This window comes from Arthrobacter sp. D5-1, from assembly GCF_017357425.1.
Classification (GTDB): domain Bacteria; phylum Actinomycetota; class Actinomycetes; order Actinomycetales; family Micrococcaceae; genus Arthrobacter.
Map to the genome: position 1 here is coordinate 3426375 of NZ_CP014571.1, position 115343 is coordinate 3541717.

General features: G+C 63.2%; 103 protein-coding genes, 4 tRNA genes and 3 pseudogenes (2 of these 110 cut by a window edge). 48 read left to right on the top strand and 62 right to left on the bottom strand.

Features of this window, described 5'->3' with window-relative positions; translation table 11 throughout:
• The 5 genes from fusA to rpoB form a co-directional block, all read right to left on the bottom strand.
• Positions 1 to 2028, bottom strand: the 5' portion of a protein-coding gene (fusA, locus tag AYX22_RS15790) for an elongation factor G (protein WP_026539805.1). 87 nt of this gene lie to the left of the window's left edge; 2028 of the gene's 2115 nt are visible here — the first part of the coding sequence; it begins with the start codon at positions 2026 to 2028; its stop codon lies beyond the left edge, outside the window.
• Between the two features lie 69 nt (positions 2029 to 2097).
• On the bottom strand, positions 2098 to 2568 hold the full coding sequence (gene rpsG / locus AYX22_RS15795) for a 30S ribosomal protein S7 (protein WP_003803829.1): 471 nt from the start codon (positions 2566 to 2568) through the stop codon (positions 2098 to 2100).
• Between the two features lies 1 nt (position 2569).
• Entirely contained in the window at positions 2570 to 2944 is a 375-nt protein-coding gene (gene rpsL, locus AYX22_RS15800) for a 30S ribosomal protein S12 (protein WP_009358312.1), read from the bottom strand.
• A 438-nt stretch (positions 2945 to 3382) separates the two neighbouring features.
• Complete coding sequence (locus AYX22_RS15805) at positions 3383 to 7282, bottom strand: DNA-directed RNA polymerase subunit beta' (RefSeq protein WP_207594242.1); 3900 nt, start codon at positions 7280 to 7282, stop codon at positions 3383 to 3385.
• 103 nt (positions 7283 to 7385) lie between these two features.
• On the bottom strand, positions 7386 to 10892 hold the full coding sequence (gene rpoB, locus AYX22_RS15810; RefSeq protein WP_043471397.1) for a DNA-directed RNA polymerase subunit beta: 3507 nt from the start codon (positions 10890 to 10892) through the stop codon (positions 7386 to 7388).
• 472 nt (positions 10893 to 11364) lie between these two features.
• Between rpoB and AYX22_RS15815 the strand changes: the two genes are divergently transcribed.
• Complete coding sequence (locus AYX22_RS15815) at positions 11365 to 12564, top strand: acetyl-CoA C-acetyltransferase (RefSeq protein ID WP_207594243.1); 1200 nt, start codon at positions 11365 to 11367, stop codon at positions 12562 to 12564.
• Between the two features lie 30 nt (positions 12565 to 12594).
• Positions 12595 to 13077, top strand: coding sequence for a YbaK/EbsC family protein (locus AYX22_RS15820; protein ID WP_242703355.1), 483 nt, complete (start codon positions 12595 to 12597; stop codon positions 13075 to 13077).
• Positions 13078 to 13205: 128 nt separating this feature from the next.
• Here AYX22_RS15820 and rplL read toward each other — a convergent pair whose 3' ends face one another.
• From rplL to AYX22_RS15865, 9 genes and pseudogenes are all read right to left on the bottom strand, one after another.
• The gene (gene rplL / locus AYX22_RS15825) at positions 13206 to 13583 is read right to left on the bottom strand and encodes a 50S ribosomal protein L7/L12 (protein ID WP_011775604.1); all 378 of its coding nucleotides are present in this window, start codon (positions 13581 to 13583) and stop codon (positions 13206 to 13208) included.
• A gap of 76 nt (positions 13584 to 13659) precedes the next feature.
• Positions 13660 to 14262, bottom strand: coding sequence for a 50S ribosomal protein L10 (gene rplJ / locus AYX22_RS15830; protein ID WP_089595808.1), 603 nt, complete (start codon positions 14260 to 14262; stop codon positions 13660 to 13662).
• Between the two features lie 302 nt (positions 14263 to 14564).
• Positions 14565 to 15648, bottom strand: a pseudogene (locus AYX22_RS15835) (GNAT family N-acetyltransferase).
• The gene (locus AYX22_RS15840) at positions 15627 to 16733 is read right to left on the bottom strand and encodes a GNAT family N-acetyltransferase (RefSeq protein ID WP_207594245.1); all 1107 of its coding nucleotides are present in this window, start codon (positions 16731 to 16733) and stop codon (positions 15627 to 15629) included. Before AYX22_RS15840 ends, AYX22_RS15835 begins: the two are co-directional and overlap by 22 nt.
• A 105-nt stretch (positions 16734 to 16838) precedes the next feature.
• A complete protein-coding gene (rplA, locus tag AYX22_RS15845) occupies positions 16839 to 17546 on the bottom strand; it encodes a 50S ribosomal protein L1 (RefSeq protein ID WP_090817733.1) in 708 nt (235 codons plus the stop codon).
• Positions 17547 to 17693: 147 nt separating this feature from the next.
• Positions 17694 to 18125, bottom strand: a complete 432-nt coding sequence (rplK, locus tag AYX22_RS15850) for a 50S ribosomal protein L11 (protein WP_011775609.1) — start codon at positions 18123 to 18125, stop codon at positions 17694 to 17696.
• Between the two features lie 130 nt (positions 18126 to 18255).
• The gene (gene nusG, locus AYX22_RS15855; protein ID WP_089595812.1) at positions 18256 to 19110 is read right to left on the bottom strand and encodes a transcription termination/antitermination protein NusG; all 855 of its coding nucleotides are present in this window, start codon (positions 19108 to 19110) and stop codon (positions 18256 to 18258) included.
• A gap of 114 nt (positions 19111 to 19224) precedes the next feature.
• Positions 19225 to 19506 carry a preprotein translocase subunit SecE gene (gene secE / locus AYX22_RS15860; RefSeq protein ID WP_024817604.1) on the bottom strand — a complete coding sequence of 94 codons (282 nt, stop codon included), beginning with the start codon at positions 19504 to 19506 and terminating at the stop codon, positions 19225 to 19227.
• 80 nt (positions 19507 to 19586) lie between these two features.
• Positions 19587 to 19659 (bottom strand) — tRNA-Trp (locus tag AYX22_RS15865).
• A 252-nt stretch (positions 19660 to 19911) separates the two neighbouring features.
• Between AYX22_RS15865 and AYX22_RS15870 the strand changes: the two genes are divergently transcribed.
• Complete coding sequence (locus tag AYX22_RS15870) at positions 19912 to 21141, top strand: pyridoxal phosphate-dependent aminotransferase (RefSeq protein ID WP_207594246.1); 1230 nt, start codon at positions 19912 to 19914, stop codon at positions 21139 to 21141.
• A 113-nt stretch (positions 21142 to 21254) separates the two neighbouring features.
• On the opposite strand, the gene AYX22_RS15875 is transcribed toward AYX22_RS15870, so the two are convergent.
• Positions 21255 to 21929, bottom strand: coding sequence for a response regulator transcription factor (locus AYX22_RS15875; RefSeq protein ID WP_207594247.1), 675 nt, complete (start codon positions 21927 to 21929; stop codon positions 21255 to 21257).
• Positions 21926 to 23512, bottom strand: coding sequence for an ATP-binding protein (locus tag AYX22_RS15880; protein ID WP_207594248.1), 1587 nt, complete (start codon positions 23510 to 23512; stop codon positions 21926 to 21928). Before AYX22_RS15880 ends, AYX22_RS15875 begins: the two co-directional genes overlap by 4 nt.
• A gap of 125 nt (positions 23513 to 23637) precedes the next feature.
• Between AYX22_RS15880 and AYX22_RS15885 the strand changes: the two genes are divergently transcribed.
• The 5 genes and pseudogenes from AYX22_RS15885 (at position 23638) to AYX22_RS15905 (ending at position 27904) form a co-directional block, all read left to right on the top strand.
• Positions 23638 to 25179 carry a PspC domain-containing protein gene (locus AYX22_RS15885; RefSeq protein WP_207594249.1) on the top strand — a complete coding sequence of 514 codons (1542 nt, stop codon included), beginning with the start codon at positions 23638 to 23640 and terminating at the stop codon, positions 25177 to 25179.
• Between the two features lies 1 nt (position 25180).
• A complete protein-coding gene (locus AYX22_RS15890; RefSeq protein ID WP_207594250.1) occupies positions 25181 to 25552 on the top strand; it encodes a hypothetical protein in 372 nt (123 codons plus the stop codon).
• Positions 25553 to 25583: 31 nt separating this feature from the next.
• Positions 25584 to 25832, top strand: a complete 249-nt coding sequence (locus AYX22_RS15895; protein ID WP_207594251.1) for a PspC domain-containing protein — start codon at positions 25584 to 25586, stop codon at positions 25830 to 25832.
• A gap of 193 nt (positions 25833 to 26025) precedes the next feature.
• A pseudogene (locus tag AYX22_RS15900) lies at positions 26026 to 27137 on the top strand (ATP-dependent 6-phosphofructokinase).
• Positions 27138 to 27154: 17 nt separating this feature from the next.
• Positions 27155 to 27904 (top strand): GNAT family N-acetyltransferase, encoded by a 750-nt coding sequence (locus AYX22_RS15905; RefSeq protein WP_207594252.1) that lies wholly within the window; start codon positions 27155 to 27157, stop codon positions 27902 to 27904.
• Positions 27905 to 27971: 67 nt separating this feature from the next.
• Here AYX22_RS15905 and AYX22_RS15910 read toward each other — a convergent pair whose 3' ends face one another.
• The 7 genes from AYX22_RS15910 to AYX22_RS15940 form a co-directional block, all read right to left on the bottom strand.
• Positions 27972 to 29492, bottom strand: a complete 1521-nt coding sequence (locus tag AYX22_RS15910; protein WP_207594253.1) for a DHA2 family efflux MFS transporter permease subunit — start codon at positions 29490 to 29492, stop codon at positions 27972 to 27974.
• Positions 29476 to 30105, bottom strand: coding sequence for a PadR family transcriptional regulator (locus AYX22_RS15915; RefSeq protein ID WP_207594254.1), 630 nt, complete (start codon positions 30103 to 30105; stop codon positions 29476 to 29478). Before AYX22_RS15915 ends, AYX22_RS15910 begins: the two co-directional genes overlap by 17 nt.
• Before the next feature lie 109 nt (positions 30106 to 30214).
• Positions 30215 to 30628, bottom strand: a complete 414-nt coding sequence (locus AYX22_RS15920; RefSeq protein ID WP_207594255.1) for an ankyrin repeat domain-containing protein — start codon at positions 30626 to 30628, stop codon at positions 30215 to 30217.
• Entirely contained in the window at positions 30625 to 31710 is a 1086-nt protein-coding gene (locus tag AYX22_RS15925; RefSeq protein WP_207594256.1) for a folate-binding protein YgfZ, read from the bottom strand. Before AYX22_RS15925 ends, AYX22_RS15920 begins: the two co-directional genes overlap by 4 nt.
• Before the next feature lie 55 nt (positions 31711 to 31765).
• On the bottom strand, positions 31766 to 32488 hold the full coding sequence (locus AYX22_RS15930; RefSeq protein WP_207594257.1) for a flavodoxin family protein: 723 nt from the start codon (positions 32486 to 32488) through the stop codon (positions 31766 to 31768).
• Positions 32489 to 32539: 51 nt separating this feature from the next.
• Positions 32540 to 33139, bottom strand: coding sequence for an FABP family protein (locus tag AYX22_RS15935; RefSeq protein WP_207594258.1), 600 nt, complete (start codon positions 33137 to 33139; stop codon positions 32540 to 32542).
• Positions 33140 to 33305: 166 nt separating this feature from the next.
• A complete protein-coding gene (locus tag AYX22_RS15940; protein ID WP_207594259.1) occupies positions 33306 to 34040 on the bottom strand; it encodes a permease in 735 nt (244 codons plus the stop codon).
• A gap of 260 nt (positions 34041 to 34300) precedes the next feature.
• On the opposite strand from AYX22_RS15940, the gene AYX22_RS15945 reads away from it, so the two are divergent.
• From AYX22_RS15945 to asd, 10 genes and pseudogenes are all read left to right on the top strand, one after another.
• Entirely contained in the window at positions 34301 to 34999 is a 699-nt protein-coding gene (locus tag AYX22_RS15945; RefSeq protein ID WP_018776718.1) for a response regulator transcription factor, read from the top strand.
• A gap of 155 nt (positions 35000 to 35154) precedes the next feature.
• Positions 35155 to 36141 carry a mycothiol synthase gene (gene mshD / locus AYX22_RS15950; protein ID WP_207597614.1) on the top strand — a complete coding sequence of 329 codons (987 nt, stop codon included), beginning with the start codon at positions 35155 to 35157 and terminating at the stop codon, positions 36139 to 36141.
• Between the two features lie 103 nt (positions 36142 to 36244).
• The gene (locus AYX22_RS15955) at positions 36245 to 38494 is read left to right on the top strand and encodes an RNA degradosome polyphosphate kinase (RefSeq protein WP_207594260.1); all 2250 of its coding nucleotides are present in this window, start codon (positions 36245 to 36247) and stop codon (positions 38492 to 38494) included.
• A gap of 9 nt (positions 38495 to 38503) precedes the next feature.
• Positions 38504 to 39558 (top strand): annotated as a pseudogene (locus tag AYX22_RS15960) (NUDIX hydrolase).
• Between the two features lie 69 nt (positions 39559 to 39627).
• Positions 39628 to 41304: a hypothetical protein gene (locus AYX22_RS15965; protein ID WP_207594261.1), complete on the top strand. Its 1677-nt coding sequence runs from the start codon at positions 39628 to 39630 to the stop codon at positions 41302 to 41304.
• Positions 41301 to 41693, top strand: a complete 393-nt coding sequence (locus AYX22_RS15970) for a GntR family transcriptional regulator (protein ID WP_207594262.1) — start codon at positions 41301 to 41303, stop codon at positions 41691 to 41693. Before AYX22_RS15965 ends, AYX22_RS15970 begins: the two co-directional genes overlap by 4 nt.
• On the top strand, positions 41690 to 42493 hold the full coding sequence (locus tag AYX22_RS15975) for a thymidylate synthase (RefSeq protein WP_207594263.1): 804 nt from the start codon (positions 41690 to 41692) through the stop codon (positions 42491 to 42493). Before AYX22_RS15970 ends, AYX22_RS15975 begins: the two co-directional genes overlap by 4 nt.
• Positions 42490 to 43089: a dihydrofolate reductase gene (locus AYX22_RS15980; RefSeq protein WP_207594264.1), complete on the top strand. Its 600-nt coding sequence runs from the start codon at positions 42490 to 42492 to the stop codon at positions 43087 to 43089. The genes AYX22_RS15975 and AYX22_RS15980 overlap by 4 nt, the downstream gene beginning before the upstream one ends.
• 20 nt (positions 43090 to 43109) lie before the next feature.
• Positions 43110 to 43331: an NF038396 family protein gene (locus tag AYX22_RS15985; RefSeq protein ID WP_207597615.1), complete on the top strand. Its 222-nt coding sequence runs from the start codon at positions 43110 to 43112 to the stop codon at positions 43329 to 43331.
• A gap of 107 nt (positions 43332 to 43438) precedes the next feature.
• Complete coding sequence (gene asd, locus AYX22_RS15990; RefSeq protein ID WP_207594265.1) at positions 43439 to 44581, top strand: aspartate-semialdehyde dehydrogenase; 1143 nt, start codon at positions 43439 to 43441, stop codon at positions 44579 to 44581.
• A gap of 112 nt (positions 44582 to 44693) precedes the next feature.
• Here the strand turns inward: asd and AYX22_RS15995 are convergent, their stop codons facing one another.
• On the bottom strand, positions 44694 to 45827 hold the full coding sequence (locus AYX22_RS15995) for a winged helix DNA-binding domain-containing protein (protein ID WP_207594266.1): 1134 nt from the start codon (positions 45825 to 45827) through the stop codon (positions 44694 to 44696).
• A gap of 85 nt (positions 45828 to 45912) precedes the next feature.
• Between AYX22_RS15995 and AYX22_RS16000 the strand changes: the two genes are divergently transcribed.
• Positions 45913 to 46392: a hypothetical protein gene (locus AYX22_RS16000; protein WP_207594267.1), complete on the top strand. Its 480-nt coding sequence runs from the start codon at positions 45913 to 45915 to the stop codon at positions 46390 to 46392.
• Positions 46393 to 46486: 94 nt separating this feature from the next.
• On the opposite strand, the gene AYX22_RS16005 is transcribed toward AYX22_RS16000, so the two are convergent.
• The 7 genes from AYX22_RS16005 to AYX22_RS16035 are packed head-to-tail and all read right to left on the bottom strand — an operon-like array spanning position 46487 to position 51866.
• Positions 46487 to 47554 carry a UDP-N-acetylmuramate dehydrogenase gene (locus AYX22_RS16005; protein WP_207594268.1) on the bottom strand — a complete coding sequence of 356 codons (1068 nt, stop codon included), beginning with the start codon at positions 47552 to 47554 and terminating at the stop codon, positions 46487 to 46489.
• A gap of 9 nt (positions 47555 to 47563) precedes the next feature.
• Complete coding sequence (locus AYX22_RS16010; RefSeq protein WP_207594269.1) at positions 47564 to 48856, bottom strand: MFS transporter; 1293 nt, start codon at positions 48854 to 48856, stop codon at positions 47564 to 47566.
• Between the two features lie 41 nt (positions 48857 to 48897).
• Positions 48898 to 49335 (bottom strand): MaoC family dehydratase, encoded by a 438-nt coding sequence (locus AYX22_RS16015; RefSeq protein ID WP_207594270.1) that lies wholly within the window; start codon positions 49333 to 49335, stop codon positions 48898 to 48900.
• 2 nt (positions 49336 to 49337) lie between these two features.
• On the bottom strand, positions 49338 to 49787 hold the full coding sequence (locus tag AYX22_RS16020; protein WP_089595838.1) for a MaoC family dehydratase N-terminal domain-containing protein: 450 nt from the start codon (positions 49785 to 49787) through the stop codon (positions 49338 to 49340).
• 41 nt (positions 49788 to 49828) lie between these two features.
• Positions 49829 to 50053 (bottom strand): DUF3188 domain-containing protein, encoded by a 225-nt coding sequence (locus AYX22_RS16025; protein ID WP_207594271.1) that lies wholly within the window; start codon positions 50051 to 50053, stop codon positions 49829 to 49831.
• 29 nt (positions 50054 to 50082) lie between these two features.
• Positions 50083 to 51000, bottom strand: a complete 918-nt coding sequence (locus AYX22_RS16030; RefSeq protein ID WP_207594272.1) for a DUF2797 domain-containing protein — start codon at positions 50998 to 51000, stop codon at positions 50083 to 50085.
• Positions 51001 to 51002: 2 nt separating this feature from the next.
• A complete protein-coding gene (locus tag AYX22_RS16035) occupies positions 51003 to 51866 on the bottom strand; it encodes a CoA ester lyase (protein WP_207594273.1) in 864 nt (287 codons plus the stop codon).
• Between the two features lie 377 nt (positions 51867 to 52243).
• On the opposite strand from AYX22_RS16035, the gene AYX22_RS16040 reads away from it, so the two are divergent.
• The 4 genes from AYX22_RS16040 to AYX22_RS16055 all read left to right on the top strand — a co-directional run bounded on the left by AYX22_RS16040 (position 52244) and on the right by AYX22_RS16055 (position 56077).
• On the top strand, positions 52244 to 53269 hold the full coding sequence (locus tag AYX22_RS16040) for an ABC transporter substrate-binding protein (RefSeq protein ID WP_207594274.1): 1026 nt from the start codon (positions 52244 to 52246) through the stop codon (positions 53267 to 53269).
• A 2-nt stretch (positions 53270 to 53271) separates the two neighbouring features.
• Positions 53272 to 54162, top strand: coding sequence for an ABC transporter ATP-binding protein (locus AYX22_RS16045; RefSeq protein ID WP_207594275.1), 891 nt, complete (start codon positions 53272 to 53274; stop codon positions 54160 to 54162).
• Positions 54162 to 55076 (top strand): ABC transporter permease, encoded by a 915-nt coding sequence (locus tag AYX22_RS16050; RefSeq protein ID WP_207594276.1) that lies wholly within the window; start codon positions 54162 to 54164, stop codon positions 55074 to 55076. The genes AYX22_RS16045 and AYX22_RS16050 overlap by 1 nt, the downstream gene beginning before the upstream one ends.
• Before the next feature lie 68 nt (positions 55077 to 55144).
• Positions 55145 to 56077, top strand: coding sequence for a TauD/TfdA family dioxygenase (locus AYX22_RS16055; RefSeq protein ID WP_207594277.1), 933 nt, complete (start codon positions 55145 to 55147; stop codon positions 56075 to 56077).
• A 103-nt stretch (positions 56078 to 56180) separates the two neighbouring features.
• Here the strand turns inward: AYX22_RS16055 and AYX22_RS16060 are convergent, their stop codons facing one another.
• From AYX22_RS16060 to AYX22_RS16080, 5 genes are all read right to left on the bottom strand, one after another.
• Positions 56181 to 57140 (bottom strand): aldo/keto reductase, encoded by a 960-nt coding sequence (locus AYX22_RS16060; protein ID WP_242703356.1) that lies wholly within the window; start codon positions 57138 to 57140, stop codon positions 56181 to 56183.
• Positions 57141 to 57163: 23 nt separating this feature from the next.
• Positions 57164 to 58918: a glycoside hydrolase family 13 protein gene (locus AYX22_RS16065; protein WP_207594278.1), complete on the bottom strand. Its 1755-nt coding sequence runs from the start codon at positions 58916 to 58918 to the stop codon at positions 57164 to 57166.
• A 76-nt stretch (positions 58919 to 58994) separates the two neighbouring features.
• A complete protein-coding gene (locus AYX22_RS16070) occupies positions 58995 to 59897 on the bottom strand; it encodes a carbohydrate ABC transporter permease (protein WP_207594279.1) in 903 nt (300 codons plus the stop codon).
• Positions 59897 to 60841, bottom strand: a complete 945-nt coding sequence (locus AYX22_RS16075) for a sugar ABC transporter permease (RefSeq protein ID WP_207594280.1) — start codon at positions 60839 to 60841, stop codon at positions 59897 to 59899. Before AYX22_RS16075 ends, AYX22_RS16070 begins: the two co-directional genes overlap by 1 nt.
• Before the next feature lie 23 nt (positions 60842 to 60864).
• A complete protein-coding gene (locus tag AYX22_RS16080) occupies positions 60865 to 62097 on the bottom strand; it encodes an extracellular solute-binding protein (protein ID WP_207597617.1) in 1233 nt (410 codons plus the stop codon).
• A 268-nt stretch (positions 62098 to 62365) separates the two neighbouring features.
• Here AYX22_RS16080 and AYX22_RS16085 point away from each other — a divergent pair, with 268 nt between their 5' ends.
• A complete protein-coding gene (locus AYX22_RS16085; RefSeq protein ID WP_207594281.1) occupies positions 62366 to 63589 on the top strand; it encodes an ROK family protein in 1224 nt (407 codons plus the stop codon).
• Positions 63590 to 63635: 46 nt separating this feature from the next.
• On the opposite strand, the gene AYX22_RS16090 is transcribed toward AYX22_RS16085, so the two are convergent.
• The 9 genes from AYX22_RS16090 to AYX22_RS16130 all read right to left on the bottom strand — a co-directional run bounded on the left by AYX22_RS16090 (position 63636) and on the right by AYX22_RS16130 (position 72644).
• A complete protein-coding gene (locus tag AYX22_RS16090; RefSeq protein WP_207594282.1) occupies positions 63636 to 65207 on the bottom strand; it encodes a Na+/H+ antiporter in 1572 nt (523 codons plus the stop codon).
• Positions 65208 to 65329: 122 nt separating this feature from the next.
• On the bottom strand, positions 65330 to 65986 hold the full coding sequence (locus AYX22_RS16095; RefSeq protein WP_207594283.1) for an NAD(P)-binding oxidoreductase: 657 nt from the start codon (positions 65984 to 65986) through the stop codon (positions 65330 to 65332).
• Between the two features lie 65 nt (positions 65987 to 66051).
• A tRNA-Met gene (locus tag AYX22_RS16100) sits at positions 66052 to 66125 on the bottom strand.
• Between the two features lie 61 nt (positions 66126 to 66186).
• Positions 66187 to 66258: transfer RNA gene (locus AYX22_RS16105), tRNA-Thr, on the bottom strand.
• A gap of 130 nt (positions 66259 to 66388) precedes the next feature.
• Positions 66389 to 66934: a LysM domain-containing protein gene (locus AYX22_RS16110; protein ID WP_207594284.1), complete on the bottom strand. Its 546-nt coding sequence runs from the start codon at positions 66932 to 66934 to the stop codon at positions 66389 to 66391.
• A 242-nt stretch (positions 66935 to 67176) separates the two neighbouring features.
• Entirely contained in the window at positions 67177 to 69381 is a 2205-nt protein-coding gene (locus tag AYX22_RS16115) for a DEAD/DEAH box helicase (protein ID WP_207594285.1), read from the bottom strand.
• Positions 69382 to 69770: 389 nt separating this feature from the next.
• Positions 69771 to 70427, bottom strand: coding sequence for an MOSC domain-containing protein (locus AYX22_RS16120; RefSeq protein WP_207594286.1), 657 nt, complete (start codon positions 70425 to 70427; stop codon positions 69771 to 69773).
• A gap of 31 nt (positions 70428 to 70458) precedes the next feature.
• Positions 70459 to 71133, bottom strand: coding sequence for a response regulator (locus AYX22_RS16125; protein WP_207594287.1), 675 nt, complete (start codon positions 71131 to 71133; stop codon positions 70459 to 70461).
• Positions 71130 to 72644 carry an ATP-binding protein gene (locus tag AYX22_RS16130; protein ID WP_207594288.1) on the bottom strand — a complete coding sequence of 505 codons (1515 nt, stop codon included), beginning with the start codon at positions 72642 to 72644 and terminating at the stop codon, positions 71130 to 71132. The genes AYX22_RS16125 and AYX22_RS16130 overlap by 4 nt, the downstream gene beginning before the upstream one ends.
• Positions 72645 to 72796: 152 nt before the next feature.
• Between AYX22_RS16130 and AYX22_RS16135 the strand changes: the two genes are divergently transcribed.
• From AYX22_RS16135 to AYX22_RS16145, 3 genes are read left to right on the top strand one after another with little or no spacing between them, the layout of a single operon-like run.
• Complete coding sequence (locus AYX22_RS16135; protein WP_207594289.1) at positions 72797 to 73498, top strand: Tat pathway signal protein; 702 nt, start codon at positions 72797 to 72799, stop codon at positions 73496 to 73498.
• Positions 73499 to 73500: 2 nt separating this feature from the next.
• Entirely contained in the window at positions 73501 to 74706 is a 1206-nt protein-coding gene (locus AYX22_RS16140) for a glutathionylspermidine synthase family protein (protein WP_207594290.1), read from the top strand.
• Positions 74703 to 76229 carry an APC family permease gene (locus AYX22_RS16145; protein WP_207594291.1) on the top strand — a complete coding sequence of 509 codons (1527 nt, stop codon included), beginning with the start codon at positions 74703 to 74705 and terminating at the stop codon, positions 76227 to 76229. Before AYX22_RS16140 ends, AYX22_RS16145 begins: the two co-directional genes overlap by 4 nt.
• 123 nt (positions 76230 to 76352) lie before the next feature.
• Here the strand turns inward: AYX22_RS16145 and AYX22_RS16150 are convergent, their stop codons facing one another.
• Positions 76353 to 77708, bottom strand: coding sequence for a glycosyltransferase 87 family protein (locus AYX22_RS16150; RefSeq protein ID WP_242703357.1), 1356 nt, complete (start codon positions 77706 to 77708; stop codon positions 76353 to 76355).
• Positions 77709 to 77840: 132 nt separating this feature from the next.
• On the opposite strand from AYX22_RS16150, the gene AYX22_RS16155 reads away from it, so the two are divergent.
• Positions 77841 to 79016, top strand: a complete 1176-nt coding sequence (locus tag AYX22_RS16155) for an acyl-CoA dehydrogenase family protein (protein ID WP_207594292.1) — start codon at positions 77841 to 77843, stop codon at positions 79014 to 79016.
• A gap of 25 nt (positions 79017 to 79041) precedes the next feature.
• Here the strand turns inward: AYX22_RS16155 and AYX22_RS16160 are convergent, their stop codons facing one another.
• Positions 79042 to 79653, bottom strand: a complete 612-nt coding sequence (locus AYX22_RS16160) for a TetR/AcrR family transcriptional regulator (RefSeq protein WP_207594293.1) — start codon at positions 79651 to 79653, stop codon at positions 79042 to 79044.
• Positions 79654 to 79802: 149 nt separating this feature from the next.
• On the opposite strand from AYX22_RS16160, the gene AYX22_RS16165 reads away from it, so the two are divergent.
• From AYX22_RS16165 to AYX22_RS16180, 4 genes are read left to right on the top strand one after another with little or no spacing between them, the layout of a single operon-like run.
• Complete coding sequence (locus AYX22_RS16165; protein ID WP_207594294.1) at positions 79803 to 81137, top strand: extracellular solute-binding protein; 1335 nt, start codon at positions 79803 to 79805, stop codon at positions 81135 to 81137.
• Entirely contained in the window at positions 81134 to 82093 is a 960-nt protein-coding gene (locus tag AYX22_RS16170; protein WP_207594295.1) for a sugar ABC transporter permease, read from the top strand. The genes AYX22_RS16165 and AYX22_RS16170 overlap by 4 nt, the downstream gene beginning before the upstream one ends.
• Entirely contained in the window at positions 82090 to 83004 is a 915-nt protein-coding gene (locus tag AYX22_RS16175; protein WP_207594296.1) for a carbohydrate ABC transporter permease, read from the top strand. Before AYX22_RS16170 ends, AYX22_RS16175 begins: the two co-directional genes overlap by 4 nt.
• Entirely contained in the window at positions 83004 to 86105 is a 3102-nt protein-coding gene (locus AYX22_RS16180) for a glycoside hydrolase family 2 TIM barrel-domain containing protein (protein ID WP_207594297.1), read from the top strand. Before AYX22_RS16175 ends, AYX22_RS16180 begins: the two co-directional genes overlap by 1 nt.
• 85 nt (positions 86106 to 86190) lie before the next feature.
• On the opposite strand, the gene AYX22_RS16185 is transcribed toward AYX22_RS16180, so the two are convergent.
• On the bottom strand, positions 86191 to 87564 hold the full coding sequence (locus AYX22_RS16185) for an MFS transporter (protein WP_207594298.1): 1374 nt from the start codon (positions 87562 to 87564) through the stop codon (positions 86191 to 86193).
• Positions 87561 to 88091, bottom strand: a complete 531-nt coding sequence (locus AYX22_RS16190) for a helix-turn-helix domain-containing protein (RefSeq protein ID WP_207594299.1) — start codon at positions 88089 to 88091, stop codon at positions 87561 to 87563. Before AYX22_RS16190 ends, AYX22_RS16185 begins: the two co-directional genes overlap by 4 nt.
• 201 nt (positions 88092 to 88292) lie before the next feature.
• Between AYX22_RS16190 and AYX22_RS16195 the strand changes: the two genes are divergently transcribed.
• Complete coding sequence (locus AYX22_RS16195) at positions 88293 to 89060, top strand: peptidoglycan-binding protein (protein ID WP_207594300.1); 768 nt, start codon at positions 88293 to 88295, stop codon at positions 89058 to 89060.
• A 123-nt stretch (positions 89061 to 89183) separates the two neighbouring features.
• Positions 89184 to 91322 carry a phospholipase C, phosphocholine-specific gene (locus AYX22_RS16200; RefSeq protein ID WP_207594301.1) on the top strand — a complete coding sequence of 713 codons (2139 nt, stop codon included), beginning with the start codon at positions 89184 to 89186 and terminating at the stop codon, positions 91320 to 91322.
• A 31-nt stretch (positions 91323 to 91353) separates the two neighbouring features.
• Here AYX22_RS16200 and AYX22_RS16205 read toward each other — a convergent pair whose 3' ends face one another.
• The 4 genes from AYX22_RS16205 to AYX22_RS16220 all read right to left on the bottom strand — a co-directional run bounded on the left by AYX22_RS16205 (position 91354) and on the right by AYX22_RS16220 (position 95729).
• Positions 91354 to 92664, bottom strand: coding sequence for a glycosyltransferase 87 family protein (locus tag AYX22_RS16205; RefSeq protein WP_242703358.1), 1311 nt, complete (start codon positions 92662 to 92664; stop codon positions 91354 to 91356).
• 4 nt (positions 92665 to 92668) lie between these two features.
• Complete coding sequence (locus tag AYX22_RS16210) at positions 92669 to 93838, bottom strand: cystathionine gamma-synthase (protein WP_207594302.1); 1170 nt, start codon at positions 93836 to 93838, stop codon at positions 92669 to 92671.
• A gap of 62 nt (positions 93839 to 93900) precedes the next feature.
• The gene (locus AYX22_RS16215) at positions 93901 to 95286 is read right to left on the bottom strand and encodes a cystathionine beta-synthase (protein WP_207594303.1); all 1386 of its coding nucleotides are present in this window, start codon (positions 95284 to 95286) and stop codon (positions 93901 to 93903) included.
• A gap of 50 nt (positions 95287 to 95336) precedes the next feature.
• Entirely contained in the window at positions 95337 to 95729 is a 393-nt protein-coding gene (locus AYX22_RS16220; RefSeq protein ID WP_207594304.1) for a VOC family protein, read from the bottom strand.
• 130 nt (positions 95730 to 95859) lie between these two features.
• On the opposite strand from AYX22_RS16220, the gene AYX22_RS16225 reads away from it, so the two are divergent.
• The 3 genes from AYX22_RS16225 to AYX22_RS16235 all read left to right on the top strand — a co-directional run bounded on the left by AYX22_RS16225 (position 95860) and on the right by AYX22_RS16235 (position 98715).
• Positions 95860 to 96831 carry a 3-methyladenine DNA glycosylase gene (locus AYX22_RS16225; RefSeq protein ID WP_207594305.1) on the top strand — a complete coding sequence of 324 codons (972 nt, stop codon included), beginning with the start codon at positions 95860 to 95862 and terminating at the stop codon, positions 96829 to 96831.
• A gap of 103 nt (positions 96832 to 96934) precedes the next feature.
• The gene (locus tag AYX22_RS16230; protein ID WP_207594306.1) at positions 96935 to 97903 is read left to right on the top strand and encodes an ATP-binding cassette domain-containing protein; all 969 of its coding nucleotides are present in this window, start codon (positions 96935 to 96937) and stop codon (positions 97901 to 97903) included.
• Entirely contained in the window at positions 97903 to 98715 is an 813-nt protein-coding gene (locus AYX22_RS16235) for an ABC transporter permease (protein ID WP_207594307.1), read from the top strand. The genes AYX22_RS16230 and AYX22_RS16235 overlap by 1 nt, the downstream gene beginning before the upstream one ends.
• 37 nt (positions 98716 to 98752) lie before the next feature.
• Here AYX22_RS16235 and AYX22_RS16240 read toward each other — a convergent pair whose 3' ends face one another.
• Complete coding sequence (locus tag AYX22_RS16240) at positions 98753 to 100429, bottom strand: AMP-binding protein (RefSeq protein WP_207594308.1); 1677 nt, start codon at positions 100427 to 100429, stop codon at positions 98753 to 98755.
• An 83-nt stretch (positions 100430 to 100512) separates the two neighbouring features.
• Between AYX22_RS16240 and AYX22_RS16245 the strand changes: the two genes are divergently transcribed.
• A complete protein-coding gene (locus AYX22_RS16245) occupies positions 100513 to 100791 on the top strand; it encodes an antibiotic biosynthesis monooxygenase (RefSeq protein ID WP_062073318.1) in 279 nt (92 codons plus the stop codon).
• A gap of 106 nt (positions 100792 to 100897) precedes the next feature.
• Here the strand turns inward: AYX22_RS16245 and AYX22_RS16250 are convergent, their stop codons facing one another.
• Complete coding sequence (locus AYX22_RS16250) at positions 100898 to 101275, bottom strand: thioredoxin domain-containing protein (RefSeq protein ID WP_089595875.1); 378 nt, start codon at positions 101273 to 101275, stop codon at positions 100898 to 100900.
• A 90-nt stretch (positions 101276 to 101365) separates the two neighbouring features.
• Positions 101366 to 103276, bottom strand: coding sequence for a GDSL-type esterase/lipase family protein (locus AYX22_RS16255; RefSeq protein ID WP_207594309.1), 1911 nt, complete (start codon positions 103274 to 103276; stop codon positions 101366 to 101368).
• A gap of 124 nt (positions 103277 to 103400) precedes the next feature.
• On the opposite strand from AYX22_RS16255, the gene AYX22_RS16260 reads away from it, so the two are divergent.
• Genes AYX22_RS16260 through AYX22_RS16270 form a run of 3 tightly spaced genes read left to right on the top strand, consistent with a single transcriptional unit; the run spans position 103401 to position 105875 of the window.
• Positions 103401 to 104060 (top strand): TetR family transcriptional regulator, encoded by a 660-nt coding sequence (locus AYX22_RS16260; protein ID WP_207594310.1) that lies wholly within the window; start codon positions 103401 to 103403, stop codon positions 104058 to 104060.
• A gap of 14 nt (positions 104061 to 104074) precedes the next feature.
• Complete coding sequence (locus tag AYX22_RS16265; RefSeq protein ID WP_207594311.1) at positions 104075 to 105082, top strand: ABC transporter ATP-binding protein; 1008 nt, start codon at positions 104075 to 104077, stop codon at positions 105080 to 105082.
• The gene (locus AYX22_RS16270) at positions 105075 to 105875 is read left to right on the top strand and encodes an ABC transporter permease subunit (protein WP_207594312.1); all 801 of its coding nucleotides are present in this window, start codon (positions 105075 to 105077) and stop codon (positions 105873 to 105875) included. Before AYX22_RS16265 ends, AYX22_RS16270 begins: the two co-directional genes overlap by 8 nt.
• Here the strand turns inward: AYX22_RS16270 and AYX22_RS16275 are convergent.
• Entirely contained in the window at positions 105872 to 106417 is a 546-nt protein-coding gene (locus AYX22_RS16275) for an acyl-CoA thioesterase (protein WP_207594313.1), read from the bottom strand. The genes AYX22_RS16270 and AYX22_RS16275 overlap by 4 nt on opposite strands.
• 178 nt (positions 106418 to 106595) lie before the next feature.
• Between AYX22_RS16275 and AYX22_RS16280 the strand changes: the two genes are divergently transcribed.
• Positions 106596 to 106817, top strand: a complete 222-nt coding sequence (locus AYX22_RS16280) for a hypothetical protein (RefSeq protein WP_089595880.1) — start codon at positions 106596 to 106598, stop codon at positions 106815 to 106817.
• An 84-nt stretch (positions 106818 to 106901) separates the two neighbouring features.
• Positions 106902 to 107693 (top strand): potassium channel family protein, encoded by a 792-nt coding sequence (locus AYX22_RS16285; RefSeq protein WP_207594314.1) that lies wholly within the window; start codon positions 106902 to 106904, stop codon positions 107691 to 107693.
• A gap of 270 nt (positions 107694 to 107963) precedes the next feature.
• Here the strand turns inward: AYX22_RS16285 and AYX22_RS16290 are convergent.
• Together AYX22_RS16290 and AYX22_RS16295 are read right to left on the bottom strand one after the other, a co-directional pair.
• Positions 107964 to 108045: transfer RNA gene (locus tag AYX22_RS16290), tRNA-Tyr, on the bottom strand.
• 127 nt (positions 108046 to 108172) lie between these two features.
• A complete protein-coding gene (locus tag AYX22_RS16295) occupies positions 108173 to 108439 on the bottom strand; it encodes a hypothetical protein (protein WP_207594315.1) in 267 nt (88 codons plus the stop codon).
• A gap of 181 nt (positions 108440 to 108620) precedes the next feature.
• Between AYX22_RS16295 and AYX22_RS16300 the strand changes: the two genes are divergently transcribed.
• Entirely contained in the window at positions 108621 to 109112 is a 492-nt protein-coding gene (locus AYX22_RS16300) for a YajQ family cyclic di-GMP-binding protein (RefSeq protein ID WP_017200185.1), read from the top strand.
• Between the two features lie 192 nt (positions 109113 to 109304).
• On the opposite strand, the gene htpX is transcribed toward AYX22_RS16300, so the two are convergent.
• Together htpX and AYX22_RS16310 are read right to left on the bottom strand one after the other, a co-directional pair.
• Positions 109305 to 110174 carry a zinc metalloprotease HtpX gene (gene htpX, locus AYX22_RS16305; RefSeq protein ID WP_207594316.1) on the bottom strand — a complete coding sequence of 290 codons (870 nt, stop codon included), beginning with the start codon at positions 110172 to 110174 and terminating at the stop codon, positions 109305 to 109307.
• Positions 110175 to 110284: 110 nt separating this feature from the next.
• The gene (locus AYX22_RS16310) at positions 110285 to 111556 is read right to left on the bottom strand and encodes an MFS transporter (RefSeq protein ID WP_207594317.1); all 1272 of its coding nucleotides are present in this window, start codon (positions 111554 to 111556) and stop codon (positions 110285 to 110287) included.
• A 91-nt stretch (positions 111557 to 111647) separates the two neighbouring features.
• On the opposite strand from AYX22_RS16310, the gene AYX22_RS16315 reads away from it, so the two are divergent.
• From AYX22_RS16315 to AYX22_RS16330, 4 genes are all read left to right on the top strand, one after another.
• Positions 111648 to 112424, top strand: a complete 777-nt coding sequence (locus AYX22_RS16315; protein WP_207594318.1) for a hypothetical protein — start codon at positions 111648 to 111650, stop codon at positions 112422 to 112424.
• Positions 112425 to 112454: 30 nt separating this feature from the next.
• Complete coding sequence (locus AYX22_RS16320; RefSeq protein WP_017199873.1) at positions 112455 to 112931, top strand: Fur family transcriptional regulator; 477 nt, start codon at positions 112455 to 112457, stop codon at positions 112929 to 112931.
• A 14-nt stretch (positions 112932 to 112945) separates the two neighbouring features.
• Positions 112946 to 114427 carry a catalase gene (locus tag AYX22_RS16325; RefSeq protein WP_207594319.1) on the top strand — a complete coding sequence of 494 codons (1482 nt, stop codon included), beginning with the start codon at positions 112946 to 112948 and terminating at the stop codon, positions 114425 to 114427.
• Positions 114428 to 114560: 133 nt separating this feature from the next.
• Positions 114561 to 115196 carry a DUF2461 domain-containing protein gene (locus AYX22_RS16330; RefSeq protein WP_207594320.1) on the top strand — a complete coding sequence of 212 codons (636 nt, stop codon included), beginning with the start codon at positions 114561 to 114563 and terminating at the stop codon, positions 115194 to 115196.
• A 119-nt stretch (positions 115197 to 115315) separates the two neighbouring features.
• Here AYX22_RS16330 and AYX22_RS16335 read toward each other — a convergent pair whose 3' ends face one another.
• Positions 115316 to 115343, bottom strand: partial view of an amino acid permease gene (locus AYX22_RS16335; protein WP_207594321.1) — the final stretch only. It continues 1526 nt past the right edge of the window; the window shows 28 of its 1554 coding nt (coding positions 1527-1554); the start codon falls outside the window, past its right edge; its stop codon occupies positions 115316 to 115318.

Below are 115343 nucleotides of genomic sequence, written 5' to 3' on the forward strand. Positions count from 1 at the left end.
GCGACCCTGGGTCTTGGACCGGAGGTCACCGATGTAGCCGAACATGCCGGACAGCGGAACGTGTGCACGGATAACCTTCACACCTGCTGCGTCTTCCATGGACTGCATCTGGCCGCGGCGGGCGTTCAGGTCACCGATAACATCACCCATGTATTCCTCAGGTGTGCGGACCTCAACATCCATCAACGGTTCAAGCAGAACAGGGTTCGCCTTGCGTGCAGCTTCCTTGAAAGCCATACGTCCGGCGATCTTGAACGCCATTTCCGAGGAGTCAACATCGTGGGACGCGCCATCAATCAGCGTGGCCTTGATGCCGACAACCGGGTAACCAGCCAGGACGCCGTCGTTCAGTGCATCCTGGATACCAGCGTCAACGGACGGGATGTATTCACGCGGAACGCGGCCACCAGTGACCTTGTTCTCGAATGCGTACAGCTCGCCGGAAGCTGTGTCCATGGGCTCGATCGCGATCTGGATCTTTGCGAACTGACCCGAACCACCGGTCTGCTTCTTGTGCGTGTAGTCATGACGCTCGACTGCGCGCTTGATGGTTTCGCGGTAAGCAACCTGCGGCTTGCCAACGTTTGCCTCGACCTTGAATTCGCGGCGCATGCGGTCCACCAGGATGTCCAGGTGGAGCTCGCCCATGCCGGCGATGATGGTCTGGCCCGTGTCTTCGTTGAGGGAAACCTGGAAGGTCGGGTCCTCAGCGGAGAGCTTCTGGATGGCCGTGGAGAGCTTCTCCTGGTCACCCTTGGTGTTGGGCTCGATGGCAACCGAGATCACGGGCTCCGGGAAGCTCATGGACTCGAGGACGATCTGGTTGTTGGCATCGCACAGGGTGTCACCCGTGGTGGTGTCCTTCAGACCGATGGCTGCGTAGATGTGGCCGGCGGTAGCGCCCTCAACGGGCATTTCCTTGTTGGCGTGCATCTGGAACAGCTTGCCGATACGTTCCTTCTTGCCCTTGGTGGAGTTGACCACCTGGGCGCCTGCCTCAACGTGACCGGAGTACACGCGGACGAAGGTCAGCTGACCGAAGAACGGGTGCGCAGCAATCTTGAAGGCGAGGGCCGAGAACGGCTCGTCAGCAGAGGGCTTGCGGGTGAGTTCCTTCTCTTCGTCGCGGGGATCGTGACCGATCATCGGCGGGACGTCGAGCGGGTTCGGCAGGAAGTCAACAACAGCGTCAAGCATCGGCTGGACACCGCGGTTCTTGAAGGCAGAACCACAGAACACCGGGTAAAGCTCGGAGTTGATGGTCATCTTGCGGATGCCGGCCTTCAGTTCCTCAAGGGTGAGTTCTTCACCTTCGAGGTACTTCTCCATGAGTTCTTCGGAAGCCTCGGCAACAGTCTCTACGAGCTGTGCACGGTACTCTTCAGCCTTGGCCTGGAGGTCCGCCGGGATTTCCTGCACTTCGTAGGAAGCGCCCATGGTGACGTCACCCTTTGCGTCGCCAGGCCAAACCAGGGCGCGCATTTCGAGGAGGTCAACAACACCGATGAAGTCGTTCTCAGCACCGATGGGCAGCTGCATAACCAGCGGCTTGGCACCAAGGCGGGAGATGATGGTGTCTACGGTGAAGTAGAAGTCAGCGCCCAGCTTGTCCATCTTGTTGACGAAGCAGATACGCGGAACGTTGTACTTGTCAGCCTGGCGCCAAACAGTCTCGGACTGCGGCTCCACGCCTTCCTTGCCGTCGAACACTGCAACTGCACCGTCGAGGACGCGCAAGGAGCGCTCAACCTCAACCGTGAAGTCCACGTGGCCCGGGGTGTCGATGATGTTGATCTGGTTCTTGTCCCAGAAGCAAGTCACGGCGGCAGACGTGATGGTGATGCCGCGTTCCTTTTCCTGTTCCATCCAGTCAGTCGTCGAAGCGCCGTCGTGCGTCTCGCCGATTTTGTGGTTCACACCCGTGTAGAACAGGATGCGCTCGGTAGTGGTGGTCTTGCCGGCATCGATGTGGGCCATGATGCCGATATTGCGGACCTTATTAAGGTCGGTAAGCACGTCCTGTGCCACGGGGTCTCCCTTTCGGATGGACTACACGTTCGCCGCCGGCTCAGTGAGCCGGCGGCGTCCGGAAAGTTTTTACCAGCGGTAGTGTGCGAAGGCCTTGTTGGACTCGGCCATCTTGTGGGTGTCTTCGCGACGCTTCACAGCGGCACCAAGACCATTGGAGGCATCCAGGATTTCGTTCTGGAGGCGCTCGGTCATGGTCTTCTCGCGGCGGGCCTTGGAGTAGCCCACGAGCCAACGCAGAGCGAGGGCAGTGGAGCGACCCGGCTTGACCTCAACCGGAACCTGGTAGGTAGCGCCACCAACACGGCGTGAACGTACCTCGAGCGAAGGCTTGACGTTGTCCATGGCCTTCTTGAGAGCGGCAACGGGGTCGCCGCCGGACTTGGCACGTGCACCTTCAAGTGCACCGTAAACGATGCGCTCTGCGGTGGACTTCTTGCCGTCGACCAGAACCTTGTTGATCAGCTGAGTGACCAACGGGGAGCCGTAAACGGGATCGGAAACTAGCGGCCGCTTCGGGGCCGGACCCTTGCGAGGCATATTACTTCTTCTCCATCTTTGCGCCGTAACGGCTGCGAGCCTGCTTGCGGTTCTTGACACCCTGGGTATCGAGTGCGCCGCGGACGATCTTGTAGCGGACACCCGGAAGGTCCTTCACACGACCACCACGGACGAGCACGATGGAGTGCTCCTGGAGGTTGTGGCCAACACCGGGGATGTAGGCGGTTACTTCTACGCCACCGTTGAGACGCACACGTGCCACCTTACGGAGAGCCGAGTTCGGCTTCTTGGGGGTGGTGGTGTAAACGCGGGTGCAAACACCGCGGCGCATCGGGCTGCCCTTCAGCGCGGGAGCCTTGGTCTTGGAGACCTTCGGCGTGCGGCCCTTGCGGACCAGCTGGTTAATCGTAGGCACTTTCGTGTTCTCCGTTGTTTGATCTCTGCCCCCACACACAGGCGCCAGCCTGGGTAAACGTGGGAACTTTGGCGTTGCTCGTGCAGCCGGCCGAAACTCCGGTAGGCGTGCAAAAGTGCGGCATTCGTTGCGCATGTTGCCCGCAACCCGGAAACAGGCTCCACCCAGCACCATGAGAACAAAACCAAAATGATGCTGCGGCGGCCTTCATCCACTGCCACACAGAACAATTACCAAAAGTCTAGCACGGCTTGATCTAGGGCCTTAATCGGGTGTATGGAGGACGACGGCGCAACCCGTCTGCCGCCGTCGTCCTCCACTCCCCCGGCTGACCGCGCGAAAAGCTGCCGCCGTTAACAGGTCCGGCCCCGCACTCATGGAGTACGGGGCCGGACTTTTACCGCGTCAACTCAACGTTGACGGCTGGCGAACAACGGATCAGCGGAAGTCGTTACCGAGGTCGTAGTCATCCAGCGGGATGGCGTGGAACTCGGGAGCTCCGTCGCCGCCCAGTGCGTCATAGGAGAAGTCGGTAAAAGCGCTGGGGCCCGTGAACAGGCTTGCCTTTGCTTCTTCCGTCGGCTCCACAGTGACCTCTGTGTAGCGGGGCAGGCCCGTACCAGCCGGGATGAGCTTACCGATGATGACGTTTTCCTTGAGGCCGAGCAGAGGATCGCTCTTGCCTTCCATGGCCGCCTGCGTCAGGACGCGGGTGGTTTCCTGGAAGGAAGCTGCCGACAGCCAGGACTCGGTAGCCAAGGAAGCCTTGGTGATACCCATGAGTTCCGGACGACCCGAAGCCGGGGACTTGCCCTCGGACACGACGCGGCGGTTCTCGTCCTCGAAGCGGGCGCGCTCTGCAAGCTCACCGGGGAGCAGGTCGGAGTCGCCGGATTCGATGACGGTCACGCGACGCAGCATCTGGCGGACGATAACCTCGACGTGCTTGTCGTGGATACCGATACCCTGGCTGCGGTAAACGCCCTGTACTTCGTCCACGAGGAACTTCTGTGCAGCACGCGGACCCATGATGCGCAGAACCTGCTTCGGGTCCACCGGACCGTTGATCAGCTTCTGGCCGACGCTGACGTGCTCGCCATCTTCGATGAGGAGACGTGAACGGCGCAGTACCGGGTAGGCAATCTCTTCGGAACCATCGTCCGGAGTGATGACCAAGCGCATCTGGCGCTCGGACTCTTCAATGGTGATGCGGCCGGCTGCTTCAGCAATCGGTGCGACACCCTTCGGAGTACGGGCTTCGAAGAGCTCCTGGATACGGGGCAGACCCTGGGTGATGTCGTCGCCACCGCCGGCGGAAACAGCACCACCGGTGTGGAACGTACGCATGGTCAGCTGGGTACCGGGCTCACCGATGGACTGTGCGGCAATAATGCCCACGGCCTCGCCGATGTCAACGGTCTTGCCAGTGGCCAATGAACGACCGTAGCAAAGAGCACAGGTGCCGACCTTGGACTCACAGGTGAGTACGGAGCGGACCTTGACCTCGGTGATGCCTGCAGCCAGCAGCTGGTCGATAACGACGTCGCCGCAGTCGGTGCCGCCGGCAGCCAGGACGTTGCCCTGGGCATCGACGACGTCGACAGCCAGCGTACGTGCGTAGGCGCTGTTCTCGACGTTCTCGTCCAGGACGAGCTCACCGTTGGAATCCGGCACGGCGATCGGGGTAACCAGACCGCGTTCGGTACCACAGTCCTCTTCGCGGACGATGACGTCCTGCGAAACGTCCACCAGACGACGGGTCAGGTAACCCGAGTTGGCGGTACGGAGAGCGGTATCGGCCAGACCCTTACGGGCACCGTGCGTGGCGATGAAGTATTCCAGAACCGACAGGCCCTCGCGGTAGGAGGACTTGATCGGGCGAGGAATGATCTCACCCTTCGGGTTGGCCACAAGACCACGGATACCCGCGATCTGGCGGACCTGCATCCAGTTACCACGTGCACCGGAGGACACCATGCGGTTGATGGTGTTCATCGGAGACAGGCTGTCGCGCATCGCCTGGGCGATTTCGTTGGTTGCCTTGTTCCAGATTTCGATCAGTTCCTGGCGACGCTCGTCGTCGTCGATCAGGCCCTTGTCGTACTGGCCCTGAATCTTGGCAGCCATGGCCTCGTAACCGGCCAGGATGGCAGGCTTGGAGGTAGGCACCTCGATGTCGGAGATGGCAACCGTGACACCCGAACGGGTAGCCCAGTAGAAGCCGGCGTCCTTCAGGTTGTCCAGCGTTGCCGCCGTGACAACCTTCGGGTAGCGCTCTGCGAGGTCGTTGACGATCCGGGACAGTTCGCCCTTGTCGGCAACAGCCTCTACCCAGGGGTAATCCTCAGGCAGCGTCTGGTTGAAGATGACCTGGCCCAGGGAGGTTTCAACGAGAGCCGGCTGACCGGGCTCCCAACCTTCCGGAGCTTCCCACCCTGCGTAAGGCACAAAGTCATCCAGGCGGATCTTGACCTGGGAATTCAGGTGCAGATCACGGGCGTCGTACGCCATGATGGCTTCCGAAACCGAGGAGAAGATGCGGCCTTCGCCGGCAGAACCGACGCGCTTGGTGGTCAGGTGGTACAGACCGATGATCATATCCTGCGAAGGCAGGGTCACCGGACGGCCATCGGACGGCTTCAGGATGTTGTTCGAGGACAGCATCAGGATGCGGGCTTCGGCCTGGGCTTCCGGGCTCAGCGGCAGGTGGACTGCCATCTGGTCGCCGTCGAAGTCAGCGTTGAAGGCGCCACAAACCAGCGGGTGAAGCTGGATTGCCTTGCCTTCCACAAGCTGCGGTTCGAAGGCCTGGATGCCGAGGCGGTGCAGGGTAGGTGCACGGTTGAGCAGCACCGGGTGTTCGGTGATGATCTCTTCCAGCACGTCCCAGACCTGCGGACGGTAACGCTCAACCATGCGCTTTGCCGACTTGATGTTCTGGGCGTGGTTGAGGTCAACCAGGCGCTTCATCACGAACGGCTTGAAGAGCTCCAGGGCCATCTGCTTGGGCAGACCACACTGGTGCAGCTTCAGCTGCGGGCCAACAACGATAACCGAACGGCCGGAGTAGTCAACGCGCTTGCCGAGGAGGTTCTGGCGGAAACGACCCTGCTTGCCCTTGAGCATGTCGCTCAGGGACTTCAGCGGACGGTTGCCCGGACCCGTGACGGGACGGCCACGACGACCGTTGTCGAAGAGGCTGTCAACGGCTTCCTGAAGCATGCGCTTCTCGTTGTTGACGATGATCTCCGGAGCACCGAGGTCAAGCAGTCGCTTGAGTCGGTTGTTGCGGTTGATCACACGACGGTAGAGGTCGTTGAGGTCGGAGGTCGCGAAGCGGCCACCGTCCAACTGGACCATCGGGCGCAGTTCCGGCGGGATCACCGGGACGGCGTCAAGAACCATGCCGAGCGGGCTGTTGTTGGTGGTCAGGAATGCGTTGACAACCTTCAGGCGCTTCAGGGCACGCGTCTTGCGCTGGCCCTTGCCGTTCTGGATGGTGTCGCGCAGCGACTCAGCCTCAGCCTGCATGTCGAAGGTCTCAAGACGCTTCTTGATGGCTTCGGCACCCATGGAGCCTTCGAAGTACAGACCGTAACGGTCGCGCAGTTCGCGGTACAGGCCCTCGTCACCTTCAAGGTCAGCGACCTTGAGGTTCTTGAAGCGGTCCCAGACCTGCTCGAGGCGCTCGATGTCGGCGTCGGCACGCTTCCGGACGTTCGCCATCTGGCGGTCTGCGGAGTCGCGGGCCTTCTTTTTATCGGCAGCCTTGGCGCCTTCACCTTCAAGACGGGCAAGCTCGTCTTCAAGGTCGCGGGCGATCGTGGCGATGTCGCTGTCGCGGTTGTCCACCATCTGCTTCTTCTCGAGGTCGTGCTCAACCTGGAGGTTCGGCAGTTCGGCGTGACGGCTTTCGGTGTCAACGCTGGTGATCATGTAGGCAGCGAAGTAAATGACCTTCTCGAGGTCCTTCGGTGCCAGATCCAGAAGGTAGCCCAAGCGCGAGGGAACGCCCTTGAAGTACCAGATGTGCGTTACAGGCGCGGCCAGCTCGATGTGGCCCATGCGCTCACGACGCACCTTGGCGCGGGTGACTTCAACGCCACAACGCTCGCAAATGATGCCCTTGAAGCGGACGCGCTTGTACTTGCCGCAGTAGCATTCCCAGTCGCGGGACGGGCCGAAGATCTTCTCGCAGAAGAGGCCGTCCTTCTCGGGCTTGAGCGTGCGGTAGTTGATGGTTTCCGGCTTCTTGACCTCACCGTAAGACCATCCGCGGATGTCTTCCGCGGTGGCGAGGCCGATCTGCATGAGGCCGAAGGAGGATTCGCTGGACATAGGGTCCCTGTTCTCTCTTGTTCTCTAAATTCTGAAGTCTTGGTTACGGGAAGAGGGAGCTGTTCCGACGGACAGTTGTTGAGGCTGCCCGCCGGAACAGCTGCTAGACCTCTTCTACGGAACTGGGCTCTGCACGAGACAGATCGATGCCCAGTTCTTCCGCAGCCGTGAAGACTGCGTCATCAGAGTCACGCATTTCGATCGTGGTTCCGTCCGTGGAAAGAACTTCCACGTTCAGGCACAACGACTGCATTTCCTTGATCAAGACCTTGAAGGACTCGGGAACGCCAGGCTCAGGGATGTTCTCGCCCTTGACGATGGCTTCGTAGACCTTCACACGACCATGGATGTCATCCGACTTGATCGTGAGGAGTTCCTGAAGCGTGTAGGCAGCACCGTAAGCTTCGAGCGCCCAGACTTCCATTTCACCGAAGCGCTGGCCACCGAACTGAGCCTTACCACCCAGCGGCTGCTGCGTGATCATGGAGTACGGGCCGGTGGAACGCGCGTGGATCTTGTCGTCCACCAGGTGGTGGAGCTTCAGGATGTACATGTAACCGACGGAGATCGGGTCCGGGAACGGCTCGCCGGAGCGGCCGTCGAACAGACGGGTCTTGCCGGAGGAATCGATCAGGCGGTCGCCGTCGCGGGTCACGTTGGTGGAGTCAAGCAGACCAGTGATTTCTTCTTCACGGGCGCCATCGAACACCGGGGTGGCAACGGTGGTCTGGCCGGTTTCACGGGGCAGGTTGGGCAGGTTCTTGACCCACTCCGGCTCGCCTTCGATCTTCCAACCGGTCTTGGCGACCCAACCGAGGTGGGTTTCCAGGACCTGTCCAACGTTCATTCGACCCGGAACACCAAGCGGGTTCAGGACGATGTCCACCGGGGTACCGTCTGCAAGGAAGGGCATGTCCTCGATCGGGAGGATCTTGGAGATAACACCCTTGTTGCCGTGACGGCCGGCGAGCTTGTCGCCGTCGGTGATCTTACGCTTGGCTGCTACGTAGACGCGGACCAGCTGGTTCACGCCCGGGGGCAGTTCGTCGTCGTTGTCGCGGTCGAAGACGCGCACGCCGATGACCGTACCGGACTCGCCGTGGGGCACCTTCAGGGAGGTGTCGCGGACTTCGCGGGACTTCTCACCGAAGATGGCGCGGAGAAGGCGCTCTTCCGGGGTCAGTTCGGTTTCACCCTTAGGGGTGACCTTTCCAACCAGGATGTCGCCGGCTTCAACCTCGGCACCAATGTGGATGATGCCACGCTCGTCCAGGCCTGCAAGGACTTCCTCGGACACGTTGGGGATGTCACGCGTGATTTCCTCGGCACCAAGCTTGGTGTCGCGGGCATCAATTTCGTGCTCCTCGATGTGGATGGAGGAAAGGACATCCTCAGCAACAATGCGCTGCGACAGGATGATGGCGTCCTCGAAGTTGTGGCCTTCCCATGACATGAATGCCACGAGCAGGTTCTTACCGAGGGCCAATTCACCCTGGTCCGTTGCGGGACCGTCAGCGATGATGCCGCCAACTTCCAGGCGCTGGCCTTCGTTGACCAGGACACGGTGGTTGTAGCAGTTGCCCTGGTTGGAACGGGCGAACTTGTTGATGCGGTAGTTGGTCTCAGTACCGTCGTCGTTGATCATGACAACCAGTTCGGCGGAGACTTCGGTGACCACACCTGCCTTCTTCGCGATGACAACATCACCGGCGTCGACGGCTGCTGCGCGCTCCATGCCGGTGCCCACGAAAGGAGCCTCGGAACGGACCAGCGGCACGGCCTGGCGCTGCATGTTGGCACCCATGAGTGCACGGTTTGCATCGTCATGCTCGAGGAACGGAATCAGGGCAGTTGCCACGGACACCATCTGGCGCGGGGAAACGTCCATGAACTGAACGTCAGCGGCGGGAACCAGAACAGGCTCGCCTCCACCACCACGGGCACGAACAAGGACGGTCTCTTCAGAGAACTTCTTGTCAGCATCCAGCGGAGCGTTGGCCTGTGCAATCAGGACCTCGGCTTCGTCATCGGCAGTCAGGTACTGGACCTCGTCGGATACGACGCCTTCGGAGACCAGGCGGTACGGCGTCTCAATGAAGCCGAACGGGTTGATGCGGCCGTAGGATGCCAGCGAACCGATCAGACCAATGTTCGGGCCTTCAGGGGTTTCGATGGGGCACATACGTCCGTAGTGGGACGGGTGAACGTCTCGGACTTCCATGCCTGCACGGTCACGGGACAGACCACCCGGGCCAAGTGCCGACAGGCGGCGCTTGTGGGTCAGACCCGACAGCGGGTTGTTCTGGTCCATGAACTGCGACAGCTGGGAAGTTCCGAAGAACTCCTTGATGGCTGCAACAACGGGACGGATGTTGATCAGCGTCTGCGGCGTGATGGCCTCGACGTCCTGTGTGGTCATGCGTTCGCGGACGACGCGTTCCATACGGGACAGACCAGTGCGGACCTGGTTCTCGATCAATTCGCCCACGGCGCGGATGCGACGGTTGCCGAAGTGGTCGATGTCGTCGACGTCGACGCGAAGCTCGTGGTCTTCGCCGTCGCGCTTGCCCATGAGGGTCTTCTCGCCGGCGTGGAGCGCGACGAGGAACTTGATCATGGCAACGATGTCTTCAACGTGCAGGACCGAGGCTTCCTTGTCACCAAGGGAGCGGTCGATGCCGAGCTTGCGGTTGATCTTGTAACGGCCAACCTTCGCAAGATCGTAGCGCTTGGCGTTGAAGTACAGGTTGTCCAGCAGGGACTGGGCAGCCTCGACTGTGGGCGGCTCGCCCGGACGCAGCTTGCGGTAGATGTCCAGAAGCGCGTCTTCGCGGGTCTCGGTGGCGTCCTTCTCTAGCGTTGCACGCATGGAGTCGTACTGGCCGAACTCTTCCAGGATCTGGCCTTCGGTCCAGCCGAGGGCCTTCAGGAGAACCGTGACCGACTGCTTGCGCTTGCGGTCGAGGCGAACGCCGACCTGGTCGCGCTTGTCGATTTCGAGTTCGAACCATGCACCACGGGACGGGATGATCTTCGCAGTGAAGATGTCCTTGTCACTGGTCTTGTCGGCGGTGCGCTCGAAGTAGGCGCCCGGCGAACGGACCAACTGGGAGACAACAACACGCTCGGTGCCGTTGACGACGAACGTTCCCTTTTCAGTCATGAGGGGGAAGTCGCCCATGAACACGGTCTGCTGCTTGATTTCGCCCGTGTTGTTGTTCATGAACTCGGCCTTGACGTACAACGGTGCCGAGTAAGTGGCGTCACGGTCTTTGCATTCGGCCATGGTGTACTTCGGGTCAGCGAACTCCGGCTCGGAGAAGCTCAGGGACATGGTGCCCTGGAAGTCCTCGATGGGGGAGATCTCTTCGAAGATGTCGGCAAGTCCGGAGGTGGTGGCGACGCTGAGGTCGCCCTCCTCGACAGCCTTCGCTACCCGCGCCTGCCAGCGTTCGTTTCCGACGAGCCAGTCAAAGCTGTCCGTCTGCAGGGCGAGAAGATTCGGAACATCAAGCGGTTCATGAATCTTTGCGAATGAGAGGCGGCGGGTGGCACCATCGGTGCTTGCCGTGTTAGCGGTTTCGTTATTAGAGGTGCTCGAGGCGACCAAGAGGGATCCTTCCACAGACCTTCAGGCGTTTTCAGATCTCCCCCGTTTGCATCCCGCAGAGTGCTCCGCAGGATACTTATTCCGGTTCCGCTATATGACCCGGACCCAGTCCACTCATTGGCTGTGCACGTTAAGGAACGGCACGTCAATGGCGCAGCTGAGAGGTAAAGCCCACCGCTATATGAAGGCTGAAGGTTAACAGGGAAGACGCAAATATCTACAATACGGCAAAGCAGCCTTCCTGTCTACCCCAGATCGTCCGTGATTGCAAGCACCGTTGCTGCAGGCACCTAAGCGGCGGGCGCCACAGGCATCCACCAGCCGCGCAACCCGAAGCTTCAGCAGGCATCCCCCGCCAAAGAGCTCCTGCAAAAGAGATGGAATGCAGCGGAAGGCACAACCGTTGAAAGGGTAGGCTGGCGCACGCCCCGCGATAGCCTTGCACCACCACTCCCGGATCGGAAGAGAGACCATGACCAACTCCGCTGACGACAATGACGTTGTCATCCTTGCCGCTTCCCGTACCCCACAGGGTCGACTCAACGGCCAGCTGGCGGGCTTCACCGCCGTCGACCTTGGTGCACATGCCATCACCGCTGCCCTGGCCGCCAGCGGCGTGAAAGCCGAACAAGTGGACGCCGTGATCATGGGGCAGGTGCTCCAGGCCGGAGCGGGCCAGAACCCGGCCCGTCAGAGCGCTATTGCAGCGGGCGTTGGCTGGAATATTCCAGCCCTGACCATCAACAAGGTATGCCTCTCCGGGCTCACTGCCGTCATTGATGCCGCGCGGATGATCCGCAGCGGTGACGCCACCGTAGTGGTGGCCGGCGGCCAGGAATCCATGACCCGGGCACCGCACCTCCTTCCCGGCTCCCGGCAGGGCTGGACCTACGGTGCAATCCAGGCCTTGGACGCAGCGGCCCACGACGGACTCACGGACGCCTTCGACGGACAGTCCATGGGTTTGTCCACAGAAACCAAGAACCTCACCCTTGGCATTGACCGCAAGGCACAGGACGAGGTTGCTGCTGCCTCCCACCAGCGTGCCGCTGCCGCCATCGCGGACGGAACGTTCGACGTCGAAATTGCTCCGGTGAAAGTCAAGCAGCGCAAGGGCGATCCTCTGGTCCTCAGCACGGATGAAGGCGTCCGCCCCAACACGACAGTGGAAACCCTGGCGCCGCTCAAGGCCGCGTTTGCTACCGACGGCACCATTACGGCAGGAAACTCCTCTCCGCTGTCCGACGGCGCCTCCGCGCTGGTACTGACCAGCCGCCGTTTCGCCGAAGACAACGGCCTGGAATACCTGGCCGTTGTGGGGAAGCCCGGCCAGGTTGCCGGCCCGGACAACTCACTGCATTCCCAGCCTTCCAACGCCATTGCCCAAGCCCTGAAACGGGCCGGCTGGACGGCAGAGGACCTGGACTTCATTGAAATCAATGAAGCGTTCGGCTCCGTGGCGGTCCAATCCCTCAAGGACCTGCGTTATCCGCTGGAGAAGTGCAATATCCATGGCGGCGCCATTGCCCTGGGCCACCCCATCGGGGCGTCCGGCGCACGCCTCGCGCTGCATGCAGCCCACGAACTCAAACGCCGGGGTACGGGCAAAGCCGCAGTGTCGCTGTGCGGCGGTGGCGGCCAGGGTGAAGCCCTTCTCCTGTACCGCGACTAATACTTCGAACGAGGACTGATGGGAAACGTTGTGAATGAACCTGTGACGGACGGCGCTGAGAGGTTCCTGTCCGATGCCGCCGCGCGCGGACTGGACGTTGACGTCGTCGAGCGTCCCGCAGCGCGCAGCCTCGAAGAAGCTGCCGGAATCCTGGGCATCAGCCCTGCGGATATTGTGAAGTCGTTGGTGGTCAAGCACCGGGATGGCAGCTTCCTGTTCGCACTGATTCCCGGGGACCGCCAGATCTCGTGGCCGAAACTGCGGGCACTGGTGGGTGTCAACAAGCTCTCGCTCCCCCACGCCGACGTCGCCCTGGCCGCCACAGGATACGAGCGGGGAACCATCACGCCCTTGGGCAGCACCACGGCCTGGCCCGTGTACGCCGACGCCACCATCAGCGGGCGTCGCATCTCCATGGGCGCAGGTGCGCACGGCCGGAGCGCTTTCGTGGACGCGGACGCCCTCACCGCCGCACTGGGCGCAGTAGTAGCGGACATCAGCGAACCCAACTAGCTCGCAATTGAGCGCGTTTTGAGCCGTCAAAACGCGCTCAACTGCCACCTGCTTGGGTGCGGTTAAACGCAGGAAGCCCCGCCCGGTTCCTTTGTCGGAACGGGCGGGGCTTCCACAAGCAAGACGAGTTACTTGAGGGTAACCGTTGCGCCAGCTTCTTCGAGCTGAGCCTTTGCCTTCTCGGCAGCTTCCTTGGTGGCGCCTTCGAGAACAGCCTTCGGTGCGCTGTCAACCAGGTCCTTGGCTTCCTTGAGGCCGAGGGAGGTGATGGCGCGAACTTCCTTGATCACTGCGATCTTCTTGTCGCCAGCAGCTTCGAGAACGACGTCGAATTCAGTCTTCTCTTCAGCAGCTTCAGCAGCACCGCCGGCAGCGGGGCCGGCAACTGCAACAGCAGCAGCCGTAACTTCGAAGGTCTCTTCGAAGAGCTTGACGAACTCGGAGAGCTCGATGATGGTCAGTTCCTTGAAAGCTTCAATGAGCTCTTCGTTGCTGAGCTTCGCCATGGTGGCGTCCTTCCATTAGTTGGTGCAGATGCGGACCAGGCCGCGACATGCACCGGAGTTTGATTGGGGGGAGAACTTAGTTCTCTTCGGTTGCAGCTTCAGCGGCTTCGGCCGGAGCCGCAACCTCTTCAGCAGCAGCCTCAACAGCAGCCTCTTCAGCCGGAGCTTCTTCAGCGGCCGGTGCAGATGCGCCGCCCTCTTCTTCAAGCTTGAGGCGCAGGGCGTCGATGATACGAGCAGCAGCGGATGCGGGAGCCTTGAGGACACCAGCAACGCGTGCAAGCTGCAGTTCGCGGGACTCGAGGGCTGCCAGTGCGGCAACTCCTGCTGCGTCCAATGCCTTGCCTTCGAAGACGCCGGTCTTGATAACCAGCTGCTTGTTGGCCTTGGCAAAGTCCGTCAGGCTCTTGGCAGCAGCAACAGCGTCACCCTTGATGAAGGCGATTGCAGTAGGGCCGGCGAGCTGATCGTTGAATGCTTCAACTCCAGCTTCCTTGGCTGCAATGGCACTCAGGGTGTTCTTGACGACCGAGAACTTGGTGTCCTGGCCGAGCGCAACACGCAGTTCCTTGAGCTGTGCAACAGTGAGCCCGCGGTATTCGGTCAGGACAGCCGCGTTCGATTCCTTGAAATCGTTGGTGATCTCTGCAACTGCGGAGATCTTGCTAGGCGTTGTCATAACCCTCCTTCCGGGGAATAAAGCCGGTCTTCCGGGTCCCCGCTCACGAGAGCTAAAACTAAAAACGCCCCGCGCAGATGCACGGGGCTTGGCTCAACACAGACTGAATCCGTGGAGACTTGCTTCGTTCACCTGCGCCGGCCGCCCTATGTTCAGGGTCCTTCGTCAAGGAATTCACTTTAGCCTCAAGGGCGTAGCTGCAGAATTGAGCTTCGCTCGAAAGAGTGGATTCCCATCAACCGACGGTCTTTGGTATTTCAAGGTTACGGGAGAGTGTTCCCCAAACCAAATCGACGGCGGTACTAGTCCGACGACGTCGTGTCCTTGCCCCGTCCGGGAAGTTCCTTCTGCCAGAGTCCGGTGACGCCCGCCGTCGTAAATCCCAACTGCTTGTTCACTGTGAGGAGGTAGCGGTTCTCGGGCGCGTTCCCGGTGTTCCTGGAGAACCAAGGTGTCGTCTTGGAAAACCACGTCCTGGCGGTGCGCCAGGACGCTGATGGTGGTCAGGCCCACCAAACGTCCGCTCTCACTATGCTCGACGGCGGTGACCACCGTGCGTCGTCCCTGCGCCAGGGCTGCGTCTTCTGTTTCACGCAGGACAACGGGATCGAACACCATGCCGCTTGCCTCGACCTCGGGGGCATCTTCTTCCCCCTCATCGCGGACCACCTCGCCGGCAGCATTTTCCAACTCCGCCACGGCTTCAAGCCACGGTTCCGGGCAGCGGTCCGTCCAGTGGTGCAGGACATAGCGGCCGCCATTGGCTTCCTCGGCCTCCACCTGCAGGTCGCCCACCAGTTTGGAGTCGAGGGGCAGGACGCAGGAGCTGAACTGCTCAATGTGCTGCAGGGTGTAGCCGGCACGTTTGGCAAAATCCACTTCCCTGCTGCTCACGGGAATAAAGCCCGCACCGCTTCCAGGGATCAGCTGGTCCTCGGGGACCTCAGTCAGTGATGTTGCAGGATGGTTGGTGTCCACCAGGATCATGGTCCTGCCCTCTGCCCGCGCCAGTTGTTCGGCGGCTTCAAGCAATTGCCGTCCGACGCCCTGGCTTTGATACTCAGGCAGGATATCCAAGGTGAATTCGGCCAGGTCCATGTTGTCGGCCAGGGGCAAGGCAATATCCACGGTGCCCACAATGGCGCCATCGACCTTGGCCACCAGGATGATCTGGCGCTCATAGGGATCGGAGAACTCCAGCAGCTTCTCCAGGGGTGTGTAGGCGAGGTCGTCGCTCCCCCAGGTCTCCATGCGTACCCGTCGGCCTACTTCCACAGCGTCCAGGAAATCAGCGGCGTCGGGGCTGTCCAGGGTGTCAGGCACCCACAGCTGCTCGACGTGAACGGTCTTTGCCTCGTCTACAGTCATCCCAGCCGTTTCTGCCATTCGCCTTCAAAGCCGGAGGGCTTGAATCCCAGGGCGTTATTTATGGCCAGCATATGCCGGTTTTCATTGGCGTTCCATGTCATCACCGACGTGGCGTCTGGCCAGAGGTCCCTTGCGCGACGAAGATTGGCGATCTTGACCAACATCCCCAAGCGGTGGCCACGGTGTCCAGGGGCCACCAACGTGTCCTCCTGGTAGATCACTGCAGGCAGGGCTGCGCGATGTGTCAGGACTGTGTAGGCAGCCAGCTCACCAGTGGCGTCGTGCCGGGCGACCGCCACCACCGGGTCAACACCGCCCGCCCTCCAGGCGGATTCTTCCTGGCGTACCCGGGCGGCATCCCAGTCTTCACCCTCCCAGCCCAACCCGGCGATGGGCACTTCCGTGCTCATGAGGCTCTTGAGTCGTGCGAAGACGTCCACCAGATGGTCCGGGCACCGGTCCTGCCAGGCGATGACGCTGTACCCGGCAGCCCGCTGCACAGCTTCAGACTCGAGCTCCCGCAGGATGTCCTCCCCGACGGGGAAGGGCAGCGTGCTGTTTGTTTCAACCTGTTCCAGCGAGTACCCATGATGGAGGGCGAAAAGGGTGGATGCGGAATCCAGCGGCACACCGCCGGTGCCGGACTTGGCCTCCAGCAACCGGGCCCGTTCCGTGGCCGGCCCGAGTGGCTCCTCGCAGTACCCGTCAAGGGAGATGCGGCCTCTTCCACGCGCCAGTTCCTCCACAACGCCAAGGATGGCGGATCCAAACCCGCGCCGCCGGAAAGGTGCGGCGACGAGGACGTCCACGCCCGCCGTCGTCGTGTTTTCCCTCAGTGGCAGTGTCAGCGTTCCCCGTCCCACCACGGCACCATCGAGATAGGCCAGGAACGCCTGCCGCTCCTCGTACTCACTCCCCCGCCAAAAGACAGCTGCTTCAGCCAACGTGGGACAACGGTCCCGGTTGCCCCAGAGCTCCAGCTGGTGGGCAATGTCCAGCCCATGGAACGCATTGAATTCCGACTCATCGTCACCAGGCTGCGCAGGCACGGGGATCCGTTCTACGGACAGCCCGCCAGGGATGGAAGGGTTCGACGACGACACGCACCACAGCCTACGGCGCACCACTGCCGGTGAACAGGGAACAAGGCAAAAAGGACCGCCCGGCATAGCCGGACGGTCCTTTATCAGAGCCAGTGCTCGCGAAGCTTACGCGTCGGTGAGAACCTTGGTGACGTTCGGGTCAACGGTGATGCCCGGACCGAACGTGGTGGCAACGGTAGCCTTCTGGATGTAGCGGCCCTTGGAAGCGGACGGCTTCAAGCGAAGCACCTCTTCCAGTGCAGCTGCGTAGTTCTCGGCCAGCTTGTTGGCGTCGAAGGAAACCTTGCCGATGATGAAGTGCAGGTTCGAGTGCTTGTCGACGCGGAAGTCGATCTTGCCACCCTTGATGTCGTTGACAGCCTTGGTGACATCCGGGGTAACCGTACCGGTCTTCGGGTTCGGCATGAGGTTACGCGGGCCGAGGACCTTACCGAGGCGGCCAACCTTGCCCATGAGGTCAGGGGTTGCCACTGCGGCGTCGAAATCGGTCCAGCCAGCTGCGATCTTTTCGATCAGGTCATCGGAACCAACGAAGTCGGCGCCGGCAGCGATTGCTGCTTCAGCCTTGTCGCCGGTTGCGAAAACGAGGACGCGGGCGGTCTTACCGGTGCCGTGCGGCAGGTTGACGGTGCCACGAACCATCTGGTCGGCCTTACGCGGGTCAACGCCCAAACGGAAAGCTACCTCAACGGTTGCGTCGAACTTGGAAGGGTTGGTGTCCTTCGCGAGGGTGATGGCTTCGATCGGGGCGTAGACCTTGTCTGCCTCGATCTTGGCTACGGCTGCCTCATATGCTTTGCTGCGCTTTGCCATGCTGCTGTTTCTCCTTGTGCAGTTGTGGTCTGCGGACCGCGCTGGGCCCTGCCACAGTCGTGGATCCGGCAAGGATCCTGCGACATTTCAAATGTTTCAGATGCCGGTTGCCCGGCGGGTGAAGGCCACAATGGCCTTCGAAGACTACTAGCCTTCTACGGTGATACCCATGGAGCGGGCGGTGCCGGCGATGATCAGGGCAGCAGCCTTGATGTCGTTGGCGTTGAGGTCTTCCATCTTGGTGGAAGCAATTTCCTCGACCTGTGCCTGGGTCAGCTTGGCAACCTTGACGGTGTGCGGGGTAGCTGAACCCTTGGCGACGCCTGCAGCCTTCTTGATGAGCTCTGCAGCCGGCGGGGTCTTGGTGATGAAGGTGAAGGAACGGTCTTCGTAGACCGTGATTTCCACCGGGATAACGTTTCCGCGCTGGGATTCCGTTGCAGCGTTGTACGCCTTGCAGAATTCCATGATGTTGACACCGTGCTGGCCAAGCGCAGGACCGATCGGCGGGGCCGGGTTAGCGGCACCTGCCTGGATCTGCAGCTTGATGAGGCCGGTGACCTTCTTCTTGGGAGCCAATGTAGGGTCCTTCTCTCAATAGCTTCCTGGGGCACAGGAGCGCGTCCCAGGTTTTTGGCCGCCATGGCGAGGCGGCCGGCCGCTCCCGAACTGCTAAGCAGGCAGGACTGGAGCGAAATTTTGGAATCAGCTAGATCTTGGTGACCTGGTTGAATGCGAGCGTCACCGGGGTTTCGCGCTCGAAGATCGAGACCAGGACCACCAGGGTCTGGGACTCGGGCTTGATCTCGGAGATCGTTGCCGGAAGGGTCTCGAACGGGCCCTCCTTGACGATGACCGACTCGCCGACCTCGAAGTCGACGGCCACGGGAGCCTGGTTCTGCTTGTTGACCGGCTTGCCCTGCTCTGCCTGCTCTTCCTCGAAGACCGGGGCGAGCATGGAGAAGACCTCGTCAAGGCGCAGCGGCACGGGGTTGTGGGCGTTGCCCACGAAGCCGGTGACGCCAGGGGTGTGGCGAACGGCGCCCCAGGAGGCGTCGGTCAGGTCCATGCGGACCAGGACGTAGCCGGGAATGCGAACGCGGTTGATGACCTTGCGCTGCGCGTTCTTGATCTCGACGACCTCTTCCATGGGGACCTGGATTTCGAAGATGTAATCTTCCATGTCCAGGGTCTGGATACGGGTCTCAAGGTTTGCCTTCACGCGGTTTTCGTAACCTGCGTAGGAGTGGATGACGTACCAGTCACCTTCCTGGCGGCGCAGCTTGCCCTTGAATTCTTCGGCCGGATCGGCCGGAGCTGCAGCAGCGGCGGCTGCCAGGTCGTCGCCGTCGGACTCTTCCGAAGCGTCGTCCTCGTCTGCAACATCGCCGGACGCGTCATCAGATTCGGCGTCGACGTCAGCTTCGAAGTCCTCTTCGGAATCATCGGCGTCGGCAGATTCGGGCGCAGCAGAATCAACCTCGGACTCTTCCGCAGCCTCAACTGCAGCGCCCTCAGTTTCTTCCAGCTCAGTCTCGTTTACCTCGAGCTCCTGCTCAGACACTTGGTCTCCTGCTTCCTCATTGCCTAACATGCCTATTTAAATGGCTCAATTCCGCAAACCCCGCAAAACTCCTGAATTACCGAGGAATTTCACACAGTTTGCGGACAGATCCGCTTAGCGGTCCGTAGCCCCTGACCCACCGAAGACCCAGCTGACTCCCGTGCCGAAGGCCAGGTCCAGAAGGGTGACGATGAGCATCATGATGGCCACGAACACCAGCACCACGAGCGTGTAATTGATCAGTTCCTTGCGGGTGGGAGCAACGACCTTCTTCAGTTCACCAATGACCTGGCGGACGAAGAGAGCAATACGGGCGAAGAAGCCACGATCGGCTTTCTTGGCGGGACGGCCCTTCGAGCTGCTGGCAGCTGTTTCGGTCACCTGGTCCTCACTCACCTTGCAAAGTCGTTGACCCGACTCTGATCAGAGCCATGGTTGCTGCGCTTGCCCCGGCGTTTCCGCCGGGACAGCTTGCGCAGGGCAGACAGGACTCGAACCTGCAACCTGCGGTTTTGGAGACCGCTGCGCTACCAATTGCGCCACTACCCTATGGATCGAATCCATGTTTCAGGCCGCACTTCAGCCTGTGGTGCTTTTCAACACCGGTGAACCAGTCTACGCAAGAATTTCGCGATAGTCGAACCGGCCCGTTTCCGGTCCCCCCAGCCCTAAAAACCTGTGATCAGCATTATCAGTCACAAAGTCCGGCAGGCACGCGGGAGGTCCGCAGAACAGCATAAGGTAGTTTACGTCGAATCCCATCATCCAGCCCACGAGCTGCCTGCGAAGAACGGTACATAGATGTCTGCCGGAACAACTACCGCCCGCATTTCACAGCGAATCTCCGCCATTGCCGAGTCCGCCACCCTTGCCGTTGATGCCAAGGCCAAGGCACTGAAGGCCGCAGGCCGTCCCGTGATCGGTTTCGGTGCCGGGGAACCCGATTTCCCCACCCCGGATTACATTGTCCAGGCCGCCATTGAAGCTGCGGGCCAGCCGAAGTACCACCGCTACTCCCCCGCCGGCGGCCTCCCTGAGCTGAAGAAGGCCATCGCAGAGAAGACCCTGCGGGACTCCGGCTACCAGGTTGACCCCTCCCAGGTGCTGGTGACCAACGGCGGCAAGCAGGCCGTGTACAACACCTTCGCTACACTGGTGGATCCGGGCGACGAGGTCATCATTCCCACCCCGTTCTGGACCACCTACCCGGAAGCCATCCGCCTCGCCGGCGGCGTTCCCGTTGAGGTCTTCGCCGGGCCGGAACAGGGATACCTGGTGACCGTCGAGCAGCTGGAAACAGCCGTGACGGACCGGACCAAGATCCTGCTGTTCGTTTCCCCGTCCAACCCCACCGGTGCCGTTTACAGCCCGGAGCAAGTTGCGGAGATCGGCAAATGGGCCGCGTCCAAGGGCCTGTGGGTTGTCACGGACGAAATCTACGAGCACCTGACCTATGACGGTGTGGAGTTCACCTCCATCGCCACTGCCGCTCCGGAACTGGGCGACAAAGTTGTCATCCTCAACGGTGTGGCCAAGACCTATGCCATGACCGGATGGCGCGTTGGCTGGATGATTGGCCCGGCCGACGTCATCAAGGCAGCCACCAACCTGCAGTCGCACGCGACGTCCAACGTCTCCAACATCATGCAGGTGGCCGCCGCCGCTGCCCTCACGGGTCCGCTGACCGCCGTCGACGAAATGAAGGTAGCCTTCGACCGCCGCCGCAAAGCGATCGTCGCCGGACTCAACGCGATTGACGGCGTTGAATGCCCGACGCCGACCGGCGCCTTCTACGTGTACGCGGACGTCCGTGGGCTGCTGGGTAAGGAATTTGAGACTTCGAACGGTCCCGTCCGTCCTTCCACCTCTGCTGAACTCGCCACCCTCATCCTCGACGAGGTTGAGGTAGCCGTGGTTCCGGGTGAAGCGTTCGGGCCCTCCGGCTACGTCCGCCTGTCCTACGCTTTGGGCGACGAAGACCTCGCCGAGGGTGTCCGCCGCATTCAGGAATTCCTGGGCAAGGCCAAGTAAGCAACCAGCCAACGCAAACGCTCTTCCACCATCGGTAGGTGGGAGAGCGTTTGCGTTTAAGGCGCGGGATCTGAGAGAGCGATCGGGAAAACCCGACGGGAAGTGAACGGGCGTTAGAGGAGGCGGCGCTCGGCCGCCCACTTGGTGAGCTCGTGGCGGCTGGAGAGCTGCAGCTTCCTCAGGACGGCCGAAACATGGGTTTCCACGGTCTTGATGGAAATGAAGAGTTCCTTGGCGACTTCCTTGTAGCTGTATCCCCGCGCGATGAGCCTCATGACTTCGAGTTCGCGCGCAGAAAGCTTGTCCAGTTCGTCGTCCGCGATATCCGCCGGAGCAGTACCGAACGCATCCAGCACAAAGCCCGCAAGCCGCGGTGAGAAGACTGCGTCGCCATCGGCCACCCTGATCACGGCATCGGAAATCTCTTTGCCGGAGATGGTCTTGGTGACATACCCACGGGCACCGGCGCGGATGACGGAGACCACGTCCTCGGCTGCGTCCGAAACACTGAGCGCCAGGAAACTGGTGGTTCCCAGCAACGCGGTCGATCCGGCAATGACCTCACGGCCGCCACCGCCCAGTCCGCCGGGAAGGTGAACGTCCAGGAGCACCACCTCCGGGCGGGTTTCGGCAATGACGGCGATGGCCTGCTCCACCGTTCCGGCTTCTCCCACGACGTCCATGCGGGCATCGAGATCGGCCTTCAGCCCGGACCGGAAGATGGTGTGGTCATCCACGATCACCACCCGCACCGTGCGTCCTGGACCATTCTGGGGGTTGGTGCTCATTGCTTCGCTTCTCCATTCCGGGCTTCACTGTTCCGGGTTTCACTGTTCCGTTGTTCGCCCGCGTCGCCGTTGGCGGACGGCAGGGTCAGCCGGACTTCCGTTCCGTCGCTGCTGCTGTTGATGGTCGCTGTGCCACCGTGCCGCTTCATCCGGCCAATGATCGATTCCTTGACGCCCAGCCTGTCGTCCGGAACAGCTTCCGGATCGAAGCCGGGACCGCGGTCCTTGACGAAGATTTCCGTAGTGCCCGCAGTACTCTCCACGTACACGGACACCGCTCCGCCGCCATGCCGCGCGGCGTTGAGCATCGCTTCACGGGCTGCCTGCACCATGGCCTCGTGCCGCTCCGTCATGTCGGTATCGCCCACCGCCACCACTTCTACCGCATGGCCTTGGGAGTCTTCAACCTCCGCTGCGACAGCCTTGATGCGCTCGGCCAGGAGCCCTGATTCCTTGGCTGCATCACTGAAAAGCCAGGCCCGGAGTTCGCGTTCCTGTGCCCTGGCAAGCCGTACGACGTCCTGCTCCGACCCCGCCCTGCGCTGGATCAGCGCCAAGGTCTGCAGCACGGAATCGTGCAGATGGGCGGCAATCTCGGCGCGTTCTGTCTCCCGGATGCGTCCTGCCCGTTCGGTTTCCAGGTCCTTCCAAAACTTCAGTCCCCAGGGCAGCAGAACCAGGGCAACCCCACCCAGGACGGCCACGGACGCCAGCAGCGCCAGCCAGGTCTGTTCCCACGATCCCGAGCCGGACACCATGACCAGGACGCCCGCCACCACCAGCGCCAGCCCGGCTGCCAGCCGGACCCAGCCCCCGGCTTGATCGGCTTTCGTCTTGTCCACCAGGCCGGCCCTGCGCGTTTCGTCGAGCTGCATCCAGGCGATAGCCGCACCGCCCAGGATGGCCGCAGCCGGTATGAGGGTCCCCAGGGGAACGTCGACGCCGAACTGGCGGGCAATCAGGATGGCGGCCACCAGGAGCAGGGCCGCGCCGAGAAGGATTTCCTTGCCATATTGGATACGCCGTGAGGAGAACCAGGATGCCAAGCCGCCCCCACCGCCGCTGCCCGCCCAGTCCCACGCGGCGGTGGGACTGCCAAACCCTGCAGGTTCAGCAGCGGGAACCTGACCACGGCCCGCGGCGTCGCTGCCGCCCGGGACCGGATGGCCAGCAGCTGCCCCGGGAAACGGCCCGCCCACCGGGACGGAACCAAGGACAGGAGGTGCGCCGGCCGCCGATGGTGGGCATCCGGCGTCGTACGTTTTCGATGCCTGGTGACTTCCAGCGCCTGGTGTGAATCCGGCAGGCGTGGTTCCACCATTGGGCGGCAGGCTTACGGCAGGAGCAATGGGCGACGCCGGACGGCGGGCATTGCGCTTGGCGCTCTCATCCGCCGTGGGAACCATGGTCCACAGCCACGCGTAGAAAGCCACGCCAGCGCCGCCGGCGAAACACGCCAGGATCATGCCAAGCCGGACGAACTTGACCGGCCAGCCCAAGTGATCTGCCAGCCCACTGCAGACGCCGGCAATCATGCGGTCGCTGCTGCGAACCAGCACGGGGCGTTGTACAGCGGTAGTCATGTACCAATCCAAACACGGATAAGGGTGACCCGGACTGGAAACCAGCGTAGTTCGGGGGTCCCTCAGGGGTCATTCAGGGTATCCCCCAGTAGAGGGAAGGACGGGCGGGGCGGCAGGATCGAAGTATGAACGCGAACAGCATCAATCCAGAGGAACCCGGAACGCCAGGCACTGCCGGCACCTCCGGCGCACAGCAAGGACCCACCGCCGGCACTTCCGCGGGAACTGGTCCGGACAATGGCAACTACCCGCCGGCCGGCGCCGCTCCGGCCGTTTCCCAGGAGAACTTCTTCGACTGGATCCGCAACCAAGGCATCCGCCGCGGACCGGACCGCTGGATTGGCGGCGTCGCAAGCGGCGTGGCCCACCGCTTCGGCATCGATCCGCTGATTGTGCGGGGCATCTTCATTGTCCTGGCGCTCTTCGCCGGCGTTGGGGTGCTGCTTTACGGCATTGCCTGGGCCCTCCTGCCGGAGCCCGATGGCCGCATCCACGTCCAGGAAGCAGCTGCCGGCCGCTGGTCCGGAGGCATGACCGGCGCGTTGATCACCACGATCATCGGACTCCCGAGCCTGGGCCGGGGATTCTGGGGTTGGGGCTGGGACGGATTGCCTGGCCTGTTCTGGACGCTGTTCTGGATGGGTGGCATCTTCTACCTCATCTACTTCCTGGTCCAACGCAACAAAGCTTCGAAGGGAACTCCGCCCATGGGCCAGCAGAACTATTCCGCAGCACCCGGGAAGACCTCCGCGTACGGAACCCCCGCACCGGGGACGCCAGTGGCCCACGGGCCGTCAACCGCTTACGGACCGTCTGCCGCGTATGGGACTTCGACCGCGGGCAACACGGGCGTCCCTGTCTACGGCGTCGGCCAGCACGGGACCAACCTCCATGGTCACAGCGCCGGCGCCGTACCGCCATCGGGCCCGTACACGCCGTCGGGTCCTTACAGCCCGTCCAATCCGTCCGGCCCCCGTCCACCGCAGGGCCCCATTCCCCCGCAGGACTGGCAGCCCCAGCCCGCCGCCCCCAAGCGCAAGGGACCCGGGGCTGCGATCGTGGCAGTCTCCGCCGGAGCTGCGTTGCTGGCCGGCGGTACGTTGAAAGCGCTCGACGCCGGGAACGTCATTGAGTTGGGCAACTCCGCCAACGCCGTGGTGTGGGCCACCGGTGCCGCAGTCCTGGGCCTGGGCATCCTGGTCGCGGGGCTCCGCGGCCGGACCTCAGGGTTCCTTGGTTTCCTTGCAGTGGCTGCCCTCATCATCGGCGGGATCTTCAACGTGGTCCCCAGGGACGGAGACCGTTTCACTTTCCACGACGTGAACTGGGCACCCACATCCCTGGAGCAAGCGCGGCAAGGGATCGACGTCACCGGCGCCCAAGGGGTGGTGGACCTGACCGACATCACCATGAATCCCCCGCTGATCTCCGAAGTCCTGATCCCCGTTGATGCGACCGCCAGCAACGTGACGGTCATCATTCCCGACGACGTGCCTGTGGAAGTCAGGGCGGACATGACCTTCGGCAACCTCAACGAACGCGGCTCGGACCGCGGCGGCCGGCTCCAGGACGAGCGGACCCTGTACAACACCGGGAAGCCCGGAGCCAACCTCGTGGTGGAAATCGACGGCACGTTCAGCAACGTGACCATCCAGGAAGGAAACTGACATGAGCACCAACGAGCCCGGCAAGGCCAACGAAGCCCAGCCCACAGTGCCCCTGCCCAAAGAAACCAACCCCACCGAGGCCCTGCCCAAGCCACGGCTCCAGGAAATCCCGCTGACGCCACCGCTGGAGCGCAGCTTCCAGGTGGAGCACGCGGACGACGACGAGCCCCGGCAAGCCCGGATCGGCACCGTGGTGTGGGGGTTGATCGTGATAGCCCTGGCGGCCTTGATCGTCATCTCAACGCTCGGTTGGGTCACACTGAACGGCACGTACGTCCTGATAGGCCTGATGATCGGTGCAGGAGCAGCCTTGGTAGTGGGAGGACTCCTCTCCGCCCGCAAAGGTTCCAAAAAAGTGACCACTACGAAGTGACAAAGCAACCACAACAGGGAAGTCTGTAGCCATGGACAAGTTCTTCAGCATCGTCAGGGGCTTCGGCCTGAAGCGTGGACCGCAACGCTGGCTGGGCGGGATCTGCGGAGGAATCGCGGCCAAGCTCAGGGTGGACGTGGCATACGTCCGGGTGGCATTCCTGCTCTTCTGCCTGCTGCCGGGACCCGCGTTCGTGATCTATATCCTTGGCTGGCTGATCCTGCCGGACCAGAACAATAAGATCGCCCTCGAATCGTTCATCAGCCAGCGTTCCCGGTAAGTCCCGGTCACAAAGCACACGAAGCGTCCCGCCACCAGGCGGGGCGCTTCCTTTGTTTTCAGACACGTTTCCACTACCGCACGGCCGGGTTCAAAAGTAACCGTTTGTGTCCCACCCCACATGCGCGTCTACAATCATGGGGAGCTCAGCGTGGCGCTCTGCACGTATTCCTCCAAGCCATGAGTGAGCAAACATGAAAATTGGCATTCTGACCAGCGGTGGCGACTGCCCCGGCCTCAACGCAGTGATCCGGGGAGCCGTCCTCAAGGGCATCGCCATCCACGGCCAGGAATTTGTGGGCTTCCGTGACGGCTGGCGTGGTGTTGTGGAAGGTGATGTCATTGACATCCCCCGCACCATGGTCCGCGGTATCGCCAAGCAGGGTGGCACCATCCTGGGCACATCCCGCACCAACCCGTTTGAAAACGGCGGTGGCCCGGACGTCATCAAAGCCCACATGGAACGCCTGGGCATTGACGCGATCATCGCCATCGGCGGCGAGGGAACCCTGGCAGCGGCCAAGCGCCTCACCGATGCAGGCCTGAAAATCGTCGGCGTCCCCAAGACCGTGGACAACGACCTCGATGCCACCGACTACACCTTCGGCTTCGATTCACCGATGCAGGCCTGAAAATCGTCGGCGTCCCCAAGACCGTGGACAACGACCTCGATGCCACCGACTACACCTTCGGCTTCGATACCGCAGTCCAGATCGCCACGGAGGCCATTGATCGCCTCCGGACCACCGGGGAGTCCCACCACCGGTGCATGATCGCCGAAGTCATGGGCCGCCATGTCGGCTGGATCGCCCTGCACGCCGGCATGGCCGCCGGCGCCCATGCCATCCTGATCCCCGAGCAGAAGGTCAGCATCGAGGAGATCACTGAGTGGGTCCAGGAAGCCCACGATCGTGGCCGCGCGCCCCTGGTAGTGGTTGCTGAAGGCTTCGTTCCGGAACATATGGAGTCCCCGCACTCCGAGCGCGGGCTGGATACCTTTGGCCGTCCCCGCCTCGGCGGCATCGCGGACCAGCTGGCCCCCGAGATCGAGGCCCGCACGGGCATTGAAACCCGCGCCACGATCCTCGGCCACATTCAGCGCGGTGGCGTCCCCACCGCCTACGACCGCGTTCTGGCAACCCGCCTGGGCATGGCCGCCATCGACTCCGTAGTGGACGGACGATGGGGCACCATGGTGGCCCTCAAGGGAACGGACATCTCCCACGTAGGCTTCGAGGAAGCCCTGGGCAAGCTCAAGACCGTACCGCAGCACCGCTACGACGAAGCGTCTGTGCTTTTCGGCTAGTCGGTTAGGCTGAATCCATGACTCTTGAGCCCACGTCCGCTGCCATTATCCAGCTGGCGTGGGCTCGCCATTTGGGGCTCGACGACGACGCTTTCGCCACCGCCGCAGCCCGGCTCACCAACTCGACAACGGACCCCGGCGACCCCGCACACCGCATCACCCGCGTGGACGAATCAGCCCGGGCAGTGGTCTTCCTCAGGCTCTTCGGAGTTTCCGCGATGGTGGGGCCGCAGTGGGCCTTGGACGCCGCCGTCGGACTTCCTGATACAGAGCTCGCCCAACACGTGACCCTGCTGACCCTGACCCGGTCCCATGGAGGGCACGGGCTGGGATCAACGGCCCTGTTCTTCGCTGACGATTTGCCGCTGCAGCAACCTTCCGACGACCTCACAGTCTCCCGGGGCAACCCGGAGGCCATCAGCCTTGAAGGGCAGTGCCCTCCGGACGATGTCAATGAGGTGGGGCTGCAGGGCCTGGAACACCGGTTCACCATCATGCACCCTGACGAGGCACCGCCCACCCCCGTGGCCTGCGGTGCCTACTCCGAATGGGAAGGCATCCTGGCCAACATGGGCGTTCTGGTGGCGCCTCCGTGGCGTCGCCGCGGCTTGGGAACCCTGGCGGCGTCCATTGCAGCCCACGAAGCATTGGCGTCCGGGCTGACCCTCCAGTGGAAAGCCGATGTCAGCAACACCGGAGCGCTCGCGATGGCCCGCAGCCTTGGCTTTGCCACGGGTGGGCTCCACGCTGGCGTGCTGCTCGGCTGATTCCCCCAGATTTTGTCCACCTGATGCCCTTGAGGAGTCTTCTTCAGGGCATCAGGTGGACAAGACCCTAGGTGTTGAGGTCAGCCTTGGCAGTTTCCGGCGCGGATGCGGACCTGCCGCCCCAACCCTTTACTGACTTCGGCTTCCCAAAGAACAGCGCCACCACCGCGCCCAGCAGGATCGCGCAGGCGGGCAGCAGGATGGACTGGCTCATCGCCGTCGAGAATCCTGCATGAAGGGCTTCCGGCAGTACGCCGCCCATGGACGCTTCGCCCACGGGAGCACCGGCCGGGGCTGCGGGCAATTCCGCGGAGAGCCGCGACTGGATCAGGGCAGCGATGGCCGCTGAACCCAGGACAGCACCGATTTGGCGGGTGGTGTTGAAGACACCGGAGCCTGCACCGGCCTGCCGCGGTTCCAGGTTGCGGGTGGTGGCGTTGGACACCGGTCCCCAGATGAAGGCGTTGGCAACACCTTGCAGCGCGCTGGGCAACAGGAACATCCAGATGGGAGTGTCCGGTCCCAGCAGGGCAGCGGTCCAGAAGAGGGCTCCTGCCATGCAGAGCAGGCCAAACGAGGCAAAGTATCGAGGATTCGCCCGGTCAATGAGCTTGCCTACGAACGGTGCCAGGGCACCGGAAATAACGGCCATGGGGATCATGAGCAGCGCCGACTGGGTGGGCGTCAATCCGCGGACCGTCTGGTAGTAGAAGATGGTTGGCAGCGGGAACGCCGTCACCGTGAAACCGACGGCCATGATGGTGGTGTTGCCCAGGGAGAAGTTGCGGTCCTTGAACAGGCCAAGTGGCAGCAGCGGTTCCCCGCCCCGGCGTTCAAGGAGCCATTGCCAGAGCACAAAGAGAACCAGGACCACCAGTCCGGTGATGATCAGCCCCCAAACGGTGACGAATCCGGTGACCGTTCCCCACTTGTAGGTCTGGCCTTCCTGGATGCCAAAGACCAGCAGGAACATGCCGACGGCGGACAGCACCACGCCGAGAACGTCGAACGAGTGCGTGTGGGTGGTCAGTTTCGGTACGAAACGCATCACCAGGATGAAGGCCACGATCCCAATGGGGACGTTGACGAAGAAGATCCATTCCCAACCCAGGCTGTCCACCAGCACGCCGCCAAGAATAGGGCCAACCAGCACGGCCATGCCGGCGGTAGCTCCCCACAGCCCCATGGCCGCACCGCGGCGGTCCGGCGGGAAGATTCGGGTGATGACGGCCATGGTCTGGGGCGTCATCATGGCTGCACCCAGGCCTTGGAGGACACGGGCGGCGATCAACATGGTGACGTCACCGGAGAGACCGCACCACAACGACGCAAGGGTGAAGACCACCAGGCCTATCAGGTAAAGGTTCTTCGGTCCGAACCGGTCCCCCAGCCTCCCGGTGATGAGCAGGGGCACTGCGTACGCCAGCAGATAGGCGCTGGTGACCCAGATGACGGCATTTATGTCCGTGTTGAGGCCCTCCATGATCCGCGGATTCGCGACCGACACGATGGTGGTGTCGATGAGGATCATGAAGAAGCCCACCACGAGTGACCACAGCGCGGGCCACGGCTTAGCTACGTTTTCCAAGGGATTCCTTTGGCTTGTGTGAAGTGTCTGATGGAGCCGGCAGGGGTTCGTCCCAGGGCAGGTGCCCGTTGCCCAACTCCTCGAGGAGGCCGCGGATCCACGCGATCTCCGTTCGGCGCATTGCTTGTTGATACGTGATGTCAATCCAGTACTTACGGGCAAGTCCCTTGGCCGTCACCGTGGCCTCCGCCCGGACCAGGAAGTCGAGATCGGCAGTGAGTGCTACCACCCGTTCTTCCAGCAGCTCCGCCACCGTGCTGGAAGGGAGGTGATGCGCTTCGGCGATGGCATGCGGAAAGAGTGGGTACTCGTTGACCGGGGTTGACAGCATGGCTTGGAGCCGGGCTTCCAGGGCGTCGTGTCCGGCGTCAGTGATCCGGTACGTGGTCCGCTCAGGACGGTTGCCCTCCCGTTCCGTGCCTGTTGCCTCGACCAGCCCGCTTTCCTCCAGACGGCCAACGGCGTGATAAAGCGTCCCTGGCCTGACCTTGACCAGGCGGTCCTCGTGCCGCGCCATCAGCACTTGATACATCTCGTAGGGATGCAGAGGTTGTTCCGCCAGGAGCGCCAGAGACGCGACACCCAAGGGGGTCAGCTCAGCAGCTTTGGGCATGCCAAACCTCTTTCCGCAAGTAATATTCCACCACAACTATTCCACGTGGAATATAGGGGCGCAAATAAGCCCGACCGCTGTGGGCGGTCGGGCTTGAGTGCTTGAGGACTCAGCCCAGGAGGGCCTGGATCTCCGTCCGCGCAAACATGGTTGCAGCATCACGCGCGGAGGGGGTTCCGGCGTCGGGGTCCGCTCCTGCATCCAACAGCGCCCGGGCGACGGCCGTGTAGCCCTTGAACACCGCCCCGGCAAGGGGCGTCTGGCCGCGGTCGTTGGCGGCGTTGACGTCCGCGCCGTGATGGAGGATCACCTGCACGGCTTCCTCGTGCCCGTGGTAGGCCGCAAGCATCAGCAGCGAGTCGCCGGCAGCGTTGGTCAGGGTTGCGGGAGCGCCCGCATTCAAGTAGCTCCGAAGCACGTCGGTGTCGCCTTCACGGGCAGCATCAAACAATGCATGGGCAAGGGCCAACGTTTCGTCGTCGACACCTGCGTCGTGGCCGGCAGGGCCTGTGGGCTGGCTCATCGGTGGGGTCCCTTCAGGAATCCGGTCTGGCGCCCGACAACCTGGCCGGCGTCGGGGGCGACGATCACTTCCTGGGCGGCAATGTACGGCTCCTCGCCATCCATCACCGTCAGGGACTCCTCCGCCGAAACGGAACGCTTGATCACGGCCAAAGCCACGGGTCCCATTTCGAAGTGCTGCGCCACCGATGTCAGAGTACCCACCTTGCGCTCCCCGGCAAATACAACACTTCCCACAGCCGGCAACGTGTGCTGCGAACCGTCCAACTGCAGGAACACGAGGCGGCGCGGCGGATGGCCCAGGTTGTGGACGCGGGCGATGGTCTCCTGCCCCTTGTAGCAGCCCTTGTTCAGATGGACCGAGGTCCTCAGGAGATCCAGTTCGTGGGGAATCGTCTTTTCGTCGGTCTCGGCACCCAGGCGCGGCCTCCATGCCGCGACCCGCAGGGCGTCCGCAGCCATCGCTCCAGCCAGGGGAAGGCCCTCAACCGTCTGCTCAAGCTCCGCCGCAGGGACGAGGTATTCGAACCACGGCCGCTCGAGCCCAGGGTGCGACTCCTCCGGGACAATGCTGTACGCATAGCCGCCCGGGCTGACATGCGGCCAGGGATCTTCCCACACCAGGCGGGACGAGAACTGCTCCACGGGCTTGGTGGCGCCAAGAACTGCCCACTGCTCCGAAGCGTCCTCAATCTCCACCCGAAGCATGAACTTCATCTTGTTCAGCCACTCGGCCAGAGGTGCAGCCTCTGCGGCCTCCACGATCAGCCAAGTGGTCTCGCCGTCGTCGATAACCCTGGCATCAAACTCGATGCGGCCCTGGACGCTGAGCAGCAGCAGTTCGCTGGCGACGCCAGGCTGGAGGTTGGTGAGCTGCTGCGAGGACAGCGTATTGAGCCAGCTGAGCCGGTCCGGTCCGGACACGGTCACCACACCCCGGTGGGAAAGATCGACGACGGCGGTGCCGGCTGCCAAGGCACGCTGCTCACGCAGCGGCTCGCCATAGTGGGCAGCGACGCCGGCGTCCAGGCCGGTGTCCTCGACGGCGCCAGGGCGCGACAACAGAGGGCTCGTGTAAGTCATATGTAGTAGAAGTCCTTGCAGCTCAGCAGTATTCCGGGGGTGGCGATATTTCAGGTCAGCGGTATTCAGGATTTTCGAAGTCGAACCGGGTACCCGCTTTCCATTCCTCCGGCAGGTTGCCGTAAGCCGGGATACCCCCGGCATCCCTGAGGATTTTGGCCATGTGCAGCAGGTTCCAGGTCATGAACGTGGTGTTCCTGTTAGTAAAATCACTCTCAGGACCACCCGATCCTTCGTCCAGATAGCTGGGACCGGGACCCACGGGACCGATCCATCCGGCGTCCGCCTGGGGTGGGATGGTGAAGCCGATGTGCTGGAGGCTGTACAGCACATTCATGGAACAGTGCTTGATGCCGTCCTCGTTGCCCGTGATGAGGCAACCGCCCACCTTGGGATAAAACGCCCATTGGCCGTTGCTGTTCAACTCGCCGGAGTGGGCATACAGCCGCTCGATGAGTTTCTTGGTTTGGGAGGAATTGTCACCCAACCAGATGGGGCCGGCCACCACCACGATGTCGGCCTCGCGGACATCAGGGTAGATCCCGGGCCACTCGTCCGTTGCCCAGCCATGCTGGCGCATATCGGGATAGACACCGCTGGCAATGTCATGGTCAACGGTCCGGACAAGCTTGGTAGTGACACCCTGCTTCTCCATGATGTCCCGGCTGATCTTGATCAGCCCGTCAGTGTTACTGGGTTGCGGTGAAGGCTTCAGCGTGCCATTGAAGAAGACGGCCTTGAGGCCCTCGTAGCCTTCGGGCTTGAGGTGGGTGTTCACTTTCTGCTCCTTCTGCTGGCTGCTTGCTGGAACGTCCGGTGAAGCCCCGGGTCAGGACACCTTGTGCAGGAATGCCGAGGCGTGGGCTTCGAGTGCTTTGCCGCTGGCAGCAACATCCCACCGCCACAGGAGGTTCCCGTCCACCAGGCCGAAGATCCGGGTGGCTGCGGTGTATTCCTTGGAGTGGCTCCCACGCATCACCATGTCGGTGCTCAGCTGGATCTGGGGTCCCTTGATCTGACCGTAGTAAAGCTCGGTGATGCCACCGGGGTGCGCAATCGACACCGAGATGTCGAAGCCGCCGTCTTTGTTGCGGCGCTCTTCCACATCGTCGGCGGTCTTGAGAACCGGGACGATGTCCGCAGGAATCAGGCCGGGTCCGCCGTCGCCTTCCTGGAGCTTCCGCTCCAAGGCCCAGAACCCGGTTTCGACAGTCAACGGACGCAACTTTGCGCCGTCGTCGTCACTGAGCCAGGTCTCGGCCCTGTACTGCAGGTAGGGCAAGCCATTATGGGTGAAGGAAACGTGCTGGACGAAATGCTCGGAATCCTCGTCACCGCTGCCGAGTCGGCCGCGTCCTTCCCACTCACCAATGAGCCAGGAAAGGGGGACGAGTTCAGGCGTCAGATCAGTAGGGATCTCAATAGGCACAACGACTACCTCTGTTGGAGAGCAGGACCGGAAAGTTTACTTCTGGCCCTTGAAAAGGCGGTAAACGACAAAACCTGCGAACCATGCCATGGCAACGCTGGCCAGGCCAAGGAGGACGAGGAAGAAGATTTCAAATGCGAGTACAGACATGATGCCATCCTAACCGTTAGTAGATGAGTAGTTTGTCTATGAAGTACACCAAGGCCCCCACGGCCCAGACGGGGGCAACTCCCATTCCCACGGCTGCCGGAATGTTCAGGCGGCCGCGCCGAAGGGTGGTCATCCGCCGGAAGGACACGAGGACGGAGCCAACCACCACGCCAACCAACGCCGCGGGAAGTACTGCAATATCAGAGAATACAAGACCGGCGAGGGGACCCATGAGTCCGGCCATGACGACACCCAGCGGAGCCACGATACGGTCAGGCCACCGGATGATTCCCACCATCAGGGCCACTGCCGCGCTCAGGCCGGCCACCAGGACCATTTCCTTCACTCCGTTGAACCGTGCGCCGGCAATCCACCCTGCGCCCAGGCAATTCAAGAGCACGCCGGCACAGCATCCGAGTGTTGATTCCAGGCGCTGCGCCTGCCCCGTTCCGCGGACAAGCTGGACAACGAAGACCGCCATCACGCCTACGGCAATGAAGGCCGGCGTCCCTTCCAGGAATCCAGGAGCCGGAAGGTAGGCTGCGGTCACTGCCGATCCCGCACCGGCCAACCCGATCACCGCCGCCAGCGTTTTCTTGGCAGGGACACCAAGGAAATGCGGCCAGCCAATCCCCACGGCCGCGGAGGCAGCAATGCCGACGCCCACCATGGCTTCCCGGGAAACGAAGGTGCTGGCCACGATGGCTGTGAGCGCCACGAGTCCAAATACCCCGATGCTCCAAGACTTCACTGTGTGCCGACCTCAATCCGATGCGCCTTACGACCTCTCGACAATCCTGCCTTATGCCGGCCCAATATGTCGTAATTCCGGTGTCCGCCCGTCACGAATCCATGTGTCGCAGGGCACTGATGGGTATACTCAGACTTCAACGGTGCACTGTATTGGCCTTGATCCCGTTACAACGGGCAGAGGCTGCCAATGCGCTGTGACCGGCCGGGAATCTCCGGTTTCGACGCCCGATGATGCGCGTACAGCCCATTGGAGGAACTATGTCGCACATCCTGCTCCTGACGAACAGCACCGGCTCATCGGTGGACATTTTGCCTGCCTTGGAGTTGCTGAACCACCGCGTACACATTCTCCCGGCAGAACCCACGGCCCTGCTTGAAACCGATCCCACGGACATCGTTTTCCTTGATGCCCGCAAGGATCTGGTGGGGGCCCGCTCCTTGACCCAACTGCTGAAAGCCACCGGGCTCAGCGCTCCACTCATGCTCATCCTCACGGAGGGCGGCATGGCTGCCGTCTCCTCGGCCTGGGCAGTGGATGACATTGTGCTGGACTCCGCCGGACCGGCCGAGGTGGAAGCCCGTATCCGCCTCGCCATGGCAAGGGCGGTTCCCGGCGAAGAGGAAACCCAGACGGAGATCCGTGCTGCCGGCGTCGTGATTGACGAAGCGAGTTATACCGCCCGGGTCAGCGGCCAGCCCCTGAACCTGACGTTCAAGGAATTTGAACTCCTGAAGTACCTGGCGCAGCACCCGGGACGGGTATTCACGCGCCAACAACTGCTGACCGAGGTCTGGGGCTATGACTACTACGGAGGCACCCGCACCGTGGACGTCCACATCCGGCGGCTCCGCGCCAAGCTCGGAGTGGATCACGAGAACCTGATCAGCACGGTCCGCAACGTGGGCTACCGGCTCACGCTGGTGCGACTCCCGGATGACGAACTCTCGGAGGCCTGAGCGGCCCCGGCACGATCCCCAAAACCTGACGACACATAAAAGAGGCCGGAATCCCTGCGGATTCCGGCCTCTTTCATCTTCTTGGTGGAGGACATACGGGTCGAACGTATCGAGGCCACCCCACTGGTGGATCCCCCCTGCGCTGGCTTAAGAAGCTGACTTACTGTGCCTCAAGTCACGCGCACCCGGAAAACTGGCCCGTCCTGATCATCGCCGGCGCCTTGGACCCCGATCTCCTCAGGGACGTCAAGACCCTCGCCGCCGCAGCCGGGGAGTCCGACGGGAACCCGCCTTTTTCGGAGCAGACGCTGGTGATGCTGCGGGGCGTCGATTCCGGAGACCACTCGGTCTTGTCCTTGGCCCTTTACGCACCGGACGAAGATTCCGATCCGGCCACGGCTGAAGACCTGGCGGGAATCGCCGTCGTCGTTTTGGCGCCCGACTCAAGCGGCGTGCTGGAGCTGGCCGTCCACCCGAGCTATCGCAACCAGGGTGTGGCCGGAAGGCTGCTGGGCGCCCTGCAGGACAAGCGGAGCCTCGACGGACTCAGCGCATGGTCGCATGGGAACCACGAGGCCGCCGCCGAGCTCGCCACCCGTTTCGGATACGGACCGGTCCGTGAGCTGTGGAAGATGCGGCTCATGTCCTCTGCGTCTGCACTGCCCGACGCCGGCCTCCCGGACGGGGTCTCTCTCCGCGCCTTCGTTCCAGGCCAGGATGAGCAAGCGTGGCTGGCAGCCAACCGCGCTGCGTTCTCCCACCACCCTGAGCAGGGATCGATGACCCTGGCGGACCTCGAAGCCCGGAAGGCTGAGGACTGGTTCGATCCCGCAGGGTTCCTCTTGGCCGTCAACACCGACGGGGAGCTCCTGGGTTTCCACTGGACCAAAGTCCATCCCCGGCAGGGTCCGCACCCGGCCATCGGCGAGGTGTATGTGGTGGGCGTTACTCCAGCGGCGCAAGGGCTGGGGCTGGGCAAGGCCCTGACGGTCGCTGGAATCAAGCACCTCCAGGAAAAAGGACTGCATGCAGTCATGCTGTACGTGGACGCCGACAACCAGGCAGCGGTAGCCCTATATCAGAAACTCGGTTTCGTTCGCTGGGACACCGATGTGATGTATGGACCTTTAACCAAAAATTAACCCGGCGTGATTGCCGGACGGAATGCCGGTGACATCTATGATTCGGGCAGCCCAATTGCTTGTAATGTGGGAGGAAACCCCGTCCTGAGCTTAGGAGAACCCCATGCAGCCGGACCCCGTCGGCACCGCCGGATCCACCTCGAAGGGTGCAACCTTGCCCCCACGCTTCGGATCTTCGGAAGTGCCGGCCTCGCGTGCCACCCAGGACCGCATCGATATTCCGGAATTCGCACCGAGCCTGGAGCCGGAAGGCGACATCTCTCCGGACCGTTTCCTGGACCGCGAGCTGAGCTGGCTGGCCTTCAACTCCCGTGTGCTGGAACTCGCCGAAGATCCTGAACTTTTCCTGCTGGAACGTGTCAGTTTCCTGTCGATTTTTGCCTCGAACCTGGACGAGTTCTTCATGGTCCGCGTTGCCGGCCTCAAGAGGCGTATCGCCACGGGCCTGGCTGTGCCCTCCCCGGCCGGGCTGAGCCCCATTGAGGTGCTGGAACAGATCAGTGAAGAGGCCCACAGGCTTCAGGAGCGTCACGCAAGGGTCTTCGCTGAGCAGATCCGACCTGCACTGGCTTACGAGCACATCCACATCATGCACTGGCATGAACTGGATGAGGATGCCCGCCACCGGATCAGCATCATGTTCCAGGAGAAGGTCTTCCCCATCCTGACACCGCTTGCTGTGGACCCAGCGCACCCCTTCCCCTACATCTCCGGCCTCTCCCTCAACCTTGCCGTGATCGTCAGCAACCCGATCAGCGACAAAGAGCTTTTCGCACGCGTCAAGGTACCGGACCAGCTTCCCCGCCTCATTTCCGTGGACGGACCGCGTGCAGGCGCCATTCCGGGCCGCGTAGCCCGGTTCATCGCGCTCGAAGAGGTCATTGCCGTCCACCTGGATAAGCTTTTCCCCGGCATGGAAGTCCTGGAGCACCACACCTTCCGTGTCACCCGCAATGAGGACCTGGAAGTTGAAGAGGACGACGCCGAGAACCTCCTGCAGGCCTTGGAGAAGGAACTGCTGCGTCGCCGCTTCGGCCCGCCGGTACGGCTGGAAGTCACCACGGACATCAACCCGAACATCAAGGCCCTGCTGATCCGTGAACTCGGGGTTGAAGAGTCCGAGGTCTACTCCGTTCCCGCACCGTTGGATCTCCGCGGACTGTCAGCCATCAGCGCCATTGACCGCGCGGATCTGCACTACCCCAAGCATGTCCCGCACACTTCCCGCTACCTTAACGAGTCCGAGACCTCGAAGGCCGCCAATGTCTTCGCCGCGATGCGCCGCAGGGACATCCTGCTCCACCACCCCTACGACTCGTTCTCCACCTCGGTCCAGGCTTTCCTGGAACAAGCGGCCGCGGATCCCAAGGTGCAGGCCATCAAACAGACCCTTTACCGGACGTCTGGTGACTCCCCCATCGTTGACGCCCTCATCGATGCCGCCGAGGCAGGTAAACAAGTCCTGGCCCTTGTTGAAATCAAAGCCCGCTTTGATGAGCAGGCCAACATATCGTGGGCGCGCAAGCTGGAACAGGCGGGCGTTCACGTGGTGTACGGCATCGTGGGCCTGAAAACCCATTGCAAGTTGTCCCTGGTGGTTCGACAGGAAGTGGACGGCCTCCGCCGCTACTGCCACATCGGCACCGGCAACTACCACCCCCGCACGGCCCGCTACTACGAAGACCTTGGCCTTCTGACGGCCAATGAACAAGTGGGCGAGGACTTGTCCAAACTGTTCAACCAGCTCTCCGGCTACGCGCCGAAGTCCACGTTCAAAAGGTTGCTCGTTGCGCCGCGGTCCGTGCGGGCCGGCTTGATGGACAGGATTGAAACCGAAATCCGCAACGCCCAGGCCGGCGTGCCCGGATTGGTACAGATCAAGGTCAACTCGATGGTGGACGAAGCCATCATCGATGCCCTCTACCGGGCCTCACAGGCCGGTGTGAAGGTTGACGTCGTGGTGCGCGGCATCTGCTCCCTGCGCCCTGGCGTGCCGGGACTCAGCGAGAACATCAGGGTCCGTTCCGTCCTGGGTCGCTTCCTTGAACACTCACGCGTCTTTGCTTTTGGCAACGGTGGCGATCCCGTGGTGTACATCGGCTCCGCCGACATGATGCACCGCAACCTGGACCGCCGCGTAGAGGCGCTGGTGCAGCTGGCCAGCAAGGAAGATACAGCTACCGTCATGGACCTGCTGCGTCGCTATGTTGATGACGGGACTGCCAGCTGGCACCTGGACGATCACGGACACTGGACCAGGCACCACTTGGACCAGGACGGCAAGCCATTGCTGGACATGCAATCCTGGCTCCTGGCCTCCCGTTCGCGCCAGCGGGCATCGGCACGGCGGTAGAGGAACCACTTGAACAGCGATACCCCCGTGGCGGATCAGACTGACCACCCCGGCGAGTCGGTGGCTGTTGTAGCAGCCGGTGCCATTCCGTGGCGGATCAACAAGGGTGCCCTTGAGGTTCTCCTCATCCACCGGCCTCGGTACGACGATTGGTCCTGGCCTAAAGGAAAGCTCGACGCCGGCGAAACAGTCCCTGAGTGCGCAGCACGTGAAGTGTGGGAAGAGATTGGCCTCCAGGCTCCTGGCCTAAAGGAAAGCTCGACGCCGGCGAAACAGTCCCTGAGTGCGCAGCACGTGAAGTGTGGGAAGAGATTGGCCTCCAGGCTCCCTTGGGCATACCGCTTCCCGCCATTCACTACCATGTGTCTGCGGGTTTGAAGGTGGTCCGCTACTGGGCTGTCCGGGTCAACGGAGCCCAGCTCAGGCCCGACGGCAAGGAAGTGGACAGCGTCATGTGGTGCAGCCCTGACAGGGCGGCCGCATTCCTGAGCAACCCCACCGATACGGAGCCGCTCGAATACCTCGAAAAAGCGCACATCCGCGGTGAGCTGGACACCTGGCCACTGGTGCTGATCCGCCATGCCAAGGCCAAGCCCCGGTCCTCCTGGACCAAGGCTGAGGGCGACCGTCCGTTGGCAGCGACGGGCCAGCGGCAGGCAGTTGCCGTTCAACGCCTCCTGGAGGTTTGGAAGCCGCAGCGGGTGGTCACCAGCCCTTGGGCACGGTGTGTTGCCACGATCGCCCCTTATGCCAAAGCCAGCGGGGCCAAGGTGAAACTGGTGGAGGCACTCACGGAGCACAGCCACCACCGCTCCCCCAAGAAGACTGCTGCAGCGGTGGAGGCTTTGTTCGACAAACAGGTTCCGATCGCCGTCTGCACTCACCGCCCTGCGCTTCCTACTGCCTTGAAACAGCTGGGACAACACATGTCGCACGGCTTGAAAGCCCTCCTGCCGGAATCAGACCCATACCTGACACCAGGCGAAGTGATTGTCTGCCAGGTGGCGCGTGGATCTGAGAGGAAGATTGTTTCCGTGGAACAGGTCAAGCCTTTCGACGACTAGGACCACACGGTTCCGGAGCTTGACCCCCGGTCTTTTGTATCAAATACTTAGTACATTGATACAAAAGACATGGGGGTCTTGTCCGTGTATGTAAACCTGCCGCCTTTGCTTTTCCTTGGGCCTGCAGTCGGCGCCGTGATCGTTTATCTTTTCCTTCGCCTGCAGGTGTGGTCCAAGCCCGATGCCCAATCCGTTGCCTCGCATGGACTATGGGTGGGAATCATCGGGTGGATGGCCAGTTCCCTGCAAGGAGCCATGAACGCGGGGATCCTTCGCGTCAATCCCGTCGGGGCAAGCGCACCTTCCACTCCCGAGCAGATCGCCGGCGCACTCGGCTGGCCCATTCTCGCCTGCCTCGCCGTCCATGCGTTGGGTCAACTGAGCTACCCCGCGCCCAAGGCACCCAGAAGGTACGCAGAACTGACCGTCCGCAGGATCAGGGACTTCCTCCCCCGCAAACTCGCGTGGACCACCGCCTCGATCTTCGCCTACGCAGCCGTGGTCATCGCCTGGGTGGCTGCGCTGCCTGAGCACATCCCGGTGCTCCCGACTCCCCCGGACCTTTCCAGTCCCCCGGACCAGACACCGCCCAACGGCTACATAGGGCAGGGACAAGAAGGCAGGATCCCCGGTGTGGAACTGGCCATCTGGCTGGGCGGAGCGCTGTTGCTTCTTGCCGTCGGAACGTGGTTGATACTCCTCCTCATCGCCCGCCGCCGTCAGCTGGAAACACTCGACAGCGACGATAACCGGGTCCTCCGCATCATCGCCACCAACCGCTTGCTCCGGACGGTCGCGACCATCGCCGCAGGGCTGGCAGCCATCGCTGGAAACTTTGCGGCCCAACCGGCCCCCGGCGCCATATGGCAGTCGTCCTGGTTCAACGCCCTTGGCCTGTTCAACATGGTGGTGCTCCTGATGATGTGGTGGTGGCGGGTTCCTGAACTGCCGTCGCTGCTCAAGGCGGCCAAGACCGCCAGTGCCGCTACGCTTCGCGCTGATCCCCGTACCCACCGGGCAGCCCGGCTCAGCATCTCCATCGGTGCGGTACTGGGGGTCGTGGGCGGGCTTGCCCTGGTGGCCGGCTACGCAGTGATCCTGTTGCCTGCGCAAACAACTGCACCGTGGGCATTTCCTTTGCTGACGGGAACAGTGGCCTTACTCCTCCTGGCAGCCATCGCAGCAGGCGATCTCCTGATCGCCCGGAACTACGGAACATCCGACGCTCCAAACCACTGGCCTCGGCAACCCGTCTCCCGGGGTCTGCTCTCGTTTGCCATTGGCAGCGCCCTGGTACTGGGTGTGGCGATCGCATTCGCCGTGGCCGGTGAAGTGCGCCCGTTTGGTCCCAAGACCTGGCCTGCCGCCGTTCTCGTCACCATACTGGTGGCGCTGGCCGGCGCCGCAGCCATCCTTGCCGTGCGCCGCCGTCGTGGCATCCCGGAAGGCGAAAGCGGCGCTGGACTGGACGCGGCGTTGAGGGCCATCAGCATGTATCGAATAGTAAGGACGCTGGCCGCGTACTGCCTGGGGCAAGCGTCCGCGCTGCTGATCGGTACCGGCAACCTTTGGTATGACGTATTCCCCTCCGCTGCAAGCCCGGATCCGATCGGTCCCAGCCCACTCCCCATCATTGGCATAGCGCTCGCCGTCATCGCGGTCCTTGTCTCCGTGACACCAGTGCGGAGCCTGTTCCGCACCATTCCACGGGGACGGGTCGCAAAACAGGGAGAACACGCACAATGACCGCAGGGATCACGGTGGACCTTTCGGATCCTGTTCCTCCGTACGAGCAGATCCGCCGGCAACTCAGCTCCCTGATCGCAGTGGGAGTCCTGGAGCCCGGGAGTCGCTTGCCCACAGTCCGCAGCCTGGCCTCCGACCTCGGCATCGCGGTGGGCACCGTGGCGCGCGCCTATAAGGAGCTTGAGCAGGCCGGACTGATTGAATCACGACGGCGCAACGGGACTGTCGTTGTCGGCCCGCCACCGGCGCCCCACGGCACGGTCCGGGCTGACGCTGCGGTGATGGCCGCCGTCGACGGTTTGATCCGGACGGCTCGCGACGCAGGCATTCGTGACGACACTCTCATAGATCTGGTGAGAGGCCGGCTGGCAAGTAAGCTGGACTCGTGAGCATCCCCACCCCTTATGAAGACCTTCTGCGTGACGTCATGGCGAACGGCACGCACAAGTCGGACCGCACCGGAACCGGAACGCGCAGCGTTTTTGGCCGTCAACTGAGGTTCGATCTCGCCGGGAGCTTCCCGCTCATCACCACCAAGCGGGTCCACTTCAAGTCCGTTGCCGTGGAACTTCTCTGGTTCCTGCGCGGTGACTCGAACGTGAAGTGGATGCAGGACCAAGGCGTCTCCATCTGGGATGAGTGGGCTGACGCTGATGGCGAACTCGGCCCGGTGTACGGGGTGCAGTGGCGCAGCTGGCCAACCCCCGACGGCGGGCACATTGACCAGATGTCCGAGCTCATGACCAACCTTGCCGCCAACCCGGACTCCCGCCGCCACATCGTGTCCGCGTGGAACGTTTCCGAGCTCAAGGACATGGCCCTGCCGCCCTGCCACGCGTTTTTCCAGTTCTACGTGGCGGACGGCAAACTGTCCTGCCAGCTGTATCAACGCTCAGCGGACACATTCCTGGGAGTGCCGTTCAACATTGCCTCCTACGCGCTGCTGACCCGGATGGTGGCGCAGCAACTGGACCTGGAACCGGGCGAATTCGTCTGGACCGGCGGTGACGTCCACGTCTACGACAACCACGTGGACCAGGTTGCCGAGCAGCTCAGCCGTGAGCCCTTCGAATATCCGCAGCTCAAGATCCTCCGGAAGCCGGACTCGATCTTCGACTACACCCTGGACGACTTTGAGGTTGTGGACTACCGCCACCACCCCACTATCAAGGCGCCGATCGCGGTATGAGCACCCCTTCTTCCGAGACTCCTTCCCCGCTGCCCGGCGTCGTCTTCACCCAGGAAACCGCGGCCCGCATGACGGGTATCGGCCTGGTATGGGCCCAGACCAAGTCCGGCGTGATCGGCAAGGACGGCTCCATGCCATGGCACTTGCCTGAAGACCTGAAGCACTTCAGCAAACTCACCTCGGGCCACCCCGTCATCATGGGCCGCAAGACCTGGTTGTCGTTCCCGGAAAAGTACCGCCCGCTCCCGGGCCGCACCAACATCGTGGTGACCCGTAACGCTGAGTGGGCTTCAACGCCCGAAGCCGAGGGCGCCGTCGTGGTTTCATCCCTTGACGCCGCCCTGCTGGAATCGCAATTCGCTCCAGGCGGCCAAAAAGTGTGGATCATTGGCGGCGGCGAGATCTTTGAGCAGTCCATGGGCATCGCCAACCTGGCGGTCATCACCATCATCGATGCGGATCTGGAGGGCGACACCTACGCTCCAGAGCTTGGCCCCGACTGGACCTTCGACACCGTGGCGCCGCCCGAGGGCTGGCTCACCGCCAACAACGGCACAAACTACCGGTTCACCACGTGGCGCCGGACCGAAAGCTAGGAGCCCAGGATATGCAGGCAATACTGAAGAAACCTGAAACCCTGTTCGTGCTGGGCTACATGCTCCTGCCACTCTTCGCCCTGATTTCCGCCATCGTGGGATTGACCATGATCCTGGGCGGCAACCGGATTGCCGGAATCATTGTGCTGATCGTTGTCACGCAGGTATTCACTTTTGGTGCCTTCTTCGCCCTGCGCAAGCGCAAGGCCGTCCTGCTGCGGGAGCCCGACGCCGGCAGCTAAGCCCGTGCGGTCGGCGTGCGGGCCGCTGTGGCGAGTGGCGTCGTCGTACGTTCCGGTGGTGACGTAACCAACAGCGGCTCTGCGCCCCGAAAGTTTAGACTGGGTGAATGACTACAGCAGCTAATCCGTCCGTTGGACTGGTCGGTTGGCGTGGCATGGTCGGCTCCGTCCTGATGCAGCGCATGCAGGACGAAAACGACTTCGCCAACATCAACCCGGTATTTTTCTCCACCTCGAACGCAGGAGGTGCCGCCCCGTCCTTCGCAGATGGGGCCGGCAAGCTCGAGGATGCGTTTGACATCGAGACGCTGGCCAAGCTGCCGATTATTGTCACCGCCCAGGGCGGCGACTACACCAAGCAGGTCCACGGCGAACTCCGCAGCCGTGGCTGGGACGGCCTCTGGATCGACGCCGCTTCCACCTTGCGCATGAATGACGATTCCATCATCGTGCTGGACCCCATCAACCGTGACGTCATCGACGCCGGCCTGTCCGGGGGCGTGAAGGACTTCATCGGCGGCAACTGCACGGTTTCCTGCATGCTTATGGGCCTCGGAGGCCTGTTCAAGAACAACCTGGTCGAATGGGGCACCTCCATGACCTACCAGGCCGCCTCCGGAGGCGGTGCACGCCACATGCGTGAACTCCTCAACCAGTTCGGCACGCTCAATAATGAAGTCCGCAGCGAACTGGATGATCCTGCGTCGGCCATCCTCGAAATCGACCACAAGGTCCTCGCCGCACAGCGCACCGGCGTTGACGCCACCCAGTTCGGCGTACCGCTGGCAGGGTCCCTGATTCCCTGGATCGATGCCGACCTCGGCAACGGCCAGTCCAAGGAAGAATGGAAAGCCGGAGTAGAGACCAACAAGATCCTCGGCACCGGAAACGGCACCGCCGGCAAGGACCACATCGCCATGGACGGTCTGTGCATCCGCATCGGCGCCATGCGTTCACACTCCCAGGCCCTCACGCTCAAGCTGCGCGAAGACCTGTCCGTAACCGAAATCGAGAACCTCCTGGCCAAGGACAACGAGTGGGCCAAGGTTGTTCCCAACACCAAGGAAGCCTCCATGGCGGACCTGACCCCCGTGGCAGCATCCGGCACGCTGGACATTCCCGTGGGCCGTATCCGGAAGCTTGAAATGGGTCCGGAATACATCAGCGCCTTCACCGTGGGCGACCAGCTCCTATGGGGTGCAGCCGAGCCGCTGCGCCGCATGCTCAACATCGTGACGGGCAAGCTCTAGGCTTCACGCACCGGTTTGTTGACAACCCGCTGTTCCGCTGCTGCCCAGCAACGGAACAGCGGGTTTTCCGCGTCGTAGGGTGTGTTCAGCCGGCGGGATCGGCCAACATCCTTCAGCCGGCCATGAACTTCAGGTACGCCCTCCCCTGAGCCTCGAAGGCACGGCCAGCGGCTGTCCCCAACTCCCCCGCGAACGGCTCCGGCACCACGCCTACAGACTTCCCGCTCACGGTTCTGGCCCACGTTCCCACCACTTCCCCGCCGGAGACGATGATGCGCTTGAAAACCCCGTTCTTGCCCGGCACTACCCGTTCGGCGTACTCGGGCGCGAGTACCAGGCTCCGATCCTGGTAACCGAGCAGGTACTCATCGAAGCCGGGAAGAGCCAGCAACGAGCGTGAGCCGGGGACGCCGTCGTCGATCATTGCCGCCGTCTCAGGCGACAACCAATAACTGGTGCCGTCCAGCGGCACCTCAACCAGCCGGTCATGCAATGTAGTAAGAGCCGCACGCGCCTCAGTGAGCGGCACTTGGCTCCACCACGAAAAATCCTTGATGGTGGCCGGGCCGTGGCTCCTGAGGTAGCGGAACAGCAGCTCCGCGATGCCCTCCTCACGGCCAAGGTCCCGGGACTCAGGTATCCACTCCTCAAATGGCACAAACAGTTGCTGCACCCCAGCCTTTCCGCTGGATGCCGCCATCGGCCCCTGCACCAGCCAAGCGCGCTGGCACAAGCTCCCCAGCAAGTGGATCCCGCGCTGTGCTGTGGTGGTCTGGCCGGCTTCCTCAAACGCGTGGAACAGCTGCTCCCGGGTCGCGCCGTGTGCGCCCTCCGTTGCCTTCAGCACCTCCGTGGTTTTAACCGCGATGTCCCGGCAATGGCTGATGTCGTCCTGGGTAATGCCGAGTTCACGGTGCCGGCCGGCCACAGTGGACATGAGGCGGTCACTGGTGATGCCCAAAATCCACCGGAGATCCTCGGGGGCCAGGAGGTGCAACGTCCCGCGCATGGGCCAGGAACGGACCACGGTCCCGGCGTCGAGGGCAGCCCTGACGTCCGAGGCCCGGGTGCCGGGCACGCGCTGCCCCACGGCCCACAGCGCGTGGCCAAGGTCCTGGGCCTGCATCGCCGTCATCCAACGAACCGCATCAGCAACCGAGGGAAAGCCCCCAGCCAACAGGCCTTGGCTTGCGAGCCGCAAACGGCCCATGACGCGCGGACTGGGATTCTTTGGGGCTGCAGGCATGCTTCATCCTAAAAGGGCCGGCATGCACAGGGAACCTTGCCGCGCCTCCCAGCCCTCACCCAGCAGCGGATCCTAGGATGGATTCATGCTTTTTGGAGATCTTGCCCCGTTTGTGCGGCCGATGAGCCGGTGGTTGGCTACCGCCGGCTGGTTCTGCACTCTGGTGGGACTTGGCGCCGGGCTGATCGTTGCCGTGGGAACGGGCGTCAGCCTCTCCCCGTCAATGCGGGCCATCCAGACAGCCAGCCTCGTAGCAACCGCCGCCGCCGCGCTCCTCATCGGAACCGCCGCGGCAAGCCAGCCCGTTTCCGACCGCAACGACGACGCTCCTGAACCCTGGTTCTACCCGGCGGCCGCAGCACAGGTCCGCAGCTTCCTCGTTGGAGCCATCGTCATGCTCCTGGGCTTGGTGGGCTTCGCCGCTGCAAGCCTGTACATGCCCAGCGGGCCATCGCCGCAGAGTATCGCGTTCAGCCAGATCTTCCTGCTGGGCTCGGTCAGTTGTGGGCTGACATTCCTGTTGCTCAACAAGATCCTGCCGATTGCCGAGCGGCGAACACGCTAGGTTTCCGTCCCGGCGCTACGCCGAGGAGCTGGATCTCGACCGAAAGACCCTCCGGATACCCCCGAGAGCTCACCCCTCGCGAGCTGTACTTGCCTTAGAACGAAAGGCCGATCAGCAGCGGTTCCGGGTGCAGTTCAATGCCATAACGTTCGACGACGCCGGCCCTCACCTCGCGCGCGATGGCCACCATATCCGCGGCCGATGCTGTCCCCCGGTTGGTGATGGCGAGGGTGTGTTTGGTGGACAGGGATGCCCTGCCGCCTGAGACACTCGATTCCTCCAGCCCAAAGCCCTTGCCGAACCCGGCGTGGTCGATCAACCAGGCAGCGGAAAGCTTGATGAGTCCGTCGTCGCCCGCGGGATACTTTGGCGCGTTCTCCGGCAACTCTGCAGCGCGTTCTGCCTCCACGATCGGGTTGGTGAAGAAGGAACCTGTGGAGTACGTGTCCCGGTCTTTTGCATCCAGGACCATGCCCTTGGAAGCGCGGAGCCGGAGGACTTCCCTCCGGACATCGTTGGAGTAGGCGCGCTTGCCTGCCTCCACGCCCAGCACCCGGGCCAACTCGGCGTAACGGATGGGGGCGCTCATCCGTCCCAGCGGCAACTGAAACTCCACTGTCAGCACCACGTACCGGGGCGAGCCCTCAACCGTGGTCTGTTTCAGGATGGAGTCGCGGTACCCGAATTTGAGCTCGGAATTGGTAAAGGTCTGAACTGCGTTGCGTTCACGATCCCAGGTCCGCACGGCGGCGATCGTTTGTGAAACGTCTGAGCCGTAGGCGCCCACATTTTGCACGGGCGTAGCTCCTGTGGCACCGGGAATTCCGGAGAGCGCTTCCAGCCCGGACCAGGCGTGCAGGACGGAGTGTTCCACCAGCGCATCCCAATTGTGTCCGGCCTGTACCACCACCGACACACCGCCACAGCTGTCCTCGGAGTTCACGGTGAAGCCCTGGGAGGCGATCTTCAGCACAGTCCCCGGGTAGCCTTCGTCCGAGATCAGAAGGTTGGACCCGCCTCCGATAATCAGGAGTTTCTGGCCCGCAGCGTCAGCCGAACGGACGGCGTCGATAATCTCTGCCTCAGTACGGGCCTCAACGTAGTTGCCCGCGGGGCCGCCGACGGCGGCAGTGGTCAGTTCGGAAAGCAGTGTTTGGGTCACCCATTAAGCCTAACGGGCTTCGTTGGGCTGGACGGACTTGGCCTTCTGCTGCCCGGAGAGCGGGGCCAGGAAGAAACTGACCACCAGGAGCACCAAGGGCGCCAACAAAGAGTGCAGGATGCCGAAGTGTTCGGCCAACAGGCCCAACAGTGGCGGCCCGCAAAGGAAAGCCCCGTAGCCGATGGTGGAGACTACCGAAACCCGTGCAGCGGCGTGGACGGGGTCATCGGCGGCGGCTGACATCCCCACCGGGAAACCGAGCGATGCGCCAAGGCCCCAGATAGCCAATGCAACGAAGGCCAGCCACGGAACCGGCGAAAAGACAAAGAGCGCAAGACCCACGACGGCGGTCGCTGAGCACCAGCGCATCACCACCACACGTCCAAACCGGTCGAGGATGGACGTGCCGGCGAATCGGCCGATGGTCATGAAGGTGACGAACAGGCCATAACCCACTGCACCCGCGGCATCGGACTGCCCGTGGCCGTCGGCAAGCGCCAGCGCCACCCAGTCCCCCGCAGCTCCCTCGGCCAGTGCCAGCCCGAGGACCAGGACACCGATCAGGAGGGTTCGACGGTCGCGCCAGGCAAGGGCCACGAGCCGCTTGTTGTCGAGTGGGGCAGCGGCCTTGCCTGGTTTGGGCTGCGTCTCCGGGGACCCTGTGATGATGGGCAGTGGACCGGTGGAGGGGTCCTGGAAAGTGTCCGTTTCATCGGGCCGGTACGTGTGTGTAGCAGAAGCTGTCTTTTCCGCACGGAACCAGAAGCCGGCAGTCACTACGGACGTAGTAACTACGACGCCTGAGATCAGGAAGTGCCAGAAGACCGGCATGTGCACCGCAGCAGCCCAGGCGCCAAAACCGGCGGCAGCTACCGTGCCGAGACTGAATGCCCCATGAAGGTGCGGCATGATGTGCCGGTCCAAGGCGCGTTCCAGCGCAGCTCCCTCAACATTGGAGGCGGTGTTCCAACTCGCCGTGCCCAGACCGAGCACCACCAGGCCCGTTGCCACCACCAGCGGACTCGCCGCGACGGAAGCGCCGAATCCCACGGTGACCAAGCCGGCGCCCACCATGCAACTGCCGATCCTCGTAGTGAGTTTCGGCCCCAGCCTGAGCACGATCAGTCCCGAGGCCGAGATGGAAATGAAGGAGGCCACGGTCATGCACATCAGCAGAAGGCCAATGCCGCCCGGCGTGAGGTCCAGTCCGTCGCGGATGGCGGGCAGGCGGGACACCCAGGTGGCAAAAGCGATGCCGCTGGCCGCGTAGGAAGCAAGAACAGCGGCGCGCCACCGCGACATTTCAGTCGGGGTGGCCCGTCGCGGAGAAGCCTTCAGTGGGTTCAAGAGACCTTCACGACCGCCTGCGATTTCATGAGGACCTTCAGTCCTGCTGCCACAACGGTGAGGTCAACGCGGGCGGTGCGGGCATCGGCGTCGAGCGCTCCCACTACACCGGTGACGTCGATGACGGCGCCGGCCTCATCGGTTCCTGTTGTATCGGTGACCAGCACCGGCTTGGTGAAGCGGGTCTGGTAATCGACGACGGCGGCGGGGTCGCCTGCCCAGTCGGTCACCAACTGCACGGCGGCACCCATGGTGAACATGCCGTGCGCAATGACACCCGGCAGCTCAACGGAGGTGGCGAACGCTTCATTCCAGTGGATGGGGTTGAAGTCCCCGGAGGCACCTGCGTACTTGACCAGGTCCTGGCGGGTGACCTCGATGCTGCGGGTGCCGATTTCCTGGCCGACCGTCAGTTCTTCGAATGTGGGGCTCATGGTTACTGTCCCTCTCCGCGGACCAGGATGGATGAGGTGGTGGTGGCGACTTTTTCGCCTGCCACGGTGGAAATCTCGGAGCGGGTGGTGATCATGGCTCCCCCGCCCATGGCACGGACGCCGTCCACATGAAGTTCGGCTACCAACTGGTCACCTGCAACGATGGCCCGGTGGTGCGTGAACCGCTGGTCAGCGTGGACCACCCGGGAGAAGTCGATCCCCGATTCCGGGTCCTCCACCAGCTGGGCATCAGCACGCTGGGCAACGATGATGGCAAATGTTGGCGGCGCTACGAGGTCGCTGTGCCCCAAGGCCTTGGCGGCTTCCACATCGAAATGTGCGGGGTTGTTGGCTTTCACAGCCTTGGCAAACTCGCGGATCTTTTCGCGGCCGACGTCATATACCTCTGCGGCAGGGTAGCTTCGGCCCTGCAGGTCCGGATTGATACTCATGGTCCAACCCTATCGGGCCGCGGGGTACGGAGTGGTGCCGTTTATTTCTTGTAGCCCTTCCGGATTTTCTGGCCCCGGACCACGAGCCCGCCCACATGGAGGAGCAGCCCCACACCAATGACCGGCAACGATGCCATGGCGAGGCCCTGGTTGCCCGAAGTGTTTCCCACAATGGACAGGATGAGTCCCACAGCAATGAGCCCCATGGCACTGAAAACCAGGACTTTGTAGGAAGTGGAGGCGTTGGCCCAGAATTCGTCTAGCACCGTCCAAGTCTACCGGGGCGTGCGTGGGACTAGAAAAGGGAGTCCTGCAGCGCCGGGATTTCTGTGAGGTGCTGGCCGAACTCGATCTTGCGGCCCTTCAGCGCGCCCAGGTCTGCCACAAAGCTGCCCTCCACCTCTGCCCCCGACGCGTCTGGAAGACCTGCCAAGGCGATGGCCCCGGACAGTGCGTGGACCCGCAGACCGTGCCCGCCGGAGTCGAACGTTACCGGGTAAGGGTGGCGACGCCCTTCGCCGGCGCCATCACAAAGCCGGTCCGCCAGCGCGGGCCGGTCCCACTCTTCCTCCACAACGGAACAGCCGGTCATCCCGAGCCCGCCCAGCATCCCGCGCACCCGCCCGGCGTGCTGACGGTTCAACGCCAAGAGTTCGACGCCGGCACGCGGCTCCACGAGGCCTGCCACCTTGGAGGCCGAACGGACTTGTTGGACGAGGCCGAGCTCGCGGGTGACCATGTCCTCGAGAATGCGAACAACACGGCCATCCTCGGCATGGGCCACGTAGGAAGCGTGCACGGCCCCCTGCTCGGCCAGCCTGTTCCATTTGCGCTGCGCAGAGGCCGTGCCCACTTTGGTGGCACCGTTCGCAAAAGTTGCCACGTAGAGCCAGTGTGGCTGCATCAGATAGGCCCGCAGGCCGGTGGGAACGGAGGTGCCGCGATGAAAGTCGTGCATGAGCCGGGAATCATCGCGGGCAAAGCAGGCCCCACATTGTTTGCCGCGCTCCGCCGGGGCACTGCTGCGGCAGGGAACATGCGTGCGGTCCCCCGGACCGTGGACCTTGGTATGGCCCAGGCACCACAGACCGGGGATAACGCGCAGGCCCAGGGCTGAGCCCCGGCCCAACGCAATATCACTGAACTCCCCGTCCGGCGCGAACAACCTCAATGCAGGCGAAGTGGAGTCCCAAACGACTCCGTGAACCAGCATGCTTACAGGGAAGGCTGGACTCCGAAGGCCACGGCAAGCTTCATGATCTTCTCGGCGCGGCCCAAACGCGGGAGGTCCGAACCGTCGCGGATGACGCGGCCGTTGGCTTCGAAGTCGTTCATGAAGTCGGTGGCCCAGGCGACGTCGGACGGCGTGGGGCTGATGACCTCATTGATCACGGTGGTCTGATCGATGGCCAGGCACAGCTTGCCGGTCATGCCCATGGTCACGGTGATGCCGGTCTGCTCGCGCAGGATGGGGTGGTTGGTGCCGACGGTAGGGCCGTCGATGGGGCCCGGCAGGTTACCCACGCGGCTGGCGACAACCAGTTTGGCGCGCGGGTAGGCCATGGCTTCCGGGGTAGCCGCCATGCCGGTGTCGCGGCGGAAATCGCCGGAGCCAAAAGCAAGGCGGAAGGCACCCTGGGCACGGGCAATATGGTTGGCTTCCTCGATGCCGAGGGCGGACTCAACCAGCGCGACCACGGGAGTCTTGCCGTCCATGCGGTGGTAGGACTCGGTGACCTGGTCAGCGGATTCGGTCTTGGCCAGCATCACGCCCAGCAGACCAGGGGTGCCGCGGAGACCGGCGAGGTCGTCGGCCCAGAACGGGCTGGTGGCGTCATTGATGCGGACCCACGCCTGGCCACCGGCGGTCAGCCAGTTAACGACGTTCTCGCGTGCTTGGTCCTTCTGGGAAGGATCCACGGCGTCTTCGATATCCAGGATGATGGCGTCTGCCCGTGAACCCGCAGATTCGTCAAAGAGCTCCGTTTTCATGGCGTTCACAAGGAGCCAGGAACGGGCGATATCAGCGGGAATGTTGCGGGTAGGCCGAATGGACTCGGCGGCGATGCTAGACGTCATGTATCTACCGTATCCGCCCGGCGGCTCACAGGGCGAAGAAATACGGCCGGTTGTGAGGATCAATACGAACTAAACCCCATATGACTGTGGGGTCCAACAGTATGAAGGTCCGACGGCGGTACGCGCCAGTCATGCCAGGCCCGCCAGTCGCTGTTGTTCATGAGGCTCAACGCGGCGACTTGTGTCGCGCCGTTGCCGGGAATTGCCCAGGATTTCGTCGCGTGTCGGGCTGTTTCGCAGCGTTTCCAGGCGTTACCCCGGCACTTCCCAGCCGCCGTCGAAATGGGCTTTCATCGTTCCCAAGCCGTTGCACAGCTTCCAAGCTCCCGCTTAAGCCGGCCCACCCAACACATCACCACTCATCGAAAGTAGCTCCCATGAAACTGCATCTGCCCCTGCTGAGCGTCGCGGCCGCCGTCGTACTAGCGCTGACGGTGAGCGGCTGCGGCGGCGCTGCCGAAGCCGGTCAAGCCAACCAGGCAGGCACCGAGGTCAAGGAACTCCGGTACCAGGGCTCGGCGAACAACGTGACTTTCCCTGAACTGGCTGCAGACCTCGGATATCTGGGCGACCTGAAGCTGAACTGGGTTGGCAACACAACCAGTGGTCCGCAGGACATCCAGTCTGCGGCAACCAACCAGACCGACTTCGGCGGCGCGTTCTCCGGAGCGGTGGTCAAACTCATTGAAGCCGGCGCGCCAGTCAAAGGCGTGACCAACTACTACGGCTCCGACGAGAAGACCTTCAGCGGCTATTACGTGAAGGCCGACAGCACCATCAAGGAACCGCGTGACCTGATCGGCAAGAAGATCGCCGTCAACACGCTGGGCGCCCATCACGAAGCCGTCATCAACACCTGGCTGACCAAGAACGGCCTCAGCCAGGACGAGATCAAGCAGGTCCAGTTGGTCCCGCTGGCACCGAACGACACCGAAGAAGCGATTCGTCGTGGACAGGTGGACGCCGGAACGCTTGGCGGCGTCCTGCAGGACAGGGCCATCGAAGCCGGCGGACTGCGCTCGCTGTTCAGCGACGTGGAACTGTTCGGTACCTTCGCAGGCGGACAGATCGTGCTCCGGAACGACTTCATCGCGAAGAACCCGAACACGACCCGCACCTTCACCACAGGTGTTGCCAAAGCGATCAAGTGGGCTGCCGAAACCCCTCGCGACGAGGTCATTGCCCGCTTCACCAAGATCATCGATGGCCGCGGACGCAATGAGAGCACCGCCAACCTGAAATTCTGGAAGAGCCCCGGGGTCCCGGACGCAGGGGTGATCAAGGACGAGGACTTCACCCGCTGGGAGGACTGGCTCAACGCATCGGGAATCGTCAAGGACAAGCTCACGCCGTCCAAGTACTACACGAACGAGTTCAACGAGCTCGCCGCGAAGAAGGGATAGCCATGACCGCGAAAATCAGCCTGCGGAACGTCACCAAGGAATTCACGGTCCGGGCCACCAAGACAACCAGCGCCACCCGGCTCACCGCCATCGATTCCCTCAGCTTGGATGTCCGGGACGGCGAGTTCCTCACCTTGGTAGGCCCCAGTGGTTCGGGCAAGACCACGCTGCTGGACTTGCTGGCCGGACTCTCGACGCCGACGTCCGGTGAAGTCCTGGTGGATGGCAAGGCCGTCACCGGTCCGGGCAAGGACCGCGCCGTGGTGTTCCAGCAGTACGCGTTGTTCCCTTGGCGGACAGCGTCGGCCAACGTCTCCATTGGACTTGAAGGAGTGGGCCCGGACGGCAGGAAGCTGAACCGCCGCGAGCGGGCAGTGAAGGCCAGCGAATACCTGGCACTTGTAGGCTTGGCGGGTTTCGAGGACCGCTATCCGCATGAGCTCTCCGGCGGCATGAAGCAGCGCGTGGCCATCGCCCGGAGCCTGGCTTACGAGCCGGACGTCTTGCTGATGGACGAGCCGTTCGCCGCTTTGGACGCCCAGACCCGTGAGCAGTTGCAGGATGAACTCCTCAGGATCTGGAAAGCCACGGGCAAGACCATCGTCTTCATCACCCACGGCATTGACGAGGCCGTATACCTCGGCGAGCGCGTCGCCGTCCTGAGCGCGCGCCCGGGCCGGCTCAAGGAAATCGTGGACATCAATATTCCCGACCGCGACGGCGACGGGGACATCCGCTCCCATCCCGCCTTTGTGGAGCACCGACACCAGGTCTGGACGCTCCTGCACGATGAAGTCCGCCGCGCCCAGGACGCCGGCCACCGCAAGATCCTGCCGGACGGCAGCGCACCGGACGAACCCGCAACCATCACCAAGGAAAGGAGCGCGGCCTGATGACCACCACGCTCATTCATACAGAAGCCGCGCCCACGGCGGGCACCGCGACAAACCCAGCTGCCGCCGTCGAGCGTTCACCGCAGGATGCTGCAAAAGGCACGACGCCGGCAGCCGGCAAAGTGCGACGGGTCGCCGCCGCGGCCGGTTCAGTTCTCTGGAAGTCCACGGCCATCCTGGCGTTCCTGGCACTGTGGGAGCTCGGGCCGACGTACTTGGCCAGCCCCTCCACAAGGGTGTTCCTGCCACCGCTGCACGAAGTACTCCTGGCGTGGGGCAAGCTGTTCGAGGCCGGCACCATCCAAGGCCACATTGCTGCCAGCCTCACCCGGTCCGTGACAGGCTTCGGCGCCGCACTGGTGGCAGGTGTCTCGCTGGGATTGCTCATCGCCTGGTACGGGCGGTTGAACTCGGTCCTGAACCCCCTGCTGGAGTTGTTCCGCAACACTGCCGCGCTGGCCTTGCTGCCCGTGTTTACGCTGCTGCTGGGTATTGGCGAGGAATCGAAGATCAGCATCGTTGCTTACGCTGCGTTCTTCCCGGTCCTCCTCAACACCATTGCCGGAGTGAAGACCGTGGACCCGCTGCTGATCAGGGCGGCGCGCTCGTTGGGGCTCAACAGCTTCCGGCTCTTCCAGAAAGTCATTCTCCCGTCCGCCGTGCCCACCATTTTCACGGGTATCCGCATGGCCGGCACCGCATCAATCCTGGTGCTGATCGCCGCGGAAATGGTGGGAGCCAAAGCCGGCCTGGGTTATCTGATCGTGAACGCGCAGAGCAGCTTCCTGATCCCGGACATGTACGCCGGCATTCTTACGGTGTCCTTGTTGGGGCTCGGCGTGAACTTCCTCCTGGTAGCCCTTGAACGGCACTTCTCCCGCTGGCGCACCGCTGTTGGTGCCGACGCTTCCTGACCCACCCACGCGGTACCCGCCGCAACCCATCACCACAGAATCAACCACAACCAGTAAGGAAACAGATCATGACCGTCATTACCGAAACCAAACTCGAATTCGCCAAGCTGGGCTCCCGCATCGGCGCCGAAATCCGCGGGCTGGACATCAGCGGAGATCTCAGCGAGGACACCGTGGCCCAGATCAGGGCAGCCCTCAACGAGCACAAGGCGTTGGTTTTCCGCGAGGCCAACATCCTCACCGACGAAGCCCAGGTGAGGTTCGCTTCGCACTTTGGACCACTGACCAAGGCGCACCCCACGGTTGCTTCCGTAGATGGTGAAGAGAACGTCCTTCCCGTCGACAGCGAGAACGGCTCTGCCAACAACTGGCACACGGACGTCACGTTTGTGGTCAACCCGCCTCAGGCGTCCACGCTGCGCAGCATCGACCTTCCGGCTTACGGTGGCGAGACGTTGATCGCGTCCTCGGCCGGCGCCTACCAGGATCTCCCGGAGGAGCTGCGCACGTTCGCGGACAACCTGTGGGCCATCCACACCAATGACTACGACTACTCGGTACCCAAGAACCTTGAGCACTCCAATGCGGAAGAGCGTCGCAAGGAGTTCACCCGCTTGAAGTTCGAGACCGCCCACCCCGTTGTACGGGTGCACCCTTTGACCGGCGAGCGCGGATTGTTCATTGGGGGCTTCGCGCAGCGGCTGAGGATCGTGGGCTTGTCCAACACCGAGTCCAAGGACATCATCCGTCTGCTGCAGGCGTACGTGACGCGTCCGGAGAACGTGGTCCGGGTGAACTGGGAGCCAAACCAGGTAGTCCTGTTCGACAACCGCATCACCCAGCACTACGCCCCGGACAACTACGATGGCCAGCCGCGCAAGCTCAACCGCGTCACCATTGCCGGCGACATTCCCGTCAGCATCGACGGAAAGCCCAGCCAGGCCATCCAGGGTGACTCAAGCACCTACTCGGTAGTGGCCCCGATCAGCCACACACCGTAGGCGCACTCCATGTGTTGCTGTTCCCACCCAACTGAGTCGCAGTACAGCGCGTTTTGAGGCCTCATAACGCGCACAACTGCGACTCAGTTGGGTTAAAACGGGTTTAGGGGATGTTGTTTCCCCGGGCCGCCACCCACAGTCCATACCACTGGGCACGGGTCATCTCCTCCGCGACAACTGCCGCGTCGGCGCATGCCGCAATCCGGGCGGGATGGGTGGTTCCCACTACCGGAGAAATCCTGGCCGGGTGCTTCATCAGCCAACCCAGCAACACTGATTCCGGCGTAGTGTTCTTCTCCCCTGCCATCTGTTCCAGCATCTCCGCTACTGCCAACTCGGCCGGTGAGAGCTCCTCAGGCTTCGCTCCGGTGTAACGCCCTTGCGCCAGGGACCCATAGGCCTGCAGTTCAATCCCGTGTCTCATGCAGTGTTCCAGGGTCCCGTGCGGAAAGCTGTACCCCACCCCCTCCGCATGGTTGACCAGCACACCGCACTCCAGCCAGTCCCGGCGAAGCAGGCTCATTTCCAATTGGTCCGCCACAAGGGGCGTCTCCAACTGGTCCTGAAGGAACGCGATCTGGGCTCCGGACATGTTGGACACACCCAGTTGCCGCACCTTGCCTTCCGCCGTCAACTCTCCGACGGCGGCCGCCACCTCACGCGGGTCCATCAGCGGATCGGGGCGGTGCAGCAGCAGCACGTCTACATAGTCGGTCTGAAGCCGCTTCAGGCTCCCGTTGACCCGTTCGAGGATCGCTTCCCGGCTGAGGTCGTAATGCGTCGCCAACCCACGCTCCCCCAGCCTGATACCGCACTTGGTTTGCAGCTGGATCTTTTCACGCAGGCCCCGCGAACGGGCAAGGACTTCACCGAAGACGGCCTCGGACTTTCCGTTGCGGTAAATGTCAGCATGATCGAAAAGCTCAATCCCGATGCCCACGGCGGCGTCGACCACCGCGGCGGCCTGATCGATCTCAGCTGCGCCATAGGACGTTCCGTCCCACGGGCCACCGAGTCCCATGCAGCCATAGACGAGGCGTCCCCGCCCGTTCGCATTCGTCATAACTTCCGTCTTCTGCCGCAGCGCTACGCGTTGCTGACTACCCAGGCAGTGGTGTCGGAGGGCAGCTTGCCGTTCTCCAGCGGACCGCTGGCGACCACCACGTCACCTTCAGGCAGCTCAACAGGCTCGCCGCCAAAGTTCGTGACGGTATGCCAGCCACCCGGGCGGCTGAAGTGCAGCACGTCCTGGTTTCCGGTTTCCACCCACTCAAGTTCCTCAGCCGTCTGGAGTTCTCTGCGCAGGCCCAACGCCTTGCGGTAGAGCTCCAGCGTGGAACCGTCCACGCCGTCCTGGGTGGATACTGCGTAATCCTTGAACCACTCCGGCTGGGGAAGGTGCGCCTTGCCCGCGCCGAAGCCAAACGACGTACCTTCCGCCGTCCACGGCAACGGCACCCGGCATCCGTCGCGCCCGATCTCCACGCCCGGGTTGCGGAAGAAGGACGGGTCCTGGCGTTCCGAGTCAGGGATCTCCGAGACTTCACGCAAACCGAGCTCTTCACCCTGGTACAGGTAGGCCGAGCCCGGAAGCGCGAGCAGCAACAGCGTGGCGGCGCGGGCACGACGCAAGCCAAGTTCGACGTCGAGCTCTTCAGCCGGTGCGCCGGCTAGCAGCCAGCCCTTGCCATCCTGCCCCTTGGGCTTGCCGCCGGTGATGTCCTGGGCCGCATTGGTTCCCTGCGCAACGGAGCCGCCCTTGGGAAGGCCGTACCGCGTGGCGTGGCGGACGACGTCGTGGTTGGAGAAGACCCACGTGGACGAAGCACCTGATTCCTTGGCTGCCACGAGGTTGTCCGTGATGATTTTCCGGAAGGATGCAGCGTCGAAGTCGGACTGCAGGAGATCGAAATTGAACGCCTGGCCCAGTCCTTCGGGGCTTGCATAGCGGGCACGGCGGGACTCGTGGACCCAGGCCTCGGCGACAGCCGTACGGGGCGGGTTGTACTCATTGAAGAGCTTGCGCCATTCCGCGTACACCTCGTGGACTTCATCGCGGTCCCAGAACGGGTGGGAACCATCGGTGAAGCCATCGGTCCCGTGGGCCTTGGCTTCGAGGTCGGCCTTCATGGGCAACGGCTCGGACAGATCCTTGGCCATGCCGTGGGCTACATCGATCCTGAAACCATCAACGCCGCGGTCCGACCAGAAACGCAGGGTCTTCAGGAAGTCCTCACGGATCTCCGGGTTCTCCCAGTTGAAGTCCGGCTGCTCCTTGGCAAAAATGTGCAGGTACCACTGGCCGGGAGTGCCATCCGGCTCGGTGATGCGATCCCAGATGGGGCCGCCAAAGACGGAGTCCCAGTCCGACGGCGGCAGCTCGCCGTTCTCGCCCCGGCCGTCACGGAAGATGTAGCGCTCGCGGGCAGCGGAGCCCTTGGGTGAAGCCAAGGCCTCCTTGAACCACTCATGGCGGTCGGAGGAATGGTTGGGGACGATGTCCGCCACGATCTTGATGCCGGCGGCGTGCAGGGCCTCAACCATCTCGTCAAAGTCCTCAAGCGTACCCAGCTTCGGATCCACATTGCGGTAGTCATCTACGTCGTAGCCGCCGTCAGCGAGCGCTGAAGGGTAGAAGGGGCTCAGCCAGACGGCGTCGATTCCCAGTTCCTTAAGGTAGGGAACTTTGGCGGTGATGCCCTTGATGTCGCCCAGTCCGTCCCCGTTGGCGTCGTGGAAGCTGCGGGGATAGATCTGGTAGACAGCCGCCTGGCGCCACCAGTTGGGGTCGGCCATGCGGTCTACTTCGGTATGGTGTGCCTGAGTGGCGGAGGTGCTCACGAAACTCCTTTGATTTAGTATCTAAATTTATATCCCGGACCAGTATGAAACGGCCGGACACCGCAGGTCAACAGGCCTAGCCCTTTACGGCCCCCTGGGTAACCCCTGCCATGACCCACCGCTGCGTGAACAGGTAGGCAATTATCGCCGGGGCCATTGCCATCAGGTAGGACGCGAAGGACACGTGGTAGTTGTTGCTGAACTGGGTCTGGAACAGGTTTTGCCGCACTGGGAGTGTCTGCAGGGACGGATCGGAGATGATCAGCGACGGCATCATGAAGTCATTCCACGCATAAAGGAAGGCGAAGATTCCCACGGTGGCGCTCATTGGAGCGAGAAGCGGGAAGATCAGCTTCCAAAAGGTCTGCCAGGTGGTAGCGCCGTCGATCCTTGCACTCTCCTCCAACTCCATCGGGATGGACCGGAGAAATGCGGTGAACAGAAGGACGCTGAAACTCAGCTGGAACATGGTGGCCAGCAGGATCACACCGAACGGATTGTCCAGGCCCAACCGGCCCGTGAGCTGGATCTGCGGCAGCGCCACCACGGGGAACGGAATGAACATTGCCCCCAGCAAGTAGAAGAACGAATACCGGAAGAGCCGGCGCTCCCAGTTTCGAACGATCGCATAAGAAGCAAAGGCCGCAAGGATGATGGTGGCCACCACCGTCCCGGCAGTCACCAGCAAGGACATCGCGGCGCCAACAGGGAAGTTTGTCAGCGTCCAGGCCTGGACGAAGCCGTCAAAACTGAAGGGAGCCGGGAAGGAGAAGGCGTTGCCATCCACCGCCTGCCCCTGGGTCTTCAGCGCCATGGAGATTGTGACGTACAGCGGCAGGAGCACGGTGACCGCGCACAGGATGAGGATGGTGGTTGCCGGCCAGTTGACGCGTTCGACGGCGGACTCGGACCGGCGTCGGCTCTTTCCGGTGGGCTGGGTGGTGGGCTCGGTGATGGCGAGGGTGGCTTGATTGGTCATCAGAGTGCATTCCGTCCGCGAGTCAGCGAAAGCTGTACGAGAGAGATAACAATGGCCACTACGAAAAAGATCGTGGCGTTGGCCATCTGGTAGGCGTAGTCGCCGCCGTTGAAGCCCGAGATGACGGTCATCGCGATGCTTCGGGTTGAGGTGCCCGGGCCACCGTTGGTCAGGCCAACAATGATGTCGTAGGCGTTCAGGAAGCCTTTGAACCCCAGGATGATGTTGATGACCACGTAGCCCGATACCAGCGGAAGCGTGATCTTGACCAACTGCTGGAACTTGCTGGCTCCATCGATTTCCGCAGCTTCATAGACGTCCCCCGGCACGGCCACCAGTCCTGCGATGTAGATCAGCAGTGCACCCGGCACAGCCTGCCAGGCAGTGACCAGCACAATGGCTACCCAGGCGAGGTCCGGGTTTGCCAGCAGGCTGTTCTCCAGCCAGGGAATCCCGGCAGCGGCGCCAAGGGAGGGCAGCGAGTTGGAGAACAGGAAGTTGAAGACGTAGGCGATGATGATGCCCGAGACCACCATGGGGATGACGAAAATGGTCCGCAGCGCCGATTTCATCCTGATGCGCGAGGTCAGCCCGACGGCCAGGAGGAACGCCACCACGTTGACGGCGATCACGGTGACGATGGAGAACCCGAACGTGAACAGGTAGCTCTGCAGGATGGCGGGGTCGGTGAAGATGGCAACGTAGTTGGTCAGGCCGACAAATTCCCAGTCACCGATTCCGATCGAGTTGGTGAAACTGAAGAAGATGCCGATGATTCCCGGAATGGTGATGGCCAACGTGAAGAGGATGAGGCTGGGGACGAGGAAAAAGTAGAAGATCGGCTCGACCCGGCGCGTGCTGCCCTGCCGCTGACGGCCCTGCTTGGCCGAAACCTGCTTCCGGCCGTCCTGCCCGGACGTAGTGGGGGTGGTGATGATGGACATGATGTTGACTCCCTGCTTCGGCGCTACTGGCGGAAAGCCAGCCGCGCCCAGTCTGCGTCGAGGGTGCTAAGGGTGGAGGTGGGGCTGGCGCCGAAAACGAGGGCCTGCGTGTAGTTCATGATCGGGATGGTTTTTGGTACCAGCACTGAAGGACCCTGGTAGACCTGGGATTGCTCGTAGTACCGCACCATTCCTTCAATCCGGGGATCGGGAGCCGCAGCTGAATCCTTGGTGGGAGTGAAGCCCAACTGCGATTTGTTGTAGGCATCGATCACTTCGGGCCGGTAAAGGTACTCGAGGAAGTCCTTTGCGGCCTCCTTGTGTTTGGAGGCCTCAGGGATCCAGGCGGCCAGGTCCACGTTCACCCGGACACGCAGGTCCTGGGGGTCTTCGGTCATGGGCAGCGGGAAGGTTCCAAGTTTCAGGTCAGGGGCCGTCTTCGCGATCTCGCTGAAGGCCCACGGACCCTGCAGGTACATGGCGGCCTTGCCCTGGGAGAACGCCAGGTTGCCGTCGCCGTAGGCGCGGCTGGCTGCATCCTTGTTCACGTACTTCGAGGCCAGTTCCAGCATCTTGCCAACAGGCTTTTCAAAGTCCTTCTGGAAGGACACTGCAGATTTTGGCCCCACGTTGGTGCCTTCGGCGGAAAGCTTGTCAAAGAAGTCCAGCGTGTCCACCTGGCCGCCCACGGAGTAGTCGAACCAGCCCTGGGCGATGGTCCAGTCGTCCTTCCACGTGGCGTAGAACGGCGTCACTCCAGCGGCTTTGAGTTGATCGCATGCTGCGGTCAGCTCACTCCAGGTGGTGGGCACCTTGATGTTGTTGGCCGCGAAGATTTCCTTGTTGTAGATGACCGAGGAGGCCATGATCGAGTAGGGCAGCGCGCTGGTGCGGTCCGGGTAGGTCCCGTACTGGTCCATCAACGGCTGGAGATCTTCGCGGATCCTTGACGCCGCTGCCGTACCGGAGAGATCGCTCAAGGCGCCCCGCTGGACAAAGCGTGAGGTTTCCATGTTGTAGTTCGCCAAGGCGATGTCCGGCGGATTTCCCCGGACGAAGCTCGCGGACACCACATCCACCCCCGAGGTGTCCAGGACAACCTCGGTGTCGTTCTGGGAGGCGTTGTAGTCGGCAACGAGCTTGGTCATGAAGCCAATGGCTTCGCGCTTGCTGAACGTGAAGCGGATGGTTTCCTTGCCCGATTCCCCTGTGCAACCGGAGAGGAGACCGGCCAGCAGGGCCAGTCCGAGGCTCATCGCCGCAAGGCGCTTCTTACGCGTAGGTTTCACAGACTCCGTGGTCCTTTCGTCGTGCGGACCGCTGTGGCCGCCGTGCCCGGGGTGGTCGCTGCTGACCATCCCGAGTTTAGATAGGAGATAAATTTATGACCTATCGCTAGTTTGGGTGACGTGCGCCACAGCGTCAAGCTTTTAACGGAAGCGCGTCACAATCTAAATTTATGTACTAAATTTAGAGAGATCGTTCTATCGCTCCCGATAGACGCCCAAGAGTTTGGAGTACCCCATGCTGAGCGGGACTGCACCGTCAACCCAACTGGTACGCCGGGTCAACGCCAGCGCAATGCTCAAAGCCATGCGCGGCGCCGGTGTCCTCACCGGAACCGAGTTGATGGACTCCACCGGGCTCTCGCGCGCCACCGTCATATCGATCTGCGATGAACTGGTCCGGCTCGGTTGGCTCCAGGAGTTGGAGAGCCAACGGGGTACCGGGGACTACGTCAAGGGACGCCCGGCCCGCCGCTTCGTGTTCGACGATGACGCGGCCAGCGTCATCGGCATCGACATCGGCGCCACCAAGATCACGGCAATCGTGGCCAACATGGCAGGGGCATCCCTGTCCAGGGTCACCATGCCTTTCCGCACCTTCAACCTCCCTGCCGATGAACGCGCCGACGTGCTGGACCGCATTGCCGCCGACGCCCTGAAGCAGGCAGGAGTCACTGCGGATTCAGTGCTGGCGGTCGCCGTGGGGGTTGCCGCACCGGTCAGCCGCGACGGCGAAGTCCTCACCGTCCAGGAATTCTGGAGGTCCTTCGACGTCCGCAGGATCGTCGCTGAGCGGCACGGCTGGCATGTCCTCCTGGAAAATGACGCCAACCTGGCCGCCTTGGCCGAACGGTGGCAGGGCACCGCGCAAGGAGTGGACAACTTTGTGGTGATGTTGGCCGGTGACCGCCTGGGCTCGGGCATCCTTGAATCCGGACGCCTGCTCCGCGGCCAGCTCGGAGGCTTCGGTGAACTGGGCTATCTGGACACCGTGGAAGGCGTGGGAGACACCTACGGAATTGCCCACTACGCTGCCCGGTGGGGCCGCGAAGCCATGGAAGCCAGCACCACTACCTCGCTGCACACTCTCTGTGGCAGCGATCCTGAATCCTTGAGCGCCGAAATGGTCTTCGAAGCCGCAGCAGAGGGCGATGACGCCGCACGAACCGTGCTGGACCGCCTGTCTGAACGCATGGCCCGGGTCATCGGTTCAGTCAGTACGTTGGTCAACCCGGACCTGGTGGTCATAGCCGGGGCCGTGGCGGCCTCGGCCCACGCACTGATTCCGGGCATTGAAGAGAAGATGACGGAGTTCACCTTCACTCCCCCGCGCCTGGCAACCTCACCCTTGGGCGATGGGATCGTGTCCCTCGGCGCGATCCGGCATGCACTGGATTATGTCGAGGAACATGCCCTGGACCTTTACCCCGCGTCGCTGCCGAAACACGAGGCTGCCGGCTGACCGCTTCTTGCCCCTCGGCCCGGCAGGCGGCCAGTCCGGAATTCGGCTAGTCCGGCATCGACATGGTGCGCAGGTCCAGTTGCCTCAGCACGCGATCTGCGACTTCCGGATCAGTACCCAGCTCGTTCCGGGCCGCCACCACTTCCTGCCGTGCAGCATCCAACGCGATGGTCTGCACCGCGATGGACAACTCCCGTCCGCGCTTGCGCTTTTCAGCGACCGACTCGTTCTGCAGGGTGCCATCGAGCAACTCCGCATGCAGTCTGCGCATCTTTTCCTTGACCAGCGCCACCTTCTCCGCCGGGAGTTCCTTCATGAGGTCGTGGTCCTTCAAGGCGGCGACCGCAGCCGACTGGGCGCGCTTGGCGAGGACCTTGGCGGCATCCTGCTCGTGAGAACCATCTTCGGTGGCCTTCAGCACCCGCATGAGCCATGGCAAGGTGAGGCCGGGAAGCACCAGGGTTGCCAGGAGGACGGCGCAGGCAATCACCAGGATCTCGTGCCGGGCCGGGAAGTCACTGCCATCCGGCAGGGTCAAGGGAAGCGCCAGCGCCAACGCCAACGTAGCCAGGCCGCGCATGCCACACCACGTCAGGATCAGCACTTCCTTGGGTGAGGTGGGCTGCAGGAGGTTCCTGCGCCTCCGGGCCGTCAGGGCAAGCAGGCCCAGCCACAAGAACCGGACGACGAACACCAGGATGCAGATAACCACAGCCATGCCGATCATCCCGAAGATCGCAGTCCCCTCGTCCCGGATAACGTGGCGGATCTCCAGCCCCACCAGGCCGAACGCCAGACCTGTGGCAAGCAACTCCACCACATCCCAGAACGCCGTCCGCGTAATGCGTTCAGCGGCATCCTGCGGCCGCGTATGGCGCTGCAACTCCAAGGCGGTGACGACGACGGCCACCACACCTGATGCGTGCAACTCTTCCGCGAGAATGTAGGCGGCGAACGGAACCACCAAGGTGACGGCACTGCGGGCAACCATGGACGTGACCAACGTGGTGATGAACTTGGTCAGCCAACCCATGGCGATGCCGATCACCACAGCCAGCGCGGCTCCGATGATGAACTGCGGAATGACCTCCGGGCCCACTTCCTTCCCGGACACGGTGGCCGCCACGGCAGCCTGGAAGATGACGATGGCAGCAGCGTCGTTGAAAAGCCCTTCGCTTTGCAGGACCGTGATGAGGCGGCGCGGCATGTGGACGCGGCCGGCTACCGACTCAACGGCAACGGGATCCGGCGGGGCCACCATGGCACCCAAAGCGATGGCCGCCGGGATTCCGATGCCCGGGATCATCAGCCAGGCAGCACCGGCCACTACAGCCGTTGACACCACCACCAGAGCTACGGCCAGGAGCAGGAGCGTTTTCCACCGCACCCTGAAGACGGCCCACGAGCTCTTCTGGGCGGTGGCGAACAGGAGCGGCGGAAGGAAGATCGGCAGGATCAGCTCAGGCGAAATTTCAAACTCAGGGAAGCCCGGGATGAAGGTCAACGCCACAGCCAGCAGCAGCATCAGGACCGGGTACGGAAGCCGGAGCCGGTCCCCCAGGCCCACTGCCACCACCGTAGCCAGCAGCAACCCGACAATGAGCGCCAACTGATCCATGTTCCTGCTTCCCCAGACGTTGTAAGGCCCTCCCCGGACAAAGCCGAAAAAGTTCCCTACCAACATATCCCGGGAGTGCAGACGGTCCATGCGGAGTGACGGTCCACGCCTCCGATTCCGGGTCAGTCCTCCGTGAGCGCGTCCACCACGTCCGCGGTGCCATCCTTGAACGCAATGGTCCGGTGGATGGTGCCGGGCAGTTCCAGGACGGCGGCCGTCACCAGCGCAACGTTGGCCCGCGACGTCTGTGTTCCGCTGCCGGGGTTCTCGGGGTCGGTCTGGATCAAGCCCGTTGCAGGCTCGTCGGTCAAGGTTCCCGGGCCCAGGATGGTCCAATCGAGGTCGGTGGCACGCAGGTAGTCGTCCGCAGCAGCCTTGGCCTCCGCGTAGGCGAAGAATGGATTGTCAGCTGGCACTCCATGGTCCTTCGCCGCGCCGATGTAGGACACCATGACATACCGCTTGACGCCGGCCTGTGCGGCGGCGTCCATCGATCGGATGGCGGCGTCGCGGTCCACGGCATAGGTCCGGTCCGGGTTGCCCCCGCCGGCCCCGGCCGACCAGACCACGGCGTCGTGGCCGTCGAGCGCTTGGGCGAGTTCCGCCGTCGTCGAGTTTTCCACATCAAGCACCTGCGCTTCTGCGCCGGTTTCCGTGACATCTGCCACATGATCGGGATTTCGGATGAAAGACGTGACGTCGTGACCTTCGCCACTGAGGATGCGGGACAGATGCAGGGCCACTTTCCCGTGGCCGCCAATGATTGCGATTCGACTCATGGACCCATTCTGTCCCACGGAACGAAAAAAGACCCCGCAGGCGAATGCTGCGGGGTCTTGCTCTGTAGCGGTGGGGAGGCTCGATCTCCCGACCTCACGATTATGAGTCGTGCGCTCTAACCAACTGAGCTACACCGCCACGAATGAGAAAAACCTGTGTCAAGCCGGTCAAAACCGCCTTGACACAGGCCCTCATTCAGAGCCCCCCACCGGAATCGATCCGGTGACCTCGTTCTTACCAAGAACGCGCTCTACCACTGAGCTAGGGGGGCAACGAGTAAATACTCTACCGGACGTTTTCAGAAGCTACAAATCGGCGAAAGCACGCGGAAAACAGGCGTCGACACAATTTGCGAAGACGCGGTTTCCTTGATCTATTTTCGCCCTCTTCGACTGCCCGAATCAGGGCAGACGAAGGACCTGTCCGGGGTAGATCCGGTCTGGATTGGGCACAGTATCGGCGTTGGTCGCGATCAAAGCACCGAGATCCACTCCGAACTGTGCGGCGATGCCGCTCATGGTGTCTCCCTGCTCCACCACCACCTCCGTGACGCGCGGGGCCACAGGTCCCTGCTGTCCTGCCCCGACAGCGGCCTCAGAGGCCGCCTCCTGCGCCTGCAGCCGGACCTCGGGGGCATCGGGTTCCAGTCCTTCCTGACGGGCCTCCTGGGCTGCTGCGGCGTCCGCGGCTGCCTGTTGTTGGGCCGCCTGGGCTGCCGCGGCCTCGGCGGCGTCCCGGTCAGCTGCTGAAACCCCGACGGCGGCAGCGTCCTCCGCGGCCTGGCTTCCGGCTGATGGGGCTGCTGGAGCGGTGGCCTCGGCGGGAGCTGCGTCGCGGGCAGCGGACCCTGCATCATCCCTGTGATCCTTGTCGCCGTGCAGTAATTGATCGCCGCGCCCCTTGTCACCCAGGCCCAGGTTCTTCTTCACGTTGTCCAGCAATCCCATGGAGCACCCTCCTGCGTTCTGCTTGCGTTCTGGTTGCGTTCTGCTTGCGTTCTGCCGTGCCTCGATCGTACGGCCGGCCGGGGCCTCAGGGAACCCGTGCCCCCTATGGGACGCCATGGAGCGGGATCGGGGGGCGATGGAGCATCGACGTTAAATGCCGCAGGGGGCCGGCTCGAAAGCCGACCCCCTGACGGGAATAACTGAGTGTCCAGCATGTGGTGGTGTTTACCACCAGGAAGTGTTTACCACTTGCCCTTGCGGTTGAAGTCGCGGTTTGCGCCTTCGCCACCGGTGCGGGGCTTGCGGGCGCCGTCACCATGACCGCCGAAGCGTGAGCCGCTGGCCTGGCCGCGATCGCGGTCGCCGTAGCTGCCTGCAGTGCGCTCGGAACGGTCGCTGTAGGAGCGGCCGCCACGGTCAGCGGAGGTACGCTCGCCGTCGGACTTGCGGAAGTCCTTCTTGAAGCCACCATTGCCCTTGAAGTTGCCGCCACCACGGTTCTCGCGGTCGCCATAGCCACCACGTCCACCGGCGCCACCACCGGAGTAGCTGCCGCGGTCTCCACTGGGCTTGCGGCCGTTGTCCAGTTCGAGGTGGATCAGTTCGCCACCGATGCGGGTGCGGGACAGAGCGCGCAACTGATCCGCGCTCAGGTCTGCCGGAAGCTCCACGAGGGAGTGGTCCGAGCGGATGTCGATGCCACCGATCTGTGCGGAGGAAATGCCACCTTCGTTGGCAATGGCGCCAACGATGGAGCCCGGCATGACACGCTGACGGCGTCCGACGGCGATCCGGTAGGTAGCGTTGCCCTCGGTGAGTGCGCGGGTCGGGCCACGCGAGCCGAAGCCGTCCTTGGAGCGCTCGCGCTTCTGGTACTCAGGAGCGGCAGGCAGTTCCTTGACCAGCAACGGCTGTCCACCCTGGGCCATGACGGCCAAGGCTGCAGCGATCTCGGAAGCCGGAACGTTGTGCTCTTCCTCGTAGGAGGAGATGAGGTCGCGGAACGCTGCAACATCCTCGGACGCAAGGGTCTCGGTGATGCGCTCGGCGAACTTGCCCAAGCGCAGCGTGTTCACGGTCTCGGCGGTGGGCAGGTGCATCTGCTCCACCGGCTGGCGCGTTGCCTTTTCGATGGAACGCAGCAGGTACTTCTCACGCGGCGTCATGAACAGGATCGCGTCGCCGGAACGGCCTGCACGGCCCGTACGGCCAATGCGGTGCACGTAGGACTCGGTGTCATGCGGGATGTCGTAGTTGATGACGTGGCTGATGCGCTCCACGTCAAGGCCACGGGCAGCGACGTCGGTAGCGACGAGGATGTCGATGCGGCCTTCCTTCAGCGCGTCCACAGTGCGTTCGCGCTGCTGCTGCGGGATGTCGCCGTTGATGGCGGCAGCCTGGAAGCCGCGGGACTTCAGCTTGTCGGCGAGGTCCTCGGTAGCCATCTTGGTGCGCACGAAGGCAATAACGCCGTCGAACTCTTCAACCTCGAGGATGCGGGTCAGTGCGTCCAGCTTGTGCGGGCCCATGACCTGGAGGTAACGCTGCTTGGTGTTGGCACCGGTGGTGGTCTTGGACTTCACCGAGATTTCAGCCGGGTTGTTCAGGTACTGCTTGGACATGCGGCGGATCTGGCCCGGCATGGTGGCAGAGAACAGCGCAACCTGGCGGGTTTCCGGAGTCTGCTGGAAGATCTGCTCAACGTCATCGGCAAAGCCCATGCGCAGCATTTCGTCAGCTTCGTCCAGCACCAGGTACTGGAGCTCGGACAGGTCCAGGGAACCCTTGGCGATGTGGTCGATCACGCGGCCGGGGGTACCGACAACAACCTGGGCGCCACGGCGCAGTCCGGCGAGCTGCGGGCCGTAAGCCGAGCCACCGTAGACCGGGAGGACAGTGAAGTCGTCAATGTGCTTGGCGTAGGAGGTGAAAGCCTCGGCAACCTGGAGGGCCAATTCACGCGTCGGGGCCAGGACCAGTGCCTGGGTCTTGCGTGAGGGACCGTTGAGGTCGTGGAGTTCTGCCAGGCGGGACAGGGCGGGAACAGCGAAAGCTGCGGTCTTGCCGGTACCGGTCTGGGCGAGGCCAACGACGTCGCGGCCTTCGAGGAGCAGCGGGATGGTGGCTGCCTGGATGGGTGACGGCTTCTCGTAGCCGACATCCTGCAGCGCGGCCAGAACGCGGCCGTCGATGCCAAGATCGACGAAGCGTACGCCTTCTTCTTCCGCTTCTTCTGCCTTGGGGGCAGGAGCTTCGGTTTCTTCTGCCTTGGGAGCAGGAGCTTCGGTGAAGGTGGGGGCTGCAGACTCGGCTGCAGCGTTCTCGACGGGGGCAGCGGCAGCAGCCGGTGCTTCAGCTTCGGCGGGCGCGGTGGTCTCTGCTGCAACAGCGGACTCAGCGGACTCAGTGGTCTGGGCGTCGAAGTTTTCGTTGAGATTTTCGGTCATAGGGGGAAATTCCTCATCCATAGGGTAGTCGGCGCGGCCCGGTTGGGCTTGGCCGCAGTACTCGTCGCGAAGGCAGGCAAAGTGCCCTGCTCTCGCAAGAAGTCCGGCGCTATCGCAATCCCATGGCAGGACTTCCCGCTGCATCTCTTGGCTGCTATCCCAGCAGTCTGTACAGCGTTTTCTTTAGCCGGCTCTCCCTATGAAAATGCCCGCACACAATTGCGGGCCCCAACACTTACCAGTCCTGCCTCAAGAATTGGGCAGGATAAAGGGATTTCCGGAGTGGGGGATATTTCAAGTGTAGGGCACGGGGTGGCCTCACCGCGACTTAAGCCTCAAGGAAGGGCGGTGAGCTTGTTCACACCCTTGCTGTCAGCGCCGCTTCGCAACTACTGAAGGCCGTGACGGCGCAGGACTTTATCGAACGTGGAGTGGTAGTCGTCCTGGAGCCGGATCTCCCCGTCGGCCTGCGCATCGAGCAACGCCTGGACAAGGTCCGGCGTCGGCTCGCTGAACCACTGGCCCACCGTGATGCCATGCTTCGGGACGAACGTCCGGTGAATATGGTCGCCTGCGGACAAGGTCCCTGTCTTGATCACCCGGAGGTACGTGCCCACACGTCCGGCCTGCGTGAACCGCTTCACCCACTGCGGCTCGTCCAGAACCCGCTGGAACGTAGCGCAAGGAACCCGCGGGGACGTCACTTCGACCTCCACTTCCAAGCCGATCCGCCACCGTTCCCCGATGACGGCACCGGTGGTTTCGATGCCGGCCACCCGCAGGTTCTCGCCGAAGAGACCGGCCGGCACCTCCCGTTGAAGCTCGCCCGCCCAGTAATCGGCATCCGCCTGCGAATAGGCATACAGCGCTTGGTCTTCTCCACCATGGTCGATGCGGTTCGCCTGCACATCCCCGTGGACGCCCAGTTTATGAACCTTGACGGGTCCTTCGACGGGGCGCTTGTCCAAGGCTGTGACTCCCACACTGCCGGAGTCGGGCAACAGCTGGTGGACACGGCAGACGGCCAGGAGGGAAGCAGTGTTCATGGGATCAGTCTACGGACGGTCCGGGGCGGGGTTAAGGATCAAAACGGTAGCCCATGCCCGCTTCCGTGTGCAGATGGCGGGGCTCTGCCGGATCCCGCTCCAACTTCCGGCGCAGCTGGGCGATGTACACGCGCAAGTATTGGGTTTCCTTGGCGTAGGCCTGCCCCCACACCTGGGTGAGGATCTGCTGCTGGCTCACCAGCTTCCCCTTATTACGGACCAGCAGCTCCAGGATGTTCCACTCCGTAGGCGTCAGCCTGACCTCAGCCCCGTCCTTCACGATTCTCTTGCCTGCCAGGTCCACCATGAAGTCGGTGGTGGCCAGCGTTGGTTCCTCATGCCCGGTGACCACACGGCGCGAGGCGACCCGAAGCCGGGCAAGCAGCTCATCTAAACCGAAGGGCTTGGTCACGTAGTCGTCCGCACCGGCGTCGAGCGCCTCCACCTTGTCCTCCGACGCGTGCCGGGCAGAGAGCACAATGATGGGCATGCTGCTCCAGCCGCGGATCCGGCGGATGATCTCCACGCCGTCCATATCCGGCAGCCCGAGGTCCAGCACCACGATCTCCACAGGCTGCTTGGCAACGGCCTGAAGGGCATCGGCACCGTTGCCTACCGACAACGCCTGGTAGCCATGGGCCTGAAGCGTGACCTGCATGGCGCGGGCGATCCGGGCCTCGTCCTCGACGATAAGTACCAGCGTCATTGCGCGCCACCAGTCCACAGCGGCAAAGTGACCACCATGGTCAAGCCACCACCCGGCGTCGGCTCCGCAGCGAGTCTCCCGCCCATGGCCTCGCAGAACCCCTTGGCCACTGCGAGGCCCAGCCCGATCCCGCCGCCGGCAGTGTGTCCGGGCGCCGGCGAATCACCGAAGCGCTGGAACGGCTGGAACATGGTGAGGACTTCCTCACTGCCCACTCCCCTGCCATGATCGACAATCCGCAGTTCGCCGGCAGGCCGGTCACCCAAGGTGATGCCGGCACCAGCCCGTGCTGTCAGGACCACATCCGATTCCGGTGCGTACTTCACGGCGTTCTCAACGATATTGGCCACCACGCGCTCAAGCATGCCGGCATCGGCCTGCACCGGGGGAAGGTTGGGTGGCAGTTCGTTGCGGAGGCGCTCAGGCGGAAGACCTCGCAGGGCCTGCGGCAGTACCTCAGCCCAGCCGATCCCGGTCAGCAGCGGATTGACCGCGTCTGCGGTGATTCGGGACATGTCCAGGAGATTATCCACCAAGTGATCCAGGCGGTCCGCATAGTCCTCGATGGTCTCCAGCAGTTCCCGCTCCACCTCTGGAGGAAAACTCACGTCCTCCTGGCGCAGGCTGCTGACAGCCAGCTTGATACCGGCCAACGGCGTCCTCAGGTCATGCGACACGGCGCGCAGAATGGATGTCCGCATCTTGTTGCCCTCGGACAGCCGGACATTGTCCCGCCGGCTCTTCACCAACTGTTGCCGCTCGCGCACGGCCACCACAAAGGCTCCGAAGGCGGCCAGCAGCCGCTGGCGCTGCGGTGTCAGGGGTCCGCCGCGCAGCAGCAGCGTGTACTGGGGATCGACGACGGCGGCATGGTCGGCGGCGGCATGGGTCACCGGCGGATTGGGGCCGGCGCTCGCCAGGACCTGCGATGCGGGAGCCGCCCCGGGCGTGGCTGCCGCGCCCGGGGGTGCGGAGCCCAACAACGTCACTGCTTCCATGCCAAGGTTGCTCCGGACCTTCTCAAGGAAGGTCTCCAGGCTTCCATCCGAACTCAGGATCCGAAGAGCCAACTCGCTCAGGGCAGTGGCTTCGGCTTCGGATCGTGCTGCTTCCTGGGCCCGCCTGCTGGCCAGGCCCACCGCGAGCGCCACACCGCAGGCCACTGCCAGGAACACCACCAAGGTGAACAGCGTGGTGGGGTCGGCAATGGAAAGCGAGCCAACCGGATCGGCCGAGAAGTAGTTCAGCAGGAAGCTGCCCAAAACCGCGGCCACCACTGCAGGCCACAACCCGCCGATCGCGGCGACCGCAACCGCCACGGCCAACTGCAGCAGCATGATCATGGCGAAGTTACGGAAGTTCAGTAACGTCACCAAGAGTTCGACGGCGGGCGGCAGCATGAGTGCCAGCACCAAACCTGTCACCACACGCCCCCGGCCGATGCCTCGAACCGGCGGGAGCCGGAGCAGCACGCCGTCGTCGCCGTTGCTGTAGGTCTCAGGTGCCGCCATGGCTACATCCTTACACGCTTCCCGCGGTGGGGAGTTCTCCCCATTTACCGGCGTCATCCGTGCCTGCACGGCGCGCAAGGACTAGGCTTGCTCTGAGCATTCCGGTCCGGTGTACCGCCGGACACTTCAACGGTCTATCCAGGGGGATATACATGGGCCCGAAAGACAGCCCTGACGCAGCCGGCAACAACGGCAGCAGCAGGGACAACAACAGCGACTTCGGAGCGGGCAACAATCCGCCCAAGCCCCCACCTTGGCAGGTGCCCAAGCCAGAACTCCACCCTGAGCTGTTCACTCCTGTTCAGGAGAACCCGCAACAGGACAAACCGACGCGGAAGAGCAGGAAGGCACCTGCAGGCGCTGCTCCCAGCGCGACCGGAGCTCCTCAACCGGGGCAGCCCCTCCCCGTGGTGGATCCGTTCGCCAAGGAACGCGAACGCGGCGAGGCCGAGGCAGCGAAGAAGAAGAAGCGGTCGCAGCGCCGCACCGTCGTCGTCGGCCTTGGCGTGACAGCACTGTTGGCTGGAACCATTACCGCGATCGTTGCCAGCAACGAGCAGGAAGCTGACTACGCCCAGGTCTGTTTCAATGAGGAAACCGGCGAGCGTGTTGACGACAACGAGTGCAACAACAGCAGCTCGGCCGGCCGTAGCTCCGGTGTCTACGCCTGGTACTTCTACTCCCGCGGCGCCAGCGTGCCTGCTGTGGGGCAAAACCGCAACGCCTACCCGAGCTACACCAAGAACGTCCCAACAGGAGCCAAGTCCTCCACGGGCTACAGCACCAAGGGTGGAACGGTCAGCCGCGGCGGCTTTGGCAGCAGCTCCAAAAGCGGCGGAAGCTCGGGAGGCTAGGCGTGCGTCGACTGCCCTCCGAGCCCAGGCCGGACTGGAAGCAAAAGATCGAAGAACAGGGCCTGGTTTTTTCGACCACCACCATGCCCGACGGCCGCAAAATCGAATACTGGAACGAATCGGCGTATTACGAATTCACCGTGGACGAGGTGGAGACCCTCGAGAAAACCGCGGAAGAAATGCACATCATGTGCCTGGAGGCCGCCAAGTACCTGGCCACCGGCGCCATGGGCGATCTCGGCATTGGGCAGCAAGCCCTGGAGTTGGCAGGCGAGTCACTGCTGGCCGCGGATGTGGATGTCTATGGCCGTTTTGACTTCATCTATGACGGCAAGGGCGGCCCGGCCAAGATGCTGGAGTACAACGCCGATACCCCTACCGGGCTGATCGAAGCCTCCGTGGCCCAATGGTTCTGGCTCCAGGACGTCTTCCCGGAAAAAGACCAGTGGAACGGAATCCATGAGGCCCTGATCCGGCAGTGGAAGAAGCTGCAGTTCCGCACGGGCATGAGCACGCTCCACGTGGCCCATTCCGAAGCGGAGGAATCCGGCGAGGACTGGATGACGGCGGCCTACATGCGGGATGTCGCAAGCCAGGGTGGCTGGACCACCATCGGCATCAACATGTCCGACATCGGCTGGGACCCCAACCTGAACCGGTTCGTGGACCTGGACAACTTCATGATCAGCACCATGTTCAAGTTGTATCCATGGGAGCTGATGATGAAGGAGCCGTTCGGGCAGCGCCTTCTGCAGCGCGCCCACAATCCGCGCTGGGTTGAGCCGGCGTGGAAAATGCTGCTTTCCAACAAAGCACTGCTGGCGGCCCTGTGGCATCTGTACCCCCACCACGAAAACCTGCTGCCGGCCTACCTCGGCGATCCCGGCCCACTCAAGGAATGGGTGGCCAAACCGCTGCATGGACGCGAAGGCGACAACATCCGCATCCACGCCCCCGGCATTGAGATCCAGCAGCCAGGCGGCTATGGCCGTGAAGGCTGGTGCTTCCAGCAATACCACTCCCTGCCCGACTTCGATGGCAACCATCCTGTCCTGGGTCTATGGGTAGTGGATGGCGAATCCGTCGGTTGCGGCATCCGGGAATCGGACGGCCCCATCACGGACTACTTCTGCCGTTTTGTCCCCAATACCATTGACGCCCCGGCGCCCATCGCGCCCCCTGCTACTTCCTACGGAGCTGCACTATGAGCACTGAAACCTCGACGCCGGGTGGCGGCTCAGCGGGCGGCGACCCCACCGCCGTCGTGCCCTCAAAAGGCCTTCACGCCGGGATCCTTGACCTTGGCGACTCCGTCATGCTGGGCCTGGCATCCACCGCGCCCGTCTATTCGCTGGCGGCCACGCTGGGGCTCATTGTTGCCGTCAACGGAAACTACACGCCGCTGATCCTGATCCTCGGCTTCCTCCCGGTCCTGTTCATTGCCTACGCCTTCCGTGAGCTGAACAGCGCCATGCCGGACTGCGGCACCACGTTCTTCTGGGCCCGCAAAGCCTTCGGCCCGTGGGCCGGCTGGCTCGGCGGTTGGGGCGTGGCCCTCGCCGGAATCGTGGTTTTGGCCAACCTGGCGCAGATTGCCGGCAAGTACCTTTGGCTCCTGATCGGCGATGGCTCCCTGGCCGACAACACGTGGCTGGTGACGGCCACCGGCGTGTTGTTCATCGTATTCATGACATATGTGAACCATCGCGGCATCCGGCTGGGCGAGCACGTCCAACGCACCCTGACCTATATCCAGTACATCTCACTGGGTATCTTCGCCGTGGCCATTGTCTTCCGCATTGCCGGCGGAGCGCCTGAAGGACAGGCGTTCGACTTTGAATGGTTCAACCCGGCCGGCGCATTTGCCGACCCCGGCGCAGTGGTCCATGGTGTGCTGCTGGCGTTGTTCATCTACTGGGGCTGGGACACGTGTCTGGCCCTCAACGAGGAAACCGAAAACCCTGCCAAGACCCCCGGCCGAGGGGCCGTCATCTCAGCCTCCGTGCTGGTGGCGATCTACGTTTCCGTAGCACTGCTGGTGATGATGTACGCCACGATCGGTACTGACGGCATCGGCCTGGGCAATGAGGCCAACCAGGATGACGTCTTCCTGGCCATGAAGGACGTAGTGCTGGGTCCCTGGGGCTGGCTGATCATCGTGGCTGTGCTGGCGTCCGTCCTGTCTTCCACACAAACCACCATCCTGCCCACCGCGCGCGGAACACTGTCCATGGGCGTGCACGGTGCGCTCCCCGCCCGGTTCGGCAAGGTCCATGAGCGCTTCATGACCCCGGGCTTCTCCACCCAGGTCATGGGTGCGGTGGCCGTGGTGTACTACGTAGCCATGAGTTTCCTCAGCGAAAACCTGCTGTCCGATTCCATCAGCGCCATCAGCTTGTTCATCGCGTTCTACTACGCCCTGACCGGCTTCTCCTGCGTGTGGTTCTTCCGCTCCACGCTGAAGGATTCTGCCCGCAACCTGTGGTTCCGCGGCATCCTGCCACTCCTCGGAGCGTTGTCCCTGACGGCGGCGTTCTTCATCTCGGCAGTGCAGATGTGGGACCCGTCGTACGGGGACACGCAGATCTTCGGCATCGGCGGGGCATTTGTCAGCGGCGTACTGCTGCTGGCCCTTGGTGTTGTGCTGGCCATCGTGTGCCGCTTCGCACCGTCCACCCGCGGCTACTTCACCGGTGAGCGGCCCGAGGCCGGAGTGGTACGCGGCGAATAGTCTTGGCGCACGTTCCCGGTTAGTCCTCCAGAAAGGGCCGGAAACCCCCGCGACACGGGTGTTTCCGGCCCTTTCTTTGGTTCTGTGGCTGGAAGCCGGGACCAAATGGGAAGGAACGCAGGCTCAGCGTTGCCTTGCGGCCCATTGACGCAGGCGGGTCGGCACATCCGGAACGTCCTCAATCCGGACTGAGTGACGCCGGAGGGCAACGAACCAGCAGACGAGGATGGCCACGGCACAGAAAACACCTGCACTGGACGCCATAATCCATAAACCAGGCGTCTGGACATTCAAGTCAGGCGAACCCAGGGCGGTGCCGATGGTCTTGGGCGAGAAAAAGAACACCAGTGTTGAAACAGCCAGCACGGCACTCATCACTACCCGTTGGGCCTGGTAACGGGCCGGTGTTTCCTTGATGGTCCAGGCGAACGCCGGCAGGATGACGGCCATCCAGACCCAGTGGTGGGACCACGAAACCGGGCTGATGAGCAGCATGGCAAGTGCCGTCGTCGAAAGGGCAATAACGCGTGCACCTTGGTCACTGGCCGCCTTGACGAGCAAAGCCGCCAGGATCACGGTGGCCACGCTCAAGACGATCCAGGGCAGGGTTACGGCGTCGTGCGGGACGCCGAAGTGCAGGAGGGCGCCCTTGATGGAGAGGTTGTCCACGTAGCCGGCGCCGCCGATTCTGGACGTATCGGGGAGGATTTCCAACCAGAATTGCAAGGACTCCGCAGGCCTCAACAACCAGCCAAGCAGCACCGTGCCGGCAAAGCCGATGGACATGTTCGCCAGCCCACGCCAGTCCTTGCGCACCAGGAAGTACAGGCCAAACACCAAAGGCGTCAGCTTGATGCCGGCCGCAACACCCACCAGGAAGCCTGCGCCCCGGAAGCCCCGCCGCTTGGACAGACCGCCCAGGAGGTCGATGACCATCAGGCCCATGAGGATGATGTTGATCTGCCCGAACGCCAGCGTTTCGCGCCACGGCCCCAAGAACAGGACTCCGAGGAACAACGCGGCGGCTATCCAGCAGTTCTTCTTGGACGACAGCGCACTCCGAAGATCTGGCTTCGATGACCAGTACCGGACGATGGTGACAGACACCCAGGCCGCCACGGCGACGCCTGCAACGTTGAACAACATAAGCGCCGATGATTGTGGCAATCGGGCCAACACACCAAACACGAGGGCCGCGAACGGCGGGTACGTAAAGGGGAGCTGCGGGCCGCCGGCTGAAGCGACAGTGGGGCCGTACAGGTCCGACGGCGACGTCCCGGACTGGTTCAGGATGCTTCCGCCGAACCAGTAGACGCTGAAGTCCAGGCCTTGCTTGGCCCAGTCGGCGAGCATCATCCATACCGGAACCGCCACCACGGCCAGCGGCAGCAGGCGAAGGAGCACCGAGGGTGGTTGTACCGGTGTACGCGGTGGTGCAGCCGCCGCCTCGGCCCTTAAATCGACGTCAGGCAGTGCCATGCAAAATCCCCCAAGTTAACCAAATCGCAGAGGGGGACGTGTGCGACCCCCGCCTCCATACTACTGAAGGGGATTCCCCGGCCGGCGGGCTGCATGGTCCCGGCCGGCGGGCCAGCCGCCTAGGATGCTGGAATGAGCGATTCAACGACGAACACCTCCGACGTCCTGGCCCTCGACTCCCTGCTGACGGTGGAGGAGCTGGCTCTCCGCGACAAAGTCCGTGATTTCACGGCCCAACGGATCCGTCCCGCCATCGCACGCTGGTATGAGGACGCTCATTTCCCGAGGGAGATCGCCCCCGAGCTGGGCGAGCTCGGGGTTCTGGGGATGCATCTTGAGGGGTACGGCTGTCCCGGCAGGTCCGCCGTCGAGTATGGTTTGGCAGCCATGGAATTGGAGGCCGGAGACTCCGGGATCCGCACGTTCGTCTCGGTGCAGGGTTCCCTCGCCATGACGGCGATCCACCGCTGGGGCTCCGAGGCGCAGAAGGAGCAGTGGCTTCCGCGGATGGCGGCCGGCGAGTTGATCGGATGCTTCGCGCTAACGGAACCCAGCGCGGGTTCGGATCCATCATCCATGACCACGTTCGCCCGTGAAACTGCTGATGGCTGGGTCCTGGATGGCGCCAAACGCTGGATCGGGCTCGCGTCCATTGCGGATGTCATGGTGGTGTGGGCCAACACGGAGGATGGAATCCGGGGCTTCCTTGTACCCGCCGGAACAGCCGGGGTAACGGCGACGCCGATCGAGCCGAAGCTCTCCATGCGTGCCTCAGTTCAGTGCGATGTAACGTTCGACGACGTGCGGCTGGGTCCTGAGGCCATCCTCCCGGGCGCCGCTGGACTTCGCGGACCGTTCACGTGCCTGAACGAGGCGCGTTACGGCATCGTATGGGGGGCCATGGGGGCTGCCCGCGACTCGTACGAAGCTGCCCTGGAGTACGCGGGCACCAGGCTCCAATTCGGCCACCCCTTGGCCGGTTACCAATTGACCCAGGAGAAACTGGTGAACATGCTGGTGGAGATCCAGAAGGGCACCATGCTTGCCCTTCACCTGGGCCGTTTGAAGGACGCCGGCCATCTTAGGCCCCAGCAGATTTCCTTGGGCAAGCTAAACAACGTCCGCGAGGCCATCAAGATCGCCCGGGAAGCCCGCACCATCCTGGGCGGGAACGGCGTCACCCTGGACTATTCACCCCTGCGGCATGCCAACAACCTTGAATCCGTGCGGACCTACGAGGGCACGGACGAGGTCCACACGCTGATCCTGGGCCAGCACATCACGGGCATCGGGGCCTTCCGCGGCTAACTCACCCAAGTAAGTCGCAGTTGGGTCAGGGCTCGGGGAGGACCACCAGCGTGAAATAGCCGCGCAGGCCCTTCACCACGTCCACCTCGTCGGGGGCCAGCAGCCATTGCGTCTGCAGCCCGTCCCACAGGGCAACCAAGGACATGGCAGCCAATTCAGGGTCCACGCCGGGCCTGAGCTTGCCTTCGGCTGCCAGCTCGGCGAAGCGCAGCGCGTAGCTCTTACGCAGCCGTTCGAAGCGTTCGGTGAAGTACACCCGCCCGGGGTGCGAGTCGGTGACGGATTCCGCACACAGAACGATGTACAGCTCAACCACGCCCGGAATGTTCTCGTTGAAGAGCGCCGTCCGGATGACCGAGTCAACCAGGCCTTCTTCCATGTCGTCCGGAAAGGCGTCGCCGGTGATCTCGTCGCGCCGCTCCAGGACTGCCATCAGGAGATCCCGCTTGGATGGGAAATAGTGCAGCAGGCTGGTTTGGCTCATCCCCACCCGGTCAGCAACATCCTGCAGCGATCCGCCACGGTACCCGTGGGCAGCAAACACCTCGTGGGCAGCATCCAGGATGGTCCGGCGGCGTTCCTCGGATTTCGCGTAGGGGCCCCGCCTCGCTGCGCGGCCCACGTCCTTTGTGGTCATGGCTAGCCAGTGTACATGCGCGTTACAGCCTTCATATGAAATTCGAGTGGCTACTCGAATTTTCTGTTACCGTGGTCACACTTGCCTCGGCGGGACCCACAAATCCCAGAGCGCGGCATCGTCAACCTGACACGAAGAGGTGAAGGCTTATGACCCGATTCACGCGAAGACAACTCCTGGGCGCTGGCCTGGGAACAGCAGCCATGGGCTTGCTGACCGGGTGCGCAACTCCAGGAATGCAGTCCGTTAACGCTGCCCCCACCATTCCCGCCGCAGGAGAGCCCGTGCGGCTGACCTACTGGGCTTGGCTCAAGGACTTCCAAAACGTTGCAGACGTCTGGAATGCTGCCCACCCCACCATCCAAGTGGACGTGGTGTGGATTCCGGGCGGCAACTCCGGCGGGTATCAAAAGCTCTACTCGGCCTTGGCAGCAGGAGGCGGCCCGGACCTGGCACAGGTCGAATTCCGGTCCATCCCGGAGTTCATGCTGGTGAATGGACTGGTGGACCTGTCGCGCTACGGCGCCAACGACCACGCCCACCTGTACGATCCCACCCTGTGGAAGCAGGTCAGTTACACCGGAGGCGTCTACGGTATCCCCCAGGACGCGGGCCCCATGGGCATGTTCTACCAGCCGGCCATCCTGGACAAAGTGGGGGGCAGCATCCCGAAAACCTGGGACGAATGGGCCGCCCTGGCCGCCGAACTTCGCTCCGTGGACAGCTACCTGGACTGCTTCCCCATCAGCGACGCCTCTCCGTTTGCCTCTTTCGCCGGCCAGGCCGGTGCGCAGTGGCTGCGCCCGGAGGAGGATGGCTGGGTCATCAACATGACCGACGACGCCACGCTGAACACCGCGCGTTTCTTCGACAAAGCGATCGACGACGACCTCGTGACCACAGCGTACGGCTCCTTCTCCCCCGGCTGGTTTGCGGCTGCCGGCCGGGGTGGGATTGCCTCGACCATCACCGGCAGCTGGGGCGATGCCCTGGTTCAGGGTGTCAGCGGTTCCGAAGGAAAGTGGCGCGCCGCAGCGATGCCCACGTGGGGTGACACGGGCTTCGGTTCGAGCTACCTTGGCGGTTCCACGGCCGCAGTCCTTGCCAACAGCAAGCACCCTCAGGAAGCACTCGAGTTCGCGGTGTGGCTGACCACGTCCGCAGAGGGTATCGACGCCCAAATCAAACACAGTGGCATTGGCTGGTCACCCAACCCCGATTTCATTGGCACGGCCCGCCAACAGCCGTCGGCGTTCTTCGGCGGCCAGCGATACAACCAGGAAGTCTTCGTCCCGACCACCGAACAGCAGAACCCGGACTGGTCCTGGTGGCCGGTGACCCAACAGTCCTTCAACATCCTCAGCGACGGTTTCCGCAAGAAGGCCTTCGGGACGTCGCTGGTGGATTCCATCGCCGCTTCGGAGCAGCAAATCATCACCGTTTTCAAGAACAAGGGCCTCACCATCCGGAAGGAAACGGCATGACGACCACCCGCACCGCACCCCCAGTGCGCCGCCCCGCCGCCCCTGGCCGCTCCGTCAAACAGGCCGGCAAGCGGAACGGCGCTGCCGCACGCGCCCCCTGGCTGCTGCTTGCACCCTTCCTTGCCCTCTTTGTCCTCACGTTCCTGCTGCCCATAGTGGTGGCCATCATGTCCAGCTTCACCAAAGTGACCCGCAGCGGACTGTTCGGCGAGGCCGGCGTGAGGAGTGAGTTCGCCGGTTTCAGCAACTACGCCCAGGCCTTGGCCGACGGCAGCTTCGTGGCGTCCATCGGCAGGATGCTGCTGTTCGGCGTCGTCCAGGTGCCCGTCATGATCGTCCTGTGCACGGTGCTGGCGCTCATGCTCGAATCAGCCTCGGCAAAGTGGCCGGGCTTCTTCCGCGCCGCCTACTTCCTGCCCTATGGCGTTCCCGGCGTCATCGCCACCATCCTGTGGTCTTTCCTCTACGTTCCCGGCCTGAGCCCCCTGTTCGACGCCGCGAAGATGGTGGGCCTCACCCCCGATTTCCTTGGCGCCAACAGCGTGCTCTGGTCCATCGCGAACATCGTCACGTGGAGCTACACGGGCTACAACATGTTGATCATCGTGGCGCAGCTCAAAGCCATCCCGGTGGAACTCTATGAAGCAGCCAAGGTAGACGGTGCTTCCACCTGGCGCGTGGCCAGGAGCATCCAACTGCCCCTTATTCGTCCGGCCCTAATGCTCACCACGGTGTTTTCCATCATCGGAACCCTTCAGCTCTTCGCCGAAGCACAGGTCCTTAAGACGGTCGCTCCCGCCATCGACAGCCAATACACGCCCAACCTCAGCGCCTACACCACGGCCTTCGCGTACAACGACTACAACGTCGCCGCAGCCCAGTCGGTCATCATCGCCGTGGCCGCATTCGCCCTTTCCTTCGCCTTCCTCGCACTGACGAACAGGAAGTCCTCATGACCGGCACAGCAACCAAACAACCCACAGCCCCGGTCCGCAGCACACCACCCGCGGGCCCGGACCGATCCGCCGGACGACGACGCTCGTCCACCATCATTGTCACCGCCCTCTTGGTGGTGGTTGCCCTGTACTTCCTGATTCCCGTGTACTGGGTTGTCGTGGCCTCCACCAAGTCCACGGCCGATCTCTTCTCCACCAACGGATTCTGGTTCGCCCCGACATTCTCCCTGTGGGAAAACATGGGCCGTGTGCTCAGCTACGACAACGGCATTTTTGGCCGGTGGTTCCTGAACTCCGCGATCTACGCGGGCGTCGGCGCCCTCCTGGCCACGTACTTTGCCGCAGCCGGAGGCTATGCCTTGGCCAAGTACCAGTTCCGTGGCCGGAACCTGGTGTTCGGCACGATCCTGGGCGGTGTACTGGTTCCCGGCACGGCCACCGCCCTGCCGCTCTTCCTGCTGTTCAGCCAGATGGGCCTTGCGAACACCTACTGGAGCGTCCTGCTGCCATCGCTGGTATCCCCCTTCGGCCTGTTCCTTTGCAGGATCTATGCACAGGCCACCGTGGATAGCTCGCTGATTGAGGCCGCCAGGATCGACGGCGCCGGTGAGCTCCGCATCTTCCACACCATTGGGCTGAAGGTGCTGACGCCGGCACTGGTCACCGTGTTCCTGTTCCAGTTGGTAGGCATTTGGAACAACTACTTCCTGCCCCTGGTCATGCTGTCCGACTCGGAGCTCTACCCCATCACGCTCGGCCTCAACAACTGGCTGAGCCAGGTTGACCGTTTGCCCGAATTCTACGAACTGACCACCGGTGGAGTACTGCTCTCCATCATTCCGCTCAGCATCGCCATGGTTGTCCTGCAGCGCTTCTGGCGTGGCGGGCTGACAGAAGGAGCCGTTAAGTAATGACCCCGTCACCCGACGTCAACTACATCACCGATACCGGACCCGGTACCGGCAAGAGAGTCCCGGCCCGGTCCTGGCTCCACACTGACGCCCCCACGCTGTCCCTCAACGGCCAGTGGCGGTTCCGGCTTCTTCCCGGCGCACCCGGTACGCCGGGTGGACGTGGAGTCCTTCCTCCCGATGAGGACATCGAAGCCATTGCCGATGAAGCGTTGGACGACTCCAGCTGGGACACCATCCCGGTTCCGGCCCACTGGGTCTTGGAGGGTGAGGGCCGCTACGGGCGCCCCATCTACACCAACGTCCAGTTCCCCTTCCCTGCCAATGCGCCGCACGTCCCGGATGAGAACCCTACGGGCGACTACCGCCGTACATTCGAACTCCCGGCACACTGGAACGACGCCGGGAGGACAGTGCTGAGGTTCGACGGCGTCGAGTCCCGCTACAAGGTCTGGCTCAACGGGGTCGAAATCGGCGTTGGCACGGGCAGCCGGCTGGCGCAGGAATTTGATGTGACCGAGGCACTCCGCCCGGGACGCAACGTGATTGCTGTCCGAGTCCATCAATGGTCGGCCTCGAGTTATGTGGAGGACCAGGACCAGTGGTGGATGCCCGGCATCTTCCGCGACGTGACGCTCCAGGCCCGCCCGAAGAAGGGCATCGACGACGTCTGGTTGCGGACGTCCTACACCGCCGGCTCAGGCGTTATTGACCCGGAAATCACCGCGGACAACGCCGCCTACCCGGTTCGGCTGTCAGTTCCGGAACTGGACATCGACGTCGTCTGGGACTCCCCTGCCGACGTCGGCCCGGTGGCGATCACCGACGTCGAACCCTGGTCCGCGGAGGTTCCGCGCCTCTACAACGCCACCGTGGCAAGCGAAGGCGAGACCATATCGCTGCGCCTGGGTTTCCGCACCGTGGAGATCAAGGGTGACCAGTTCCTGGTGAACGGCCGGCGCGTGGTGTTCCACGGAGTCAACCGGCACGAGACGCACCCGGACCGCGGCAGGGTCTTCGATGAGGACTTCGCCCGGTCCGACCTTGCCCTGATGAAGCAGTTCAACGTCAACGCGATCCGGACCAGCCACTACCCACCACACCCGCGCTTGCTGGACATCGCGGATGAGATGGGTTTCTGGGTGATCCTCGAATGCGATCTGGAGACCCACGGCTTTGAACGGCACGGCTGGGTGGGCAACCCCAGCGACGACCCCGCGTGGCGCGAAGCCTACGTAGACCGGATGGAACGCACGGTGGAGCGGGACAAGAACCACCCCTCAATCGTCATGTGGTCCCTCGGCAACGAATCCGGCACGGGCTCCAACCTGGCGGCAATGTCGGCGTGGACCCATGCCCGGGACAGCGGCCGGCCTGTCCACTACGAAGGCGATTACACCGGCGCTTACACCGACGTCTACTCACGGATGTACTCCTCCGTTCCCGAAACTGAAGCGATTGGCCGCGACAATTCCGGCTCGCTCCTGCTGGGTTGCTCCGCGGCGGAGTCCGCCCGGCAGCGGAGCAAGCCGTTCATCCTGTGCGAATACGTGCACGCGATGGGCAACGGTCCGGGCGCGATCGACCAGTATGAGGATCTGGTGGACCGTTTCCCCCGCCTGCATGGCGGCTTCGTCTGGGAATGGCGGGATCACGGCATCCGCACCACGACGGCCGAGGGCACGGAGTTTTTCGCCTACGGTGGCGATTTCGGCGAGGTTGTGCACGACGCCAACTTTGTGATGGACGGCATGGTGCTCTCCGACTCAACGCCCAGCCCTGGCCTCTTCGAGTACAAGCAGATCGTCTCTCCCCTGCGCTTGGGCTTCTCCACGGAAGCGTCCGACGGCGGCACGCGCCGTTACGTCTCCGTCGCCAATTTGCGGCACACGGCGGACGCGTCCGACGTCGTCCTGCGCTGGCGTACCGAAGTGGACGGTGTACTTGTTGATTCCGGAGAGCTCGACGTCGTCACTTCAGCGGGCGGGCCACTCGCCGCCGGCGACACCGCACTGATCGGGCTGCCGGAGTTCACCACCCTTGAGGCCGGAGCCGGCGAGCACTGGCTGACGGCGGAGGTTGTCCTCCGCAAGGACACCTCGTGGGCTGAAGCCGGCCATGTGATCTCTGTGGCGCAGCTCGAACTGACCGAAGCCCGTCCGCGTCTCAGCGCCCCGCGCCCTGCAGCATCCTCCCAACGTGCGGCTGACGTTGCCAAGGGAACACTTTCGTTGGGTCCTGCCACCTTTGCCGACGGCCGCTTGGTCTCCCTTGCCGGATTGCCGGTCTCCGGACCGCGGCTGGAGTTATGGCGCGCACCTACGGACAACGACGCCGGTGCGGGCCGTGGCAGCTACGACCACGCCGATCCGTGGCTCAACAACGGCAACGGCACCCCTGCCCCGTCCATGGAAGAGGTGTGGCGGGCTGCAGGCCTGGACCGGCTCACAGCCCGCGTGGAAAAAATTTCTGCCGCCGAATCCGGGGTTGTGGTCCAAACCCGCTACGCCGCTGCAAATGCTGCCCAATGGGTGTCCGTAGAGGAAAACTGGCAGCTCTCCGGTGGCGAACTGTTCCTGCGTGTGGACATCGTCCCAAGCACTGGCTGGGACATCATCTGGCCAAGGATAGGAGTCCGATTCGACCTGCCCGGGTCCGTGGACCAAGCGTCGTGGTTCGGCGCCGGACCACGAGAATCCTACCCGGACAGCATGCACGCCACGCTGGTGGGACGGTACGGAGCAGGCATCGATGACCTCACGGTGCCGTACGCCAAGCCCCAGGAATCGGGACATCGCAGTGCTATACGCTCGCTTGACCTGCAGCAGGCCGGGCAACCCTGGCTGACGCTCGATGCCGCCCCGGACTCCCGTGGCCGCCTGCCCGGGTTTACTCTCTCCCGGCACACAGCGCAGGAGATCTCAGCAGCTGGTCATCCGCACGAGTTGCCGGCAAGCAAGGGCAGCTTCCTCTACCTCGATGCTGCCCAGCACGGCCTCGGATCCAGGGCGTGCGGGCCGGACGTTTGGCCGGAGTACGCGTTGCGCCCCGAAGCGCGGACGCTGACGTTCCGGATCACTGACGCAGGCAAGCCGAGCTAGACGGAGCGTTGTGGGGCCCGCTCTGCGTCCTTCCCGGTGGGGATGGCACGCAGAGCGGGCCCCACAACCTTCAGGAACCGCAGCGTCAGGCAACCTGCACGGGCTCTTTCTTCACGGCGTCCTTCCGGATGGTGGCACTGATGACCGCAGCCACGGTGCACATGGCAGCCGCACCCAGCCATGCATAGTTGTAATGACCTGTGGCGTCCCGGATGAATCCTGCCAGCAGTGCTGCCACTGCGGCTCCGAGCTGGTGGGCAGCAAACACCCAGCCGAAGACCACGGAGCCGTCGGCGCCGAAAACCGAGCGGCAGATGGCTGCGGTGGGAGGCACGGTGGCAACCCAGTCGAGCCCGTAGACCACCACGAAAATGATCATGCTCGGCTCCACGGTCGAGCCCAGCAGCAAAGGCAGCACCAGCAACCCGATTCCCCGGAATTGGTAATACACCGCCAGCAGCACCTTGGGGTTGAACCGGTCGGTCAGCCAGCCGGAAGCAATGGTCCCCACAATGTCAAAAATCCCGACGACGGCCAACAAGCCAGCCGCTGTGGTCTCGGGCATGCCGTGATCGTGGGCCGACGGAATGAAGTGCGTGCCGATCAGTCCATTGGTGGTTGCTCCGCAGATCGCGAAGCCCGCCGCCAAGGCCCAAAAGGTGCGGACTTTGCTGGCCCGTTTGAGGACCTGCAAGGCACGGACAGCCGCGTTCGCGGAATCCTTCGTCGCCGTCGTAGTTGCTCCGGCGTCGGCTGTTTGAGGGTCAGCTTCGTGCGCACGAGGCTCCCGCGTCACGGGTTCCTCGGCGCCGTACGGCAGGACCCCGACGTCGGCGGGTGAGTTCCGCAACCAGCGCAGCACCAGCGGCACCACGGCGAGCGCACCGGCGGCGATGAGGAGCGAGGCCCCGCGCCACCCCGGGTTCTGGGCGAGGGCGGCGATGAAGGGGAGGAACACCAGCTGCCCGGCGGCACTCCCGGCGGTCAGTATCCCGATCACCAGTCCACGGCTCTTGGCGAACCAGGTGTTGGCGATGGTGGCCGCGAACACGAGGGCCATGGAGCCTGTGCCGAGGCCGATCAGCACACCCCAGGTCAGCAGGATCTGCCAGGACTGGTTCACGAACACGGTGAGGGCCGACCCCAAACCGATGAGGCACAGCGCCAGCGAGGTTACTTTGCGGATGCCGAAGCGTTCCATGAGCGCTGCCGCGAATGGCGCCGTCAGGCCAAACAGGACCAGGTTGATGCTGACGGCCAGCGACAACACTGTGGTTGACCAGCCGAACTCCTCCTGTAACGGAACCATGAGCACGCCGGGTGCCGCACGGAATCCTGCTGCCCCTACCAACGCCAGGAAGGCCACCGCTGCCACGATCCAGGCGGGGTGGATCCGGCGTCGCCTGCCGGTGGGAGCACCCGCTGGTTTGTCCTGGTCTGTCTTTTCGGGCGGGGTCATGCGGGGATCTCCGTTTCAGGGGATGGGGGCAGGCGGGTTTCCGGCGCGACGGCCAGTGGCAGCGGATGCTCGCTGCGCGTCAAGCTGTGCCAGCTGGTGTTGGCGGCAGTCAGCGCGGTGCCGCAGTGAGTGCAGGTATCGGCTGAGGATGTTGACTGACCGCAGTCGGTGTGGACCACCTTCATGTGGGACACCTCGTTGGGTGCGTCCAGGTTCTTCTCGGCCCATATGATGATGGCGTTCAGGACGGGGAGCGCGTCTTCGCCTCTGGCGGTGAGGACGTATTCCTGCCGGGTGCGCGTGCCGTCGTGATAGGGGCGCCGGTCCAGCAGACCCGACTCAACCAGCCAGCCAAGCCGTTTGCTCAGGACGTTGTCCGCAACCTCCAATCGTTGCTTAATGGCTTCGTACCTGCCGTTGCCGAAGAAGATTTCGCGGAGGACCAGGCTTCCCCAAGGGTCGCCAAGGACATCGAGCCCGCGGGCCAGGCTGCACGTGCGGGCGGACCAGTCGGAGCGAAGAGGCATGGGGACAAAGTAGCTGACTTTTCTCAAGAAAGCTACGGTGTGTCGTCCTTCGTGACGCGCAACCAAGTAGTGCACGCCGGAAAGACGAGTATCCGCATCCGGTTCATATCGGCCCGGGAGTTCCTACAATCGAAAGTGTCTGGGGATTCCTGAATATCCGTTCCGGCTTTCACAGCGGATCCACTCCCGCTTGGAGTTCCCATGACTCTGCAGGGCGAACCAGAACCGCACACAACGCCGCCGACGGGCACACTGCTCCGGTTCCACCGGTCAGGGCCGCGCAGTACCCTCAAGGCCTTGGTGCTGGCCGGCGCCATGATTGCAGCCATCGCCATGACGCCGCCGCTCTCCGGTCAAAGCGCTGCTCCGGCAACGCGCCCGGAGTTATCGCGCCCGGGATCCTCCATGGCTCTCGAGGCAGCATCGTTTGAGCGGCAAGTCGCCCCCGCCCTCGTGAGCCCACCGGCGGAACGTGCCACGCCCAAGGAAGCACCTCCTGCCCCGGCGCCTCCACCACCCGCCGCGGCCCCTGCTCCCGTACCCGACCCACCCGCCGCACCCGAGCCACCCGCCGTCGTGATTCCACCAACGGAATATGTCCCACCCGTCAGCGAACCGGTCCCGGCACCAGCCAAGCTGGCCGCCCGGACCATCTACATTGCCGGATCGGGCGGCCAGGAGCTGGTGGACGCGTGCATCGGCCCGGTCCACTACACCCCGACCGATGCCTTCGCGGTGTTCATCACCGAGCACGACTACTGCGGCGGATGGGACCGGTTCTCCGGCATCGGCGTGGGCCAAACGGTCACATTGGCCGGTTATGGAACCTACACGGCGCACGCGCGTGGACAGGTCCCACTGGGCGGGACAACCAGTGACGTCTCAGCAGTTTTCGGCGGCTTTCCCAAGGCTGTGTTGCAGACCTGCATCCCGGGAACCAACCAGATGCTGGTGATCGCCCTCAACTAGGGGCTGGGCGGCTGCCGTGTGATCTGCGCGACACACCCCGCCGGTTTGCCCCTGTTTCACCCGAGGTTCATCCAGGCTGCTTAGGCTTACCCGGTCATCTCTGACCACGAAAGGCACTCCTGAATGTCCTCGAACTCCCCTGAAATGGTTAATCGTTCAACCGAAGCGCAAGGATTCTCCCGCCGCGGCTTCCTCGGCACGGCAGCTGCAGCGACGGCGCTGGCAGCCACGGGATCCCTGCTGCCACCCTCGGTGCAGGCCGCCATGGCCAAGCCGGTCCCGCCGGGAAACCTGCAGTCCATCAAGCACGTGATCGTGTTGATGCAGGAGAACCGCTCCTTTGACCACTACTTCGGCTCGCTGCGCGGCGTCCGTGGCTATGGGGATAAATCCATAGCCCGACTGCGCAGCGGCACGTCGATGTTCGAGCAGCCACGCGCAACCGGCGAAACCGTCCTCCCCTTCTCTTTGCGCAAGGCCGCTGAACTGGCAGGCAGGCCCGGCTCCGACATCCAGTACCTGGGCGACCTCGACCACTCCTTCGCCGGCACCACAACGGCGTGGAACAACGGCTGGTGCGACAAGTGGATTCCGGCCAAGAGTGCCTCCACCATGACGTTCTACGAGCGTGCGGACATCCCGCTGCAGTACGAGCTCGCGGACACCTTCACCATCTGCGACGCCTACCACTGCTCCGTCAACGGCTCCACGAACCCCAACCGCAACTACCTGTGGAGCGGCACAACAGGCACCGAGCCGGGCAGCACCGCGCGTGCGGTGACGAACGCCGCCTACGGTTATGCCCACGGTGGTTACGACTGGACCACGTACCCCGAGCGTCTGGAACAGTCCGGCGTCTCGTGGAAGATCTACCAGGACTGGGACAACTTTACGGACAACGCCGTGGAGTACTTCCAGACCTTCAAGGCGATCGGCCGGAAGATGCTCAGCTCCGTGGAAGGCAACCTGCGCACCACCGAGGAGTTCTACGACAAGCTGGCAGGCAAGTCTGCCGCCGAACAGGACCGCCTTCTCGCCCAGCTGGAGCAGGGCCGCGCAGCTCTTACAGAGGCTGAAAGGTCGCTCTTCGACAAGGCCATGTGGCGCGGGCGTCCCGATACTCTCCTGGAACGCCTCAGTGCAGACATCACCGGAGGAACATTGCCGCAGGTCAGCTGGCTGGTTCCGTCAGCCGCCGATTCCGAACACCCGGGAGCATCCACTCCTGTAGGCAGCGCCAACTTCGTCTACCGACTCCTGGACACCGTGGCCAGCAACCCTGACACGTGGGACAGCACCGCGATCTTCCTGAACTTCGACGAGAACGACGGCTACTTCGACCACGTCCCGCCTCCTGTCCAGCCACGCCCGGCGTCAGGCGAATCCACTGAATGGACCACAGCGAGGCCCATCGGACTTGGCCCCCGCGTGCCCATGACCGTCGTCTCACCCTGGACCGTGGGCGGTTACGTCAGCTCCGAGGTCTTCGATCACACCTCCGTGCTCCGCTTCCTGGAGCGCTGGACGGGTGTGGAGGAGCCGAACATCTCGCCGTGGCGCCGCGAGGTCTGCGGCGACCTGACCGGCGTCTTCAACTTCGCCAGCCCGGGCACGCCGCCCGCCCTTGAGCACCCGGGCGCGGTACCTGCCAAAATCAGCCGCTGGCGCCCGAATCCTCCGACGGTCCAGATAGCGCCCCTCCAGGAAACCGGAACCCGCCCTGCCCGGCCACTTCCTTACCGGCCGAAGGTTTCGGCAGCGGTCCAGTCCGGAAAGGTCACCCTGGCACTGGGCAACAGCGGCTCCCGTTCCACGCACTTCACTGTCTACGGCTATGCAGGCGAGGTCACGGAGCCGAGGCACATCGACGTCCTCGGCACCCAGAACCTCGACCTCCCCGTGGCCGCCGGCACCTTTGATGTCATCGTCACCGGCCCCAACCGCTACCAATACGAACTGAAAGGCACGACGGCGGGCGCGGCGTCCGGCGTCGACGTCGAGTTGGCTGGCCGCCGCGGCAAGAAAGCGGTGGAACTGGAGCTGCGCAACAACGGCACCGCGACCGTGACCTTGGCGCTGGAATCACTGCAGTACACCGAAAACGCCGACACCGTGAAGCTCAAGCCGGGGCACACGAAGAAGATCGGCTGGGAAACACTGGGAGGTTGGTACGACATCCAGGTGACGTCAGCTGACGATGCGACGTTCCGGCGACGCCTGACCGGCCGTGAGGAAGACGGCCAGGAAGGCATTTCGGGCTAGGTCCGGCCAGCGGATCCCGCGCCCGGGCGCCTCACTCGCCGTTGAGCGGTGAGGAAAGCGAACGCGCGCGGGATTCGAGGGCACCCGTCCGGGATGGACGGTACGCCAGGGCCCAATACACAAGCATGGCAATGGCACACACCACGCCCAGGCTGGAAATGATGAGCTGCCATTGTGTCTGCGGGTCCTTGCCCCACTCGGCCGCCCCAGCCCAGACGGCCAGGTTCTTGGGCGTCATGTAGAAAGCGATGGTGGAGCACACCACGATGACCCAGCCCGCCGTGCGCATCCGTCCGCTGCGGGAAGGAACCCGGTGCATCGCAAAAGCCATGCTGGGCAGGGCCACTGCAACCCACACCCAGTGGTGGGACCACGACACCGGGCTGATCAGGAGCATCAGGATGGCTGTGGCCGATACTGCGATGAAATTCTCGTCAGCGTCCAGGGCCCATTTGATGATGAGTCCAGCCAGCACCACCGCGGCCAAGGAGAGGACCAGCCACACCACGTTGGTGATGGATGAATCCGGCATGCCGAAGTGCAGCAGCATCCCCTTCAGGGAGAGGTTGTCCACATACGCCGGTCCACCGATCCGGCCGGTGTCCGGCAGGATCCTGGTCCAGAAGGCAAGCGACGCCTGTGGCAAAACAGCCCAGGCCAGTGCGATCGAGCCGAAGAAGCCCACGGCCATCCAGGCCAGGGCCTTGAAGTCACGGCGCACCAGGAAGTACAGGCCGAAGGCGAGCGGAGTGAGCTTCACTCCCGCGGCCATGCCGATCAGCAGGCCGGCGGGCCAGCGGAGGGCACCGGCCCTGGCCTTGGTGTAGAGCAGGAAATCAACCAGGATCACCCCCATCAGGATGATGTTGATCTGCCCGAAAACGAACGTGTCACGCCACGGTCCCAGGAGGAGGATGGCTCCCGTACCCACCAGGGCCGTGGTCCTGAAGCGGTAGTCTGCGAACGCTGCCCGCCACATCGACAGGCCGAAGTAGTGCCTTGCAAGCCAGGCAGCCACCACGGCGGCACCCACCAGCGCAGCAAGGATGAAGACCATGCTGCCCGCGAAGAAGCCCATGGCTGCCAACCCGGTAAAGAGCAGCGCAGCGAAGGGCGGATACGTGAACGGCAAGCCTTCCCGCACCGCGTAGAGGTCGCCACCCTCGAGGACCTTGCCGCCGCCGTAGTAGTAGACCTCGAAGTCGTTGAGGAACGGTTCGTAGTCCGTATACAGGAACCACACGGCGACCATGAGGGTCAGCGCGCCGGCCACCGTGAAGATCCAGCCGCGTTTGGTGGTGGAAACCACTGGTTGTGAAACCGGGTGTGAAGGAGAAGCCACAGTGTCAGCCGTTACTGATCTTGGCAAAGGCCTGCTCTAGGTCGGCGATCAGGTCCTCGGCTTCCTCGATCCCGCAGGAAAGGCGCAGGAGGTTGACCGGAACCGCCAGTTCGGTGCCCTTCACGGAGGCGTGGGTCATCTCCGACGGATAGTTCATCAGGGACTCGATGCCACCCAGGGATTCCGCCAGCGTGAACACCGAGGTGGATTCGGCGACGGTGCGTGCCGCTGCCTCGCCACCCTTGAACTGAACGGAGACCATGCCGCCGAACTTCTTCATCTGCTTCGCTGCAAGCTCGTGTCCGGGGTGGTCAGGGAGGCCGGGGTAGAGCACCGCTTCCACCTCGGGACGCTGCAGCAGCCACTCAGCCACTGCCTGTCCGTTGTCACTGTGACGGTCCATGCGAACGCCCAGTGTCTTCAGTCCGCGGGTTGTGAGGAAAGCATCCATGGGACCGGAAACCGCACCGACCGCGAACTGGATGAAGCCGATCTTCTCTGCCAACTCATCGTCCTTGACCACAATCGCGCCACCCACGACGTCGGAGTGGCCGCCGATGTACTTGGTGGTGGAGTGGACCACCACGTCAGCACCCAGGGCAAGCGGGGTCTGCAAGTAGGGAGACGCGAAGGTGTTGTCCACCACCAGGAGGGCACCGGCGTCGTGCGCTACGGCGGCGAGGGCTTCAATGTCGGTGATCTTCATCATCGGGTTGGATGGCGTCTCCACCCAGACAATCCTGGTGTTGTTAGCGGCGACAGCTGCTGCCACGGCGTCGAGGTCCGACATGTCCACGGGGGTGTTGCCGATGCCCCAGTCGCCCAAGACGCGGTTGATCAGGCGGTAGGTGCCGCCGTAAGCGTCGTTGCCCAGGACGATGTGGTCACCGGGGCGGGCGATCGCACGGATCAATGAGTCCTCGGCAGCGAGGCCCGAGCCGAAGGAAAACGCTGCGGTACCCCCTTCGAGGGCGGCCAACTGCTCCTGGAGGGCGTCGCGGGTCGGGTTGCCGCCGCGTCCGTACTCGTACCCGGACCGCAGGTTGCCGATGCCGTCCTGGGCATAGGTGGAGCTGAAGTGCAGCGGCGGCACCACAGCACCGGTCAGGGGTTCGAAGGCCTGTCCGGCGTGGACGGCGCGGGTGTTGAACCCGGCGTTGTTGGTGGCAGACATGGAAGCTCCTCTTGGGTCGTTGGACGATTGGATAGGCGCCGGGGTTGGACCGGCGCCGGCGCCTAGTTGCTCAGGTACGCCAGAAGGTCGTGGCGCGTCAGGATACCTACCGGGGCGCCTGCGAAGGTCACCATGACGGTATCGACGTCGGACAGCAGCTCACGCGCGGCTGAAATGGTCTCCAGTGAGCCGATAACGGGCAGCCGTTCCCCCATGTGTTCGGAGATCTTGTCCGACAGCTTCGCTTCGCCACGGAACAGTTTGCTGGTGAGGCTTCGCTCGTCCACAGCTCCCACGACCTCGCCCATGACTACGGGTGGTTCCTGTGAGAGGACCGGGATGTGGGAGACACCGAATTCGTTCATGATGTTGATGACATCGCGGACGGTCTCGTTGGGGTGGATGTGGACCAGGTCCGGCATTTCGCCCGTCTTGGACTTGAGGACCTCCCCCACGGAGGACTCTTCGCCGCCGGAGAGGAAGCCGTAAGAGCGCATCCACTGGTCGTTGAAGATCTTGGCCAGATAGCCGCGGCCGGAATCCGGGAGGATGACCACCACGACAGCTGACTCATCCAGGTCCTTGGCAGCCTGCAGTGCAGCCACCACGGCCATACCGGACGAGCCGCCCACCAGGAGGCCCTCTTCGCGGGCAAGGCGGCGGGTCATGGAGAAAGAGTCGGCATCGGAGACTGCAAGGACGGCATCCGGAACGGAGGGATCGTAGTTTCCGGGCCACATGTCCTCGCCTACGCCCTCCACGAAGTAGGGCCGGCCGGTGCCGCCTGAGTACACCGAACCTTCCGGGTCCGCGCCGATGATCTTGACCTGGCCGCCGTCGGACTCTGCACGGTCCGCGGAGACTTCCTTGAGGAAGCGGCCTGTGCCGGTGATGGTGCCGCCTGTTCCGGCGCCGATGACCACGTGCGTGACCCGGCCGTCGGTGTCCTGCCAGATTTCCGGGCCAGTGGACTCGTAATGGCTGCCGGGGGCGGCGGGGTTGGAGAACTGGTCCGGCTTGAAGGCGCCAGGGATCTCGCTGACGAGGCGGTCGGAAACGCCGTAATAGCTTTGCGGGCTGTCAGGGGCCACGGACGTGGGCGTGACAACTACTTCGGCGCCGTACGCCTGCAGGACGGCACGCTTGTCCTCACCCACCTTGTCCGGCACAACGAAGATGCACTTGTAGCCCTTTTGCTGGGCTACCAGTGCCAATCCCACCCCGGTGTTGCCCGACGTCGGCTCTACGATGGTTCCGCCCGGTTGGAGCCGGCCGTCTTTTTCCGCATCCTCGATCATCTTCACGGCGATCCGGTCTTTGATGGATCCGCCGGGATTAACGTATTCGAGCTTCACCAGGACGGTGGCTTTGATGCCCTCGGTGACGTGGTTGAGCTTGATGAGCGGGGTATTGCCGATGAGGTCCAACACGGACTGGGCGTACTTCATAGGTACAAAGTTACCGCCTGCCAGGTGCCGGGCTTGCTTCGGCCCCCTGGCTACGTGCCGGCGGAGGTGTCGGTCTGCCACACACCCAGGACGTTGCCCTCAGTGTCCTTGAAGTAGGCATACCAGCCCATGGTGGGGACGGCGTCCTTGGCCTGGACCACGCTGCCACCAGCAGACTCCACCTGAGCCAGCGCTGCATCAATGTTGTCCACGTCGATGGTGAGCACAGGTGTCTTCAGTGCGTCCGTCCGCGGGAACAGTGCCCCGTTGATGGCTCCGGGCTCCTTCGGCGTACCGGTCTGTTCGTCGGAGGGTGCCGTGATGGCTATGGTGTAGTCCATCCCTTGCATAGGGCTGAGGTTCCAGCCGAAGGCGCTTTCATAGAAGGTGTTGGCACGGTCTTTGTCGTCCGTGGGAATCTCGAAATGCACTATTGCGGCCACGATTCGCGCTCCTTGTACCTGGGATGTGGCGCGGCCCACCCACGCCACATCAGGGAGTCTAGACCCGGGCGGCCGCCGTCGTAAGGGGTCCAGCCAGATGATTGTCAGCCGGACGTGGGACCATGAAAACATGACCATCGCAGACGCCCCGCCCGTTGTTGCGGCCGCGGCAGACGCAGCCGTGAGGTGGCATCCGGGCGGTGCCTTCCGCTTGGACCAGACCATGTTTCCGCTGATGCGCGGCAACGCTGATCCGTCATTCGCCGCCCACGCCAACGGTTTCTGGATGGCCTTCACCGCAGCGTCTGGCCCGGTCACTATGAGGCTATCCGCAGGCGGGGTGGGCCCTGACACGTTTGTGGACGCCCAGGCCTGGGGACCCGGTGCCCGGGACGCCATTGCTGGAGTGCCGCGCTTGCTGGGCGCCCATGATGATTGGTCGGCCTTCGACGAGCCCGCTTTCCATGCCACGCTCCCACGGCTTGTCACAGAAGCACGACGCCGGAACCTGGCTCTGCGGCTGCCCTCCACCGGGCGCGTGGTTGACTCCCTGGTGCCCACCATTTTGGAGCAAAAGGTCACCACCTTGGAGGCACGTCGCGGGTACCGGTACTTGATGTATCGCTACGGAACATCTGCCCCGGGCAGGGCCCCCGCAGGTCTGCTGGTTCCTCCCACCGCCGGGGAATGGCTGGCCATCCCGTCGTGGGAGTGGCACAAAGCCGGGGTTGGACCACAGCGCTCGGCGACGGTGATGCGGGCGCTGCAGTCCGCCGCAGCGCTTGAACGGCTGGCAGGCCTGGACTCAGCGCAGGCGAGCGCCAGGATGCAAACCATCCCTGGGATCGGCATCTGGACCGCATCCGAGGTGGTCCAACGGACGCATGGCTGCCCCGACTCGATTTCCGTGGGGGACTACCACCTGGCCTCGTACGTGGGCTACGCACTGACGGGCCAAAAGACGGATGACGCCGGCATGCTGGAATTGCTCGAACCGTGGCGCGGGCAGAGGCAGCGGCTGGTCAGAATGCTCTATTTAAGTGGCTTCCGCAAACCCACTTTCGGTCCACGGATGACCGTTCAGGATCATCGCCGGCACTGACTTTTCATTGCGGACGGGAGCTGTCCGCAGAGCCGTGGACTGGCCGAAGGCACGGGTATAGCGTGGCGTCTACGAGCCATCACCAGCCCTCCTTGGAGCCACCGTGATCCACACGAAAAAACTCACCAAAACGTTCACCGTGAAAAAGGAAACCGTAGAGGCCGTCAAGGGCGTGGACATTGATGTGGGTCCCGGCGAACTGGTCGCTTTCCTTGGCCCCAACGGAGCCGGTAAATCCACCACGCTGCGCATGCTCACCACCCTGCTGAAGCCCACCTCCGGGTCAGCCACCGTTGCCGGCGTAGACGTCGCCAGGGACCCCGCAGGCGTTCGTGCCCGGATCGGCTACATCGGCCAGGGCAACGGCGGCGGCCACAGCTACCGCGTGATCGACGAACTCATTATGCAGGGCCGCTTCTACGGTATGAACACCACCGATGCCAAGGCCCGCGCCGAAACCCTCATGGCCTCCCTGGACTTGGCCGACCTCGCCAAACGAACAGTCATCAAGCTCTCGGGCGGACAACGCCGCCGCATGGACGTGGCGTTGGGATTGATGCACTCCCCCGGGTTGCTGTTCCTCGATGAGCCGTCCACCGGGATGGACCCACAAAACCGAGCCAATCTGTGGGAGCACATCATGCGGATGCGCGAGGAACACGGGACCACCATCGTGCTCACCACGCATTACATGGACGAGGCCGATTCGATGTCCGAGCGCGTGATCGTGATCGACCACGGCACCATCATCGCGGACGATACCGCATCCCGGCTCAAGGCGAACCTGGCCGGAGACCTGATGGCCGTGGAAGTTGCGGCCGGTTCCGCGTCAGAAGTCCGCGGCCTGTTGGGCCGGGCCGCCGCCGAGGGCGACATCCAGGAAAATGCGTACGACGGCGTGGTCCGTTTCCGTCTTCGGCTGGCCCACGGTTCCCGGCTGGCGCCCGGGTTGTTGAAGGACATGCACGACGCCGGCGCTCCCGCCCAGTCGCTGGAATTGAAACCACCGACGCTGGACGACGTTTTTCTGGAACTGACTGGCCGCAGCCTGCGGGAAGGAGCTGAAGTCTGATGATTGAACAAGCCGTGGCGCCGGGAGTCGCCGTGCAAAAGCGAGGTGCCGGAAGCATTGTGACGGACACCTGGTTCGTGTTCTGGCGGGAGATGCTGCTGCCCCTGCGGGATCCGTTTTCGTTGATTTTTTCCCTTATCCAACCGCTGGTGTTCCTGGGTCTCTTCGGTCCGCTCCTGGGTGCGGCAGTGGGCGCTCCGGCTTTCGGCGGCCAGTCCACCCTCCAGTGGTTCCTGCCGGGCGTGGTGGTGATGATCGCCTTGTTCGGTACATCCATGACCGGGTCCAACCTGCAGTATGAGCTGATGACCGGCTCTTATGAGCGGATCCTGGCCACGCCATTGTCCCGGTCCTCGCTCATGATTGGCCGGGCCCTGAAGGAGTGGGCCCCCTTGGTGGTGCAGGGTTTGCTGATCTCCGTAGTGTGCATCCCGTTCGGCTTCGTGTTCCACCCCATGCACGTCCTGCTGGGGCTGGTGATCCTGGGCATTTTCGGCATCGGACTCGGCGCGTTGTCCTACGCTTTGGCTTTGGTTTCGCAGAACAAGGAATGGATCTTCTGGGGCGTCCAGCAAACCCTGCTCTTCCCGCTCATGATCCTGTCCGGGATCATGTTGCCCATCGAGGCGGGCCCGGGGTGGATGAAGGTGGCCAGCCTGTTCAACCCCTTGACCTACCTCGTCAATGCCGAACGCGAACTCTTCTCCGGGACCATTGGGATGGACACGTTCTGGGGCCTCGTAGCCGCTGTGGCAACTGCCGGCGTCGGACTTGCCGTGGGAATCCGGACCATCAGTCGGAACACCAACTAGGTGTACTTCCGCCCATGGGCGGAAGCGTCAGCGCCTTTTACAGCTGCAGGCGGTTCACTGCTTCCTGCCGCATGTCCACCTTCCGAACTTTGCCGGAAACCGTCATGGGGAAGCTGTCGCGTACATCCACATAGCGGGGAATCTTGTAGTGCGCCAGCTTCCCACGGCAGTACTCGGCCAAGTCCCCGGCAGTCAGGGCCGCAGCCCCGGGTTTGAGGATGATGCACGCCATGAGTTCCTCACCGTATTTGTCATCCGGAACGCCGATCACCTGCACGTCCTGGATGGAGGGATGCAAGTACAGGAATTCCTCGATTTCACGCGGGTAGATGTTCTCGCCACCGCGGATCACCATGTCCTTGATGCGGCCTTCGATCACCACGTACCCCTCTTCATCCATGCGGGCGAGGTCGCCTGTGTGCATCCATCCTTCGGCGTCGATCGCTTCCGCAGTTTTGTCCGGCTGACCCCAATAGCCGCTCATGACCGCATAGCCCCGGGTGCACAGCTCACCGATCACGCCCCGCTCGACCACCTCTGCCGAGCCGGCGTCCACAATGCGGCTCTCCAGGTGCGGCATGGTCCGGCCCACCGTGCTGGTCCGGTGTTCGAGGGTGTCCCCGGCGCGGGTCATGGTGGACACAGGCGAGGTCTCAGTCATGCCGTAGCAAATGGCAACATCCACCATGTGCATCTCGTCGATGACCCTGCGCATCACTTCCATGGGACACAGCGAGCCGGCCATCACGCCGGTCCGCAGCGTCGAGAGATCGTAGGAGCCAAAGTCCTCCAAAGCCAGTTCCGCAATGAACATGGTGGGCACCCCGTACAGGGACGTCCCGCTGAAGTCCTGCACCGCTTCCAACGCCGCCGACGGATTGAATCCGCGGCTGGGGATGATGGTGGCCGCACCAAAGCTGAGGGCATTCAGGTTCCCGATCACCATGCCGAAGCAGTGGTAGAACGGCACCGGAATCACCACGCGGTCGCGTTCGGTGTAGTTCAGGAGCCGGCCGATGGAGTGTCCGTTGTTGAGGATGTTGTGGTGCGTCAGCGTCGCGCCCTTGGGAAAGCCCGTGGTGCCCGAGGTGTACTGCAGGTTGATGGCGTCGTGTGGGTCAAGTTCGGCCATCCGGTCCTGAACCGCGGAAGGCCCGACGCCGTCAGCCCGGGCCAGGAGTTGGGCGTACGTCAGTTCGTGGTTGGCTTCCGGTTCGCCCCCGGCCAACTCCTGCAAAGGGTTTCCCGGGAGGAAGACGATCTCCCGGAGTTCCGGACAGCTTCCGGCCGCATTCCTGGCCATGCCCACATAGTCGCTGTTCTTGTCCGAAGGCGCAGCCACCAGCATCCGCATGCCGTTCTGCTGCACCACGAACTCCAGTTCGTGGCTCCTGTAAGCGGGGTTGACGTTGACCAGCACCGCACCGATCTTGGCCGTTGCGTACTGCAGGATGGTCCACTCGGCGCAGTTGGGGCTCCAGATACCGATCCGTTCGCCCTTGGCCACACCCAGAGCGAGCAGTGCGCGGGCGAGGCGATTGACGTCGTCGTTCAGTTTTTCATAGCTCCAGCGGCGGGCCTCCCCGCCCGGCATCGCGGCCGCTTCAATCAGGGCGTCCCGCAAGGGGTATTGTGCGGCGATGCGCTCAAAATTGGCGCCGATGGTCTCTTCGAGCAGCGGGACGTCAGTGTCTCCGGCAGTGTAGGACAACATGACGGAACGCTACCAAGGGACGGGGCGCAACAGAACCGTAACCACCTCCAAGGGGGCCGTGTCCTGCCGGTAGGGTTGGATCCATGAGTGCACCCATTGACCTGCAGGCCACGTTCATCCCCAACGACGGCGAATTCTTCCGCGTGAAGCTCGCCCTGGAAATCGCCATCGACGAGGTTGTGAACGAGCCCGGCTGCATCCGCTATGAACTGACCGAGGCCACCGAGGAAAAGCTCGTCCTCACGGAGCGCTGGGAATCCGAGGAACTCCTCGAGAAGCACTCCAAGGGCATCGCTGTCCAGGACCTGAACGAGTCCCTCAGCGCCTTGCTGGCTGAGCCCGTCAAGCTCGAACGGCTCTGATCACCGCAATACAGCGAAAACGCCTTAAAGCCTCGAGGTCGCCGGAAATTTCCGGCGACCTCGTTGCGTTTCCAGCGGTTTCAGTGTTCCAAACCGCCGCTCGTTCTTAGTTTTCCTGCGCCTCGGCACGCGCCTTGGCAACGTGGGCGTGGACCTCTTCCATGTCCAGGCCCTTCACGGCTTCAATGACCTGCTCAAGCTGCTGGCCGTTGAGGGCACCGGGCTGCGAGAAGACCAGGACCTTCTCGCGGAAAGCCATGAGTGTGGGGATGGACGTGATTCCCGCTTCGGCGGCCAGTTGCTGTTCGGCCTCGGTGTCCACCTTCGCGAAAACGACGTCGGCGTGCTTGTCCGAAGCTGCCCCGTACGTGGGCGCGAACTGGCGGCACGGGCCGCACCATGCAGCCCAGAAATCCACCAGGACAATGTCGTTGTCCTCGATAGTCGATGCGAACTGTTCTCCAGTGATGTCAACTGTAGCCATGGTTCCACGGTACGCGACCCTGCCCGCTAAGTCCCGTGGAGGGGCGCCCTGTTCGCTTCCCGCGTTACCGGGAATAAAGCACGGTTTCCCTTACTTGCCCAACACGTGCTTCAGCGCGGACGCATACAGCGGCGCCACCTTGTTGTGGCCGGTCTGGTTCATGTGGGTGTCGTCGAGGTAGTCGCCGGCCGCTCCCGCAATGGTCGCCGTACCGGCCATGGAAATCCGCGGCCAACCGCGAAGTGCAGCTTCGCGGGTCACGAGGCCATCCACCCACCGGCGCTGGACGTGGTTGGAGTCGTACCGTGACAGCACGCCGTTGACCAGTATGGTGCTGCGGGGGTACTTGCGCCGGAGCTCGTCCCATAGCCGGTTGGCTTGGGACAGGATGGCTGCATCCGTGGCGCCGATCCTGGCGTCGTTGCCGCCCAAAGTTACCACTACCAGCCCGGGGCTGCCCTGCGGCAGGAGGATCCGGTCCTGCGCCAGCGCATCAGTCGCTGAGCCACCCCCGACGGCGGGACTTCCGGAAACGTAGCCGAGCCCGCCAATGCTGCGGACCACCTGGCGTGGGTACCCTGCGCCGCGGGCACCCTGCTCGCCCCAGGAATCCAGGTCCAGTTGGGAGTCACCCAGGAAAACCACAGTGGATGCGTCAACGGCCTCGGCCGAATAGAGCTCTTCCGTGGCGTCGCTCCAGATGGTTTCCAGCTTCTGGAAGGCCACATGGGTTCCGCGTCCGTCCATCCAGGTGTCGCGGACGGGCCAGCCGAACTCACCCGGGTTGGCGGACCACACTTTATAGGTGGGGTGTCCAACGATACGCGCCCCGGTGGACGGCCCCCACACCAGCCAGCCGTTGACGAACTGTTGCACGAGTCCGCCGGCACGCGGAAGCTTGTCCGTGAGAGGAAGCCCCAACTGTCCGGCCGCTCCGCCCAGCGAGTTGTATCGGTTGTGGACATCGCCGTGGGTGGTGGAATGCGCCCCCGTCGCCGCGGACCAGTAGACCGTGCCGCCCTGGAAGAGTTGGTAGACAAAGGTGTTTTGCCGGACTTCCTCACCGACCGGATATCCGAGGGCGCCATTTTGGCCTCCCGTGGAGGACCAGTAGCTCCGGATGGCACCGGTCAATGCGCGGGCACCGGTGGCTGGTGACCAGATGATTGTTCCGCGCTGGTACTGCTGGGAGGAGCCGCCATTCTTCAGGCCCAGGGCTTCATCCGTGGCGGGGTACCCCAGCTCGCCTTCTTCCATGCCGGCTTTCCGCCATCGTTCACGGATGGCCCCCATGGACGGGTGTGCCCCGGTGGCCGGCGACCACACCACAAAGCCTCGTTCGAAAGCCTGCCAGGCGCCGCCGTCGCGCAGTCCCGTACTTTCCCCGGTAACCGGATAGCCCAGGTAACCGGTTTCAAAGCCGGCACGTCCCCAGGCCAGATGGATGGATCCGCTGGTCCGCTGCGCACCCGTTCCCGGCGAGTACGTGATGGCGCCACGTTCATAGGTCTGCTTGGACCCTCCGTTGCGCAGCCCAGTGGTGGTGTCTGTCTTTGGATAGCCGTGAAATCCGGAAGGGCCGCCCGCAGCCCACCACGATGTACGGACCGGTCCGTTGACCACCACGCGCGCCCCGGTACGCGCGGACCAGGCGATGTCACCGCCGGCAAACCGTTGCACACAACCGCTGGTGCTCCCGCTGCCGGAACATTCCTCGGTACTGGTGGGGCGGAGCAGCACGCTTCGTGCCCACGCGCTGGTGTTGTACAGGTTGCCGATCGCACCAGTAAGGGGCGGCGTCGAGGTCTCCGCCGGAACAGCCAGCGGGACTGAGGCTTGGACGGAAGTGCTGAGGGCGGGAGCGGCTTGCGCGGGAAGTGCCGCACCCAGCGCACCAGGAAGCAGCAGCCCCATGGCTACCGCGCCAAGAAACCAACCCCGCGCCGGCCCCACGGCCGTCTTGTTAAAGCCCACTTCGCCAACCCCCACCTGCTGCCCCATCAATAACACTGAGGCAAGTATCTGCGACGCCGGCACACTCAACACCGGCGACCCAACCAATGGTGTCACATCGTTATGACCCTGCCACTTGATGGACATTGAACAAATGTTTAGTGTTTGAAACATGCGTTCAAGCGCAGAGGATCTCACCACCCGGGCCCGCATCCGCGACGCCGCCATCGACCTGTTCGGCCGGGATGGATTCGCCCGCGCCACGGTCCGGGCCGTCGCCTCGCTGGCCGGGGTCAGCCCAGGCCTGGTCATCCACCATTTCGGCAGCAAAGAAAACCTCCGCGCTGCCTGCGACCAGCATGTCCTCGCCCAAACAGCCAGCCAGGGCCTCGAGAAGACCCGCCCGGGATCAACACGCCAACTGATCCAGGACTACCTCAACCACCCGGAACAATACGCCCAGGAGATCGCCTACATCCGCCAATCACTGAGTGACGAGTCCGATGCCGGCGATGCCTTCTTTGATGCTGTCGTGAGGCAAACAGAGGACATCATCAACGCCGGAATCGCGGCAGGAACCATCCGGAAGTTCAACGACGTCCGATCCACCGCCGTCGTGATTGCCTCCAACAGCCTGTCCATCCTCATGCTGGGCAGGCATCTCTCAAGGACGCTGGGCGAATTCACTCCGGAGCCCCACGGAATCGGACCCGGGTTGCTGCGGCAGCTCACGCTGCCCGCCCTGGAGATCTACACCCACGGTTTTTATACCGATTCGCGGTTCCTTGAGGCGGCCCGCGACGCTTTGCAGCAAGACACCATCAACCACTGAAGGGAGCATGCCCCGTGACCCAGGCAATCGTCGTCGAGGGGTTGCGCAAGAAGTTCGGTCACCGCGAGGTCCTCCACGGACTGGATTTTGCGGTGGAGGCCGGGACGGTGTTCGGCGTCATCGGGCCCAACGGCGCCGGCAAGACCACCACCATGCGCTGCCTGTTGGACATCATCCGGCCCAGCGCGGGTTCCATCTCGGTTCTCGGACAGAATCCCCGCCGCGCGGGTACCTCCCTTCGCCGAAGGATCGGCTACCTGCCCGGCGAGCTCCACTTGGAGAACCGCACCACAGGCCGCCGCACGTTGGAGCACTTTGCCGCCATCAGCGGCCCTGTGGACCCCCACCACGTCAACGACCTCGCTGACCGCCTGAACCTGGACCTGAGCCGCCAAACCCGGAAACTCTCCAAAGGCAACAAACAGAAGCTGGGGTTGCTGCAGGCCTTCCAGCACCAACCCGAACTCCTGGTGCTGGACGAACCAACCAGCGGCCTGGACCCCTTGGTCCAGCAGGTTTTTCATGCCATGGTCCGCGAGGCAGTGGCCGCAGGCGCCACGGTGTTCCTCAGCTCCCATGTCCTCAGTGAAGTCCAACAAGCAGCCGACGCCGTCGCCATCCTCCGCGACGGCGAAATCGTCACCGTGTCCACCGTGGAGGCCCTACGGATGGCGGCCGTCCGGCAACTCCGGTTCAACAGCACCGGTACCGCAGCGAACGACGTCGGGGCGCTGCTGGCCCGGGTGCCGGGCATCGCCAACGTCGCGGTGCGGGAACTCCCCGCCGACGGCCACGCTGTCGGGACAGTGGTGGCAAGGGCGACGCTATCCGGGCACGTCCGGCCCCTGGTCCAGGCATTGGCGCGACTGGACCTGACGGACCTTGTCCTGGAAGAACCGGACCTCGAAGAGGCCGTTCTGACCTTGTACACCGGCGGCGCTGGCAGCGAACCAGCTGCTGACACGGGCGGTGCCGGTTCGGCTGACTCTCATCGTCGTGCGGAAGGAGCCCACCGTGCCTAGGATCCTGCCCCTCTTCACCAAGGCCCTGACCGACTCCTGGCGTTCCACGCTGGCTTGGGCGTTGGGCCTGGCGGCGGCCTGCATGCTGTACCTGCCGCTCTACCCGTCGATCGGCGGCAGCGCGCAGATGCAGGACCTGATCAACGCGCTTCCCGCCGAGATGACCAAAGCCCTGAACTACGATCAGATCGCATCGGGCCCCGGCTACACACAAGCCACCTTGTTCGGCCTGATTGGCTTCCTGCTGACCTCCATGGCCTCCATTGGCTGGGGCGCGGCGGCGGTGGGAGGAGACGAAGAATCGGGGCTGTTGGAGCTGACTCTCGCCCACAGCGTGACCCGCGTGCAGGTGGTGCTGGAACGCGCCCTCGCCATCCTGGTTCGGATCGCGTTCCTTTCCGTCCTCGTCTTCCTGATGGTGCTGGGACTGAACGGGCCTGCGCAACTGGGCATCGACGTCGGACATCTCGACGGAGCGGTGCTGCTGTTCGCCGCACTTGCCCTTCTCAGCGGAACAGCGGCGCTCTTCGCCGGTGCGCTCAGCGGCAGGAAGGTGTACGGGATCGCTGCGGGCGCCGCCGTCGCTGTCCTCGGCTATGTGTTCAACGCAGTGGGACGGCAAAGTCCGGACGTCGAATGGTTGCTGAACCTTTCGCCATACCACTGGGCGTATGGCAATTCCCCGGTAGCCAACGGCGCTGATTGGGGAGCGGCCGCAGGCCTATTCGGTATCTCGGCGGTACTTATTGTCCTGGGAGCAGTGGCGCTGCGGCACCGTGATGTGGGTGTTTAGCTCCAGACGTGCGGGGCGGGGCGACGTGCTCCGGGGAGCGCATTGTTCTCGCGCCACTCATGGATCCATTGGGGCAACTCGAGGCCTGCCGGAGGCGCACCGAACTCCGCGATGATTTCTTCCTGGGTGACGGGCTTGCCCTTTGCCACCAGTCGTGTGGCAATGTGCGCACGGGCGTAGATTTCACCGTCCACCACCATCCGCTGTTCAAAGTAGATGGCTTTGGTATCCAGGCCGATGATGCGGGTCTCAATGGTGTAGCGCTGCCACAGTTGCAGGGACTTGCGGAAAGCGATGGTTTCGCCGGCAGCCACCGGAGTCCACCCCTTCTTGCGCATCTTGGCCCAAATGCCACTGCGGACCATGAGGTCGAAGCGGCCAAGGTCCATCAGCGAAAAGTACATGCCGTTGTTGACGTGCAAGGCAATGTCGATGTCCGTCGGCAGCACTTTCAGGGGAAGGGAGGACTCCTCCCAGACACCCAGGGGCGAGCGCTTGGAGGAAGTGAAGAGCAGCATGAGGGTGCGAAGAAGCAGATGCATGCCCACAATGTTACCCGCGGGTAACTTCCGGCGAAAGGCGTGGACCGCATGATGGACAGGCCGGTAGTCCATAACCTGCTTTATGTCCAACGTTTGCACTAACGTTTACCGCTGGTTCATCAAAGCCATGCAGAATATCTGAAACTCATCTGATGAATGACCATACAAGGGGGACCCTTTGAGCACGCTGCAAACCACCAGGCCACAGGGCCAGGTCTGGCCCGAACTTTCACGCCACCAGAACGTTGTCCTCCAGGACGCCCGCGGCAACCGCATTGAGGGAACCATCGACGGCATGACCGAGGACCGCAGCACGCTGTGGATCCAGCTCAAAGGCGGCCTCGGCAGGCAGTTGATCCACCACCTCGACGGATACTGGCTGGAGACGCCCGCTGCCTGAGGCGTCCGGTCCAGGCTCATCCTGCACGGGCTCCTCCGTTAGTCCCGTCCGGGCTGCGGTGCCTGCGGTGGCTAGTATTCCCCTATGACACAAGCGCGATACCGGGACCTGGTGGAATGGCCCCTCATGGCCACGGCACTGATTTTCCTCACTGCCTATGCCTGGCAGGTCATCGGCCGGGTGGACGGTGCCGCGGCAGTGCCGTTCGAGGTTGTCCTCTGGATTACCTGGGGCATCTTCGCGCTGGACTACTTCGTCAACCTGTGGCTTGCCGAAGACAGGATGCGGTGGTTCCTCTGGAACCTGCACGAACTCCTGATTGTGGTGCTCCCCTTCTTCCGGCCCTTGCGGCTGCTGCGGTTGGTCACTTTGCTCTCCGTTCTCCAGCGCACCGTGGGCGAAACTTTGCGCGGGCGGGTTGCCACCTACGTGGCAGGAGCGGCCGCGATGCTCATCCTCATCGGCGCACTGGCCGTACTGGATGTCGAGCAGAACGACCCCGCCGCCAAGATCCTCAACTTCGGTGACGCTGCCTGGTGGGCCGTCACCACCATCACCACCGTGGGCTACGGAGACCTGTATCCCGTGACCCCCATTGGAAGGATCGTGGCCGCGGCCCTCATGATGAGCGGCATCGCGGTGCTGGGTATTGTCACAGCATCCATCGCTTCCTGGCTGGTTCAACGGATTGAGGAGAACGCGGAGGGCGTGGCAGCGGCAGCCGAAGAGAAGGCGGTCGCCGCCGAGGAACCCGTTCGCGCGGAGATGGCTGACCTGGTGACCGAGATCGCAGCCCTGCGGATGGAGATCGCCGAACTCCGGGAAGCCACGGCGGTCCGGCAAACCACGGAATTCGGGCGGGAGCGCGAGGTCTAGGCGCGGCGTCCCGCGCGAACACGTACCGTCACCACCTACTTTGACAGCCCGGATGCCATGACACGCACTGGGTTACCGCGAGTCGCCGGGTAAGTGCGATCAAAGGTGGTGGTGGCGGCACGGCGAACCTGTGCTCGTTCGGATCCCATGCCGCGCACGGTCGAGCAAGGCGGCCAACAGCCCGATCACCCGGCAGGGATCCGGCGGCGGGAACTCGCTGGACACACAAAAAAATCCCCGGAACCAGTGGTTCCGGGGATTTTCCTTGGGTGGCAGATGAGGGATTCGAACCCCCGTAGGCGTTGCCAGCTGATTTACAGTCAGCCCCCTTTGGCCGCTCGGGTAATCTGCCGAACTTCAAAAGAAGATCACTTCCGGAGACCATTTCTTTCGATCCGGTAACCGAAGGCAGAGACAACCTTACAGAACTTTCTGCGAAGAATCTAATCGAGGACAGGCGCCCTGGATTTCGCGGTATTTCAGGCTTCGCCGAGGATCCTGCCAGCCAGTTTCGCTTCGAACTTTTCAGCCTGCTCGGCGGTGATCTGGTTGAGCTGCACGGCCCGCAGCAGGTCAGCGTGCACTCCGTCCATGCGTGAGGTGGCGTCGGGAACAGGGCTCAGGACGATCGATGCCGCAACCGCCGCTGCCGCCACTGCACTGGCTGCGGCAACTGCTGCCGTGCCAAGGGAGCCAGCCGCTGCAGTAGCGGATTTACTGATGGACTGGACGGCCTTGCTGCTCATGCTGATCCTCCACTATGCGTTCTTCCAACTGGTACAACTCTCAACCCGCAGCCTCAGTTCCAACCTTGCATGTGCTGTGAGCGAACTGTGAATGCGCTCCACCGCCCCAAGCAGCACCTTCCGTACTAGGCTGGATGCCAGACCAACCCGCCCTCACAGGGCCCCCAACCTAAGGAGAGTCATGGCAGGCGAATCCACATTCGACGTCGTCAGCAAGGTAGACAAGCAAGAGGTCGCCAACGCGCTGAACCAGTCCCAGAAGGAAATCGCGCAGCGATATGATTTCAAGGGTGTTGGCGCGGAGATCGACTTCAGCGGCGAGAAGATCCTCATGAAGGCCAATTCCGAGGACCGGGTGCTTGCTGTCCTGGATGTTTTCCAGTCCAAGCTGATCAAGCGCGGCATCTCGCTGAAGTCCCTGGACCAGGGCGAGCCCTTCCCCTCCGGCAAGGAATTCCGCCTGGAGTGCACCATCAAGGAGGGCATTGCCCAGGACATCGCCAAGAAGATCAACAAGATCATCCGCGATGAAGCCCCCAAGTCCGTCAAGTCCCAGATCCAGGGCGACGAACTCCGCGTGACCTCCAAGTCCCGTGACGACCTTCAGGAAACCATGAACATCCTGAAGAAGTTCGAAGAGGCCGACCTGCAGTTCGTGAACTTCCGCAGCTAGTCGCACACCGTTCGAAAAGCCGGGATGCAGGCCCACCAAGGGGTCCGCATCCCGGCTTTTTGCTGCCCGGGAATACGGACAACACCAAGACCACGGGCGCCACGGATGGTCCCATCCAGGTCAGTCCGGCAAGGTGGCTTCATCGGCGAGGGGCTGTTCGCGTAGTCCGGGCGTGACCGGTTCACTGTGAACCTAGGAAAGCGGGCGGCCGGCCATCTGTTCCAAGCGGCTGATCCGTTCATTCATCGGCGGGTGGGTGGAGAACATGCGGCGCATGCCGCCGCCCCGGAACGGGTTGGCAATCATCAAGTGCGACGCGTTGACGAGCTTCTGGTCCTGCGGGAGCGGCAGCTGGGTGACGCCGGACTCGATCTTGCGCAGGGCTGAGGCGAGTGCCAGCGGATCGCCGGTGAGCTCGGCACCGTCCTCATCGGCGTCGTACTCCCGCGTGCGGGAGATGGCCATCTGGATGAGCGAAGCCGCGAACGGAGCCAGCAACGCCATGGCGATGGTGGCCAGCGGGTTGGCGTTGCGCCGGTCCCCGCTGCCGAAGATCAGCAGCATCTGCCCCACGGACGTAATGACTCCGGCCACTGCAGCAGCCACCGACGAGGTCAGGATGTCGCGGTTGTACACGTGCATCAGTTCATGCCCCAGCACTCCCCGGAGTTCCCGGGCATCCAGGAGGTGCAGGATCCCTTCGGTGCAGCACACGGCGGCGTTCTTGGGGTTGCGGCCGGTGGCAAAGGCGTTGGGGGTCATGGTGGGCGACAGGTAGATCCGCGGCATTGGCTTGTTGGCCCTGACGGAAAGCTCCCGAACGATCTGGTACAGATGAGGAGCCTGGGACTCAGTGACCGGGTAGGCGGCCATGGACCGGATGGCGATCTTGTCGCTGTTCCAGTATCCGTAGGCGGTGGTGCCGACGCCGATCAACGCCATGATCCAGATGGGCGTGGTGCTGCGCGTGCCCGCTGCGATGAGGGCGCCCAAACCCAACAACACCGCCCACAGCACGCCGAACAGTGCCGCCGTCTTGAGTCCATTGTTGTGTTTGTGCACGGTGGTTCTTGCCTCTTCCTTCGGCTCCAGCAGGGGTTCTGTACGGATTAACGCCGACGCCGGTCGTCATGTTCCGATCCCAGCCTACGGCGGCGGCGTGGACGGCAGTGCTAGGGCACCGGGTGTTTGGCGTCGTAGGCAACGAACCCGGGCTGAAAGCGCGAAGCCAGCCACGCCAGGACGATGCAGAGGAGTCCACCTATCAGCAACACTCCGCCCTCGCTGAGGAACTGTGTGACACCTCCGGCCAGCATGTCCCCCACCCTCGGTCCCCCCGCCACCACCACGATGAACACGCCCTGCAGCCGGCCGCGCAGATGATCCGGGGTGGCCGACTGGAGGATGGTGGTGCGGAAGACGGCGCTGACGGAGTCTGAAATACCGGCAAGGGCACAGCACAGGGCTGCCGGAATCAGCCACGGCGTAACTCCATCGCGTCCCGAGTCCCCCGCCAGCAGTACCACCAGCCCGAAGCCCGCAATGGAGGCTCCCCAACCCACCACGGACCACACGACAGCGCTGCCCTGCCGCCGCACCCGGCCCAGTGGCCCGGAAAACAGGCCTGCGAGGAAGGCACCCACAGCCGTGGACGCAAGCAGCACACCCACCGTGGTTTCACCTCCGCCGATCATGACCGCACCGATGGCCGGCATGAGGGCACGGGGTTGGGCGCAGATCATGGCGATGAGGTCGATGATGAAGGTCATGCGGACGTTGGGGCGGGTACCCAGGAAGCGGAACCCTTCCACCACTGATCGCAGCCCCGGCCGCACAGCGTCCTTGGACGGCGGCAAGGGCGGGAGCTTGAAGAGGCCCCAGAGGGCGAACGTGAAGCTGATGACATCGATCGTGTAGGTCCAGCCGAAGCCGATGGTGGCCACCAGAACGCCTGCCAGGAGTGGTCCGGCAGTCATGGACAGGCCGAACGTCAACATGCTCAGTGCGTTGGCTGCAGGGAGCAGGTCCTTACGGACCAGCAACGGAATGATGGCGCTGCGGGCGGGGCCGTTGATGCCTTGCGCTCCACTTTGGATGGCCACCAGTGCGTAGAGTATCCAAATGTTGCCGATCTCCAGCCATGCCTGCAAGGCAAGCCCCGCAGTGGTCGCCCAGAGCACAAGGGAGGCGATGATGGCCACTTTGCGGCGATCATAGGCGTCCGAGATGGACCCGCCGTAGAGTCCGGCGATCACCAACGGGACCAGCGCGAAGATGCCCAGCAGTCCCACGTAGAAGCTCTCCTGGGTGAGCCGGTAGACCTCCAGGCTGACCGCCACCAACGTCAGTTGGGTACCGATGGCAGCCACCGATGCGCCCAGCCAGAGCCGCCGGAAAGCCGGGCTCTCCTTCAACGGGGTGATGTCTGCCAGTAGTTTCGCCACCGTCCTACCTTAACGACCGTTGCGGCGGCTGCCCCGCACCCTCCCGCCTGCGGGCACCGCTTGGTAGGCTCACCCGGGGGAAGGAGTTGACATGGTCACATCGCGACGATTGCTGTACCGTTCGGCTTTTTGGGAGATCGCCAGGCCACGTCACCCCCTTACTGCCGGGCATGTCGTCATCCGGTTGTCGGATCCCGCAACAGAGTTTGCACACCCCTCGGCCACGGACTGGCTTTTCTGCCACGGCCTGGTCCGTGCCGCCTTGGCCGACGTCCTTGGTGCCACCCGCTGCGCCATCATGTTTGCTTACCAATGGCATCCCCTGGGCTCAGCCATTGGAGAGCCTGTAGCGGAATCGTCAACGCCGACATTCCACCTCTTCAGCCGGTGGGACGGAGAAACCACGACGCCGGGACACCAGCTTTCGCTTCCGGCGCACCGACGGGCTGGCGAGACGGACCACGATCTGGAAGCCACCGATGCTGCCCTGCGCGAGGCGCTCAGGCTGGCCGTACCGGAAACCATGGTGGGATCCGACGCTACGGTGCGTGCCGGCGTCGAGCCTCTTTCAGGGCCGGAACCGCTGGTCCGGGCTGTGGACGCGGGTCCCCGCCATACGATCCTCGAACCCGTCAGGAACGTGGCGGCCATCAGCGAGGTCAGGCCGGTCGAGTTACTGGCGATGGGTGCAGCCCTGACCGCACTCCCCCGGACTGGCGGCTTCAGCGGTGTCAGTTGCGTGGCCCTGGAAGGAGCGGGCACAAGTGCCCCTGTTCGGGTCCATGCAGTCCGCAGATCGGCAGCCGAAGACCACAATCCCCTGGAAGATCTGTTCAATTCACCGGAAGTTAGCCTTGCCTTATTGTGAACTCCTCAAAATAAGTGTTTCAATGAATGCATGACAGATCACACAGCCGAGCAAGCAGAATGGGCAGCTGCCCTGCATGCCCACGGCCGGCGTGTGACCAAACAGCGGCTGGCAGTGCTCGCCGCGGTCCAGCACCATCCGCACTCTCCGGCTGAAGGCATCCTTGCCGCTGCCCGCAAAGAGCTTCCTGAACTGACGGCGCAGTCCGTTTACGTGGTTCTCAGCGACCTGACGGACCTGCAGATGTTGCGACGCTTTGAGCCTCCGCACTCCCCGGCCCTTTACGAGACCCGGGTGGGCGACAACCACCACCACGCCGTCTGCATCAGTTGCGGCAAAGTGGAGGACGTCGATTGCGCCGTGGGACACGCACCGTGCCTCACCCCGCACTGGGATGAGAACTCCAAGCCCATGACCATCCAGATCGCAGACGTCCTGTACCAGGGCATCTGCCAGGACTGCCAGTCCAAACAACAGCTTCCCGTAACTTCCGTAACTCAGAAATAAGAAAAAGGAGAACAATGACTGCCATTTCAACTACCCAGTCAGGTGCCCCCGTTACCTCCGACGCGCACTCCAAGTCCGTCGGCGCTGACGGTGCCATCATCCTCACCGACCACTACCTGGTGGAAAAGCTTGCACAGTTCAACCGCGAGCGGGTCCCGGAGCGTGTAGTGCACGCCAAGGGTGGCGGCGCATTTGGTACGTTCAAGACCACCTCGGACGTTTCGGCCTACACCAAGGCAGCCTTCCTCCAGCCGGGCGTCGAGACGGACATGCTGATCCGTTTCTCCTCCGTCGCCGGCGAGAACGGTTCTCCCGATACCTGGCGTGACCCCCGCGGTTTCGCCGTGAAGTTCTACACCTCCGAGGGCAACTACGACCTCGTTGGCAACAACACCCCCGTCTTCTTCATCCGCGACGGCATCAAGTTCCCTGACTTCATCCACTCCCAGAAGCGCCTCCCGGGCAGCCACCTGCGTGACGCTGACATGCAGTGGGACTTCTGGACCCTCTCCCCCGAGTCCGCCCACCAGGTCACCTGGCTCATGGGCGACCGCGGCCTCCCGGCTTCCTGGCGTGAAATGCAGGGCTACGGCTCGCACACCTACCAGTGGATCAACGCCGCCGGCGAGCGCTTCTGGGTCAAGTACCACTTCAAGTCCAACCAGGGCGTCAAGACCATCACCGGCGACCAGGCTGAGCAGCTTGCCGGTTCGGATGCGGACTTCTACATCCGCGACCTCCAGGAAAACATCGACGCCGGCAACTTCCCCTCCTGGGAACTGCACGTCCAGGTCATGCCGTACGAGGACGCCAAGACGTACCGCTTCAACCCGTTCGACCTCACCAAGGTCTGGCCGCACTCGGACTACCCGCTGATCCACGTGGGCACCATGGAGCTGAACAAGAACCCGGAAAACTACTTCGCGCAGATCGAGCAGGCCACCTTCGCGCCGTCGAACTTCGTACCGGGCATTGCCGCTTCCCCGGACAAGATGCTGCAGGCCCGCATCTTCTCCTACGCAGACGCACACCGTTACCGCGTTGGCACCAACCACGCACAGATCCCGGTGAACCAGCCCAAGAACCAGGTCAACAACTACAGCCAGGACGGCCAGGGTCGTTACCTGTTCAACTCCCCGTCCACCCCGGTGTACGCACCGAACTCCGTTGGTGGCCCGGCTGCTGTTGAGCCGACGTCGCCCGCCGGTGGCTGGGAGAACGACGGCGAGCTCACCCTCTCCGCCCACACCCTGCACGCTGAGGACGACGACTTCGGCCAGGCCGGTACCTTGTACCGCGAGGTCTACGATGACGCTGCCAAGGCCCGCCTCCTGGACACCATCACCGGTGCTGTTGGCGGCGTGAAGAACGCTGACATCAAGGAACGCGCCATCCAGTACTGGACCAACGTTGACTCCGATCTTGGCGCCAAGCTCCGCGCCAACCTCGGTGCAGGTCAGACCGAGTCCGACGCCGAAGCAGCCAACAAGCTCTAAGCGTCTTCGCTCTCCAGCATTTCCTGGAACACCCCGTCGCGGATCTTCTCCGCGGCGGGGTGTTCTTTTTGTTTTTCCACATAGCCTTCTTTGGCTATGGCTGGGCGGGTATCGCCGTCCCTAGGATCCTTCTATGACCACATTCGAAGGCATCCCTACCGCCGCATTCCGTTTCTACGCCGAGCTCGAAGAGAACAACAACCGTGAGTGGTGGCTTGAACACAAAACCACGTACGACGCCGAGGTCAAAGAGCCGCTGACAGTTCTCCTTTCAGAGTTGGAGCCGCAGTTCGGGCCAGCCAAGATCTTTCGTCCCAACCGCGATATCCGGTTCTCCCAGGACAAGTCTCCGTACAAGACAGCGCAAGGGGCCTTTGCAGCTACTCAGGAAGGTGTTGGCTTCTACGTCCAGATCAGCGCCGATGGCCTGCTGATCGGCGGGGGCTACCACTCGCACACTCCGGCGCAGCTGGCCCGTTTCCGGGCGGCAGTGGATGCTCCTGACAGTGGGTTGGAACTGCAGGAGATCGTCGGTGCTGTGGCCGCCGCCGGCTTCGCCATCGAAGGCGAGAAGCTGAAGACTGTCCCGCGGGGATTCGACAAGGATCATCCGCGCGGAGAGCTCCTCAAACACAAGTCGTTGTCGGCCGGCGTTGAGGTTGGCCAACCGGAGTGGCTCTCCACTCCCGCAGCCCGTAACGAGATTGCTGCCCGGTGGGAAGTGCTGAGGCCGCTGGTGGAATGGGTCGGCGTTCACGCGGCGCCGTAATGGCGCTGGTGTTGGCGGGAACGCGCAAAAGCGCCCGGAAACCGATGGTTCCCGGGCGCTTCATGGAGCGACTTCTGGAGCTAACGAGTGCAGCTGTCTGACAAGCTGCCGCGATTGGTTTAGACCTTCGTGTAGCTGTCTTCGTCC

Excerpts from the sequence above, each read along its gene's own strand:
- rpsG (WP_003803829.1), bottom strand. The coding sequence starts at position 2,568 with ATGCCTCGCAAGGGTCCGGCCCCGAAGCGGCCGCTAGTTTCCGATCCC.
- AYX22_RS15805 (WP_207594242.1), bottom strand. The coding sequence starts at position 7,282 with ATGTCCAGCGAATCCTCCTTCGGCCTCATGCAGATCGGCCTCGCCACC.
- AYX22_RS15815 (WP_207594243.1), top strand. The coding sequence starts at position 11,365 with ATGACCAACTCCGCTGACGACAATGACGTTGTCATCCTTGCCGCTTCC.
- rplL (WP_011775604.1), bottom strand. The coding sequence starts at position 13,583 with ATGGCGAAGCTCAGCAACGAAGAGCTCATTGAAGCTTTCAAGGAACTG.
- rplJ (WP_089595808.1), bottom strand. The coding sequence starts at position 14,262 with ATGACAACGCCTAGCAAGATCTCCGCAGTTGCAGAGATCACCAACGAT.
- rplA (WP_090817733.1), bottom strand. The coding sequence starts at position 17,546 with ATGGCAAAGCGCAGCAAAGCATATGAGGCAGCCGTAGCCAAGATCGAG.
- AYX22_RS15870 (WP_207594246.1), top strand. The coding sequence starts at position 19,912 with ATGTCTGCCGGAACAACTACCGCCCGCATTTCACAGCGAATCTCCGCC.
- AYX22_RS15875 (WP_207594247.1), bottom strand. The coding sequence starts at position 21,929 with ATGAGCACCAACCCCCAGAATGGTCCAGGACGCACGGTGCGGGTGGTG.
- AYX22_RS15880 (WP_207594248.1), bottom strand. The coding sequence starts at position 23,512 with ATGACTACCGCTGTACAACGCCCCGTGCTGGTTCGCAGCAGCGACCGC.
- AYX22_RS15885 (WP_207594249.1), top strand. The coding sequence starts at position 23,638 with ATGAACGCGAACAGCATCAATCCAGAGGAACCCGGAACGCCAGGCACT.
- AYX22_RS15890 (WP_207594250.1), top strand. The coding sequence starts at position 25,181 with ATGAGCACCAACGAGCCCGGCAAGGCCAACGAAGCCCAGCCCACAGTG.
- AYX22_RS15895 (WP_207594251.1), top strand. The coding sequence starts at position 25,584 with ATGGACAAGTTCTTCAGCATCGTCAGGGGCTTCGGCCTGAAGCGTGGA.
- AYX22_RS15905 (WP_207594252.1), top strand. The coding sequence starts at position 27,155 with ATGACTCTTGAGCCCACGTCCGCTGCCATTATCCAGCTGGCGTGGGCT.
- AYX22_RS15915 (WP_207594254.1), bottom strand. The coding sequence starts at position 30,105 with ATGCCCAAAGCTGCTGAGCTGACCCCCTTGGGTGTCGCGTCTCTGGCG.
- AYX22_RS15920 (WP_207594255.1), bottom strand. The coding sequence starts at position 30,628 with ATGAGCCAGCCCACAGGCCCTGCCGGCCACGACGCAGGTGTCGACGAC.
- AYX22_RS15925 (WP_207594256.1), bottom strand. The coding sequence starts at position 31,710 with ATGACTTACACGAGCCCTCTGTTGTCGCGCCCTGGCGCCGTCGAGGAC.
- AYX22_RS15945 (WP_018776718.1), top strand. The coding sequence starts at position 34,301 with ATGTCGCACATCCTGCTCCTGACGAACAGCACCGGCTCATCGGTGGAC.
- AYX22_RS15955 (WP_207594260.1), top strand. The coding sequence starts at position 36,245 with ATGCAGCCGGACCCCGTCGGCACCGCCGGATCCACCTCGAAGGGTGCA.
- AYX22_RS15965 (WP_207594261.1), top strand. The coding sequence starts at position 39,628 with ATGGGGGTCTTGTCCGTGTATGTAAACCTGCCGCCTTTGCTTTTCCTT.
- AYX22_RS15970 (WP_207594262.1), top strand. The coding sequence starts at position 41,301 with ATGACCGCAGGGATCACGGTGGACCTTTCGGATCCTGTTCCTCCGTAC.
- AYX22_RS15980 (WP_207594264.1), top strand. The coding sequence starts at position 42,490 with ATGAGCACCCCTTCTTCCGAGACTCCTTCCCCGCTGCCCGGCGTCGTC.
- asd (WP_207594265.1), top strand. The coding sequence starts at position 43,439 with ATGACTACAGCAGCTAATCCGTCCGTTGGACTGGTCGGTTGGCGTGGC.
- AYX22_RS15995 (WP_207594266.1), bottom strand. The coding sequence starts at position 45,827 with ATGCCTGCAGCCCCAAAGAATCCCAGTCCGCGCGTCATGGGCCGTTTG.
- AYX22_RS16000 (WP_207594267.1), top strand. The coding sequence starts at position 45,913 with ATGCTTTTTGGAGATCTTGCCCCGTTTGTGCGGCCGATGAGCCGGTGG.
- AYX22_RS16010 (WP_207594269.1), bottom strand. The coding sequence starts at position 48,856 with ATGTCGCGGTGGCGCGCCGCTGTTCTTGCTTCCTACGCGGCCAGCGGC.
- AYX22_RS16015 (WP_207594270.1), bottom strand. The coding sequence starts at position 49,335 with ATGAGCCCCACATTCGAAGAACTGACGGTCGGCCAGGAAATCGGCACC.
- AYX22_RS16020 (WP_089595838.1), bottom strand. The coding sequence starts at position 49,787 with ATGAGTATCAATCCGGACCTGCAGGGCCGAAGCTACCCTGCCGCAGAG.
- AYX22_RS16030 (WP_207594272.1), bottom strand. The coding sequence starts at position 51,000 with ATGCTGGTTCACGGAGTCGTTTGGGACTCCACTTCGCCTGCATTGAGG.
- AYX22_RS16035 (WP_207594273.1), bottom strand. The coding sequence starts at position 51,866 with ATGACGTCTAGCATCGCCGCCGAGTCCATTCGGCCTACCCGCAACATT.
- AYX22_RS16040 (WP_207594274.1), top strand. The coding sequence starts at position 52,244 with ATGAAACTGCATCTGCCCCTGCTGAGCGTCGCGGCCGCCGTCGTACTA.
- AYX22_RS16045 (WP_207594275.1), top strand. The coding sequence starts at position 53,272 with ATGACCGCGAAAATCAGCCTGCGGAACGTCACCAAGGAATTCACGGTC.
- AYX22_RS16050 (WP_207594276.1), top strand. The coding sequence starts at position 54,162 with ATGACCACCACGCTCATTCATACAGAAGCCGCGCCCACGGCGGGCACC.
- AYX22_RS16055 (WP_207594277.1), top strand. The coding sequence starts at position 55,145 with ATGACCGTCATTACCGAAACCAAACTCGAATTCGCCAAGCTGGGCTCC.
- AYX22_RS16060 (WP_242703356.1), bottom strand. The coding sequence starts at position 57,140 with ATGACGAATGCGAACGGGCGGGGACGCCTCGTCTATGGCTGCATGGGA.
- AYX22_RS16070 (WP_207594279.1), bottom strand. The coding sequence starts at position 59,897 with ATGACCAATCAAGCCACCCTCGCCATCACCGAGCCCACCACCCAGCCC.
- AYX22_RS16075 (WP_207594280.1), bottom strand. The coding sequence starts at position 60,841 with ATGTCCATCATCACCACCCCCACTACGTCCGGGCAGGACGGCCGGAAG.
- AYX22_RS16080 (WP_207597617.1), bottom strand. The coding sequence starts at position 62,097 with ATGAGCCTCGGACTGGCCCTGCTGGCCGGTCTCCTCTCCGGTTGCACA.
- AYX22_RS16085 (WP_207594281.1), top strand. The coding sequence starts at position 62,366 with ATGCTGAGCGGGACTGCACCGTCAACCCAACTGGTACGCCGGGTCAAC.
- AYX22_RS16090 (WP_207594282.1), bottom strand. The coding sequence starts at position 65,207 with ATGGATCAGTTGGCGCTCATTGTCGGGTTGCTGCTGGCTACGGTGGTG.
- AYX22_RS16095 (WP_207594283.1), bottom strand. The coding sequence starts at position 65,986 with ATGAGTCGAATCGCAATCATTGGCGGCCACGGGAAAGTGGCCCTGCAT.
- AYX22_RS16110 (WP_207594284.1), bottom strand. The coding sequence starts at position 66,934 with ATGGGATTGCTGGACAACGTGAAGAAGAACCTGGGCCTGGGTGACAAG.
- AYX22_RS16115 (WP_207594285.1), bottom strand. The coding sequence starts at position 69,381 with ATGACCGAAAATCTCAACGAAAACTTCGACGCCCAGACCACTGAGTCC.
- AYX22_RS16120 (WP_207594286.1), bottom strand. The coding sequence starts at position 70,427 with ATGAACACTGCTTCCCTCCTGGCCGTCTGCCGTGTCCACCAGCTGTTG.
- AYX22_RS16125 (WP_207594287.1), bottom strand. The coding sequence starts at position 71,133 with ATGACGCTGGTACTTATCGTCGAGGACGAGGCCCGGATCGCCCGCGCC.
- AYX22_RS16130 (WP_207594288.1), bottom strand. The coding sequence starts at position 72,644 with ATGGCGGCACCTGAGACCTACAGCAACGGCGACGACGGCGTGCTGCTC.
- AYX22_RS16135 (WP_207594289.1), top strand. The coding sequence starts at position 72,797 with ATGGGCCCGAAAGACAGCCCTGACGCAGCCGGCAACAACGGCAGCAGC.
- AYX22_RS16145 (WP_207594291.1), top strand. The coding sequence starts at position 74,703 with ATGAGCACTGAAACCTCGACGCCGGGTGGCGGCTCAGCGGGCGGCGAC.
- AYX22_RS16150 (WP_242703357.1), bottom strand. The coding sequence starts at position 77,708 with ATGGCACTGCCTGACGTCGATTTAAGGGCCGAGGCGGCGGCTGCACCA.
- AYX22_RS16155 (WP_207594292.1), top strand. The coding sequence starts at position 77,841 with ATGAGCGATTCAACGACGAACACCTCCGACGTCCTGGCCCTCGACTCC.
- AYX22_RS16160 (WP_207594293.1), bottom strand. The coding sequence starts at position 79,653 with ATGACCACAAAGGACGTGGGCCGCGCAGCGAGGCGGGGCCCCTACGCG.
- AYX22_RS16165 (WP_207594294.1), top strand. The coding sequence starts at position 79,803 with ATGACCCGATTCACGCGAAGACAACTCCTGGGCGCTGGCCTGGGAACA.
- AYX22_RS16170 (WP_207594295.1), top strand. The coding sequence starts at position 81,134 with ATGACGACCACCCGCACCGCACCCCCAGTGCGCCGCCCCGCCGCCCCT.
- AYX22_RS16175 (WP_207594296.1), top strand. The coding sequence starts at position 82,090 with ATGACCGGCACAGCAACCAAACAACCCACAGCCCCGGTCCGCAGCACA.
- AYX22_RS16180 (WP_207594297.1), top strand. The coding sequence starts at position 83,004 with ATGACCCCGTCACCCGACGTCAACTACATCACCGATACCGGACCCGGT.
- AYX22_RS16185 (WP_207594298.1), bottom strand. The coding sequence starts at position 87,564 with ATGACCCCGCCCGAAAAGACAGACCAGGACAAACCAGCGGGTGCTCCC.
- AYX22_RS16190 (WP_207594299.1), bottom strand. The coding sequence starts at position 88,091 with ATGCCTCTTCGCTCCGACTGGTCCGCCCGCACGTGCAGCCTGGCCCGC.
- AYX22_RS16195 (WP_207594300.1), top strand. The coding sequence starts at position 88,293 with ATGACTCTGCAGGGCGAACCAGAACCGCACACAACGCCGCCGACGGGC.
- AYX22_RS16200 (WP_207594301.1), top strand. The coding sequence starts at position 89,184 with ATGTCCTCGAACTCCCCTGAAATGGTTAATCGTTCAACCGAAGCGCAA.
- AYX22_RS16210 (WP_207594302.1), bottom strand. The coding sequence starts at position 93,838 with ATGTCTGCCACCAACAACGCCGGGTTCAACACCCGCGCCGTCCACGCC.
- AYX22_RS16215 (WP_207594303.1), bottom strand. The coding sequence starts at position 95,286 with ATGAAGTACGCCCAGTCCGTGTTGGACCTCATCGGCAATACCCCGCTC.
- AYX22_RS16225 (WP_207594305.1), top strand. The coding sequence starts at position 95,860 with ATGACCATCGCAGACGCCCCGCCCGTTGTTGCGGCCGCGGCAGACGCA.
- AYX22_RS16235 (WP_207594307.1), top strand. The coding sequence starts at position 97,903 with ATGATTGAACAAGCCGTGGCGCCGGGAGTCGCCGTGCAAAAGCGAGGT.
- AYX22_RS16240 (WP_207594308.1), bottom strand. The coding sequence starts at position 100,429 with ATGTTGTCCTACACTGCCGGAGACACTGACGTCCCGCTGCTCGAAGAG.
- AYX22_RS16245 (WP_062073318.1), top strand. The coding sequence starts at position 100,513 with ATGAGTGCACCCATTGACCTGCAGGCCACGTTCATCCCCAACGACGGC.
- AYX22_RS16250 (WP_089595875.1), bottom strand. The coding sequence starts at position 101,275 with ATGGCTACAGTTGACATCACTGGAGAACAGTTCGCATCGACTATCGAG.
- AYX22_RS16255 (WP_207594309.1), bottom strand. The coding sequence starts at position 103,276 with ATGGGGCAGCAGGTGGGGGTTGGCGAAGTGGGCTTTAACAAGACGGCC.
- AYX22_RS16260 (WP_207594310.1), top strand. The coding sequence starts at position 103,401 with ATGCGTTCAAGCGCAGAGGATCTCACCACCCGGGCCCGCATCCGCGAC.
- AYX22_RS16275 (WP_207594313.1), bottom strand. The coding sequence starts at position 106,417 with ATGCATCTGCTTCTTCGCACCCTCATGCTGCTCTTCACTTCCTCCAAG.
- AYX22_RS16285 (WP_207594314.1), top strand. The coding sequence starts at position 106,902 with ATGACACAAGCGCGATACCGGGACCTGGTGGAATGGCCCCTCATGGCC.
- AYX22_RS16295 (WP_207594315.1), bottom strand. The coding sequence starts at position 108,439 with ATGAGCAGCAAGGCCGTCCAGTCCATCAGTAAATCCGCTACTGCAGCG.
- AYX22_RS16300 (WP_017200185.1), top strand. The coding sequence starts at position 108,621 with ATGGCAGGCGAATCCACATTCGACGTCGTCAGCAAGGTAGACAAGCAA.
- AYX22_RS16315 (WP_207594318.1), top strand. The coding sequence starts at position 111,648 with ATGGTCACATCGCGACGATTGCTGTACCGTTCGGCTTTTTGGGAGATC.
- AYX22_RS16320 (WP_017199873.1), top strand. The coding sequence starts at position 112,455 with ATGACAGATCACACAGCCGAGCAAGCAGAATGGGCAGCTGCCCTGCAT.
- AYX22_RS16325 (WP_207594319.1), top strand. The coding sequence starts at position 112,946 with ATGACTGCCATTTCAACTACCCAGTCAGGTGCCCCCGTTACCTCCGAC.
- AYX22_RS16330 (WP_207594320.1), top strand. The coding sequence starts at position 114,561 with ATGACCACATTCGAAGGCATCCCTACCGCCGCATTCCGTTTCTACGCC.